This is a genomic window from Paenibacillus sp. P36, assembly GCF_045866505.1.
Lineage (GTDB): Bacteria > Bacillota > Bacilli > Paenibacillales > NBRC-103111 > Paenibacillus_E > Paenibacillus_E chondroitinus.
In genome coordinates, this window is record NZ_AP038372.1 from 342672 (window position 1) to 455881 (window position 113210).

The window sequence follows — 113210 nt, forward strand, 5'->3', positions numbered from 1 at the left end:
TGGTGCAAAACTCGCCTGACCTCGTCTACTGCTGTGACCTGGACGGAACGATTACTCAGGCTAATAATAAGATGTCGCATTTCTTAAAAATGAACGAACGTGATTTACTCGGGAAAAATGTGCTGGACATGATCTTATCTGAGAAGACTCGCGATAAATGGAAGCAAGCGCTTAACGAGGTGTTAAGCACCAAGGAGTCCAAGTCGTTTGAAGCGGAAAGCCTGCTGCCATGCGGTGGCAATAACTGTATGCATTACACGCTTTCGCCGATTTTCAATCGGAACAAGGAGATCGTGGAAGTGACAGGAACCGGCCATGATATTACTGAACTAAGGCAGCAAGAGAAGGCGCTTCACCAATACAAAGGCCACCTCGAGGAACTGGTGGAGGCTCGCACGTCGGAGCTCGCGGAAGCCAAGGAAATGGCCGAGTCAGCGAATCGCGCGAAAGGCGAGTTTCTGGCTAATATGAGCCATGAAATCCGCACGCCGCTCAATGCGGTGATTGGTCTAAGTTATTTGCTCCAGCAAACAGAGCTTTCAGAGCAGCAGCAAGTCTATGTGGATAAAACGATTATTTCCGCCAAAAATTTGATTGCACTCATCAATGACGTTCTGGATTTCTCGAAAATTGAGGCCAAGAAGCTGGTCATCGAGCAAGTCGATTTTGACCTGTATGATGTACTCAACCAGATTTCGAATCTCATAGGAATGAAAGCGTATGACAAAGGGTTAAAGCTGCATTTCTCCATTCATCATGAAGTTCCGCAAATGCTTGTCGGCGATCCTTTCCGTTTGAATCAAATTTTGATTAACCTGTCGAATAATGCTGTGAAGTTCACGGATCAGGGCGAAATCTCTTTTGAAATCTGCCTTTTGGCCAAAAGTGAAAGGGGTGTCACTCTAGGATTTACGGTTCGCGACACCGGAATCGGGATTACGGAAGAACAACAGGAGCAGTTGTTCCACCATTTTACACAGGCAGATATGTCGACAACCCGGAAGTATGGCGGGACAGGGCTTGGTCTTGTGATCAGTAAAAATCTTGTCGAGCTGATGGGCGGAGCGATAGGGGTAGAGAGTCAAGCCGGGCAGGGCAGTTCATTCTCCTTTACTGCGGATTTTGGTTATAGTACGGGATCGCGGCTCACGTCGATGAATCAAGACTCACAGTTGAAATTGCTTCGCGTGCTGCTCGTTTGTGATGACGGGGATATGCAGCTTGTTCTCAAAAACCAGCTTGAACAATTCCAGTTTATTGTCAACACAGCAGAATCCGAGAGTGGCGCAATTGAACAAATTTACCGCAATGGCCGCTATGATTTGGTCATCGTAGATTGGAAGCTGAGGGAATCGGTTGCCGTTCCGCTTGCTGAACGCATTCAGCTCGAATTTTCTTCGCCTATGCAGGTCATTGTAATGGTTACCGCGTATCATGAGCCGGAGCTGCAGACGCGCATCCGTTCGCAAGCCATAGATAAGGTGTTGTATTACCCGATCAGCCAGTCGCAATTGTATAACGAGCTTATCAGTTTGTTTCAGCAGCATTTTGTGGCCAAGCAGGTCACAGGGCCTGATCCGGAGAAGTCGGAGCGTTTCAAGGCTCTGCAGCATGCGAACATTTTGCTCGTGGAGGATAATGAAATCAATCAATTGGTTGCAACGGAAATGCTGAAGGAAGTCGGCGTGGTAGTCGATGTGGCTGAAAATGGTCTGGAAGCTGTCTCCCGCGCGAAGCTGAGGCGGTATGATGCCATTTTGATGGATTTGCAAATGCCAGTGATGGGCGGCTACGAGGCGACCAAACAGATTCGCCAGTTGGAGCATGCCAAGGATGTTCCGATTATTGCGATGACGGCGGATGCGATGAAAGGCGTGAAGGAGGAAGTGCTCGAAGCGGGTATGAGCGGCTATATTACAAAACCGTTCGATCCCATTCAGTTGTTCGGTTTGCTGCAGCGGTTGATACAAACTTCGAGAGTGAAGGGATATAAACAGATCGCGGCATCGTCTGAGACGACTGGTAGGCCGGATGTGAAATAAAAACGTACTGCGCAGCAAGCCATGGGGAGCGCGTTTTGATATAATGTAAAGGCAAGTACTAACGAAGCGGGTGATCATTCAGATATGCTAGTCATCAATCAACGCGAGGTTCTGGAATTGCTGTCCATGTCAGCTTGCATGGAAATCATGCAGGCTGTTTTGGCAGATTTGACGAATGGAGATGCCGTTCAATCGCTAAGAAGCGTTGTTCCACTGCAGGGGAGTCATGTTATGGGACTCATGCCGGCTTACTTGAAGCGGGAAGAGCGAGTGGGTGCCAAAGTGATTACCGTGCTGCCGGATAATCATGCGAAAGGGATGCCTTCGCATCAAGGGTTTGTTTCTTTGTTTAATTCAACCAACGGTCAATTGGAAGCCATTGTCGATGGCACCAAAATCACCGCGATCCGCACAGCGGCCGTCAGCGCGGTGGCGACTCGACTGCTGGCGAGACCGGATGCCAGCACGCTGGCGATGATCGGGACAGGCGAGCAAGCCAGAACCCACATCGAGGCGATGCTGCTGACCCGCCCGATCGAGAGGATTACGGTATGGGGGCCGAACCCGGCCCATGCCCGGAAGTTGAAGGAAGAGACGGAAGCGCGGTACAAACTTCCGGTCGAGGCCGTTTCCTCCGCGGCGGATGCCGTACGGGACGCGGATATTATTTGCACGGTGACGGCGTCGACGACACCTATTCTGCAGGGAGCGTGGATCAAGGAAGGCGCTCACATCAATGCTGTCGGTGCCTGCCGGGCGAAGGACCGGGAGCTGGATACCGAACTCGTGCGTCAAGCGGAGTTGTTCGTCGATCGCCGGGAGTCCGCCGTGAACGAAGCGGGGGATTACTTGATTCCCCTGAGCGAAGGCGAGATCGGGGAAGGTCACATTTTAGGCGAAATCGGAGAGCTGTTGGCCGGGCTTAAGTCAGGTAGGAGTTCGAGCACGGCTATCACACTTTTTAAATCATTGGGGCTGGCTTGTGAGGATTTGGCAGCTGCTCATTATATTGTGCAAGAAGCGGTTCGTAAGAATAAAGGCACACAAATTGCATTTTAGGAGCGAATGTAGATGAAAACGAATCTCACGGAAGGCTTGTATCCTTTTCACTTAACGCCAGAGCAGGAGGACCGTGCGAGCCGGCTTCATGAAAACAGCATCCTTATTGATCTGCTGTTTCAAGGTCCATTGTCGCCCCAGGCGATTCCTGAGCAGATCTCCGAAAACATCCGTGAAGCCTGCGAGCCTTACCGGGATGAACCGATGGTGTACAGCGGCATGCCGAGCAAAATCATTCACGATATGGCGGCACGCGGGGAACTCCCGGCATTCAAGGAGGAGTGGTATCGTTCAGGTATTACCGCGGGTAATCGCCAATTGGACATATCCGATATAGAGGGTCTTGTGACCAGCATGGGCGAAATACAGCGCCAATTCGATGCGAATGATTGGTTGGTCAAAGTGCTTAAGGCGGAAGATATTCGCGCCGCCAAAAGCAGCAATAAAAAAGCGGGCATCGTAACCGCGCAGGAAACGGATGGCTTGGGCAAAAATCTCGCCTTGCTTGATGCGCTCTATCATTTCGGTTTGCGTGTTTTGCAGCTCACGTACAACAATCAGAACTACATTGCTTCCGGCTGCGCGGAGCAGGCCAATGGCGGTGTCAGCAATTTTGGTGCGCGCTTCATTCGCAGAATGAATGAGCTGGGCATCATCGTCGACACCAGCCATTGCGGCAAGCAAACGACGCTGGACGCATGCCGGCTTTCGACGGCGCCGGTGATCGCTTCTCATACTGGCGTAGAGGCTCTCTTTGGCCATATGCGCTGCAAAAGCGATGAAGAGCTCCAGGCGATTGCTGGAACCGGCGGCGTCATCGGTGTATTTGCGATGCCGTGGTTCGTTTATCAGGACCCGAATGAAACGACAATCGAACATGTGCTGGATCATATCGATTATGTGGTTCGGCTGGTCGGCGTTGACCATGTTGGCATTGGTACGGATTGGCCGATGAGCGATGTGGAGTGGTCTTTGGTATATTTTAAAGAGCATATCGCACCGAGAATTGGCTTTGCCAAAGGGGACGGGCCGTCTACCGAAACGGTGAAGGGACTGGAAAAGTACAGTTACTTTATCAATTTTACCCGTGGCTTGGTTGCCAGAGGGTATAGCGATGAAGATGTTCAGAAGATTATGGGCGGCAACTGGCTGCGTGTTTTTGAACAAGTCTGGGGATAGGAGTTAACGGAGATGAGCACATATTTTCAGTCAACAACGTTTAATTTGTATTGTGCCGGTGTGTACGAGGGGAAAATCCGTTTTGCCGAAAAAGCGATTATGCACGCCAAAGTGGATGCTCGCAGAAGAACACAAATGCAGGAAAATGTCCTTCCGGAGAAGACACCGTACATATTGCCTTTTGCTAAAATAATGATGTCCTTGGCGCATTATGAGCAAGCCATTTGGCAGGGAGACGAGGTTACGCTTGGCAATGGCGACCTTTATGTACGGCATGTGAGCTATACGGCTGGCGTGGCGGGACGAGCGGAACAAGCGGGACAAGTGGTAGGAACAGAGCAATCAGGGCAAGAGGTGACATCTCAAGTTTGGGCGATGCGGAAGGATACGGCGCTCGACATCGTGACTGTAGATGGACGCATCATCGCGTTCGTGGCACCCAACCGGTACGGTATGGAAGTGCTCGTGGCGGAAGGGTACGAAGCGTTGACCCCGCTTGTGGTGTACGAAGACCCGCTCCTCTCGAAGCCGGAGTTCGGCGTGAACGATCTGGGCACTTTCCTCGTTCCGATGCGGGACGGTGTACGTTTGGCAACGGACGTGTACCTGCCAGAAGGTGCTCAATCCCCGCAGGGACTGCCGACGATACTCATTCGCACATGTTATGATCGCAACTTGCGTAAAGAGTTTTTCAAGCGTTGGGCGAACAAGGGGTACGCCGTCGTCAATCAGGATGTCAGAGGGCGTGCGGATTCTGAGGGAGAGCTCGTTCCGTTCTTTTACGAGCGGGACGACAGTGCTGATACGATCGATTGGATCGTGTCGCAAGAATGGTCAAACGGCAGCGTCGGCATGTGGGGCGCCTCCTATCTCGGATATGTTGTGACCGCAGCATCTACGAGCGGCCATCCGAATTTGAAGGCGGTCGTTAATGAAGTGAACGTAGGCTCGCCATTTGTGGATACGGTACGTAAAGGCGGAACCGTATGCTCCTGGCCGTTGCTCTGCTGGACGCTTGCGCAGTCCGTTGGAACAAGGACGGATTTTGATATTTTTGCGGGTAAAACCGTTGATCCGGAGAAAGCCGTAGACGCCAGACCGATTACGGAGGTTCCCCAGCAGATGATTGGCAGAGCTTCTGGCCCTTGGGATCTGTGGAGTGAGCATCCGGAATATGATGATTTCTGGAGAAATTGCACCTTTACGGAGCGTGGCGATCAGGTGAAGGTGCCGATGTTCGTCATCTCCGGTTGGTACGACGGAGACAGCGCAGGCGTATCGGAGACATGGAGGATGCTGACCAAGCATGATGTCCCCAACCGGAAAATATGGCTCGGACCGTGGGAACACGGCCCTAACCGAGCAAGAGATCTGCTCGGTACCAGCTTCAGCAACGAGTCGGTTGTTTACGATTATGACGTAAACGTGCTGCGCTGGTTCGACAGGTTCCTGAAAGAGCTGCCCAATGGCATCGATCAAGAGCCAAGGGCGAAGTATTACGTTGTTGGAAGCAACGAGTGGCGAACGTCCGAGAATTGGACGCCTGTGGAGGCGCAAATCAAGAACTTTTATCTGGGGAGTAAAGGTCGGGCCAACTCCAGTCATGGAGACGGTGTGCTGATGGAGGCTCCTTCTCAGCAAAGTCCTGCGGATACATTTGTGTATAACCCCGAGGATCCTGTTGCTGACAGTGGTGAAAGAGAGCCGGAGAATATGCGGAAGCATGAGCTGCGCAGCGATATTCTCGTATATTCGAGCGCTGTGCTTGAGCGGGATTTAACCGTAGCGGGCGAGTTGTCTTGTGAACTATATGCGGCAAGCACCGGTGTTGATACAGACTGGGTCGTTACTTTGAGCGATGTCGATGCGCAGGGTAACTCGATTAAGCTTTCCAATTACATCGTACGGGCGAAGTACCGTGGTGGATTGGATAATCCAGAGCTGCTTACGCCTGGTAAGGTGGAGAAATACGCGATATTCATGCAAAATATCGCCCACACGTTCCGCGAAGGCCACCAATTGCGGTTCACGGTGACATCATCGAGCAAGTTTATCGCGTTTCCTAACACGAATACCGGCATCAACCCTTATGAGGATCCGAAGCCAGTGATCGTGCAGCAAACGATTTACCACTCGGAGGAATATCCGAGTCATGTGAAGCTTCCGATTATTTTGTAATCGGGAGAGAATAGCGGGGAAGAGAAGACACCTGAAAAGGTGTCTTTTCATTTATGTAAGAGAACGATAATCCGCGTAAAGCCGAATGACAGCTAGAGCTCCACAATTAAACCGTCATAAGCAACCTCAATCCCATGAGGCTGAAAAATGTCAACCAAATCCTCATGCAGAAGCCCCGCATTATGAGAGAAGTGTGTCACGTAGATTTGTGCACCCGGCTTCAATACGCCGACTTCATCCATCCATGTTTTCGTTTCGAGTACGGCATCCACGTTCATATGGTTGTTTCTGTGCCCCACTCGGCCTGTTGTGCATTCCAGGATAACCAAGTCGAACTGCTTATTCTTCAGCCAAGCCCACGTTTCATCCGGGAACCACCCGCTGTCGTTGCCATACAAGATGGTTTTCCCATTCTTCTCGATGGAATAGAGCAAGCAGGTTTCGAGAGGATCATGATCAGCCAGCAGCGGAACGATGGTCGCCGTTTGCGTCTCTACAGGCTGGAACGGAATCACACGGTGGAATTGATAGTTGTGCTTCAGTCCATTCAGTGCTTGAAAGATGAGGCGGAATGGAAGGTCATGTCCGTAAACATGCATGGTTTCTTCGCCTGATTGGGCGTAGCCTTTCGCGCGAATGGCCATATCCTCAGCATATAGATGGTCTGAGTGTGAGTGGGTGATGAGCAGATCCTTTACGCTGTTCATATCGATTCTGTACTGCAGCGAGTGCATTAAGGTATCGGGCGGAAAGTCGACCTTCAAGTCATGATCAAACATGACGGAAGTGCGGGAACGAATATTTTTTCCTCCGCGTTCGCGGGCTTGTTTGCAGGTGAGACATTGGCAGAAGAGCGAGGGGACGCCCTCATATGCCGCTGTTCCCAGAAAATGAACCTTCATGGATGAAGCCTCCTTAGCGCGTAGGCATTGTTGTTTCATGATAACTTAGTGTTGTTTATTGTGTGAATGTTGTTGGATTCTTGTTGTTTATTGCCAATTGTATCCCCGCTTGGCAGCGCTGTCAATGGAGAAAAATGATTACTAAGGTTCCAAACAAAGGGAAGAATAAAAAACAAATCCCGTTGGTTGGAGGTCATCAGCAATGTTTAAATTGAAAGAACGGGGCACAACGGTGCCGACGGAACTCATGGCAGGGGTCACGACGTTTTTGACAATGGTTTATATTGTGATTGTGAACCCGGGGATTCTAAGCAAGGCGGGGATGGATTTCCACGGGGTGTTCATTGCGACGGTGTTGGCAAGCATTGTGGCGACGCTGATTATGGGGCTTTTTGCGAATTACCCGATTGTACTTGCGCCGGGAATGGGGTTGAATGCGTATTTTGCTTTTAGCGTCGTAGGAGGAAGCGGTGTCAGTTGGCAGACTGCGCTTGGTGCTGTTTTTGTCGCCGGAGTCTTGTTCATTGTGTTATCATTGACTTCTTTCCGATATATGCTGCTGGACGCGATTCCTACAAGCTTGAAGCATGCCATCACTGCGGGGATCGGCTTGTTTATCACATTTATCGGCCTGCAAAATGCCAAGGTCATCGTAGCTTCTCCCTCAACGCTTCTAACATTAGGAGATCTTAGAGAACCCATGACCGCATTGACGATCATTGGCCTTATCGTCTCGCTGATCCTGATGGCTTATCAGGTGCGTGGCTTTTTGTTCTTCGGCATGTTGATTACCGCTGTATTGGCTTGGATTATGGGACTGTTGACTATGCCGGAGACATTCGTTGCAGCGCCAACAGGGCTGTCTGCGACGGCTTTTCAGCTAGACATCAGTGGTGTTTTTTCGGGCGGGATGTACGCTGTCATTTTTACATTTTTACTGATTACGTTATTTGATACAACGGGAACGATGCTTGGGGTTGCCGAGCAAGCGGGGCTTCTCAAGGACAATAAATTTCCGCGCTCAAGAGGCGCGCTGCTGGCCGATGCGATAGGGACCTCGACAGGGGCCTTGCTTGGAACGAGTCCCACCTCCGCGTATATTGAGTCCAGTTCCGGCGTTGCAGTAGGCGGGAGAACCGGACTGACGGCGATCACGGTGTGCGTCTTGCTGGCCTTAACCTTGTTCTTCTCGCCAATCATTGCTGTGCTTGCCAGCATTCCGGCGATTACTGCGCCTGCATTAATTATCGTCGGTTTCCTTATGATGAATGTGCTGCGTAAAATAGAGTGGCAGGACTTGGAGGAAGCCTTTCCGGCTTTTCTAATCGTGGTGTTGATGCCCTTGACTTATAGTATTGCAACCGGAATTGGCATCGGATTTATCGTATATCCGGTATTAAAGCTGCTACGCGGAAAAAGAAGCGATGTGCATCCGATTTTTTATCTATTTGCGGTGCTGTTCTTTATTCAGATTGTGTTTTTCAGTCATTGAGGAACAAATTTGCCTATTAAATAAATGAATGTAACAGAGGCACCTTAACCGGTGTCTTTTTTTATAGTGGCTAGCTTATCGCGGACGGAGGTCTCCAGCTTATAGATTCGCTGCTTCTCGTCATTGATTTGACGCAGGAGGGAAACCATCGAGCTTAGGGTACTTTGGACTCCGATCGCATCCCCTTTCTTGGCGCTTTTTTTAAAAGCGCTCCATAGCGGTGACAGGCTTTTGCGAGAGGATTGGGCAGCGCTCATTTTGGCCTTTATCTGCACGTTAGTCGGATTGATGTCATCGAGACGTTCACGTATGCCTTTCGTTGCTTTGGAGGCTTTATCCTTGGCAGCCCGGTGGGCTTTCTCCTTCGATTGAATGTCTGCACGCGCTAGTTGGGCGGGAATTTTCAAAGCCGTGGCCTGAAGGCGGAGCATGGTGTTCAAGCTTTTGTTTTTGAGAGGCCGCACGTCTTCGATTTGTTTATTAATTGCGGTGTAACGGGATAATAATGGTTTGTAGCGCTCCCTTGTTCGCAAAACATCCTCTTCCAGCTTGGCCAGTTGAGCAGCGTCCATTGCTTTAGCCTGTTTGCTTAGTGCTGTCAGTGCCTCATTATTCTGGTTGTGCTGCAGCGTAATTGAATGATCCCATTCCTGTTCCTGCTTCTGAAGGGTGAGCAGCTCATCTTGCAAAGCGTGAATACGATTGGTTTGAGCTTGGGTGGAAGCGGCTAGCGTTTTATCCAGGAGTCCGGCCGTGAAGTTGAACGGAGCTGCTGCAGACGCCACCCCCGGAAGGGCTGAGAATAGAACTAAAGCGGCGAAAAGTAAAGTGAATGGGTTCAGATACAAGCCTCCTTAATTTTCGAGGAAAGACAAAAAAAGCACCTGCAAGAATAGGCATTAGCCTATCCCTACGGGTGCTTCCCAACGTAAGTTTTCGCTCGAAATATGATAAATGTACTATATCAAGCGACCGCGCAAAGTGTCAATACGAACACCAAAATTTGCTCACGGAGCTTTCGTACTTTACACTAGATAAGACTGGTAAAATAACCACGACTAAAGGATGGAACTGCCATGATGACTCAACTTTCTATGAATGATTTGAAACGATTTAAGCACGAAATTACAAGGTTTATGATGACGTACAAATTCGCTTTGGACGCCATGGAAACCCGCGTAGAAATCTTAGTGCAGGAATTCGAGATGCTGCATGAATATAATCCTATCGAGCATACCAAATCCCGCTTGAAATCGCCTGAGAGTATTTTTCATAAGCTCAGCAGGAAGGGAGGGGACATGTCTTTTGACGGGATCAAAGCATGTGTGAAGGATATTGCCGGCATGCGGATTACATGCTCATTCGTCTCGGACATCTATGCCATCTCCAATATGCTCAAAAACCAAAGCGACCTGAAGGTGCTGGGGGAGAAAGACTACATCAAGCATCCGAAACCGAATGGCTATCAAAGTCTTCATTTGCTGGTTGAAGTGCCGGTGCATTTGACGGATCGGCAAGAAAGCGTATGTATTGAAATTCAAATTCGCACCATCGCGATGGACTTTTGGGCCAGTCTGGAGCATAAGATATTTTATAAGTTCAATGAAGGTAATCAAGCTGTGCCAGCGCGATTGCTGGAAGAACTTAGACAAGCCGCCGTGGCAGCATCTGCACTTGATCTGCAAATGGAGCGTCTGCATGCGGAAATCGAAGAAATTAAAGAAGAGCAGACGTCCGACATTTTGGCCAGTGACGCGCTCAATAAGATCGTCATTAACAATCAGCAGTTTGCGCTGCCGCAGGCATTGCTGGAGCTTTTGAGTGATGATGACGGTAAGTAAGATTGCATCCTACAAATGGATGCTTTGTCTGCGTACTTCTGTGCTATAATGAAAGGATTGGAACAGAAGGGTGTTGCTTCGGACATGCAGGTATTTGAGGATTGGAATCAAAAAGTGAAAACAACGTTCAACGCGACAAGTAATGAAGTTGTATTAACGGTGATGGAAGCTGGGAAATCGCTAGGTCTGACCAAGGATCAGATGAAGCAATATGTAGACAAAAACAATTTAACCAAGGTGCCAATTATGAGAAGTGTACATCGCTACTTGCTTTTGAAAAGCGAGATTGATGAGATTGTGGGGAAATCATGAAGAACGGCGAACAAACGTATGCCAATCACCGCAGAATGCATCCATTGTTTCATTATGTGTTCTCTTTGTTAGCGTTAATTCTACTGGTTGCGTCGATCGTAGAGTTAATTAGATCCTTGCAATCAGGGGATCAATTGCTGCCTTCCTTTCTTTTTCTACTCATTTCTATCATTGTGATCATTGTATTTCTGCTGATTCGTACCTATCCGTTGAAAGCGCAGGATCGTGCGATTCGTGCAGAAGAGAATCTCAGGCACTATGTGTTAACTCAAAAGCTGCTGGATTCGAGATTAACAGTGGGTCAGATCGCTGCGCTGCGCTTCGCCTCCGACGAAGAGTTTCCTGCTCTATGCCAGAAGGCGGCTGACGGGCAATGGTCATCGGATACGATTAAGAAATCCATCAAGAGCTGGAGAAACGACGATTATCGCATATAGTTTGTAAAATTGAAAAGGGGCTTCCCAGAAGGGTCATATCTGACCTCCTGGGAAAGCCCCTTTATTTGTTGCGCAGACGTTCCTTGCGCAGCAGGTAAATAAAATACGGCGCGCCGATCACGGCCGTCATGATCCCTACAGGCACTTCCCGCGGGAGGATGATGATGCGGCCGAGGAGGTCGCCGAGCAGCATCAAATCCGCGCCGATGACAGCCGCCAACGGGATCAGCCACTGATGCCGGCTGCCGACGAGGCTGCGCGCGATGTGTGGGGCGATCAGCCCGATGAAGCCGATCGCGCCAACCGCCGACACGGAGATGCCGGCCAAAGCAACGGCAAGAAGCAGCAGCAGGAAACGCTGCTTCACGATGTTGAGGCCCAGCGAAGCGGTGATGTCATCGCCAAGCAGAAATACATTCAGCTTCGTAAAGTTCGCCCACACGATGGGCAGGAGCACTGCGATCCACGGCAGCAGGGTGTAGACATCGTGCCAGCTGCGGCTCCATAAGCTGCCGGAGAGCCAGAGCAGCGCCATGTTGATATCGCTGGGGTGCCTGACAATCAAGTACTGTGTGCCAGCTTGGAACACAGTACCGAATGCTACGCCCACCAAGGCTAATGTGGAGGGGCTGAGCGTTAACCGGCGGCTGAGCAGTAGCAAAAGCAGGAAGGCCAGGAAGGCGCCGGCGAAAGCCGCAATCGGCAAGACGTAGCTTGGCGATTTGGGGAATAGAAAGAGCACCGCTGCCGCCATGAAGCCGGCCCCTTTCGTAATTCCCACGACATCAGGGCTGGCCAGCGGATTTCGCACTAAGCCTTGCAGAATGACGCCGCCGGCGGCTAGCCCGAAGCCCGCTAAAATCGCAACTAACACGCGGGGCAAGCGGACTTGATGCACGATGAAGTATGACTGGCTTTGTGCATCTGTTAACCCGGACCACACATCGCCGAATGGAATGCGCACAGCACCTACATGGACATACAGGGCCGTTAATACAAACATGATAATTAAAGCCACAATCAGTGAGATGGAGGAGGTGTTTGTGTATTTTCTCACTTCGCACCTCCTTGCTTACGTGCCAAGTAAATGAAATATGGTGCACCGATCACCGCAGTCACAATACCGACCGGCGATTCGAAGGGAAAAGCAATGAATCTGCTGAGAAAGTCGGCGTAGACAAGTAGGATCCCTCCGAGCAGAGCCGTCATCGGGCCTAGAATATGCAGGTTCGGCCCAATCATCGCGCGGGCGATGTGTGGAACAAGCAAACAAATGAAGCCGATCGGGCCGCATAAGGCCACGGCGGATCCGGCGAGCAGAAGCACAAGCACGATACTGATGCCGCGCACGATGTTGACACGCTGGCCTAAGCCCGCCGCAATGTCATCATCAAGCAGCAGCAGCTTGAACGCTGGCAGCATAAGGCTGAACAACGCCATCCCCCCTATGAAGAAGGGTAAGATGATTCGCACATCCGACCACCCTGCTTGATTCAGGGAGCCGACCAACCAGAAAATCATGCTGTCCGTGGCATGCTGATTCATAATGATGAAACCTTCCGTCAAGGAGGACATGAGGAAGTGGATCGTGATGCCGGCTAGCGCCAGGCGCACATATTGCTGGCGTCCTGCGCCCGCTAACGACCAGATCAGCAGCGCGCTCAGGGCGGCCCCGACAAAGGCAAAGCCGATGAGCCCAAAGTTTCCAAAATGGGGCAAAATAACAAGCCCGATCACAACGGCTAACGCCGCCCCGGCATTAATCCCGAATATATGCGGAGATGCCAGGGGGTTTTTGGTTGTGATTTGAGTCAACATACCGGCCAAAGCGAGCTGCATCCCAACGATACACGCCATGATGGCGCGTGGCAGGCGAAGCGTTTGGATGTACAGATGGGCTTTGTCGCTGCCCTGATAAGTCACCGCTTCGTACAAAGTGCGCCAGGAGACATAGGCCTGGCCCCATTTCAAGTTGCAAATCACGCCGATCAGCATCACAAGAACAGCGGCAGAAAATAGGAAGAGCAGAGGCCATTTCTGGCTCTGCTTCTCAGTTATAGGCTTCATTGGACTATTGCCCCAAATTCTTCACGATATCATCAAGAATTTTCTCGGATCCGAGGAATCCGCGCGATAGAGACCAGTCACGACGCTCTACAGTAAATACTTTCTTGTTAGCTACAGCATCAATTTTTTGCCATAGCGGATTTGTTTCCCATTGTTTAACAATTGTTTCTTTCTCCGTTGGCATCAGGAATAGCACTTGCGGATTTGCTTCTACGAGCTGCTCAAGTGTAATTTGCGGGTAGGCAGCAGCATTTTTAACTGGATCTGTGTAACCAAGCATCGCTAGGAAAGAACCGCTGTAAGCGTGATCTGAGTGTGCGAAGAATCCTTTGGGATTCACAACCGCTGGAAGTACGCGAAGGTTTGTAGCGGTTAGTTTCTTTTTCACCTCATCAACCTTAGCTTGGTGTTCAGCCAGACGTTTCTTGCCTTCCTCTTCTTTACCGACAGCTTTGGCGATGATGCCTACGTTTTTCAGCATTTGATTGTAGTCCGCTTGGAAATCATCCAATACGAGAACAGGCGCAATACCTTTAAGTTGAGCGATGGCATTCTTATGTTTGTTGATGTCAGCAATGATCAAATCTGGTTTCAGTGAGGAAATCAGTTCAATGTTTGGCTCGTAACGGGACCCTACGGATTTGTAGGTTTTGAGTTGAGCTTTAACAGAATCCATCAACAGATCTGGGCTGTCATCATCTGCAACACCAACCGGCTGTACGCCTAGTGTGACGAGGATGTCCGTGAATCCGAATTCCATAGCTACGATGCGTTCCGGTTTCTTAGGCAGTTCAAGTGTTCCTGTAGCATCCTGTACGGTGATTTTACCGTCCGCTTGAGCGGCTGGTTTCTGGCTGGCTGCGGCAGGCGTAGTTGTTGCTGCTGCAGTTTCGGTATTCGTCGATTTGCCGCAAGCCGCTAGGCTCAGTGCAAACACGGTGATCAATGCGAGCAGGCTAAAACGAGTAAAAAAGTGTTTCATTTTGTTGACTCCCCCATGACAATGATTATTATTCTCATTTGAAATAATACGCTCAATTTCCGCGTAAGGACATGTCTGATTTGTATAATCAGCATGTCTGATAATTAGATTAATTTTGATTGGCGACGAATTCCGACGGGGAGGTGCCGGTCTTCTTTTTGAATACTTTGCTGAAATGGAAATAGTCGATGAATCCGACGCGTCCTGCCACTTCTTTGGCCAGTAAATCGGTGTGAAGAAACATTTGCTTTGCTTTCTCAATACGCAGGGTGTACAAGTAATTCATCATCGTCATCCCGGTATGTTTTTTAAAAAGAACCGTAAAATAGCCGACACTCATGCCTGCCCGTCTAGCCAGCATCGGAAGCGAAAGCTCCAACATATAATGCTCGTTCATATAGGAAAGGATCTCCTCGATGGATTCGCTAGATGACTTTTTATCCTGAGTTAAATGAGACTCATATAGATAGATGAAAAGTATACGCTCCAGCATCATGCGCTTGCGAATCGTTTGAGCGGCTATTTCCTCTGCCGACAGTGGATGGATGTCCTCCGTTGTCCGGAGCAGCTCGTCCAACATATAGTGGATTTTGATTTCACTCAAGGTTGTGAGAGGGCCATGCAAGGACCATGGGTAACCGTCAGGTATCATCCTGTAGGTGATAACGATGTATTCGGCGGTTTTGGTTTTGGGAACTTGTATGGTGTAGGGACCATGCTCGGGATGGCAAGCATAAGCTTGCGAACAAACCGATGGTTCCTGGTTATTTTGATGCAGCGTTATATGACCGCGACGAACAATAATAAGCTGGTACATGCCAGCTGGACATCCGAGTGTAAGGGAGGTGCTGCAGGTTTCGATCTGCTCAATGAGCGGGACGAGGGGGATAAGCTGTTGAAAATTCATATTCGGAATCCTTTCCAATCCTAGAAAATGCTTTCTTTGATAGTGACACAGAAAGGGGTTTGCAACAAGTGGAGAAAATTTGCAGATGGGGGCGAGTTCCGGGTGAATCTGGTGAAAGGTGGCTACTTGGGGGACTGGTGGATGAGCTGCTATGGGTGGGGTTCGTGGTACTTTAACTAGTTGTGAAACTGGTGGACAAAGCTGCAATTGGTGGGTTCTCCGGCACTTTAACTAGTTGGCTACTTTGGCTACTATTGGCGGAGTTCATACGACCGCTAGCTTGGCACCTGTGAGCAACAGCCGTTGGCTAACGGACTCAAGAGCCGCTATTGGCCATGGAAATGACTGAACAATGGCTACTTGGCGAGCCGATGAACATGAAAAAAGCCGTCTCAAAAGTAGAAATCCCTACTTTCGAGACAGCTCTCGCGTGATTATAAGGCGTAGACGCTTCTAATAATAATCTCGGGCAGTTCAGCTTGTTGAGCATAGTACTGCTCAGGTGTGATACTGCCGCTGGACAGGCGCTCATTAAGCTGTTCGATGAGCTCAGCGAGCTGAAGATCAATTACTTTTTGCACATCGACCTTATTCGCCTCAGCGATATCGGCCAGTGACAGCCCATTGTATTGGGCATTGTAGATGTCTTCCTCGGAAGCTAGCCCAAGAACGTGGAGCAGGTCATATTTTGCGGCTATAAGTTGTTTTTCCATCATAGATACCACCGTAGACAGGTTATAGTCCAGCTGTTGGATTCAGCTGGAGGTTGTGTTCCCAGAAAGGGTCCTGCTCCAGTATATGCAGGGGTTCACGATATGGCTTGGGGACTTACCTTATTACACCACTTTGGTGTGATTGAATCACGGAAAAAGAAAAAAGAGCTGTCCCCCAATCTTGCAAGCAAGATCACGAAGGGATGGCTCTTTATCGTTTTTTCTACCCTTGCCAAGCACCTATAATGATGCCGCCGATGATATAGGCCACCAGGTGGTAGCCGACGGTGATGAAGTATAGCGGGAGCTTCGCGTTTTCAAATAGGTAATTCATGCCGATTTTCAGAGAGATACTCAGACCGATCAGCGCGCCGACCGCAAGTCCGGATACCCAAGTGGTTTCAGTGCCCATTGTCAGCAGAAGAGCAAGAATAAAGCAACCGCCAAGAGCGGTTAATGCAGTAAGGATGTAGGTGAGGGGGCCGCCTCCAGACATCTCGTCCATTTTCACATTACGCAGATTAGCCCATGCATGACCGAATAAGACGGGCGAATACCAAAGGAAACCGAGCACCATCGTGACCACTGTAGCAACAAGCACAGCGAGATAGTTCACTTCTAATAAATTCAAAATAAACCCTCCACTAATCATGTATGTTAGATCGTTTACAGATGAATTGTATCGTGGCGCTTCATTCTTGTAAATGAAGTTTCTCTTCGATCTGGTACGAAAGTATACCATTGACCCCCCACTAATGTAGCAGCAATAAATTACTCTTGTGTGGGAAGGCGCAAAGTGTATGCTGAGCTACAATAAATTTGTAAGCAAGTGCAGAACACGAAGGAGGCAGGGCAGCGCAATGATCCGTTTAAAACGAAAAGTGATGATCGGTTCATTGAGCCTCTCGACTTTCCTCATCATGAGTACGGCCTATGCCTACTCCGATGCAAGTTTGCCGCTGCAAAACTGGTACAAGGCGAGTTTTCAGACGGGCAAGAGCGAAGTGGACAGCAAAGCTATGCATGCTTTGAACGAAAGCAGACAAGCCATGCAAGCAGGAGCGGATGAGATGCTCTCAAGCAATGCCGCCAGACTGAAGCAGGTTCAGGACGCTCAGAGCGAACAAGCGAGGAACCGCGTAGAGGCGGTTAGCCAAGACTACGCAAGTCAAATTGAAAGCATAGCGGAAGAGCTGACGAAGACCGAAGGGCCAGCGCAATTTGACAAGTATGTCCTTGCTTCGAACGAGAAGCTGGACCGTGAAGTAGATCAGTTGGCTGTTCAGTTGCTTCAGGAATTAACGTTAACATCAGGGAAGTAGACCATCTTTGTGAATTATGATTCAACAAATAAAATGATGCCAAGGGAGATTGATGAACGATGAAAGCATTGAAAAGTAAATTAGCAGTTGGGGTTATCGCAACAGGATTAGTAGCGGGTATGGGAACAGCTTTCGCAGCAACAGACGCTGGCGGACAGCTTCAAAGCTGGTATAACAGCGCGACTAAAGTAACAAAAGCTTTAGTAGCTGGAGACGTTGCAAGCTTCGTTGCTTCCAATAACGACAAGATGGTTTCGGATTACAAAGCGATCAACAATGGTGCTGTGAATGATGTAAAAACAGCAGGCACAACAGAAACGACGCAAACGCAAGGTGCTATCAACGGTCAAGTAACGGCGTACTCCAATGCCATTGACGCGAAAAAAGGAAGCATTGTAGCTAACATGCCTGGCGAGTACGACAAAGTCGTAAGTGATGCCAACACCTTTAACAATGGTGTTATCGATGGCCTTGGATTTGCCGGCAAACTAGACATCATCCACGATGTAAACGAGCAAGGTAAAAAATCCTTGAATGCGCTGGAAGCTGGCGTTGCAACAACGCAAACGCAAGCAGCGGCGACATTGACTACAAAAATTGAAACGACAAAAACAGAGCTGAATAACTTGCTGAGCCAAGAAAGAACAGCAGCATCCAAAGAAATTAAAGATAACTTAACAGCTAAAATTGCAGCTAAATTGGCAGAACTTCAAAAGCTTGCTGATGATCTGGAAGCAGCTAACATTAAAACAATTACGGATAAAGGCGACGCTCTTGAAGCATCTGGTAAAACAGCTCTGGAGAACATCGTACTTAACGGTTTGAAATAATAAAATGCCTTAAGCGGACGGGCCCCGGTTTCGGGGCCATACGCTTACTTTGAGAAAAGGGAGGAATGGACATGATGAGCAGAAATGAGAAGAAGCGTAAGATGAAGTCCAAGCGGATTGTCGCAGCCGGAATTGTTTCTTTAACTGTCGTTCTCACGGCGTCCGCCGGGATTTCCTATGCGGATATGGATATTGCCGGCGCAATGGCTTCTTGGTTTAACAAGAAGACGGAGCAGGTCATCCAAGGATTGGATCAATCCATGAAATCAGAGACGGATGCGCAGAAGGAAATGTTAAAGAAAGAATTGCAGCTTCGACTTGAAGCATCCACTAGAAGTCTTCAATCTTTCACAGATACGCAGAAACAGCTTCATCTGCAGGCACTCGAGCAGCATGCACAAAGCCTGCTTGCCGGGACGGAGGTCAAAACGGAGCAGGACCGTAAACAAATTTTGGATAAGCTGCAAACCATTCTCGACAGCGCCAAAGATGCCATGGATTCATTAGCAGGCAGCTATGTACCGCCGGCTATGGTGTTCACGCAGAGCCCGCCTATCATTTTGGTAGCACCGCCACCTAGTTCACCAGCGATACCGCCTGCAGCACCACCGTCTGTAGTACCACCTTCAGTACCACCTGCAACACAACCGGAGATCCAACCGCCAACGGTCATTTCGGATGTCTATGGGCAACAGCGATAGGATGCAATTGTAAGTCATGTCACGTACAATCAATCATATTTTAGCGAGAAGTTAGCGAGGGTGGGAAAGTATCATGGCAGATGAAGTTTTGGCACGTAAGAAGCCGGCAGCGACTAAGCATAAAAGTGAATTCTGGGGTTGGGTTCGATTCATTTTACTGCTCTCTCTAGCCTTTATATTGATTAATAACATGATAGGACTGACGAGGGTTTCCGGTAATTCCATGAATCCGACGCTGCAAAGCGGCAATGTTCTGCTGATGAATAAAGTATCGCTATTTTTTAAAACGCCAAAGTACGGCGATGTGGTTGTAATCAAGGATGATCGGTTAGAATTCAGCATAATTAAACGTGTCATTGCCGTTCAAGGCGATCGCGTATTCATTCGAGATGGCGTCATCTACGTCAACGAAACACCGCTGCCTGAGCTGTACACAGCCGGCAAGTCGGAAAATATGGACGTACAGACGATTCCAAGCGGCTACCTGTTCGTAGTTGGAGACAATCGCAACTTGGGCGAAAGCAAGGATAGCCGTGACCCCTCGTTGGGTCCTGTACACATCAAAGATGTGAAAGGTTATGCCGTCTTTTCGCTGCTGCCGATGCATCGCATTGCTGAGCCTCTTGACCTGTAAAGCCAAAAAAAGATCCGGCGGGTTATCCCGGCGGATCTTCTTTTATGTATAGGCGATTAACGCTGCATTTCGAATTGAACCAACCCTTTGGACAAGGCATATAAAGCGGCTTGCGTCCGATCCGCTAGTTCTAACTTGGCCAGAACCTGGCTCACGTGCTTCTTGACGGTAAACTCCGTGATATAGAGGGCATTAGCGATTTCCTTGTTCGAGCGGCCTTTACCGAGCGACATCAACACTTCAAGTTCTTTGGGAGTCAATTCAGACAACTCTTGCTTTTCCCTGCCTGATTTATGCTCCATGATCGACCCCATCAACACCGGATCGTAGTACTTACGACCGCGAGCGACAACTTCAATGCCGTACAACAAATCTTCTGGAAACGCTTCCTTTAAACAGACGCCTTCAATTTGCATGGACTGTGCGAGCTGAAGCTCACTTTGCGTGATGGACGAAGTCAAAATGATATATTTACAAGCATGTCCTGCCCTGCGTGCCTCTTGTATGAAATCGATGCCATTCTCATTTCCCAAATTTAAATCTACGAGCACAAGATCGGGGTTTGTCTGATCCAGAAGCCTTAGAGCTTCTTTCGTATTCGCTGCTTCCCCAACAATATTCATGAACTGACCAGATGAAACAATGGTACAAATGCCTTTGCGAACAAGCGGATGGTCATCAAGGATAATCATATTCATCGATTGGTTTCCCTCCAAATTGATGCGATCTATGCTATACTAAAACTAGGTATAATTTCCTAGTGCTTTTTACCTATGATTGTTGTTGACTGCTTCATTGTATAACAAATGTAGTCGAAAGACCATTAAGAATTGATAAAGTTTAGGAGTATTTGTCGATGTTTCTAACTACCAAATCGAGCTTGTATGTATTTTTTGGAGGCAGATGGGTGCTGCTGTTGATGGGGCTCCTGATTTATACCAAATCGGGGAACGTGACGCCGGGATTGTTGTTGGCAGCGGTTCTTTTTCACACGGCCTACAGTCTGTTATATCTTTTTAAAATGGGTAAAAAAGCCGCGATTGCAGCATCTGCTGTTGATATCGGTTTTGGGATTTACCTGCTTTGGCTAACAGGAGGGTTGTCCTCACCGTTCTTAATCTACTGTTTTACCGGCCTATTAATGGTCAAACGGTTCGTGACATGGCGGGGGTATTACCGGATCTCTTTTTGTTATGCGCTTTTACTCCCGTTCATCTTTGCGCTGACTTCTGAGAGGGCTGCGTACATCTATCTGCTGAACCATTTTGATTATAGCTTTGTTGTTCTCGGTTACTTTTGTTTGATAAGTTTTGCACATTACACCATCCAAGCAGTACGTAAACAATACCGCAAGCTGGTGATGATTTATTCCTCTCGTTTTATGGCGCGACAGCCGAGGAAGCAGGGGGGCATTCTTTATTTAGAAGGGCTGCTCAAGAAAATTTTGGATGAGCGTGAAGTCATTCTCTGTATGGAAAGCGATAGACAGAACGAGAAAGCGCTGAGCTGGAAGCATACCTATTTCACGAACTATATGAAGCAAAATACATCGCTGCACGGTCAGAGGATGTATGCCCAATTGCCATCACCCACAGGTGAACTAGAGTCGCTGTACATCCAGACGCTGCTCGATCGGGGCGGGAAATCCTATGGTTGGCTGTTGGTGAAGGCGGAGAAAAATGAATTATCTATCCTGCACAAAATGTACATCCAGTTCCTTCTTATGAGGCTGGAAGCCATTCATTTCAGCGACGAGGAGCTGCTGGAAGCAGAGGAGGCCGCGGTCGCGATAGAGCGCAATACGATTGCACAAAACATTCATGACGGCATCACACAAGAGCTGTTCTTTATTTCTATTCAGCTGTTTCAGTTGAAAAATGCCCTACCTGTACATGCGCGCGATGAAATGCTCCCTTACGTAACCGAGATCGAGAAGAAAGTGAAAGAAAGTCACCGCGATATCCGGCAATTCATTACCGAGCTTAAGGATGAAAAGAGAACGCTGAATCTCCATTACGCGATTGAAAAAATGCTGCAGCGCATCACAGAGCACACGGGGGTAAAGCCGATTTTTGAACATATCGGTTGGGTTTCGCAAGAACAGGTGGACGTCGAAGGCGCGATTTATCACTTGGTGGAGGAAGCGGCCAATAACGTCATCAAACACGCAAAAGCGAAGCATCTTCACGTTACGATTGAAGTTACGAGCGTGCAATGGACGGTAATGATTAAGGATGACGGAATCGGAATGAAGTCCGTGGACAGGCATCAAGAGGGAAGGTTTGGATTGGGCGGTATGGAGAGCCGGATCAGAGCTTTGAATGGCTCAATTACATTCCAATCTGAGGAGGCTATGGGAACAACAGTTACCGCATATATACCGCGCGAAAGGAGTACAGCTTATGTATAAAATCATTATTGCTGACGACAGTTCCATCGTAAGGGCAGGCCTCCGCATGCTGCTGGGCAGCTGTGGCACTTACACGGTAATGGGCGAAGCTGCCAATGGCAGTGAAGCGATTGAGCACGCTCTCTCCATCGTGCCGGATCTGCTGCTGACGGATCTCAAAATGCCCGGCATTCCGATTATTGAAGGTGCGAAGGCGCTTAAGAGCATCTATCCGCAGATGAAAATTATTATCCTGACTGCTTTTGATGAAAGTGAGGATATTTATCGTGCTTTTCAAGCCGGTGTAGACGGTTATTTAATGAAGGATACGAGCCCAGAGGTCATATTGTCGACCATTGATGAGGTTATGAAAGGAATTTCTTATTTCCAAGGCAAAGAGTTCGGAACCTACCCAGCCTCCAAAAGGAGTTCGTTTATATGAACTTGCAGCGCCTCGGGAATCAGCCCGTCGATCAACTGATGATGTTCATCATCGCAAGTATGGCTTCGCTATGCACGATTGGCGGGATGCTCTACTGGCTCGTTATCCGAGACTCGGAATCATATCTTTATATGGTAACTTCGCTCACGGCGTCGCTTTTCTGTTGGGGAATTCTTGTCATTCAAAAGAACTTGCCCAAAGAGAATGTGTATACAAAGCTCATATCTCCAATGATCATCTTCGTTGTTGTTGTCGTGACTACGCTGTACAACCCTTTGTCCTTGTGGCACATGTGGGTGGCGATTGCCTTTTGTCCCATTCTGCTTAGTTTGCTGGTAGATTCCAAAATATATGTATACGGCTGCCTCATTGTTATGATGTACGTCGTGCTTCTCACCATATTCGGGCCAACTTCTGTTATAGTTGGAGACATTTCACCGATTATTGCTGCCATAACCAGAGGTGTGTATACATTTGGAAGTGCGATCTTGGGAGGAGTCATCCTTGTTTCACGCAACCAGTTCAAAAAACGTGTCGAAGCTTTGGCTTTCCAGCAGCAGAAACAGCAGGTGATTAACCTTCTGCAAAGTTTTATTCCCGTTGGAGAGCGGAAAACCCAGACGTCGCGGAAAGAAATCGGAGAGATGAGCATGCTGCTCAAATCACTGGTGAAGGCTTATGGGGGAATGAGCGTACAGGACTGGGAGATTGATCTGCTGTCGCTTCTGCATTTTGTTAGCAGGGTCAAGCTGCCGGATTATATGTTCGAAAAGGAAGGCAAGCTGTCCGAATTCGAATTCGAAGTTGTCCAGGAGCACTGCTACATGGCCAAGGAATTATGCGAAGGCATCCCTGACTTTCAAGAGGTGGAGAAGGCATTCCTGTATCATCATGAAAAAGTGGACGGCACCGGTTACCCGTATCAGCTTGCTGGGGACCAAATCCCGCTGCTATCGCAGATGCTAGGATTAGTGGAAGTATTCCTGGCGCTAACGACGCCGCGCTCCTACAGGCAAGAGATGTCCCAACGGGAAGCCTATGCCGAAATTCAAAAGCTGGTGGGGCATTCGTTCCGCGCGGATATCGTGGAGATTTTCGGGAAAGTCATTGATTGAATCTATTAGCTCTTTCGTACCTAACATCCAATATTACCCTGCTCGAGTCACGCCTACTCCAGCCTTTTCTGTGGAATATTAGTAACAGTCTATGAAGGCTGAACTCAACCACAGAAGGCAAGGAGTGAATCTGCACCCGTGAATTACATCCGTATCCTTACCGTCGTGATGGCGATGCTGTTCGGACAGGCCATGCTCGTATCCGCTGACGGGTCTTATCATTTCGGCTTCAAAAAAAGTACCAAAGGACAGCGTCCCTCCATTGATGAAGAAGGCTTCAAGAATCTGTTGAAGCAGCATGGAGCTATTTTTACAGGTGATCTAACGGTCAAAGAATTGTACCTGACGTTCGATAATGGGTATGAGCAGGGGTATACCGGCAAAATTCTGGACGTGCTAAAAGAAAAGCAAGTGCCAGCCATCTTTTTTGTGACCGGCCATTATATCAAAACCGAGCCGGAGCTGCTTAAGCGCATGGCGCAAGAGGGCCACTTAATTGGCAACCATTCTTGGAGCCATCCCGATATGAGCCAAATTTCCGCTGAGCGGATCAAGAAAGAGCTCGATCAAGTGAGAGATGGCGTGAGCGCGGTCACTGGGCAGAAGGAGATGCATTATTTGCGCACGCCGCGGGGCATCTTCAACGGTCAGTCGCTAGCCGTCAGCCAGCAGATGGGCTACACGAACGTGTTCTGGTCCATTGCGTACCGCGACTGGGAGCCCAAGCAGCAAAAGGGCTGGGAGTATGCGTATAGAAATGTGATGGCGCAGCTGCATCCTGGCGCGGTGATTTTGCTGCATTCCGTATCCAAAGATAATACGGAGGCGCTCGCCAAAATCATTGACGACGCCAGAAGTCAAGGCTATCAGTTCAAGAGCTTGGACGAGATGAAAACTCGTACACCGTAAAATGAAAAAGGATGCCCCTTGGGCATCCTTTTTTGGTGCTGTTCGTGGAGGCAGCCGCCTCTGGCTCCACGTTCAGTGGGATAGATTGAAGGATACGTTAAGCTCCTTCAGGCTTGCTCAAGTAGTTCTCAACCGTCGACTGCGATTTCTTATCCTGCAGCCATGTGGTGGAGAGGGAAGCCAGTTTCTGAGTCGTGATCGCCGACTTAATATCTTCCTTTTTCTCCTCCATTGTAGGGGTAGAAGCTGCTTTGTGGTCTGTTACTTTAATGATGTCGTAACCCGTGCTTGTCTTAACAGCGCCGCTGGTTTCGCCAACTTTTAAAGCAAAGGCCGCGGTATCGAAAGCTTCGTCCATATTGCCGCTAGAGATGTAGCCAAGGGATCCGCCATTATCTTTGGTAGCTGTGTCTAAAGATTTGCTTTTAGCCACCGTGGCAAAGTCGGCCCCATTTTTCAAATCAGCTACAATTGCATCTGCCTCTTCTTTCGTCGCTACGGAGATATGAGAGGCTTGAACTTGCTCAGGAACCTTCAAGGTTTCGAGGTTTTCATCGTAATATTTTTTGATTTCATCATCTGTAATCGTGATTTGAGGCGTTAATATTTTTTTCAAAAGGACCTGCGACTTCATGCTTTTCCTGAGATCGTCGATGGTCATGCCGTAAGAAGTGAGCGCTTGTTGAAATTCAGCGTCAGAGCCATAAGAGCCTTTTACATTGGCAACTTCTTTATCAATATCTTCGTCGGTGACGGTGATGCCTGCTTTTTGTCCTTCTTGATTAATGAGCTCTTCAGAGATCATGGAATCAAGAGTCTGCTGACCGCCGCTTGCGAGCATAGCTTGATATAGCTGTTCGGAGTTGATGCTGACGCCATTGACTTTGGCGACGGGCTGTACTGTCCCCGCGCTGCCCGCAGCGTGCTTAGTTGGTGGGTAGAAAGCGATATATGCGATAAGGCAGACCAGCAGGACAGCTGATACCCATTTCCATGTGCGATTAGATCTTATTTGTGTTTTAGTCATAATTGCTCCCTTCAGTGTGTGTGTCTGGATGACATGCTTCTATTATGCCTATGGAATCTGAAGCCCACATGAAGTCTAACTGAATGTTTTATGAAGGCTTAACCGGTTTCTGGAAGGAGAAAAGGTTTCTATTCTGATATTTAATTTGTATGCAATTTAATTGTTGACAAATTTAAATGAAATTGATATGATCTGTTCATAAGGTTTGCATCAAATTAATTTGCTAACAAAACAACGGTGAGAAATAAGAAACGAAGAAATAAGAAACAAGAAATGCGAAATAGACAACAAGCAATCAACGATATAAACAAATAACGATCAATAAAAGGAGGCATTTATATGCACCACAAAGCGATCATTATCGGAACAGGCCCGGCCGGATTAACGGCTGCGATCTATTTAGCGAGAGCGAGCATGGAGCCGCTTGTCATTGAAGGCATACAGCCTGGCGGCCAATTAACCACTACAACGGAAGTGGATAACTTCCCAGGGTTCCCGGACGGTATTATGGGCCCTGAACTGATGGACAACATGAGGAAACAGGCGCTGCGCTTCGGCGCTAAGATTCAATCGGGGCGCGTAACAGAAGTGGATATGTCGAAACGGCCATTCACGTTATTTTTAGAAGGTGGGGGCCAACTGACTGCGGATTCTATCATTATCTCTACAGGGGCTTCGGCTAAGAAGCTGGGCATCCCTGGCGAATCCGAGAACATCGGAAAAGGCGTCAGCACTTGCGCAACTTGTGACGGATTTTTCTTCAGGAATAAGAAAATTATCGTGATTGGCGGCGGGGATACTGCGATGGAAGAGGCACAATTTTTGACCAGATTCGCTTCCGAAGTACGCGTCGTGCATCGTCGTGATGATCTGAAGGCGTCGAAAATCATGCAGGATCACGCCCGCGGCAATGAGAAAGTGGTCTGGAGCCTGAACCGCACCCCGCTGGAAGTAGAGGCAGGACCGCTTGGGGTTAAAGGGCTTAAAGTGCGCAACAACGAAACAGGCGAAGAAGAATTGCTTGAAGCAGATGGCATTTTCCTTGCAATCGGGCATACGCCGAATACAGGATTCTTAGGTGGTCAACTGCCAACCGACGAACTGGGTTACCTGCAGGTCATCCCGGGAACTTCCAAAACAGCGATACCTGGCGTATTTGCCTGCGGCGACGTGCAAGATCACATTTACCGACAAGCTATCACTTCAGCAGGCAGCGGTGCTATGGCGGCCCTCGATGCTGAGCGATATATTTCAGAACATGCTGTTGCTCTTGTCAGCAGTAAATAACCATCAAATAACTTAAATCTTAGGAGGAATTAGCCATGTCAGTTAACCAAATTTCCGATGCAACCTTTCAAAGTGAAACAAGTAGTGGAACCGTACTCGTCGATTTCTGGGCGCCATGGTGCGGCCCTTGTAAAATGATCGCTCCGATCTTGGATGAACTCTCCGCCGAGGTTGGCGATAAAGCCAAAATCGTAAAAATCAACGTGGACGACAACCCGGAGTCCGCTGCTAAATATAACGTTATGAGCATTCCAACTTTGCTGGTTTTCAAAGACGGGCAAGTGGTGGATCAGTTGGTAGGCGTGCAACCCAAAGAGAAACTTAAAGCTGTGATCGAGCAAGCTTAATCCCTTTTTCGGCATCAAAACATATAAACGACATTAACCAACCAGGAGGATCTATCATGACACAAGTACAAGAGCGCACAGGAGTAGCAACAGTTGGAGGAAACCCAGTCACCCTAATAGGGCCGGAGATTAAAGTTGGCGATAAAGCGCCTAATTTTACGGTGAATAAAGATCTTATGACAGAGGTGAGCCTGTCGGATTATGCGGGTAAAATCAAGCTGATTTCCGTTGTTCCTTCCGTAGACACGGCAACTTGCGATGCGCAGACGCGCCGATTCAATGTGGAAGCAGATAAACTGGGGGATAATGTTGTCATCCTGACGATTTCCGTGGATCTTCCTTTTGCGCAAAGCCGTTTCTGCGGGGCTGCCGGAATTGATAAAGTCATTACACTGTCCGATTACAAACATCGTAACTTCGGCCAAGCGTATGGCGTATTGATTAAAGAGATCCAGCTTGATCAACGGGCCATCTTCCTTGTAGATGCTGACAATACAGTTCGTTATGTTGAGTATTTAACGGAAATGAAAGAGCATCCGAATTATGATGCGGCGCTCCAAGCTTTGAGAGAGCTTGTTTAAATAATAAAAAGGACGAGGCAGGTGATTCCTGCTTCGTCCTTTTTTTGTTTATACGTGAATGCCCGCAGACTGCTGAAGTCTTGCGGCAATTTTCATGAAGTCCTCCGGGAATATGCCAGGGGCAAACTCTTCCGGAGTGTCTGCATACTCTGGAATCGGGCCGCCTTCCGGGATGCCCTCTTTGACGATTAAATCCCCGCCATCTTCAGGATGTGTGCCTTTCCAAATCTGCTCCAGGTCCCGGTAGTCCTCATCGCTGAAGCGGTACAAGACCCGGTGAACCCCTTTTTCCTCATACTTGCGAGTTTCGTTGAACGCTCTGTTATCCAGGCTCGGAATGGGGATAAGTTTGGTCACGTCCGCACCGGTAGCCACTTCAAGCGCTTTGGCGTAAGCGACCACATGCACGCCTCCCCGAACCAGCAAGTAACCGATCATCGCGCGAGCGACGGGGTGCGTGGTCATTTCGTAGACGCGCATTTTGTGTGTACGGGCTCCGCACTCCAAGAAGAAATTGTGCAGCAAATCGAGGATAAGATTACCGCTGTTGAACACATTCTCGCCAGTCCAAGCTTTGCCCATGGAATCCACGGGAAGCGCATTTTGACCAGCAAAGATGAAATGCTGCGTATTGCGTACATCCTTGGCAGCTGCCAAAGGTGTTGAATCCGGATCACCGGGTTTCGTTGCACCGGCCAAACACAGGTTAATTGTGTGTGAAACAAGCTCAACATGGCCGAATTCCTCAGCAGTGATGCTGGAAATAAGGTCGTAGAAAGGTTTCAGCTTCGTCTTATTCTTGAAATTAAACGACTGAAACATGTAATTGTTCAGCGTGGACATTTCTCCGAATTTACCGCCAAGCAGCTCTTGCACAGCGGCGGCTGCGTTTGGATCGGCTGTTGTCGGCTGTGGCAGTTCAATAGCTAAGCGATTGAATCTTTTGATCAAAATGATCCCCTCCAACTGGTCAGATACGGATGTATTCTAACCAAGCAGGGGGCATCTCATGCAAGCCGCCACGGGCTAGCGGGCTAGCGGGCGAGCGGCACGAGCCTGCTGCCCTTGACCATGGCCCCGCCGCACAAGGGGCACGCCTTCGCCGTTCGCCGCGATTCCTGCGGCGAAGAAATGCGCGACCAGGCCTTGCAGCCGGCCTGGCCGCAAACCCACGCCGCGACCGACTCCGTCGCGGTGGGCTTCGCAGCAGCCGTCCGCGGCGCGGCTGCCTTCGTCACAGCCGCCGCCACAGGCTTGCGGCTGACCATCCCGTCCGCGTCAGGGAACGCGGACAGCAGGAAGCGGGAAGGCTCCGCCTTCTTCCCGCGATAATACGCCGGCGAGCTGATCAGCAGCTCGGCTTTGGCGCGCGTGACGGCGACGTAGGCGAGTCGCCGTTCTTCCTCCAGCGCGGCGGCGGTTTTGTCGCGCGCGGTGACGCCGGCCAGCTGAACATCGTTCAGCTGGTTCGCTTCCAATGCCGAGCTATGCGGCATGTTGCCCTCAATAGCACAGAGCAAGTAGACCACCTTGAACTCGAGGCCTTTTGATTTGTGAATCGTCATGAGCGAAATTTTGTTCGCCGCATGGTCTTTTGGCAGTGCGCTCATTTCCGTGCGTTTTTCTGCGACTTCATGGATAAAATAAAGGAACTGCTCCACCGAATCGAAACGCTTGGCAGAGGACTCCAGCTCGTCGAGCGTCTCCTTCAGCATTTCCCGGTGATGCGTAAGCTTACTTCGCTTATTCGTTTCCAGGAAGGAGTCGTAGAAGTCTTTGCGGATCGCCTGGATGGCTTCCAGCGGCTTCATTTCGACAAGCGATTTGATCAGACGGATGCGGCTTTTAAGCTTTTCTTTCTGAAATTCCTTCAACTGCGGCAAGCCTAACAGGTGGATCAGTGGCCACTTTTTAGCCTGAATCGCCTCCTGTTCCTGAATAATCCGCATGCCTTGGTCACGCCCTATATATAATGAAGGTAGGACACCCTCTATCGCTTCAAAATTGCGGCGTTCATGAGCGATCCGAAGATGATCGATAATCGGCTTGACCATCCACTGTTCATAGAAAGAATCGCTGCTGCCATAGTCGACAAAAGGCAGATTATGCAGAATCAATTGCTCAATAATGGCTCTGCTGTTGCTTTGCGTGCGGTACAAAATGGCAAAATCACCAAACGAGCAGCCGCCTTCAGCGACCTTAACGCGAATATCGTTGATCAGCCAATCGGCTTCATCATCGCTGCTGGCAGGCCTCACATACAGCGGTTTCGTTTCACTTTGTTTGGTGGCGAGCAGTGTCTTGCTCTTGCGCTGAACGTTATGCCGAATAATGGCATTGCCCAGTCCCACGATACTCGAAGTGGATCGATAGTTAATATCGAGCGTGACGGTCGTCGCAGTAGGATACTGTTCATGGAATTGTAAAATAAATTCATTCCGAGCTCCATTAAACGAATAAATGGTCTGATCATCATCGCCGACAACCATCAAATTTTGATGATTTCGAGCGATCATTTTAATAATCTCGTACTGCACGGTGTTCGTATCCTGAAACTCATCGACGCTGATATAAGAAAACTTTCGCTCCAGTGAGCGCAGGATATCGCCATTGTCCTTCAGCAGCTGATAAGCGAGAATCAAAATATCGTCGAAATCGATCTTCATCTGCTCCATTTTCCACTGTTCATATTGCAGAAAAATTCGCTTCATCTCCTGATCTTCTTCCGTATCTTCGGGAAGGTCGCTGACGTTGATCAGCTGCATTTTGTAGGAGGAGAGGATGGAGATGAGAACCTCGGGTTGGTAGGTATCCTGAAGTCCCATGCTCAGCATGATACGTTTGAAAACAATCTGCTGATAACGGCCGTCGCTCAGAATCTCCTGATTGAACCCGTTCATTCGCAGCAACCGGAGGCAGAAGGCATGGAACGTCCTCACTTGCATCGAGTGAGTCATACTCGTATCCAGGCCAGGCAGGGAAGCGAGGCGCTCCCGCATTTCTTCAGCGGCTTTTTTCGAAAATGTAATGAGCAGCACATTCGACGGATGCACCCGGTGAACGCGCAGCAAATAAGCGACTCGGCATACCAGCACGGTTGTTTTGCCAGAGCCTGCTCCCGCTAATGTGAGGAGAGGACCCTTGAAATGGCGCACAGCTTGTACCTGCGCTTCATTCAACAAAATGCGATGGCGTTCCAAGTCGCGGAAAAAATAAGCGTCCCGATCCTCGTCGGGCACAAAATCCGAGCTATTCGTTAACCGGGCCATCTGCGCATGCGGAACCTTTCGTTCAGCGGCCGGTTTAGAGCTTATTGGAGTAGGGTAAATAGAAAGAGAGTTCATTAATTGGTAATCACCTGTTCCTTGCAGGACTGAACTACCTATTTTATCACAATTCTTGAGCAATGAAAGGATAACTCCGCCAATGGTTATATCTAACTTAAAATTGCTCTGGCACCAATTCCAAAAGCACGATGCTACAGGGCTGGCTGCACAGTGCGCCTACTATTTCTTGCTGTCGCTGTTCCCGTTTCTACTCTTTATTCTGAGCTTGCTCGGGTACTTGCCGTTCTCATCTGACGATGTGGTGGCGCTAATCAAAGACTACATACCAGGCGCCGTTTCCAGCTGGCTTGAGGATACCTTGACCAATCTGCTCGATGTAAAAAGAGGAGGGACCTTGTCTTTCGGGTTAATCCTCGCCTTAGTGAGCGCTAGCGCAGCGATGAACGCGATCGTGATAGCCGTGAATAAAGCCTACGGCTTGCCGGAGCGCAAAAGCTTTATTCACTCGCGTTTTCTGGCGGTTATGCTGACGCTGGGCATGCTTATTGTTATTGCTTCAGCGCTGCTTCTGAGCGTATTCGGCCATTGGATTGGCGACTGGGTACAGGCGCATGTTCATCTGGCGGCAACGAAGGTTAACGTTTGGAACAATCTTCGCTGGATACTTAACTTCATTATCCTGTTCATTGTTTTCACAGGCATTTATTACATAGCTCCGAACACCTGTCTAACGTGTAAAAGTGTGCTCCCCGGCGCCTTATTCGCCTCCCTTGGCTGGCAGGGGACAGGTCTGGGCTTCTCCTTTTACGTGAATAACTTTACGAACTATAGCGCCACTTATGGCAGTGTCGGGGGAATTATTGTCCTTATGACTTGGTTCTACATCTCCGCGCTGCTCATCATTATCGGGGGGGAGATCAACGCCTTGAAGCATGTGAAGATGCAGGAGCATGTTCATACGGTTGCTTTGGATAAGCGGGACAGGCAGGATAAACCGGAGAGGCAGGATAAACAGGACATGCAGGATAAGAAGGATAGGACTGTGTGGTAACGCTCCGACTTCTAGGGCGAAGCACCACATCCTCGACTCCCAGAGATGCAGTCTAACTGATATAACTGGATAATCTACCTCTAATACGAGCTGCATCAGCCCAGGAAACGGAATAACTGGAGAAGCTCCAACTAAATCGTTGGTTTTCCGGAAAATGGTTGGTTTTGAACGAATTAGCGGTAGAAAATCCATCTATCTGCGCGAAAAATGAATGAGACGAGGGAAATAACGGGAGTAATCGGCGCTAATACCTGTTGCTTCCCCCTCACTAAACCCCACGGCTCAACCGAACACAAAAAAACCGTAGAACCAAGCGGAATCCGCCCCGTTCTACGGTTTTTCTTTGCCGCAACTACCACTCCAAAATGCCTCCATCAATCCGCTTAATCCCTCGGATCTTGCCGAGCTGCTCCGCCAGCTGGAATAAGGAAAGATCCTTCATCTTCGCTTCTATCATGACGTCAACGCGGTCCAGTCCTGCTTCCTTGCAGCTTTTGAGGAAAGCGACGAGCTGTTCCGGCTCAATGTAGTCAGCATGGGAGCGAAACTCCTTCGTATCCTTTGGGGACTTCGGAGAAGAAATATGGATTTTCATGGGGACCTCGCCCCAAGTCTTCACGATCTGCGGGAGCAGTTCCTGAGGTGTAGCCTCCGAAGGGTTGCACCAATCATGGTGCAAATCCAGCATGAAGGGGCGCTGCAGCTTTTGGCTCACGGCGAGGGTTTCCTCGAGGGTGTAGGTTTTATCGTCATTTTCAAAAGTAAGCCGCCGCATGATATGATCCGGCACCTCGGGGATCTTCGAGAACAGCCGCTCCGTCGCGGCGGCTTTGTCGCCGTACACGCCTCCGACGTGGATGTTGATGATAGCCGATTCATCCAATCCCATCCCGTCGAGAATCGCAGCATGGTAGCGCAAGTCTTGAATCGCCGCCGCTACGACCGAGTCGCTCCCGTTCAGCAGGGTGAACTGGTTGGGATGCATGCTGAGGCGAATGTCATGCGCCTTGGCGAAATCGCCGAGCTTCTTGAGCTCTTTTTCATATTCGCCGGCTACATCAATTTGCACATCCGGATGTGTGGCGAGCGGAATGAGCGACGAAGAGAGACGAAACAAACGAATGCCATGAGCGGCATTGTAAAAGAGGATGCGCTGCGTGGCTTCGAGGTTTTTGCGTCCGATAGCAATCGCACGCTGAAGGGCTTCCTCGCGCGGACGCTGTGAGAACAGCTTATACGTAAATGTCGAGCTGGGCGTATTATTAAAAATCGCGAGCGCAATCGATACGAATCCAAGTCGGATAATCATGGAGCCTCCCGTTAAAAGTGCATGATGAAGTTACCGTTAATGTGCCCCTTGGCTGTGGTTATTAAAAGCAAGAAAAGACACCCATAAGGCGTCTTTTCTCAACTGTGGATCTCTCCTGATCCATCTAATCTCTCTTTTTATCCGATCTATCCGATTCTCTCCAAACTAGTTACCAACTTAACCGACTTAAACCCGTTCAACCTTCAACAGGTTGGTCGTTCCCGATTTCCCGACAGGAACACCTGCGGAAACGACGGTAAGGTCGCCTTTTTTCACATAGCCGAGCGTTTCGGCATGTCCGATCGCCGAGCGAATCATCGCATCCGTCGACTCGCAGAACTCGCCATGGATCGGGATTACGCCCTGTACCATGCTAAGCAGATTGATCGCGTACTCGTTGGACGTCACCGCAATAATCGGCGCCTCCGGACGGTACTTGGCGATCATCCGTGCAGTAAAACCGCTCTCTGTCGGCGTCAGAATCGCCGCTGCCTTCAGCTTATTCGCGGAAGATACAACCGCTTGGCACAGCACTTCCGTCACTTCGTTGTTCGATTGCAGCTGTGCATCGATCATGGAGCTGCGCTCCATCGTCTGCTCAACGCGCTCGGCAATGGTCGCCATCATCGTCACGGACTCGACGGGATATTTGCCTGCAGCGGTTTCGCCGGAAAGCATGACCATGTCACTGCCGTCAAGCACGGCGTTCGCGACATCGCTCACTTCTGCGCGTGTCGGACGCGGGTTACGCTGCATGGAATCCAGCATTTGCGTTGCTGTAATAACCGGTTTGCCGGCTAGGTTACAAGCACGGATCATATCTTTTTGCGCGATAGGTACTTCTTCTGTCGGAATTTCAACCCCAAGATCACCGCGCGCAACCATGATACCGTCGGATGCCTCGAGGATTGAAGCGAAGTTCGTCATGCCTTCTTCATTCTCAATCTTGGAGATAATCGGCGTATTACCTGCGCCATGCTGCTCCAGAATGCCGCGAACTTCCTGAACATCGTTCCCGTTACGCACGAACGACATCGCGACGATGGAGATGTTCTCTTCGATACCGAATTTGATGTGCATCACGTCACGCTCAGTGACACCTGGCAGAGAGGTGCGAACACCTGGCAAGTTAACGCCTTTACGCTGCTTCAGAACACTTTGATTCAAGACGCTGCAGATCACTTCCGTGCCATCGATGGATTCAACGCGAAGCTCAATGGAGCCGTCATCGATAAGCACAAGGTTGCCTGGCTTAACGTCCTGCGGGAGGCCAGGGTAATTTACGGAAACGCGGCTGCCATCCCCGACGATTTGTTCTGTCGTCAGGACGATGCGATCGCCGGCTTTCAAATCATAAGAAGCATCTTTCAGTTGTCCGATGCGGATTTCCGGTCCTTTGATATCCATCAGAATTGGAACGACAACACCTAACTCCTGAGCCGCTTGACGAACGCGCTGAATGCGTCCGCGGTGCTCATCCAAATCACCATGAGCCATATTAAGTCGGGCAACGCTCATACCGGAGCGAATGAGTTCCTTAAGAGTCGGGACGGAATCGCAAGCAGGTCCCATGGTACAAATGATTTTCGTTTTACGCATTGTTTAGGACTTCCTTTCGTTGTGGACGAATCAATTTTGGCTTCATTATATGCCTTATTTCGACAATATTCCATGAAATATAGTATGCTATATGAAATATAGTATTCAGGTGGTGGAAAATGAAGGTAACAAGTTACACGTATGATAAAAGCAGCAATTGGTACGGGGAATCACAGGAGGGATGTGAAGATTGGACGCTTGTACTTGTTACTTACGGCCGCTGTGTGTATTGGATCGAGGAAAAAAAGCAGGTGCTGGAGAAGGGGCAATGGCTGCTTATCCCGAGCAGTATTCCCTTTTACGGACGAAGTGTTCCAACCATGCTGCACGAAAAATATGTCGTTCAATTTGATCCGAGAGCCGTTCAAGCTCAAGCGTCATTTCCACTTTTTAAGCTATCCAGCGCCATGAGTCGAATTACGAACAAATATGAACTGATTCTAGACCGGCTGCGACATATCCATCAGCAATGGCAGGACAAACAGCCCTATTATCAGACGCTGTGTGAAGCGCTGCTAACAGAGCTGTTCGTTTATTTGCATCGAGAGTGGGACCAAGAAGCTGCAACTAGTGCTACGCTGCAACTAGTCGAGCAGATGAAGGGCTACATCCAGAACCACTACCGGGAGCATGTCACCAAAAAGGAACTGGGTGCCTGCATTAGCAGATCGCCGAACTACGCGGCGACCCTTTTTCGCAAAGTGACAGGACAGACGATCAGTGAATTCGTGCATGCAGCCAGGATCAAAACCGCTGTATACATGCTCAGGCATTCGGCGTTAACGGTGACGGAAATATCCGATTTCATCGGTTACAATGACGCGTCCTATTTTTATCGTGTGTTTAAGAGGTTGACCGGGCTAGTGCCGACGGATCTTGTCTCCGACCGCGAAAACGTCCGTAAATAACGGGAGCTCGTCTATTAGGATCGATTACATCGTTCCGCCGCCACGGCGCACTTCAGGCGGGATCTTTTCTGGGCCTTTATCGATATACTGGTAGATAAAAGTTCCCACGCTGGCTTCGTCAAATTTAGGAAGCTGCATAGTTTTCGTCCAGGCGGTTACGACAACCTCTTTATCGCTGGGCACATCCGGGTTAGGTACAGCTAGCACACCGGCGCCAGCTTGTTTGAAATGGCTCAAATAGTCGAGGCGATCCTTGAGTTCTTGAGGCGCATCGGGATGGTAGTAGATGATGATGTCGCCGTGCTCCAAGTTATGGACAAGCATCGCATATGTCGGTCTTTCCTTGTAAAAACCAAACTTTAAATCATGCGGGCTATGCGTGCCTGAAGTTGGGATTTTCATCTCGTAGGTCAGCATACCTTCATCATGATTGCGCCCGTAATCCTTATCCGTCGTGACTTCGATAGGCGCATTGTAATTAAGCTTTTCGACGCTATATTTGTTGGATGAGGTTTGGATCAGAGAAGTTCCTAAAGAACAAACCGCTAAAATTATAAGAGCATGAGACAGCAGCATCCAAGTCTTGTGCTTTTTGTGCAGAGCCTGCTTCTCGGATTTTTTCAGCTTGCTCGTGTTCGCTTTGTTCGTCTTCGCGGCAAGCACGTAACCAATGACGGCCAAAATGAAGAGTGCTGCCCCTATATAAAGCAAAATTGCAGTAAGATTCGACCCGTTCTGCATGGTGGTAGTATCCATTTGATATGAGCTCCTTTACGTTAATAATCCGTCATACACTACATATTGTAGTTTCGATAGAGGCAAGAAGTCAAATTCTTTGTAAAGATCCCGTTTTGGACATAAAAAAAGGAGGATTTTCCCTTTCAATTGTTGAATCATGTAAGTAAATGTCTATTTTTGTAGAAAAATTTATAGAAAAGAGGGGGTATGACCAAATGACAGCACAAATGCTGGAACTACATAAAAGAAACGGGTTAATGGTGAAGCTGTTATGGGCTTGTTTGGTGTTAGGAATGGGGGCTTCCTATAGATCCATGGGAGTTGTTATGACGCTGCTGACTTTTGGAGCGCCTATTGCGGTCATTTGCACGCTGCTGATCTGGAGGAAAATCGGGGTCACTTACACCAAATATATCATTGCCATAGGCCTTAATGTGATTTCATATTTCTTTATGACGCATAATCACGCTTTGTCCAGCATGCTTATCTTGTATTTAAGTTTAGCGCTGGTTTCCTTGTATATGGATTATAAGCCGTTACTGCTTAATGGCGTTATCGGAATCGTTAATTTGAACTATTTCTGTTCCACGTTATCGGGTCCGATTGACTATATTGCTATCAATGCTTTTTATGTGCTAATCATCATTACGCTAATAGGTCAAGGCCAGATAGGATTCCGATTATTAAGCCGTGTAGCTCAGAGCGGTCGGGAGTCCGAGGTGTCACGGATGAAGACGGAAGAGGTTCTGACAGGCGTCCGTACGACAACAGAGGCACTGGGAACATCCAGTAACACGCTTCATGAAAATGCCTCCGTGACAGGCAGAATCACAGAAGAAGTCGTTGCGGCTTTTCAGGAAATTTCCATCGGCATTGAATCTCAAGCCACTTCCATTACAGACATTACAACGGCTATCCAAGATGTGAATGAGACGGTGGAGATGACCTCTTCCGCATCGAACACGATGAGCAGCAGATCCCGGGATACAGCTCGGATGACGAATGAAGGCAAAAGCCAGATGGAAGATCTGACGCATAAAATTAAGGATATTACCGTGATCGTAACGGAAACGTCGAGCATCATGAATGAAGTGAACGAAGAAAATGTGAAAATCGGAAATATCGTGACAACGATTGCCGATATCGCGAATCAAACGAATCTTCTATCGCTCAATGCGTCCATCGAGGCAGCTCGAGCCGGGGAACATGGCAAAGGGTTTGCCGTAGTTGCCGGAGAGATTCGGAAGCTTGCAATGAACGCTCATGTAGCTTCAACGGATATCTCAGAGATTCTAGGTTCCATTCAACAGAAGGTGGAGACCGCAGTTGAGAAGGTCGCCATTGGCAAACTGGCGGTAGAATCGGGCAGAAAATCAGCGGAAAGTGTTGATCAGCTATTCGAGGTTATTAACACGAATACAGCTGAGGTCATGGAGCAAGCGGAGAACTTGCAGCGCATGAACCAGCAGTTGCAAGTGTCTTCCCAGAAGGTGGCCGAGGAGATGACATCCGTGGCAGCGATAACGGAAGAGTCCGCCGCATCCGTGCAGCAAGTGCTTGCCAGCGCGGAAGTACAGCAGAAACGGGTGGAAGATATTGTTGACAGCATCCGCCAGTTATATGGATTAACACTGGATTTAAAACTTTTGATGGATAAATAATTTCTCCAAAGGCATTGCCAAATATCGAGTAATCCGCTACAGTTAAGCCAAATGAATAGCAACACGGGTGCTTGATGAAGTCAGGCTGAGATAGTGGCCCTATGCCACTGACCGTTAATCTGATCTGGGTAATGCCAGCGTAGAGAATTGGAGTGCCTCTTTCTGCACTAATTTTATGCCTGCCGCATCCCGGTAGGCTTTTTTTCGTGTTCGCCTATCTCATTTTAACAAAAAGGTATCCAGGAAAAGGAGTGGGAAGAAGAAATGGCACAAAAAGGAACAGGAGCAAAAGGGTTAAAATTGACCGATATTTTGGTCACCATCGTGATCGCGGCGGTATTTGGGGTGATTTATCGCATATGGGGACCCATGTATGATCTTCTAAAACCGATCGGTCTACACGCGGAGCAGTTAAGCTACGGGATGTGGTTCATGGCGGCTACATTTGCTTTCCTCGTTATTCGTAAACCAGGCGTCGCCTTATTGGCTGAAGTTGCAGCCGCGACGATTGAGGCTCTTTTTGGAGGATCATGGGGAGTATCGACGCTTGCGTATGGTATTCTTCAAGGGCTTGGCGCAGAGATCGTCTTCGCATTGTTCATGTATCGCCGGGCGAATGTGGGTGTAACCGTTCTAGCTTCGTTCGCATCCGCTGCACTTTCTTTGCTTGTAGATAAATATTATGGCTATATCGATCAGCTAACATTCTGGAATTATTGCTTATTTATTGGGCTTCGTCTTGCAGGTTCCGCCATTATAGCTGGGGTATTCGCCTATTACTTGGCAAAAGCATTAGCTCGCACGGGCGTACTGAACTTGGTTCGACCGGTTTCAAAGAACGATTACGATGTACTCGGGTAATGCCTATGAGCGAGGGCATTGGGGTTACCAATCTGCGCTTAAAATATCCGGGTAACGAGGTTCCCCTGTTATTTCAAGGGATTTCCTTTTCGGTGATGCCGGGGGAAAAAGTGCTGCTGCTCGGGCCAAGCGGCTGCGGGAAATCAACACTGCTTCAAGTACTGAGCGGGATCGTCCCCGACATTATCGAGATTCCGCTGAAAGCGGATAAGCTTGTCACACCAAGCCGATGGGGGTACGTGTTTCAAGATCCGGACGCTCAGTTTTGCATGCCATATGTGGATGAGGAAATTGCTTTCGTATTGGAAAATAGGCAAATCCCCCGTGAGGAAATGCCGGAACGGATCGCGCATTATCTGAGCTTGGTGGGTTTGCAGCTGGAAGACGCTCACACCTTAATCAACCAACTGTCGCAGGGAATGAAGCAGCGGTTGGCGATTGCAAGCGTCCTTGCGCTGGAGCCGGAAGTGCTTTTTCTAGATGAGCCTACAGCGTTATTGGATGAGGAGGGCACGGGGCTTGTTTGGGAAACGATCAGGTCCATTAGCACTGACAAAACCTTGGTCATTGTGGAGCATAAAATCAGCGGTATTCTCGATCTTATCGACCGTCTGATTGTCATCTCTCCGGAAGGAGAGATTCTGGCTGATGGCTCACCACAAGTCGTATTTGATAGGTACAAAAAGCAGCTTGCCGACTACGGGATTTGGTATCCGGGCGTTTGGAGCGAACTCAACATGGAACGCTTAAACAGGAGCAAGTTGCCCGCGGAAGTCGAAGCTGATGCTGAGAACCGGCAGCCGATCATGTCCTTTCGCGATTTCACCGGGCTTCGCGGCGGACAGATCAAGACCTCTGTGGATAACTTGAGCGTCTATCCCGGTGACTGGATAGCGATCATCGGTGCCAACGGTGCGGGCAAAAGCTCGCTCCTGCTCGCCATCATGCGGCTCATCCCGACCAAGGGCAGCTGCTGGATCGCCGGCGTGAAGGGCAGCAAAATCGAGCAGCTTGCGGAGCAGGTCGGCTTCGTGTTCCAAAACCCCGAATTCCAATTCGTGACGAATTCGGTGGAAGAGGAACTGCTCTACTCCCTGCCGGAGGCGGAGAGAGGGAAGGGCGCCCAGCAGGCTGCTCTGGAGGAGCTGCTGCGGCAGTACGATCTGCTCGCGCTGCGCAAGCGGCATCCGTTCCAGCTCTCGATGGGCCAGAAGCGCCGCTTAAGCGTAGCTTCGGCGATGGTGCGCAGCCCGCGTATCCTGCTGCTCGATGAGCCCACCTTCGGGCTCGACGCACGCGGTACGATGCGCATGCTGGAGCAGCTGGAACGGCTGCGCGCAGGCGGGACCGTCATCGTGATGGTGACGCACGATGAGGAGATCGTCAAAAGCTGCGCCACACGCGTTTGGCAAGTTGAAGCCGGTCGTGTGACGGAGCAGTCTGCGACTGTCGCAGCACACACCGAGGAAGGAGCGCCGATGGTATGCAAATAACGTTCACGTATCGTGAAACCTGGCTGCATCGGGTTAATCCGGGGGTGAAGCTTGTCCTGTCCCTGCTTCTCTTTATCCTAGTTGTCTTCACGCATAATCTGAATACGATGATGTATTTAACGGCGGGCGCGCTGGTGCCGCTGTTCGTTTATTCAGGCCAGCCGCTGCGGCGTCTGCTGCTGTATGCTTCCCCGTTCCTGCTCATCTTTATCTCCTCTGCGGCGGGGATGATGATGTTCGGCAGCGGGGACACGGAGTGGTATCGTCTCGGATTCATCCGAATCACGGAAGAGAGCTTTTACCGCGGTCTGCATCTGGGCTTCCGCGGCTTACAGGTGGCGGCTGTCGGCTTGCTGTTCAGCCTGACGACACGTCCTGTAGCCTTGTTTTATGCGCTGATGCAGCAGTGGAAGGTCGCGCCGAAGTACGCTTACAGCTTCCTTGCCGCATTGCGCATGCTGCCGCTTATGCTCGAGGAGTTCCAGACGCTGCGCTACGCGCTCAAGGTGCGGGGCAGGAAGCAGAGACGCAGCTGGCTGACAGGTTGGTACACCGTGATGCGCATGTATGCCATACCGCTTCTTGCGCAAAGCATCCGCCGCGCTCATCGGACAGCTGTGGCGATGGAAGCGAAGCGTTTTTCCACACAAACCAAACGCACTTATTATTATCAATCCAGCTACTCCAAGTTAGATATTTATTATCTGATGTACTGGCTGTTTCTTGTTATTTTCGCATTTTGGGCGGGGACAGCGTGGCCGATTTGGCATGCTTTCGACGTCCGATAAAGGAAGTTGGCTATTGCCCCCATTTGAGTGCTAAGGTTACTTCACAGCAGGGGGTGTCAGGGGTTTGCGGGTCAATCGTAAACTTCACGGAGCTTGGTGAATAACTAGTCACAATAGCAGATTTAACGCCGAAGGAGTGGACAATACGATCCACTTCTTTTTGATTTCCCTGTTGGGCATGTGTCATTAGCTCGTGAGCGATGGCGGGTTCAGATAGCTTTTGAATGAGAAGCGAAGCGTCCTTCAGCAGATGATGAGAAGAGGCAATTGAGTTGGATAAAATTTTAGAATCAACCGTTGGATAATCACGAGGAATGAGCGTATTTGTATGGAAATGGGGGTAATGCTGCTCCCAACCTGTCCAAACTTCCGACGACTGATCTTGGTGTTCATATTGGCCAGATAGTCGGGTATAGGGCGAAGCGGACACAGCCGCGGAAAGCGGATATAAAGGCTGTTGATGAAAGAAATAAGCAGGGTAGTTGTACATGGGACGGACCCCTTTTCCTTAAGAAGTTGAGCTTGCGCATGCATTAGCAATATATGTTTAATGGGCGTGTTGGTGCATGTGAGGCGCAGAACGCAAAAAAAGGCCGCCACAAAGTAGTTAAACTACTTCGGGCAGCCCATTTTGAAAGTGTGATTAGTTGCGTTTTAGTGTTACATAGCTTACGGCTTGTTGGCCGGATGGAGCTACAATGGATAATTCAAAACCTACGACGTTTCCTTCAACATGAACGAGCCCATTGTCGCCAACCGTTACCGTACCTACAGGGTTGACTCCGTCACCTTTAATCGCTTTAGCGACAATAAGTGTGCCTAGTCCAAAGTTGTAATCTGCAATCTCATTGTTTTCATATTCGATACCAAAATTATCTGTTAGAGTAAGATCCATTTCTGTATATGGATTAATGTCAGCTGTGTAGACGCCGTTACTAACCGTCATCGTTTTCTTGATGGAAGTTTCATCGGCTTTAATTTGTTTCACACTAATCGAATCATTCGTAACCGTTACCGGTACGTGCAATTGTTTGGAATCGTTGTTGCCGATTTTGACAACCACAGTGACATCCGCTGTACCAGCTTTGTTGCCGAGTACGTAAGCGTGATGGTCAGCAGTAAGACCTACTTTCGCAATACCCGTGTTCGATGAAAAGACGGATTGAACAATCCCCGGAACAGCAACAATGTCGCCGCTAGCGTTTTTCACTTGAATTTTGATTTCTTTAGCAAATTTACTTTGTGTTGGATCTTCGGCAATCGCCTTCGTGATCGGGTCAGTTGCGGAATCTGTTAGACCGCTATCGATGACAGCTGCCAATGTGTACTTATCTTCGATTGTAATATTACCATTGTCAATAGGAGCTGCTACGCTGAAGCTTCCAGTAGCTGTTTTAATCGTAGATGCGTCAAGGCCGCCAAGTGTTACTGTATAGTCTCCCGTAGCAAGCGCAGTGTCAACCGCAAGCGTTGCTGTAAGACCGTCTGTCGACCAAGTTGTTGTTGCAGGAACTGTTGTTGTACCATTTTTAAGCGTGAATGTTGCTTTCGCTGCGTCCACTTTTTTGTTCAGTGTAACTTGAACTTGTTTATTGTCGGATGAAGCTTGAACTTTTGTAATCGAAATAAGTGCTTGGTTATCAGTGTCAAAAGCTTGCTGTGCTACGTAAGAGCTAGTAACAAGGTCAGCGCGGTTAGCAGCTTGATCACCGGATTTTCCAGTCGGGTGAATGCCAAGTTCCGTTGCTTGTTTCACAGCGTCCGCGTACCAAGGTGTGCCTGTTACGGAAACGGTTTTCCCTAGTCCTTTAAGCAGCAAAGTGTCGAGCTGACCCGCAGTGACGGAATCGCCAGGAACGAAGGTAGTATCTGTCACACCGTCAATCAATCCAGCTTTTTTCGCAGCTTCGATGTAAGGAATCGCCCAACCGTTAGCGGAATCGTCCGCATGAACATCAGTAAAGCTGGACACCTTAACAGTAAGATCGACAGGAATGTCGTAAATCAGCGTTGCTACTTTTGCAAATTGTGCGCGAGTCATATTCTGCGTAATACCGAACGTGTCATCGGACACACCTTCGAATATATCGGATGCTAACATAGCATCAATTTTTGCTTTTAATGAAGCATCAACATTGGCTAAATCAGTGAAGTCAGCACTCGTTTTGCCAGCTGCAGAAGCAGGGTGTGTTAGGACGGAAGATGTTAACAAAGAGAAAGCCATAGCAGCTGTCGCAATCATCGTTAATTTTTTCATTTAGATGTAGTACCTCCTAGGTATGAATATATGATTCTAGCAAGCAATCTTGTTCGTTCTGTTGCTATAACTATAGCTTGCCTGATAGCCATTGTCATTGTCAAATTCTTGGCAGTCGAAGAACGAGAGTGCTAAAAGTGAAGAAAATTCCGCTGTTTTTTTCACTTTCCTCTATCATAGACGTCAATATGGCTAAAAAAGTTTCTGTAGTTCCGCTTAGCTTCCCAAAGAAATTCTCACGAGATACCCAAGCCTGGTGGAGAGGGAGATTCCCCGATCCGTCAGGTTTTCTTATTGTTTTATTATCTATTTCATTATTTTTGAGTGACCTGTATGTTTGCTGTTGCAGGATCGTACATATAACAATAGACTTAGAGTAGGTACATTAATGAAGTGTAATTTTAAGAGTGGAGTGGAGAAACATGGAATTGAAAGAAGCAATCCGCAATCGCCGAAGTATCGGGAAAGTCAAGATGGACTCTGTTGACAAAGCGCTGATTGAAGAGATATTGGAAGCAGGCACTTGGGCGCCAAACCATTGCCATACGGAACCGTGGAGGTTTTGGGTTATGACGGGCGAAGGCCGTGGGCTGCTGGGAAAAGGGTACGCGGAGGTCGCGGCGTCTGAAGCCGACCCGGCATTGACGGAGGAAGAGCTGGCTGCGCTGAAAGGCGCTCAGATGAAGAAAGCCTTCCGCGCGCCGGTGGTCATTGCCGTGGCGGTTACGCCTTCGGCACAAGCCGTTGTGCCGGAGATCGAGGAGTACGCGGCTGCACACTCCGCCGTACAAAATATGCTCCTGACCGCGCACGCGCTCGGTCTGGGTGCGATCTGGCGGACGGGAGCGCCGACCTATCATGCGAAGATGCGCGAAGTTTTCGGCCTCGGCGCGAAAGAGGAGCTCGTCGGCTTCGTCTACCTCGGCTACCCGGACATGGCTCCGCCGTCGAAAGCGGCGCGTACCCCGTTCGCGCAAAAAACGCTTTGGGTCAGCGAGTAGTTTCAGCTGACAAATAGAAAACCCTCCATATCCACGATGATCGTGGGCATGGAGGGTTTTGTTTATTTGCTCTTGAGCGCAACCGCAACCTTCGCGGCGGTTTCTGCATTGTGGTACACGAGCGCGATGTTCGTCTCCAGGCTGCGACCTTCGGTCAGCTGCTTGATGCGCGCTAGCAGGAAAGGCGTGACCTTCTTGCCGGTCACGTTCTGATCTTTGGCTTCAGCAAGCGCCTGCTGGATGAAGCTTTCGATCTCAACATGGTCCATGGCGGATTCCGCAGGGACCGGGTTGGCGATGATGGCGCCGCCGGCAAGGCCGAGCTCCCACTTCGTGCGGAGCATGGCCGCAACGTCGGCTGCCTCATCGAGGCGGAAGTCTACGCCGTAGCCGCTTTCGCGGGCGTAGAAGGACGGGAACTCGCTCGTTTTGTAGCCAACCACGGGAACACCGTGGGTTTCCAAATATTCGAGCGTGCGCCCAATATCAAGAATGGACTTCACGCCTGCGCAGACAACGGCAACGTTCGTCTGTGCCAGTTCAGTCAAATCGGCGGAGACGTCCATCGTCACTTCGCCTTCGCGGTGTACGCCGCCAATGCCGCCGGTAGCGAACACTTCGATGCCCGCAAGCGCAGCACCGATCATTGTGGCTGCGACAGTTGTCGCGCCGATTTGGCCCGACGAGAGGATGTAAGGGAAGTCGCGGCGGCTGACTTTTTCCACGTGAGGGTTCGTCGCGAAAGCTTCGAGCTCCTGCTCGTTCAAGCCGATTTTGATTTTACCGTCCATGATGCCAATCGTAGCCGGAACGGCACCGTTATCGCGGATGATTTGTTCGACCTTTTTGGCCATTTCTATGTTTTGCGGGTAAGGCATCCCGTGAGAAATAATCGTAGTTTCTAAGGCAACAACAGGTTTATTATTCGCCAAAGCGTCTTTCACTTCATCAGTAAACGTTAGGTAAGTTGTATTCATCATTGGGATTCGTCTCCTTTGGTCAAGTGAAGTAGAGTTTGTTGCAGTCGTTCTTCTGTCAGCTCGCTCGCGACAGATTGGTCGGTTTGAAGCGTAATATGTGAAGCAGTAAGTCCATACATACACGATTCCATATAGGTGGATTGCCGCATGACCCCGTAAGCAATACCGGCGACAAAAGCATCACCTGCACCCGTGACCTCCACAACCTTGGTGGGAATAGGGGGGAAGTGCCGCTCGCCTTCCTCGCCAGCATATATGACGCCTTGACTGCCGAGCGTAATAAAGACATGGCGGACGCCGCGAGCGCGGATCGCTCCTGCAATCGTGCTGTAATCGCTGTTGTTGCTGCCGCTGCTGGGAGCGATACCTGCCAGCTGACAAGCCTCTTCCCAGTTAGGGAAAATAGCCGTTACGCCGTGCAAATCTTGCGGGAGCTTTTTGGCCTTTTCCGAAGACACGGGATCGATAAATAGCGGCAGGTTTTCTTCTTTGCATCGATCAATCAGCTCGGCGAGCGTCTCGGCGGGCAAATTCGTATCCGCAATGATGAGCTTGGCTGAAGCCACATGCGGCCATTTGTCCCGCAGCAAAGCAGGTGTACATTTATCGTAGATATCCATATTGGCAAAAGCGAGAAACATCTCGCCTGTCGCGTCGAGCAACGCCGTGTACGTTCCGGTGTTCTCACCTTGGAGTACGATGGCTTGACTGACATCAACACCGCGCTTTCGCGTTTCTTCTAACACCCATTGGCCGGCCTTATCATCGCCAACAACCGTGAGCAACGCCGTCTGGCAAGCTAGTCCCGCCAGCGTCTCCGCGATATTGCGCGCAACGCCGCCGCAGGACTCCGTCACCGTGACTGGATTCGAAGAGGCCAGACGGATGGCTTGCTTGCTAGTCGCTTTGCTGTCTAGGTTCGCACCGCCGATACACATGACCGTATTCTCATCTGAGGTCACGTATGCACGCCCGCGGATCGTCCCTTTCTTAGTCAGGGCCGCGATGTAGCCGGCGACAGCGGATCGGGAAATGCCGATGATGCTGGCCATTTCATGCTGAGAGATGAATGGATTTTGACGAATGAGCGCTAAAATTTGCTGTTCACGATCCATGAAATGACTCCTTTCGATCGTAGACTATCTCTAGTTTATATCAGTCGCGGACAAATGTCCAACCAATAAACATTTGTCCTCAAAGTGTTCGCAAATGAAAAAGAGCCTGCCTCCCGAAACCGGGAACAGTGCTCCTAGAATGGCTTATTCCGAATAAGAAGACTCCGAACGGCTTCGGATACCGAGCAGCCCCAACAGTCCCAACAGGCCGATATAGCTCCATCCGCCCCAGCCCTTATTTGCTTTGTCCTGCGTAGGAACCATTAAAGCTTTCATCGAGGTTGGCGGTGTAAGTCCATATGCCGCGGCATGCTGCTTCATATCCGTTGTCATATGCAGTCTTGCCTCTGCCCCAGGCATACCGAATGGATTGGTCTGATAAAAAGTGGGCGAACCTTGCTTGGCCGCCTCCCAGCTTTCAGCAGATGAGATCATTTGCTGATTATGAGGATGCTTGCGATAATGATGAGCCCCAAGCAGGACGGTAATACACAGAAATGAAATCAAAGCCAGTTTCATAAATCGGGGAAACATGTTCCATACCTCCAAGCACTTCTTAAATAGTGGCCTGTAAATGCAGGTAGGATTAGCTTCCCCAATGCCTGAAAACTTATGTATTTAATAATTGATGACAAACTTATTGATTAATGAATTTCTCAAAAACGAAGCCGAAATCCTTCACTTTGTACTGCTTATGCGTGCTCACGAGCCAGTCGAAAGCGCCTTGATTCACCTGCTTGAATTCCTCAGAGAGCTTCTGTCCCTCGGTTTTCGTCGTACGGTTTAATGTGGCGGAAGCCAGCTCGATACTTTGCTTCGCGTATTCCAGGAAGTGCTCATTTTCCTGTGTGATTTCGGAAATTTTAAAAAGAGCTTTATACAAGTCCTTCAGTTCTTCAACATGCTTTTTGTGAACATCAATCGAGAAATGGACAGAACCCAACACGAATTTGATCTCCACATCGAGATCGACCGTACCTGCTGTTTCGAAAGATACTTGGGAGAGGGCATATTTGCTGTAAGGGTAGCGGTTCAGCACCCGTTTCTTGCTTATGGCGCTCGTGCCGTCGAGATGAATTAAAGCTTGGTTCGTGAAGCAGTATTCATCTGATTTGGATTTAATCAAAAAGAAAATTTTCTCGTTATCCTCATGCATAACGTAATCATCAGCATCGACCTTATCGTAATTTTCAGGCTTGATCACGGAACCTACATCACTTAACCCCAGAATATCAGCTGCTACTTTACCAAACATAACATCAATCCTCTCATGAACAAATAAATACCTATTTAGTATAGTACAAAATATGGAAGGCAAGCGAGTGTTATGACGCAAAAAAAAGGCTACCCAGAAGTAGAAACATCTACTTGAGGATAGCCTTGGTACTATTTAGTAACCGTCACTTGAACTGTTGTTCTCATGTTGGAATACGTCACCGTAATTCTTGCTGTTCCTTTGCCGGTTGCTTTGATGATGCCGTCTTTCACATCTGCGATCATGATATTCGAGGATGTCCACAAAGCTGGTTTCGTTACATCTTCTTCAGATCCGTCCGTGTATGTGGCTAGAGCGTTAATGTTGGCTGTGCCGCCTTCTTTGAGCTCAACTTTGACCACATCGGTTTTCAAATATTTCAAGGAGTCGATTTCCACAGGAATCGCAACCATTTTGCCACCGAAGGACCCGGTGATCGTTGTTTTACCAGAAGCTGTAGGTGTGAAAAGTCCATTTGTCACGGTACCCAGCTTATAGGCGCTAACTTTCCATGTCGCCGATTCTGTGACATCTTTCGTTGTGCCGTTCGACAGCGTTGCTGTCAATTTAATTTGGACTTGATCGCCTCGTTTTGTGACGATGAAAGTCTTGTCTGCCGTGAGTCCTGCTACTACGCCGATTTCGACCGGAATCGAAACGCTTTTGCCGCCGTAAGTTGCCGTAATGGTTGCTTTCCCTCGTGATACCGGAGTTACAACCCCTTTGGATACCGATACAATTGCGTTATTGCTTGTTTTCCACTCTGCATCATTGGTAACTGTACGCGATGCGCCTGAGGAATCGGTAGCCGTCAGAACAATCGTGCGTGTTTCATTCATGTCAAAAACCAGATTAGGTACATTCGCCGTTAGATCACTTGCCATATCGATTTGAACCGGGATTGTAACTGTTTTGCTGTCTAGTTGAGCAGTCAATGTAGCTTCCCCAGAAGCTATAGCTTTCACGACTCCGCCGTCAACGGTCGCGGTTTTCGCATTGCTGCTTGTCCAGATCACGTCGGAAGTAACATCTTTTTTCGTTTCATCCGTGTAAAGCGCTTCGGCTTTCAAGTTCACTGTGTCGCCTTTTTTCATAATCAGCTTCTCTTGGCTGACCGTAAGGCTCTTCAGAACACCAACAGACACTTGAATGACTGCTGTGCGCGTTCCATATTTCGCCGTAATGGTCGCTGCGCCTGTAGCAAGACCGAAGATTTCGCCATTCTGTGCTTCCGCAATGTCCTTGGAGCTGGTTGTCCACTCGGCTTTGTTCGTGACATCCACCTCGCGGCCGTCCTTGAAAGAGGCCATCAAAGTGACTTTATCGGAACCGCCGATTTGTAGATTAACGGTTTTTTTGCTTGGTTTGATAATTGTAGGGATATCAACTTCCACTTTCGTAGTTGTTGTTTTGCCGCCATATTGCGCAGTTATTGTAGCGACACCAGGTTTGTAAGTTGTGACTTTTCCTTTGATAACGAAAGCTACATTCTCATCATCTACGCTCCAGTCAGCGCTATCCGTAACGACTGAGCTTGTGCCATCGGCATAGGTAGCGTGAAGGACCAGAAGCTGCTCTTGTCCTGTCTGTAAGGAAACAAGATCGGTATCTACAACCAAGCGGCGCGGAACTTCCACGTCTACATTGGCTACAACAGCTTTATCTCCGTATTTCGCGTAAATCTTCGCTTCGCCAATCGCGATTGCAGAGAGCTTACCTTTTGAAACTTGAACGATATCCGCATCACTGGACGCCCACTCGGCGCGATCTGTGATATCTTCCGTTTTGCCGTCGGCATACGTAGCGGTTAATTTCAATACGCCAGTAGTATCTTTCTTCAGAAGCAAATTCTGTTTATCTAATTCGAGTTTGAGCGTGCTATCCACGTCAACCGTAATTGTCGTAGATTTGGTGCCGTAAGTTGCCGTCAGGTTGGCTGTGCCCACGCTGTAGCCTGTAACTTTACCTTTGATAGCGTCGGCGACATTAGGTTTATCTGTCGTCCAAACCACTTTCTCTGAAACGTCGGCCATATCGCCGTTTGGATAAGTTGCCATTATTTTAATGTCAGCTGTTCCGTTCAAAAGCAAGGAAACGGTTGAGCTCTCCGCGTCAATACGGCGGACAACCTCAACATCAACAGGTACCGTCAGGGATTGATTCATATATTTGACCGTTACGGTTGCGCTGCCTGGATTTTGTCCTTTGACCAAACCATTGGTAACAGTAACGATGGAGCTTGTATCTACTGTGTAGTCTGCTTTACTCGTCACATCCTCGGCTGTGCCGTCATCGTAATAAGCGGTAATTAATAGTTGATCTGTGCCATTCAGACGCAGCTCGAGAGAGCGTTTGTCTGTCGTTAACGATTTTACTTTTTTGCTTACAGTGACATTCACGATTTCGGTTTTACCCATATATGTAGCGGTAATCACAGCTTTTCCTTCTTTTTTGGCTGTCACTACACCTGCATAAACGGAAGCAACGTCTGTCGTACCGGAATTCCAATCCGTTTTGACCGTTGCATTCTCGGTAGATCCACTTACGAAAATAGCGGTTGCTGTTAGATTCGCAGTATCCCCAACTTGCAAAGCAAGCTCATTCTTGTTCAGGACGAGTTTGGAAATCTCATCAGCGGCAAAGGCGTTTCCTTCGATTAAAGATTGACTGGCTAAAATGAAAATGAATACCAAGGATAACCACTTGCTGTGTCTAAACCTCACGTTAATAATCCCTCCGATATCGTTCCGTAATTAAGTTATGAATGAAAAACTGGGAACCTAATTAGTATCGGATAATCAGGACTCGAAATGAATAGCTGTCACAATATCTACCGAATTTTAACCTTGGGATGATAAAAAAAGTTCCACTTCTTCATAAAACAACTTAAAACAATTAATAAAAATAAAATAAATAAAAATTAGTTGTGTTTATTGTCTACTTTTTGAATGACCTGTATATTTAAAAGCAGATTACTCAGGGGAGATGAGAAAATGAAGAAGATCAGATTTATAAGCATCGTTGGGAACTTGAAAATTAGCATGAAAATATTGGCGTTGAATGTGTTGGCTGTCGTTTTCCTCATCGTTCTGACGGTGACGAGCTTCTTTTTTCTCAGTGAAATCAACAAGAAAGCGGAAAGAATGTACCAAAGCGATTATTTGCCAACAACTTGGATCAATGAAGTGGAGAGTAACGTACATACGATAAACGACAGGCTCCTGGAGCATGTCTTAACACCGGATAACCACTACAAGGATGTACTAGATAATGAGATCAGCAAGACGCGTGTCAAAACCAATCAATTATTGAAAGATTACGAAGTATCTCTAGAAGGAGAGCCTGTAGGGACTTTATGGATATCCAAGTTAAAAGAGGCGTTAATCTCTTACGAGGAAAATCAGCGAAAAGTGGAGTCTCTGTCGGAGTCGGGGCAGACCCAAGAGGCATATCAGTACTATAAAACACACATCAAAGGCACGATGGATGATATCCACGGTTATGTGGAGAGGTTGCTGAACGACCGTTTGGAAACATCGGAGACGATAAACAAAGAGCGCAACCAGCAGTACCGACATCTGATCTGGACATTGATCATATCCTCGGTTTGTGCGATCGGCATCTTTTATGTGATAGGAAGATGGTTATCAGCGCTCATTGTCAGACCGCTGCATGTTATGCAGGGGCTCATGGCCGAAGCGGAGGCGGGGAACCTTTCTCTGTCCGTTGACGGGGCTGTTTCGAAGGATGAGGTTGGCAATTTGCAGCGCTCGTTCCAATCCATGTTAATCAGCCTGCGGGCGTTTATCGGGAATGTTCAGCAAGGCGCGCAGGTCCTCACCCAGCAGGCCGAACAGTTCGCCAGCCATGCGGAGCAAAGCAAATTGGCTGCGGAAACGATCGCTGTTTCAACAGACTCCTTGTCGCAAGGTATTCAGGAGCAAGTGGCTATTGTCACAGAGACGTTATTTACCATCCAAGTTGTGAAGGAGGAAATGGCTGCTATTAGCGCAGACAGCCGTCATATGGCGCAGTTGGCCGAATCGGCAGCAGATGTGTCATTAGCCGGAATGGAGGCTGTAGGGAGAATGCGGGAGCGGATTGGGCTCGTTTCTGACAAAGTTTCGGCGGCAGGGACGATTGCGAACGAACTGCGTGACAGCTGTGGCCAAATAGGTTCCATCATTCGCGTCATTACGGAAATTGCGAAGCAAACCAATATGCTGGCATTGAATGCTTCAATCGAGGCCGCCAGAGCAGGGGAGGCGGGCAAAGGTTTCAGCATTGTAGCGGGAGAGGTGCAGAAGCTGTCTGGACAAACGAATGATGCGGCGAAACAGATTGCAAGCCTTCTTCGTGAGATTGAAGACAAGGCTGGGGATGTGGATACGGCGATGTTTCAAGGGATGAAGCTGACGGAAGATGGCGTGATCGCTTCACAACAAGTGAACGACTCACTGCTGTCGATGAAGCAAGCTTTTGGCGGGGTCCTAATGAAAGTGGAGGATGTGAGTGCAGCGATCGCCCAAGTCACGACCCGCAGCGACGAAGTCGTTACGCATATGGAGCGCGTTACGGAGTCTGCGAACATAGGAGCGGCTGCGAGCCAGGATTCAGCGGCAGCCAATGAAGAGCAACTCGCCATGATGGAGGAGATCTCCACCTCCTCCAGGACGTTGTCCGACATGGCAGGACAGCTTCGGGAAGCAGTTGACCGTTTCCGTGTATAAATGATTAAAGGATAGAGCCGCCAGTAGTCTTCTGGCACTCTATCCTTTTTTCATATGTGTTTAGGCACGTTTGACGACTTTGAAATTTTCCTCCAGGAGCAGCCAGTTTTGAGGGAATCTAAGGCCCAGCTTCCAATAACTGATACCACGTAAGCCCAGTTCTTTCAGCAAACGGAACTTTGCCTGTATAGAGCGGGCATCCTCAAACCAGACCGTATGCTCTTTGCCGGCATCATCCCAATAGTTGAAGTGAGGAGCCTGCGCTGAGTAATCGTATAAAATCTGCGCATTGTATTTGCGGGCCAAATCGATCGCAGCTTGCGGGGAGACGGCTTTGGCGAACGGACCGCCTTTCACGAAAGGCAGCGTCCAGTCATAGCCGTACAGATTCTGGCCCATCATCACTTTGGATGCCGGCATTTCACTTATGGCATACTCGAGTACTTTGCGCACAGGACCGATGGGGGAGACCGCCATAGGGGGACCGCCGCTATAGCCCCATTCGTACGTCATAATGATAACAAAGTCGGCGATTTGACCATGCGCTCTATAGTCGTGAGCGGAGTACCACTCGCCCGCTTGGGTGGCGCTTGTTTTGGGCGCGAGCGCCGTCGACATCAGGTAGCCTTGCTGATGGATCAGATCGGCCGCCTTCCGCAGGAAGCGGTTGTAGGCATCGCGATCATTCGGATATAGATGCTCTATATCGAAGTGAATATCTTTGAAGCCAAGCTCCTTGGCCGTGGATAGAATCGTTTGGAGCAAGCGGTTCTGAACGGTTTCGTCCGTGAGAATCACATGCCCAAGCTCCGCACTGAACTGATCCTTCTCCAGGTTGGTCACAACCATCATCAGGGTGGCCCCATGCTGCGAGGCGATGCCGCCGAGATCGTCGAGAGGAGGAGGCTGCAAAGTCCCATCCCGCTGAATGCGGAAGGAGAAAGGGGCTAAGTAAGTAAGGTGTGGAACTGCTTCCCTGGCGGCTTGAGTCAGGGCTGGTGACACTTCGTTCCCCCTTGCTTCCAAGTAGGCATTTACTTCCGCTTGTGTGCGGGGAGCTGGCGGGATATATAATCGGAAGCCGACGGGTAAAGGCTGGTACAGGGTGAGTCCATTGATAGATGCAAGTTCGTGGAGGTCAAGACCGAGCTTATGAACAATCGAATAGAGGCTTTCGCCGGGCTGTACCCAATAGTACGAGCCTACGATTGGAATGACCAATGCCTGTCCGATGACCAGTGATTGGCTGGGCGTCATCTCATTGGCTGCTGCAATCGTATCCACGGACACACCGTATGTTTGCGAAATGCGATATAACGTCTGTCCTCTTTGGACAACGTGGATTTGCATGGGGATTCCTCACTTTCTTACGTAAGCAAGGAACCGGATCCGAGCCTACTTTTTTCTTTACCATATTCCAAATCGGGCGAGTGGGTGTATGTCTACACACAAACAATTGTCGAAAAGGCATGCATATCTTACACACCAGCGAAGATAATAGAATAACTGGAAACTTATTCTTCATAAGGATGCTGCACATGCCACAGAAACCCCGCCGTCAAATCGCTTTCGTCAGTTTATTAGGCATTACCCAGCTGCATTTGCGGAATCCCTATATCATTGCTTGGTGGTCTGCGGCTTTCCCGGGCTTCGGACATTTGCTGCTATCCAAGTACTTTCGCGGCTTCATGCTGATTGGTTGGGAGATGCTGATTAATAGCCAAATGCATTTGAACGAAGCTATTGTGTATACCTTTACGGGGCAATTCGAGAGAGCCAATGAGGTGTTAAACATTCGCTGGATGTCTCTATATGCTCCTGTTTATTTATTTTCCATCTATGACAGCTATCGCACCGCTGTGGATATGAATCATCACTATTTGCTTGCCAGGCGGGAAAACGCGCCGATTGAACCCTTCAAAATGTCTGGCATGGAAATAAACTACTTAGATAAACGCTCCCCTTGGCTGGCCGTTGTCTGGTCGCTGCTGATGCCGGGAATGGGGCAGCTCTATACCCAACGTATTATTAATGCCTTCTTTGTTCTTGGGAACTGGATCCTTGTATCCTATTGGTCCCATTTACTTGAAGGAATTCATTATCTCTTGTATTGGGACCTATCTAGAGCGAGCAGCGTTCTACATATGCACTGGATTCTATTTCTGCCGTCCATTTATGGGTTTGCTGTTTATGATGCTTACGTCAATACGGTCGAATATAACAAGCTATTTGATCATGAACAGGCTGTGATGTTAAAAACCAGCTACCAACCCTCACAGTTTTCATTTCCTAAATCACCGCTTCGAAAATAAGGAGGATACCATGCATGTCATAGCATCATTTGAACATTCCATTTATTTGGAGCTGGCGATAACGGCTGTTGAAGAAGCGGGTATTCTTAAGGAAAATATCTATGCGGTCCCGCTGCAGGAGAGACCTGGCAAGCCGGGAATGTTCGACAGCATCCATGGATCGGACGGCATTAGTTTATTTGATGCGGGCGCAGCCTTGGCAACAGCCTTCACGGTTATAGGCTCCACCTATGGTTTTGTGTTAAAAGGAGGAGCGATTCTTTGGGGGCTTATTGGCGCAGCAGCGGGGTTCACGATCGGGGTGATTATTGATATTTTGCATAAAAAGAAGAAAGGAGTGAAACATCCAGCGCCGGGAAAAAAGACCGAAGTGGTCGTTCTTGTCAACTGTACCAAAGAGGAGGCGAAGTACATCCAGACGATGTTTTGGGAACATATGGCGTTGGGTGTGGCTGTTTGCGATTGATGGGTACTATTGGTAAATAGTACTTTTTGGGATGTCTCCATTCTCCTATACTAAGTATCAAGAGCAAGATACTAAACGGCTGCAGCAGCAGCCACAGGAGGATTTCAGAGATGATACTCAATACTCGCAAACGGAATACAACGGCATTTACATTTATGGCATGGGCATCTTTTATCGGCGCTTTTCTGGCCATGTTTATCGGAATATATACGTTAGAGGAATCACTAAGTGTAAAAGGTTATTTTGCCGTCTGCGCTTTATTCCTGACGATGTCGGCGTTCGTTCTGCAGAAGGTTATTCGCGATAATTTGGAAGACAGCTATGATTCCCGGAAACGCAACACATCGGCTTTCACCTTCTTGGCCTGGAGCTCTTTCGCTCTTGCGCTGCTCGGCATGTTCATCGGCATCATTAATCTCGAACAACTGCTTTCTGTAAAAGGGTATTACGCGGTTACGGCCTTATTTCTTACGATGTCTTCCTTCGTGCTTCAAAAAACAGTGCGTGACAACAACGACGACGCTCCGCTGCAAGCTGTAGAAAAAGTTTCCGAAGAGCTGTAGGACAAACGAGTTTTTTCTAAAAGGACGGCGAAGTCGTTCCTCCTTGTCTCAGGGTTAAATGGAAGCAATTCGGGCATATTGGGAAATAGGAGATTTCATGCAGAAAGGCTGAGTACCATGACAGTGGAACGGGTAATTTTGATCGCCATTTGGATCGTTTGCATCATTATCATACCGATTAAGATACCCAAACATCGGACTCGGGAAGCCGTTCTGTTATTCTTATCAACGCAAATGGTCGCTTGGATCATGAGCTTGCTGTTAGTCGAATGGCAGGCCATTGCCAATCCGATTCGTGAATTTCCTGCTGCCTCGGGGAGTAATTTCACTAATAACTACATCTTTTTCCCAATGGTCTCAACGCTGTTTGCACTTTATTATCCAAACCGGAACTCGGGTGTAATCAAGTTTTTTTATCATCTTCGCGTTGTTTTGTGCTTGGCGATCTATTTAACTTTGGTTTCCAGTTTTACAGAAATTCTGAAATATGTGCATTTCAATATCGTCCTTCATACGGTTCTCTTATGGCTGGTCTTAAATGCGGTAAGAACGTATGTGGAGTGGTTTTATCAAAGGAAGATACAGAAGGAAGGGTAGAACGACGGTTATGAATGTTAAGGTAGACTATTTCATTATCTTAGCCGTGTGGGTGATCTCTGCCATTGGAATGCTCCTTGTGCCCAAAAGCGACCGTCGTAAAGCGCATGTTGCGTTTCTATTTCAGCAATTTTTAAGCTGGATTCTGGGCCTTATCGTTGTGGAACACAAATGGCTGGAATATCCGGTTAGAGAGCTTCAGCGCAATTACTCGAGTTTGACGTTTGAATTTATCGGCTATCCGATCATTGCCGTTTATTTGAATATTTACTATCCGAAGGTGAAAAAGGGGTTGGCTCGCTTTCTCTTCGTGCTGGCCTTTCCGACGGCGATCACGGTGATTGAGGTTATCCTTGAAGCGCATACCCAGGTGATCAAATATCATACTTGGAGTTGGTATTGGACGTTCATTAGCATATGGGCGACTCTGCAGCTATCCCTTGTGTTTAATCATTGGTTTTTTGCGCGTGATGATGGGGGGAAGCAGCCGGAGGTGCAGCGTTAGTGTTGTAAAGCAAGATGAGCTGCGGCGGCGGGGAGCTTAATCGCGCGGTGATTTTCGCTGAAACGTTGTTTTTCAGCATGAAAGTGTGGTCAACGCTCGGAAGTTCTGCGGTAATGCTGTAGAACAAGCTTAGCTGCTGCGGGGAAGGCCGGTCCCGCCGTGTTCCTTGCTGTAACGTTGTTTATCAGCATGAAAGTGTGGTCATCGCTCGGAGGTTCTGTGTTAACGCTGTAGAACAAGTTTAATTGCTGCGGGCAAGGCCGGTCCCGCCGTGTTTCTTGCTGTAATGTTGTTTATCAGCATGAAAGTGTGGTCATCGCTCGGAAGTTCTGCGGTAATGCTGTAGAACAAGCTTAACTGCTGCGGGGAAGGCCGGTCCCGCCGTGTTTCTTGCTGTAATGTTGTTTATCAGCATGAAAGTGTGGTCATCGCTCGGAAGTTACTCGTAAACATTGAAAAACAAGTTTAATTCTCCCGTGGATAGCCGCATGAAACGAACCTAGCTACTTCCAATTGCCAAGTCTAGCTTGAGGCAATGACTCCGTCTACCTATGTTGTATTTTCTACAACCATTTAACCACAATTGGCTTGTTCGGATAAGCTACATTGCACTTTCTGCAACGATTTGTGCTTAAAAGTTACCGTTTGAGCACAAATCCAGCGCCCTCATTGCACTTCGTACAATGAAGGGAAAAGAAAACCGCAAAACCCTCTAACATCGTTGCACAATGTACAACATAGGGGGGCTTACAGCACTAAAACAAGTTTAGCTATCCCGTGGATAGCCGCACGAAACCAAGCTAGCTACTTCAAAGCAGTTTAGTCTTGCCTGAGGCAACGGCTCCGTCTGCCTACGTTGTACTTTCTACAACCATTTGGCCACAATTGGCTTGTTCGGATAAGCTACATTGCACTTTCTGCAACGATTTGCCCTCAAAAGTTACCATTTGAGCACAAATCCAGTGCCCTCCTTGCACTTCGTACAATGAAGGGAAAAGAAAACCGCAAAACCCCCTAACATCGTTGCACAATGTACAACATAGGGGGACTTACAGCACTAAAAGAAGCTTAACTATCCCGTGGATAGCCGCAAGAAATCAAGTAGCTAACTCAAAGTACAACATAGGTATACTTGCAGCACTTAAAACAAGCTCCCACCTAGCATGTCCTGTTATCCCCCGACGAGGGAGTCAATCCGCAATCAAGCCTGCTAATCAAACGCCTGCCCAGCAGCCGCAGCGCAGACAAAAAAAGACTGCCCCTCAGGCCATTTCTGGCCATAGGAGACAGTCTTATGTTGTGCTCGGCGCGAGTACCGCACGCCTAATCAGCAGGTAATTATGAGTTAATCAGGTACTGGTTAACCGTAGCCTTAATCAATTCCAAACGGCCGGATTGGTTAACGATGTTGTGGCTGTTCTCAAGCGCGTAAGCTTCAAGTGTTTTGAAGTTTGCTTTGCCGGACACGATATCCGCGCCGATGCCGGATTTGAAGGAAGCATAGCGCGTGTCGAGAATGTTATCGAATACGCGGTCTTCGATCATTTTGGCAGCGACTTGCAAGCCACGTGCGAAGGAGTCCATACCTGCGATGTGAGCATAAACCACATCAATAGGCTCGAAGGACGTACGGCGAACCTTGGCGTCGAAGTTCACGCCGCCTCTGCCGATTCCGCCTTCGTTAAGAAGGATTTCGTACATCGCAAGTGTCGTTGCGTATAGGTCAGTCGGGAACTCGTCGGTATCCCAGCCGAGCAATAGATCGCCTTGGTTCGCATCGATGGAACCAAGAACACCGTTAATACGGGCAACGCGAAGCTCGTGCTCGAAAGTGTGTCCAGCCAGCGTAGCATGGTTAGCTTCCAGGTTTAATTTGAAATACGGAAGCAGGTCGTATTTTTGCAAGAATGAAAGCGTAGTAGCCGCATCGAAATCGTACTGATGCTTGGAAGGCTCTTTCGGCTTAGGTTCGATCAAGAATTGGCCGGTGTAGCCGATTTCTTTGGCATAATCAACCGCCATATGCAGGAAGCGGGCAAGGTTGTCGAGCTCCAGACCTAGGTCCGTGTTCAACAGCGTTTCATACCCTTCACGGCCGCCCCAGAAAACGTAGTTCTCAGCGCCAAGTTCTTTGGCATGATCCAAAGCTTTTTTCACTTGTGCAGCAGCATAAGCAAAAACGTCAGCATTATTAGTTGTAGCAGCGCCGTGCACAAAACGCGGGTTCGTGAACATATTCGCCGTGTTCCACAGCAGTTTTTTGCCGGAAGCTTGCATCTTGTCTTTGATCAGACCTACGATTTCGTCCAGGTATTGGTTCGTTTCTTGCAGCGTGCTGCCTTCTGGCGCGATGTCGCGGTCATGGAAAGCGAAGTAGTCTACATCAAGAATGTTCAGCAGTTCAAAACATGCGTCAACGCGCGCTTTCGCCAGTTCAAGGCCGGAATATTGATCCCAAGCGCGAACAGCTGTACCGCTGCCGAACGGATCGGAGCCGTTAGCAGAGAAGGAGTGCCAGTAAGCGATTGCAAAACGCATATGTTCACGCATCGTTTTGCCTAGAATCACTTGGTCAGGGTTATAAAATTTAAATGCCAGCGGGTTCGTCGATGTGCGGCCTTCGTATTTGATTTGTTGGATGTTATCAAAGTAGCTCATGAATTCAGCCTCCAAAATGAGTTTATAAATGCTTATGAAGTCATCATAGCATCATTCGCAAAGTTTGTAAATTCATTAAACAAACTTAGTTAGTGCGTGAGGATGCCATTCGTGTTAAAATCAGTTCAATTACAAGAAAAGACAAGCTAATGGAGCGGTGTGGGGGCTAGTTATGAAACAAACAGGTGATTTGAATTTAGTGAAAAAAATAAATAAATCCATCGTGCTGCACCATATTCGCACGGATTCGCCGATATCCCGCGCACGGATCGCGGAGATTACAGGGCTTACGAAAGCGACGGTATCCAGCCTCGTGAACGAGTTGATCGAAAGCAGCCTGGTCGATGAAATCGGCGCCGGCGAGTCCAGCGGCGGGCGCAAGCCGATGATGCTGCTGTTCAATGGGACGGCTGGATATGCCATCGGCGTCGATCTTGGCGTCCATGATATACTGGCTGTTTTGACAGATTTAACCGGCAAGGTGATCAGCGAAAAAAGAGTTCAACATGACAACGCTTCGGTTGAATCCGTCATTCAGCTGCTGAAGGTAACGATCCGCAAGCTGATCGACAGTGCGCCGGCGAGCACTTACGGCATCATCGGTATCGGCATTGGCGTGCCGGGTATCTGCGATGATGACGGCAATCTGCTGTTCGCTCCTAACTTAAGCTGGGAGAACGTGCCATTGCAAAAGGATATCGAGGAAGCGTTCGGCATTCCTGTCGTCATTGATAATGAAGCGAATGCAGGTGCTGTAGGAGAGAAGCAGTTCGGAGCGGGGAAAGACACCGCGAATCTGGTGTATATCTCGATCGGGATCGGGATTGGCGCCGGCATTATCATTAAGGGAGAGCTGTACCGTGGAGCAACCGGATTCTCCGGTGAGATCGGGCACATTTCGATCCAACATGACGGACCGAAATGTCGCTGCGGGAGCTTAGGCTGCTGGGAGCTGTACGCGTCCGAACATGCGCTGCTGGAGCAAGCCCGCCTGGAATTGGGAGAGCCCGCGCAGCTCGATATGCTGCTGAGCAAGGCGGAAGCCGGCGATCAGAAGGTCATCGCACTGTTCGAGAGACTCGGGTATTATCTCGGCGTAGGTGTTGTTAACATCATTAACGGTTATAATCCCGAGTTCATCATTCTCGGAGGACGCTTGGCGGGAGCGGAGAAGTGGCTCATGAAGCCGCTGCTTCAACTGTTGGAGAAACGTTCATTGCCGCTTCCACGGAAGCTGCTGAACGTGGAGTTTTCGCAGCTGAGCGACCGTTCGACCGTTCTGGGGGCAGCATCGTTTGCGGTATCGAAGTTTTTTGCCTCAACGACGGTGTCTATAGATGGTAACTAATCATTAACGTGGTTAATATATACGAAAATTGGATTTGACCATCCCATCCGATCTTATGTAAAATAAGAAGGGTTTTGAGCCTCTTATGACTCTTCCTATGACTTACAATAAAGGACGGAACTCATCGATGCTTTTACGTTCACTCGTCATTTGCTGTTATTTAATGGGTGCTTACTGGGCATCCTATCATTTTCCATCGCTCCGGATGGTCTTTTATCCCACGCTCGGTGCTTTCAGCTTCCTTTTCATGCATCGTGTGGATCAAATTAAAGATGTCGGACGAATCACCCTTGGGGCGATTATTGCAGTCACCCTTGGAAGCGTGATGTACAGCATTAGTCATGGCACGCTCTCCTTTTTTCTAACGGCTATTATTACGATTTCACTTATTCAGGTTTTAAAATGGAACGCTGCTCCGATCTTGTCGGTGTCGTTTATTCCTTTTTTTGCGCATACGACTTCGATTTGGGCTCTACCGGTAGCCGTATTGGTTTCTCTGCTTGGACTCATCATATTTGTGTGGCTCATCGCGAAAGTCGAGCAAGTACCGGTCGTCTCCAGATGGTCGGAAGCCTTCTCGCAGTTTCTCAGCAAGATGATCCCGACCCCAACCCCAACGGCTATAAAAAAAGAACTTTAAACCAAACAAATAAAAGCGACCAGCCTAAGAACTGCTGTCGCTTTTTCGCGTAGAGGAGACTGAAAGGATGAAGCTTCACAAAGGCGAGACGTTGTTTCGTCAAGGGGAATCAGGGGGCTTGTACCGACTCAAAAGCGGACTGCTCAAAATTGTCCGTGTACACGAAGACGGCCATGCCACACTTGTTAATATCATTGTGCCGGAGGAGACGATTCCTCACCATTCTCTGATTAGCCCCAAGCCCTATTATGGGACGGCAGTCGCACTGGTAGCCAGTGAAATTGAAACCATTCCTTCCGAGGACTGGTACCGTGAACTGGATCACAACCCTGAGCGCTTCCGGATCATTGCGCAGCAATTGCAAGAGAAGCTAAGGATGATGCAACAGCGGATTGATCAATTGACCGAAGTAACCCCGACGGTGAAGCTGCAAAAGCTGGAACAGTGGATGCACAGTTACCTGGGCGCCACGGTTTTAACGGATGTGCTGACACAAGAAGAGATTGGCCAATTGATCGGGCTGCGCCGGGAAACCGTCAACCGGCTTCTAAGGGAGAAAGTGGCGAAATTATAAGCTGCCGGCAGGGCCGAAGAACTCAAAGTGCCGGTCCTCTTCCGGGATCCCCCACTCGCGAAGGGCGCTGTTTACAGCTTTCATGAAGGGCACGGGACCGCAGAAATAGAAGCTTGCCGCGGACGTAGGCACAACGCTTTGAAGCCAATCTAGACTAACGTGACCTTCTCGATGAAAAGAGTTCTCTGCCTGATCCGATGCCGTAGGTTTATCGTAGCACCAATAATAGCTCAGTGCTGGATGCTGTGAGGCGAGCTCCTCAACATGCCCCTTGAAGGCATGATGCTGACTGTTCTGAGCGGCATGAATGAACGTCACTTGACGCTCGGGATTCGTGGCGGCCAATGTTTGCAGCATGCTAACCATCGGTGTTAATCCTACGCCGCCGCTGATGAGCACGACAGGACGGGTATCCTGCTGGTTCAAGGTGAAATCACCCGCTGGCGCAGAGATTAGAACAACATCGCCTTCCTTTGTCTCCTTATGCAGGAACATCGAAACTTTCCCGTCAGGTCGTTCGGCCATGAGATTTTCCCGTTTTACCGAAATGCGGTAATAAGGCTTTCCTGGAGCGTCCGAGAGGCTGTACTGGCGGATATGTGTGAACGTGTCACCTGGAATCTCGAGTTTGACGCTGATATATTGCCCCGGTTCAAATGTTGGGAGTGGAGCCCCGTCCTCAGGCATAAGATAAAAGGAAGTAATCACATCGCTTTCCTTCACCTTCCGAGCAATTCGAAAACGTTTAAAATCCGACCAACCGCCCGTTTGCGTTTCTGTTTGGCGATACATATCCGCTTCAACTCCGATGAAAGCATCCGCGATAATGCCATAGGCTTCGGCCCAAGCTTGCAAAATCTCCGGCGTAGCCGCTTCTCCGAGCACTTCTTGAATGGCGGCAAGCAGATGTTGGCCGACAATCGGGTAATGCTCCGGCTTCACGCCAAGGCTGCGGTGTTTATGAGCAATCTGTTTCACAACGGGTAAAATGGCTTCGAGCCGGTCAATATGAAGCGCAGCGGCGTAAACGGCATTCGCCAAAGCGGTTTGCTGTCTGCCCTGTTTTTGATTAGCATGGTTAAATATGTTCAGCAGTTCGGGGTGTGAAGTGAATAACATTTCATAGAAGCGTTTCGTAATGGATGTACCATGTATCTCTAATACGGGAGCTGTGGATTTAATGATATCGATGGATTGTTGACTTAGCATAGGGACTCGCCTCACTTCAGAAAGTTTTGGTGGTTATGAGGTAAGTATAGTAAAAACCAAAGAGGTGTGGTGTGATTGTAATCACATGAAAAGACAACAATCTGTGTCTGTATTCATTTCAATCTTTTTCGCGTTATACTAGAAATGAACAAATTTCCATATCATTATAAGAGACAGGAGCGCATAGATGCCTGACTGGTCTTATCATTCGATATTTAAACCACTTTTGTTTCGTTTGCCGTCCAAGATCGCGCGGGACCTTACATTACACACGATGGGCGGATTAAGCCGCATGCCGGGCGGTACCTTCGTGATCAAAACGATGGGGCATTTCGAGCAGTCGGCCGTGCTGCAAGATGAAATCGCCGGAGTGCCAATTCCGTGTCCCGTCGGCCTAAGCGGAGCGCTCGATCCCGAAGGCATCGCGCACAAAGCGCTGGCCCAGCTCGGGATCGGCTTCATCGAGCTAGGCCCCGTCACCGTGCGCGAAGTGCGCTGTGACGCGCCTATCGAGCGCGTCCCCGAGCAGGAAGCCATCGTGTACCCCGATGGCTACGTCAATGCTGGCGCAGACGCGATCGCCGAGCGGCTGCGCAAAGGCACGGGGCATCGCCTGCCGCACTTCGTGCGGCTCCGGCCGATGCCGGGCAGCACGCCGCGCGAAGCGCTGCTTCAGCAGCAGGAGCTGCTGGAGAAGCTGACGCCGTACGCGGCGGGCTTCTACATCGATGGCCTCGCCGAAGGCTGGCCACCGGACGAAGCTTTGGCGTACCTCCGCGAGGTACGCCAGTTGGCAGCAGCAGCGGGCAAGCCGGCGCTGCTGTACATCCCGCCGCAGCTGCCGGAGGGCATGCTGCGCGAGCTCCAGCCGGCCAGCTGGAGCGGGGTCGTCGCCGGCGAAGCGCTGCGCGAGGAGGGCAGCCGCCGCATCTGCGTTGGCGGCCAGGCTGTCCTCAGCGCACAGCTGAGCCTGGTTCGCCGTCTCCGCGCAGCTGGTGCGGCCACGATCATTGCGGCTGGCGCGGTGAGCCAGCCGCAGGATGCGCTAGAGCTGCTGGCCGCGGGCGCGAATAGCGTACAGCTGCACAGCGGGCTCGTATACGCCGGGCCAGGGCTGCCAAAGCGAATCAACGAAGCGATTCTTTATGAGCGCATTCGTGACACAGCTGAGCCGGAGCCGCCGTCGTTTTGGGCGAATTGGGGCTGGATGAGCTTGCTCGGCATCGGCATGATGATCGGCGGTGTGCTGGCTTGGCTGATCGCTTCAACGAGCGTGCTTTTGCCCTATGATGAAACCTTCCTTGGCGTGAGCCGGAGTGTCATAAATCGATTTAACGGGCATATTATACATTTCATGTCTCATGACCGTATTACCTTAGCGGGGACCATGATCTCGATAGGCATCTTCTATTACCAACTGGCCGCGCATGGTTTGCGGTTTGGCTCGCACTGGGCTCGTACCGCGCTGCTTACTTCATGCACAGTAGGCTTCAGCAGCTTTTTTCTGTATCTTGGTTATGGCTATTTCGACCCGCTGCATGCCATTGCAGCTGCTGTGCTTCTCCCCATGCTGCTGCTCACTCTGCGAGGGTTGAAGGATTATCCTTCACGGAAGCCTCCGGGTTTACGGAATGACGCCGTCTGGTACAGAGCCCAGTGGGGGCAGTGCTGTTTCGTCGTCCTTGGGTTTGGTCTGGCGATCGGCGGGCTGACTATTTCTTTTGTCGGGATTACGCAGGTATTCGTACCGACCGATTTAGCATATCTGGGTGTAACCGCTGAGCTTCTTGGAGATTGGAACGAGCATCTGATTCCGCTTATCGCGCACGACAGGGCTGGTTTTGGAGGCGCCTTATTTTCTTTGGCTGTAGCCATTGCGGCTTCCGCGCTCTGGGGAGTGAACCAAGGCGAAAGCTGGCTGTGGTGGACGTTCCTGTGGGGCGGAGTACCAGGCTTTGCAGCAGGGTTGCTGGTCCATTTTCATATTGGCTATACAGATTTCATTCATTTGCTTCCCGTTTACATAGCTGTGCTGCTGTATGTCATTGGCCTATACCTGTTGTATCCGTTTCTAGTTCGGAGGGCGGGGAAAGAGGGGGAAGTGACAGTAACGGCATCATCAGCGGAGGAATCATTTTAATCTAAAGGCAGGTGCGGCTTGATGGAGAAACTAGCCCTTATTTCAGATATCCATGGCAATATGCCTGCATATGAAGCGGTTATGCACGATATTCAGGAACGGAATGTGACGCAAATCATTTGTCTCGGCGATCTCGTCGGCAAAGGACCGCATTCCGAACAGGTCGTGGACCGTGTACGGGAATCCTGCGATGTAGTGATCAAAGGAAATTGGGATGATTTCATTGGAAACCAAGTAACGGATCCGGTTTTACTTTGGCAGCAGGAACGGCTGGGGATAGAGCGGACGACGTATCTAAAGCAGCTGCCTTTTTCCTATGAATTTTGGATGAGCGGTAAATTCGTAAGATTGTTCCACGCTTCGCCTAGAAGCGTCTACGAACGCATTCAGCCGTGGGACTCTATGGAGAGCCGGTTGTCGATGTTCGAATCCTCCGAAGCTTGCGGTGACCCCAGGGAAGCGGATGTGGCAGGTTATGCCGATGTCCATAATGCTTTTCTGCAAATACTCAAAGGACGGATGCTTTTCAACACAGGCAGTGTGGGCAACCCTCTAGATATGACGCAGGCTTCTTATGTCCTATTGGAGGGAAATTATCACAGCAAAGAGCCTGGTACGTTTAATCTTCAGCATGTGAGAGTTCCATACGATATCGAGCTTGCTGTACAGCATGCCAAGGATGAGCAGATGCTGGACGCGGATGCTTATATTCTGGAGCTGAGAACGGGACAATACCGGGGTCGGAAGAAAACATAGACCAAAAAAGCTAAGCAGACCGTATACCGGTTTACTTAGCTTTTTTTGTGTTGGAGGGAACTGTGATCCTCTATTTCCATGGCAAGGCACAGTTTCTACTTGGAAGGGGAACTACGTTCCTCTATTTAAGTGTTTTTACTTAAAAAGTAGTTTCGCCGACAATCTTCCCTTTAGAAGCTCTTCGCCAAATCCTTGGCTTTAGCAATCGCTTCTTCTTTAATTTGCTCTGCCTTATCAGCGAACTGAGCGGTTCCCTCAACGAAAATCCCTTGGAAGTCAGTAATTCCGAAGAAAGACATAATGATGCCAATATAACGATGGCCCATCTCCATGGCTGCCGCCGGACCTTCCGAGTACACGCCGCCTCGGGCTTGGATGTGCAGCGCTTTTTTGCCTGGCAGCAAGCCTACAGGCCCGCTTTCTGTGTATTTGAAGGTTTTGCCGGCTGTACACAGCGAGTCGAGATAGGCTTTCATGATGGGAGGAAAGGAAAAGTTCCACATCGGCGTCACAAAAACATATTTATCCGCGGCAACAAACTGGTCGGTTAATTCGCCGAGGCGAGCTACCTTAGCCTGTTCTTCCTTGCTTAGCGAAGCAAATTCTTGGCCGCTCCGTAATTTGCCCCATCCGCTGAATACATCGGCGTCAATGTGCGGCACCGAGATTTTGTACAAGTCGATGGGAATCACTTCGTCGTTCGGATTAGCCTCGCGATAAGCATCGATAAAGCTTTTCCCTACAGCCATACTGTAGGAAGTCTGATGATCGTGAGGGTGTGCGGTAATGTGTAAAATAGTTGCCAAATTCGGTCATCCTCCCTAATGTGTTGTGCGCTGTTCATCAAGCCTTTTTTAATGTTCATTAATCGGAAGCAAACTATACGATGCTAATTCTGGATGGCTTTTAGGTCTTGCTGGAATTGGATAGCAGATCGTTCTCAAAATTGTAAACCTCTGTACATTGAGTGGAGGCTCCTTTTGGTATATGATGAAAGACGGTGCTTTTTGGCCCTCAAAAATACGCATATAAATTTTATATAAAGTGAGATGGATGAAATGATGAAACCTAAGGATTTAGGCTATAAAATGCCTGCAGAGTGGACAACTCATGAACGTACTTTCATTTCGTGGCCTGTTCAAGCTTCTATGGTTTACCCTGAGGATCATGCTGTTGTAACAAAAGGCTACGCGGATTTGGCTAAGGCTATCGCGGAATTCGAGCCTGTGACGGTCGTTGTCAACCCTGCGGATGCCGAACAAGTGAAGGCGATGTTTACTGAGCCTAACGTTGATTTCCTAATAATTGAACATAACGATGCCTGGTTCCGTGATAATGGCCCTACCTTTTTGCTGAACGAACAGCAAGAAATCGCCGCGGTGAATTGGAAATTCAATGCATGGGGCGGCAAATATGCGCCTTGGGATCTGGATGATAACGTGGCTCCGCAAATTTTGGAGCACCATGGCGTGAAGCGTTTTGACGCTCCGCTGGTGATGGAGGGCGGCTCCATTCATGTCGATGGAGAAGGCACGCTTTTGACCACGGAAGAATGTTTGCTTAATACGAACCGTAATCCGGAGTTAAGTCGCGAAGCGATTGAAGAACTCGTGAAGGACTTCGTGAATGTCGAGAAAATCATTTGGCTGAACAAAGGACTCGACGGCGACGAAACGGACGGCCATGTCGATAATATCGCTTGCTTCGCTGCCCCGGGCAAAGTCATCTTGCAAGTGTGCAATGACCCTTCCGATGCGAATTATGCCATCACACAGGAGAATCTGGAGATTCTGCGCAAGGCGACAGATGCCAAAGGCCGTTCTTTCGAGATTATCCAAATCGAACAGCCGCCCCTTACTTTCTTTGAAGAGCAGCGACTAACGCTTAGTTATTTGAACTTTTATTTCGTGAACGGCGGCATCATTTTGCCGGTGTTCGGCGGGACAGCCGAGGAAACGGATCGCAAAGCCGAGGAAGTGCTGAGCGCAGCATTCCCAGACCGCAGAATCCGCAAAATCAACGGCATGTCCATTATCAAAGAGGGCGGCAACGTCCACTGCACAACGCAGCAAATGCCAGCAAGCCGGAAAGGGTGATACATCGTGAGAAACGTTAAAGTAGCAGCCACACAAATGAGCTGTACCACAAACATTGATGAAAACATTCGCAAAGCAGAAGCTTTGGTTCGCCAAGCGGCTGCGAAGGGCGCGCAAATCATTTTGATTCAAGAGCTTTTCGAAACGCCTTATTTCTGCCAAAAAGAAAAATCCGATTACTACGTGTATGCGACGGAACTCGAGAATAATAAAGCCATTAATCATTTCCGTGAGATTGCCAAAGAGCTTAATGTCGTGCTGCCGATTTCTTTTTATGAGAAAAAAAATTATGCGCGCTACAATTCGCTTGCCGTTATTGACGCCGATGGTCAAGTGCTCGGCACTTACCGCAAAAGCCACATTCCGGACGGTCCGGGGTATGAAGAGAAGTTTTATTTCAATCCTGGCGACACCGGCTTCAAAGTGTGGAAAACCCGTTACGCCAAAATCGGCGTAGGCGTATGTTGGGACCAGTGGTACCCGGAAGCTGCAAGAGTGATGGCATTGATGGGCGCTGAGCTTCTGTTCTACCCAACGGCAATCGGCTCTGAGCCGCAGGATGGCTCCATTGATTCCAAAGATCACTGGCAAATGTGCATGCGTGGACACGCCGCGTCGAACCTGATGCCGGTTATTGCTTCGAACCGCATTGGGAAAGAAGTAGACGAAGATTCCAGCATCGACTTCTATGGTTCTTCTTTCATTGCCGGCCCGCAGGGCAACATGATCGAGGAGGCAGGCCGCACGGAAGAAACGGTGCTTGTCGCCGAATTCGATTTGGATCAGTTGGAAATTCAACGGATCGAATGGGGTATTTTCCGCGACCGTCGTCCGGATCTTTACAAAAAAATTGCGACCTATGATGGAGATCAGGTGCTGTAATTTATGCTCATTCCCTTGTTGAAAGGTATTCTGCTTGGGCTCTCGATCGCAGCGCCGGTGGGGCCCATTGGTATTTTGTGCATTCGAAGAACCATTACCTTGGGCCGCTTGCATGGCTTTTTGTCAGGACTGGGAGCTGCGACAGCTGACGCTTTCTACGGCTTCATCGCCGGATTCGGTCTGACGTTGGTCACCGGTTTTCTCCTTGACCAGAAGGTGCTGCTGCAAGCGGTGGGCGGTTTATTCCTGATCTACTTGGGTGTGCAAACCTTTCGTTCCCGGCCTGCTACGGAAGCGGCCAGAGCTTCTGGTGACACGCTGCTCAAATCGTATGCGTCGACCCTCATGCTCACCATCACCAACCCGATGACCATCATGTCGTTCCTCGGCGCTTTTGCCGGTTTAGGCATGGGTGGCGCGCAAAGCGGCATGGCTGCGGCCATCGCTCTGGTGATTGGCGTATTCGCGGGTTCAGCCTTATGGTGGCTGGCGCTTAGCTTCGTGATCGGGATGTTTCGCGATCGTATCCATGTTTCCGTGTATCGCTGGATTAACCGAATATCGGGTGTCATTTTAACCATATTCGGCCTTGTAGCCATTGTTGGGCTGCTCCTTGGGGGGTAGCCTTTTGTCTTGCGGGTGCGAGAGGATGCAACTTAGCTCATCACCATCGATAGTGGTATAATGGGGATAAGAATGGAGTGATCGCGAAATGGACGCTTCTAAATATCAAAAGTATTTTAATCGGGATGATTTCTGGTCCAAATTGAAAAAAGGCGCTAAAAAGGCAGGAAGCAAAGTGATTTACAGTTGCTTGTTGCTTTATTATGCCGTCGAGAGTCCTCGAACACCGCTAAAAGCTAAAGTACAAATCTACGGGACACTCGGCTATCTCATTCTACCGTTGGATCTTATCCCTGATTTGCTGCCGATTGTCGGTTATGTCGATGATTTGAGCGCGCTTGGATTGGCTCTCGCCGTCGTCGCGAAGAATATTGACGAGGATGTGAAGATCAAGGCCAAGAGCAAGCTGAGGGATTTTTTCGGAGATGAAGCCGTGAAATCCAAAGATATTATCGATATTGACGGTAAGTTGGTGGCTGATCAGAAAAAAGAAGAAGCACCTGTGCAGAAGTGAGACGAGTTCATTTTTAACAGAAAGCGCCCCGCAGTCTATGGCTGTGGGGCCAAATACTATCATTTAGTTTCGTGCAAGATGTAAAGATAGGCATAATTGGTTCGGAAACTGCTTTCGTGGAAGCTTCTACGCACGATGTAAGGAATAACCTGCAAGGCTTCTTGGCCTTACTTCTTGTCGTACAGCTTATAACTATCATATAATAGTTAAATAAATATTTTATAAATAGGGTTAGTTTTGATCCAGAAAAGATGTGTGACTAGCTTGCTCCCTGGCTTGCTGTAGCGTCTTACCAAGAACGCCTACATCCTTTCTGCAAATCTTAGGGTATAAGGACGGTTAAAATGAGCAACAGACAAATGAAAACAGATGTTATCTTAATTGGTGCCGGAATCATGAGTGCGACCTTGGGGTCACTGTTGAAAGAGTTAGTGCCGGAATGGAAAATTACAGTGATTGAGAAGCTCGCAAGTGCTGGCGAGGAAAGCTCTAACGAGTGGAATAATGCGGGAACGGGACATTCTTCATTGTGCGAGCTTAACTACACCGTCGAAAAATCGGACGGATCCATAGATATCAGCAAAGCTATCAAAACGAATGAAGAGTTTCAAGTTTCCAAACAATTCTGGTCTTATCTGGTCAATAGCAAGCTGATCCGCAATCCGCAAGACTTTATCTCACCGTTGCCTCATATGAGTCTAGTACAAGGGGCGCAAAATGTAGCATTTTTGAAAAAACGCTTTGAAGCACTAACGAACAATCCGTTGTTCCAAGGGATGGAATTTTCCGATGACCCGGCTAAACTGGCGGAATGGATTCCACTTATTATGAAAGATCGGGAATTGAATGAACCTATCGCAGCAACAAGAATTGAATCAGGCACTGATGTCAACTTTGGCGCGTTAACGCGTAACTTGTTTGCTCACCTAAAGGATCAAAACGCCGATATCTTGTACAAACATAGCGTGGATGATATCAAACGAGCGAGCGATGGCTCGTGGGAGCTCAAAGTACGGAACCTCGATAGTGGTAACGTCGATCATCACTCGGCCAAATTCGTCTTTATCGGCGCAGGCGGAGGCAGCCTCCATTTGCTGCAAAAATCCGGTATTCCGGAAGGAAGAGGGATTGGCGGATTCCCGGTAAGCGGGATATTCATGGTATGTCAGAAACCGGAAATTGTCGAGCAGCATTTTGCCAAAGTATATGGCAAGGCGCCGGTTGGTGCTCCTCCGATGTCGGTTCCGCATTTGGATACGCGATTTATCGATAAGAAAAAATCATTATTCTTTGGACCGTTTGCCGGCTTCTCACCGAAGTTCTTAAAAACCGGCTCCATGTTTGACTTAATCACTTCCGTCAAAACGGATAATCTTGTCACGATGCTCGCGGCAGGCAGCAAAAACATGTCATTGACCAAATACCTGATCAAGGAAGTTATGTTATCCAAAGAGCAGCGTATGGAAGCTTTGCGCGAATTTGTCCCTAACGCCAAAAGCGAGGATTGGGAACTGGTGGTTGCTGGCCAGCGCGTGCAGGTTATCAAAGACACAGCTGCCGGCAAAGGAACGCTTCAATTCGGTACGGAGCTTGTTAGCGCCGCTGATGGTTCAATAGCAGCTTTGCTTGGTGCTTCTCCGGGGGCATCGACAGCCGTTTCCGTTATGCTTGACTTGATCAAAAAATGCTTCCCGCAACAGGTCAAAGCGTGGGAACCAAAAATCAAGGAAATGATTCCTTCATTTGGCGTTTCCTTATTGAAAAACCCTGAGCTTATCAAACAAATTGATTCTTCAACAGCACGGGCGCTTGGTTTAGTTGAAAACTTGCCGTTATCGGTAGCAAGCCGCACCGTATCATAATAACCGGTGGTACACGGATTTAAGAGTTAAGCGATAGCTTAACTCTTATTTTGTTTGGCTGGTGAAACGAAAAAGAACCTTTCCAACCACCTAAGGGGAAGGAAAGGTTCTTCAAAATGCCGGGATGCGATTAGCAAGTTACCATCCAACTATGTTTATCCGCGATGCGGCCGTACTGGATGCCAGTAATCGTGTCGTAGAGCTTGTGGACAAGCTCACCGATCTGGCCATTGTTAATGACCATCGGAGTGCCCTGCCACAGCAGGCTGCCGATAGGCGAAACAACGGCGGCTGTGCCTGTGCCGAAGGCCTCTTCCAACGTGCCATTTTCATACGCTTGCACGATTTCGTCGATGGAGATTTTCCGCTCGATGACAGGGATGCCCCAATCGTTCAGCAAGTGGATAATGCTTTTGCGGGTAATGCCTTCCAAGATCGAGCCGCTGAGGCTTGGCGTCACAACTTCCCCGCCAATTTTGAAAAAGACGTTCATGCTGCCGACTTCCTCTAAGCTTTTCTTGTCGATAGCGTCCAGCCACAGTACCTGCGCACAGTCATGCTCTTTAGCGAGCACTTGCGCTTTCAAGCTTGCTGCGTAGTTCCCAGCAGCTTTGGCACCGCCAGTACCGCCTTGAACGGCTCTGGCGTAGTGGCTTTCTACGAGGATTTTGACAGGCTGAAGCCCTTCCTCATAGTAAGCGCCTACCGGCGACATAATGACAACGAAGGAGTAGCGCGAAGAAGGGCGCACGCCTAGACCGGCTTCAGTAGCAATCACGAAGGGACGAATATAGAGAGACGCACCCTGTTTGCTTGGTACCCAGTCAGCGTCGACACGTACGAGCTCTTGAATGGCGTTTACGATGAAGTCCTCATCGATTGGGGGCATGTTAAGCCGTTCACTGGAACGGTTGAGCCGTTTGGCATTTTGGTCGGGACGGAAAATTTGAATCTCTCCGCTTTCGGTGCGAAATGCTTTTAACCCTTCAAAAACAGCTTGCCCATAATGAAAAATCATCGCGGCAGGGTCATAAGAGAGCGGGGCATAAGGAACGATCCGCGGATCGTGCCAACCTTGTCCTTCGATGTAGTCCAGCACAAACATATGGTCTGTAAAGATACGCCCAAAGCCTAGGTCATCCTGGACGCCTGGTTTTGTTTTGAGGTGCGGATTGCGTTCAAATCGAATTTGTCCATACATGGCAAGTAACCACCTTTCGTTTACGATCTTAATCGTTATTCTATACTATAGAAAAATAACAATCATTGATCAATTGGCAAATATCAATTACGATCATAGTTAATCGCTATGAACGGGGGCTAAGAGGATGGATTATCGGTTATTGGCCTACTTTTTGGCTGTTTGTGAAGAACTGCATTTCACGAAAGCCGCAGAGAAGCTGGGAATCAGCCAGCCCACATTAAGCCAGCAAATTCGCATCTTGGAGCAGCGAATCGGTTCGCCTCTTTTTCAGCGCATCGGCAAAAAGGTTTATGTGACGGAGGCCGGAGAGATTTTGCTTAAGCACAGCCGCAATATTTTTCATGAGTTGGAGCAAGCGCAGGCTGCTTTCAACGAGATTCAAGGCATGCAGCGGGGGCGGCTGCGTATTGGCTGTTCGGGCAATCACCTGCTGACGGCTACGATTATGGCTTTTCATGCTGAGTATCCGAAAATAGAGCTGTCGGTAGCTGAACTGGCCACCGAAGAGACGATAGAAGGGCTGCTGAACAATCAGCTGGATTTAGGCGTTGTTTTTTTGCCGGATGAGGATGAGCAGTTGGTTCGGATTCCCTTGTATAAGGAAAAACTGCTGCTAGTCGTCTCCAAAGATCACCCGTTGTCTGACGCCGAAGCGATCCGGCTGGAGGATCTTGTTCAGCTGCCAGTCGCCATGCTGCCTAAGAAGTTTTATGTCCGGCATATGATAGAGGCATGCTGCGAGCAGTCAGATTTGCTATGCAAGCCGGTGTTGGAGCTGTCCACTTTGGAGTCTTTGCTGCAAATGGCTAAAAATCATGTGTGCGGTGCGGTTTTACCCGGCTCCTATTTGGAAGGCATTCAGAGCAGTGAGATCCGCTGTATTCCCATTATGGATCCTGTGCCGCAAAAGGATGTTGGCATCGTATATCGCAAGGATATGTTCTTGTGCCAGACGACCAAAACGTTCATGAAGCAAGTCACACAGCAATTCCTAAGCGAAAGCAAAGATGTTACTTCATAACACAGATTCACATTTAAAATGAGGGATACCGATCAATGGAACACATCTATATTTACGCCTGCCATGAAGACGAGCAGGCGCTATGTCAGTTAGAGCTGCGCACCTTACTGGGCGCAGGAACCGTGCTCGGCGCGGGCTACGCCGTCAGCCCGCGCAGGGTGGAACCGAGCCGCAGCCCTTTCCTGAAGCTGCGGCTGGATGTTCGTTACGAGGCCGGCAGCCTGCCGGAGCTGGCCTCGCAGGTCGAGACGTTGACCGTAAGCGGGTCAACGTTCAAGGTTGTGTTCGCGGAGACGGACACGCCGGTCAGCTATGACCGGCGGCGGGATGTCGAACGCGAACTAGGCCGGCATCTCCGCGGCAAAGCCGAGATGCGGAAGCCGGAGCAGTGGTTCGCCGTGACGCAGCTGGGGGACCGCTGGTTGTTCGGCGACTGCTCCTACGGCGAAGCCGTCTGGCTTCAGCATCAGCAGAAGCCGCAGAACTACTCCACCGCCCTGAGTACGCGCGTAGCGCGGGCGGTGGTGAACATCGCCGTGCCCGTTATAGCGGGCACGCGGGTCATTGACCCGTGCTGCGGCATCGGCACGGTACTGGTGGAAGCGATGTCGATGGGCATCGACATCGTCGGCAACGACATGAACCCGCTGGCGGTGCGCGGCGCGCGGGTGAATCTGGCCCACTTCGGCATGCCGAATGTGGTCACGCTTGGAGACATGCGGTCGCTGGGCCTGCCAGCGGCCTCCCATGTCTCTCCAGCCCCAGCCGCTACACCAGCTGCTGGCAACGCAGAGAGCCGCTATGACGCGCTCATCCTCGACATGCCGTACAACCTATGCTCGAAGCTGCCGGAGGATGAGCAGCTGCAAATGCTGCAGTCAGCTCGCCGCTTGGCGTCGCGTGTGGTCATTATTACGACGGAGCAGATTGATCCGCTGATCGAGCAGGCGGGCTTTCACATAGCAGACCGCTGCGCAGTCAACAAAGGAAAGTTTAGCCGACAAATTATTGTCTGCGGTTAACTAAACATTTTTCCCAGCGGACCCTCTTCGGCAATGATGTCTTGAAGGGCATACACAGAAATAGGGAAATAAAGAAAACCGTACACATAAGCGGCCAGCTCGTAAACTTGAAAATAGATGACGAGTGCTTTATCCGCAATATAAAAATCCTGATCCGGTCGAATCGCTTGAAAGTCAACCAGCAGGGGAATATCCCGCAGCTTAATTTCAGCTTTAATCATTTCGCTGAGCTTGCCGACATAATCGCTGCCCGGTTTAAACAAATCTTTTAACGCATACGCCTGACCGGTTTCTGTATTGAAAGTTAAAGCGTTTTGAATTGTAAGGCCATGAGCGCCGCCGGAAAATGCATAATTCCATAAAGTTAGGCTGAGCACCCCTCGCTGATTGTTTTTCAGTTCGTAGTAGGCGGTAACGTCTGTCTTCGGATTTTGGGGGTAGCCTTGCTCGTGAAGCTGCTTGTTAACGGCATTAACAATCGCAATGTTCATGGCGCGTTCCGCGGTGTAAGGCGTGTGATGAATAACGGCGGGGTAAAGCAGCTTTAATTTATCGTGGAGCATCTGGTAGGTTTGTATACTTAAAGGGTGATCTAATCCGTCCATGCTTAACATCCATCCCTAACGTTTTTGCTACAATTTATTCGGTGGATGGGCGTTTGGTTCATGGGGGCGGAGGAAGAGAAACCAGTTCTGCTGAATGTAAAAAGAGCTCTCCCCAGGTCCAGATTGACCTGTCGGGAAAGCTCTTTTTGTGTTTGTCCCTAAGGGCAAACACTACTCTTCAGAGGACGTATCCTCATTGGCATCGGCTGTTGAGCTTTGCAGCATGGAGCTTAGCTCTTCCACTTGTTGCTGCGCTTGGCTGTCTTCCGCATTGGCCTGAGCTGCGTTGATGGCGTGGCTTACCACATCGTTTTGATTGTTCGTTGACATGAACACTCACCTCCTCATTTTTCAACCAACTAAGTATGCCTCCATGCTTCCTGAATTATACAAATAATTTCCATCTTTTTTGATATCATTTGGCAAATGACCATAGGAAATAACTATAAAGCACGCCAAAGAAATATATTTCACAAATAGAGTGAGGAGGAGCATAATAGAAGAAAATGGAAAGGTGGAGAGCGCAATGGGGAAATCATTTGAGGCCATACTGCCGGAACATGAGGCGTTTATTGCCAAGCAGCACATCTTTTTCGTAGGATCGGCCCCGCTGTCAGGGGATGGGCATGTCAATTTATCACCGAAAGGCCATGACGTTCTGCGCATTATCAATGCGAATGAAGTGGCCTATTTGGATTTAACGGGGAGCGGGAATGAAACGAGCGCGCATCTCGAAGAGAACGGAAGGATAACGGTTATGTTTACGGCATTCGAGGGACCGCCAATGATTCTGCGCTTATACGGGCAGGGGCGCGTCATTCTGCCGGATACCCAGGAGTGGGAGGCGTTAGCCCCCATGTTCACTATGCTGCCTGGAGCCCGTCAAATCATCGCGGTCAAAGTCCATGAGGTCAAGACCTCCTGCGGTTTCAGCGTGCCCTTTTACAATTATGAGGGTGAGCGGAATACGCTGCAGAAATGGGCTGTAAATAAAGGGGAAGAAGGTCTGTTGGCGTATTGGCAGGAGAAAAACATGATCAGTATGGACGGCATGCCGACACCACTGGGGGAAAAGTTATCCACAGGTAACCTTTAACTTTCTCTTTTTCAGCTAAAATGTTTCCGCAGAGCTTCGGGCGCTTCCACGCTTTTGCGTGTTGTACTGTCCATTGTCACGCTGGTTACTAGAGCATCTGCGCACAGCTCCCCTTGCTCGTTATAAATTTCTTGCTTCAGCACATAGCTGGAGCGTCCCATTTTATCCGGGCGGCAGGTAATGGTGAGGTGTTCGCCTTGCTTGCATTCTTTTTTGTAATTAATGTTGATGTTCACCGTTACGGTTTGGATGCCCATCGAGCCGAAGGTCTCGTAAGCCAGTTGGGAAAGTTCGTACCATTCCTCACGGCCCCACTCCAGATACTCCAAATATTTGGCGTTATTGACGTGGCCGTTCACATCGATTTCCGTCGAGCGGACGATGATAGCAAGTCTCGATTCCATGCGTGAGAGCTCCTTTGTTTACCCCTGTAGAGGGCACTTGTTTTGTTAGTTATCCTTGATTATAGCTTGTTCGTAAGGGAGAAAACCAGTTTATGGCTCATAGCGTTCCATCATTTGGGCAAACTATGCTTCATGTGTTTGATGCTAGCCATTGGCTGGTTAACAGAAGGTATTGGCTTGGCGGTCAGCGCCTACATAGGAGGATGATTGGTTTGGAGCAGCAATTCCGGATTGAACGAGATACGATGGGGGAAATCAGGGTACCTGTGGATAAGTTGTGGGGTGCTCAGACGCAGCGCAGCTTTGAGAATTTCAAGATTGGGACCGAGCGGATGCCGGAGCGGTTAATAGCTGCTTTTGCTTTATTGAAAAAAGCGGCCGCTATTGTCAACCGTGAGCTTGGCGGGTTAACGCCGGGGAAAGCAGACGCCATCGCACAGGCGGCAGACGAAATCGTGCAGGGCCGCTGGAGCGGCGAGTTCCCGCTCGTTGTCTGGCAGACCGGCAGCGGGACGCAGTCGAACATGAACGTCAACGAGGTGATTGCGCATCGCGGCAGCGAATTGCTCGGGGATGGAGCACGCATCCATCCCAATGACGATGTGAATCGTTCACAGAGCTCGAACGATACATTCCCTACCGCGATGCACGTAGCCGGCGTTCTCGCGGTGGAGCAGGAGCTGCTGCCTGCGCTAGAGCTATTGCAGGCAACGCTGCACAGCAAGATGGAGGCCTATGCCTCCATCGTCAAAATCGGCCGCACCCACCTGCAGGACGCCACCCCGCTGACGCTGGGGCAGGAGATCAGCGGCTGGTGGGCGATGCTGGAGCAGAGCGCGCGCATGGTGCGCAGCAGCGTGGATACGATGCGCGAGCTGGCCATTGGCGGCACCGCGGTGGGCACCGGGCTGAACGCGCATCCGGAATTCGGCGCGCGCGTTGCCGAGCAGCTCTCCAGCGAGACGGGCACGAGCTTCGTCTCGGCGGCGAACAAGTTTCATGCGCTGACGAGCCATGATCAGATCGTGTACGCTCACGGCGCGCTGAAGGCGCTCGCGGCGAACTTGATGAAGATAGCCAACGACGTGCGGTGGCTATCGAGTGGTCCCCGCTGCGGGATCGGCGAAATCACGATCCCGGAGAACGAGCCCGGCTCTTCGATTATGCCGGGCAAGGTGAACCCGACCCAGAGCGAAGCGATGACGATGGTCGTGTGCCAGGTCATGGGCAACGATGCGGCCATCGGCTTCGCCGCCAGCCAGGGCAACTTCGAGCTGAACGTGTTCAAGCCCGTTATCATCCACAACTTCCTGCAGTCCGTCCGGCTGCTGGCCGATAGCATGCGCTCGTTCAATGACAATTGCCTCGTGGGGATGGAGCCGAATCGCGAGGTGATTCAGCGCAATCTCGAGCAATCGCTCATGCTGGTTACCGCGCTCAACCCGTATATCGGGTATGAGAAAGCGGCCAGTATTGCGAAGCAAGCCCACAAGGAAGGGCTGACATTGAAAGAGTCAGCTGTGCGCAGCGGCTACTTGACGGCGGAGCAGTTTGATACTTACGTGCGGCCGGAAGATATGGTGCAGCCGAAATAAAAAAGGTTGAGCAGCACTTTGTGTGCTGCTCAACCTTTTTTTTACAATTTACGAATAGGCATAATGTTGACGTAATTATCTTCGAACCTAACCTTGGCTTCGATCTGGTAAATATCTTTAAGAAATTGAGCCGTTATGACTTCCTTGGGATTGCCTGTTTGCTGGATTTCTCCCCTTTTCATAGCGACGAGGTAATGGCAGTAATTCGCAGCTTGCTGAAGATCATGAAGGACCATAACAATCGTTATCCGATAAGCTTCGTTAATCTTCACGAGCATTTCCATAACATCCAGCTGATGGGCGATATCAAGGAAAGTAGTTGGTTCATCGAGTAAAATAATCGTCGTTTTTTGAGCGAGTGCCATCGCAATCCGCGCCTTTTGCTGTTCACCCCCCGACAGGGTGTGAAACATGCGGTTTTCATGCCTCAGCGTATGTGTGACCTCCATGGCCCATTGAACAATATCTCGATCTTCCGGATTCATATGGTCAAATAATCGTTTGTATGGCGAGCGGCCATATGCGACGAGTTCACCTACGGTTAGATTCGGTATCGTATGTTTGGATTGCGTCATGAGCGCGATGGTTTGCGCAAGTTCAATCGTTTTATAACGCTGCAGGGGCTTATCCTGTACATAAACTTCTCCCTGATCAGGCGTCAACAGACGGGTCATGGCTTGGAGTAAAGTCGATTTGCCGGAGCCGTTGGGCCCTACGATGGCTGTGATTTTTTCAGAAGGAATGGAAAGCGTCACATGCTGAAGTTGAAAACCGCCAACATGGAGGTGCACCTGTCTCGTTTCAATGGCAGACATTACATAATCCTCCGCTTCTTCAACAAGTATAAAAAGAATGGCGCACCCAGCCCCGCAAGTAAAATGCCGACAGGAAGTTCAATCGGATCGAACCACGATCGCGCCACCGTGTCGGCAAGAACGACGAGGGTCGCTCCGCCTAGAATGGATAACGGGAGCAAAAACCGATAATCATCCCCAATCAGCAGGCGAATGGCATGAGGGACAATCAAGCCGACGAAGCCCACTAAGCCTGCTACGCTGACAGCGGCCCCCGCCAATAAGGAAGACAACAAGATGATAAGGAGCCGCTGAAGTTCGACTTTCTGGCCTAATAACTGCGCAGTATGATCACCCAACTGCAGCAGATTGGAGGGTTTGATCATCAACGCGGACAAACCGAGACCAATGAGCGCGTAGGGAGCCATAAATGCCAAGTGATGCCAGCTTCTCCCGCTCAGTCCGCCCGCCAACCAAGGCAAAATAGCCTGAACACGGTCGCTGAATACGACCATAACTCCGCTTGTAGCAGCCCCTAGCAGAGCATTGATGGCGACTCCGGCCAAAATAATTTTCAGTGGCGAGGAACCTTTATCCCATGCCAGCAAATAAATGAAAATGGAGGTGACGAAGGCTCCGAGAAAAGCGGCAATTGGCAGCAAATAGCTGTATTGCGGAAAAATAATCATCGTGACAACGGCGGCAAGACCTCCGCCGGCCGAGACGCCAATGACCCCTGGGTCGGATAACGGATTTTTCATTGCTCCTTGGAGCAAGGCACCGGACGCAGCCAAGCATGCACCGACGAGCAATCCAATGAGCACCCTTGGAAGTCGGAGATTCATAACGATTTTCTCATGCAAAGGCGATCCCTCCGCCATGAAAACGGCCCAGATTTCTCTGAGGGAGATATGGACGGAGCCGTAAGTGAGCCCATAGATGGACACGAGTGCAACGAGGATGGGAGCGACAACAAAACTTAGTTTTCTTCTAGTATTACGCTGTTGTATGTTCATAGTTATTTAACAGAGAGGAGAAGCTTCTGCATCAACGCAAGGGATTCCATGACGCGTGTTCCCGGATTGGAGCCGAACAGATCCGATGGCAGCACTTCAATGTGATTATTTTTTACGGCGTCCAAACTGTTCCATGCCGCATTCATCTGCATCTCCTTCAGAAAACCCTCCTTCACTTTGTCTGTATCTCCATGCGCCATAAAGAAAATGACCTGCGGGTTCGATTTTATAATTTTTTCGGTATTTAGCTGCGCATATTGCGGATATTTATCCAGGCTTGGATAGTCTGACGCAATGTTCTCCCCGCCTGCGATGGAGAGAATATCACCGCTCAGCGAATTGTTAAGAGCAGCCATATAGGTGCCAGGAGCACCGTAAACAAGCAGAGCGCGTATCTTTGCTGTTGGCTGATTTTTTTGCAACTCACTAATTTTCTTATCAATCGCTTGAATTTGCTCATCGGCACGCGTTTTCTTGCCCAGCACTTCGCCGAAAAGCCCGATTTGTTTTTTGATCTCCGCGACACTGTTGGCATCTGTCAAGATCATCTTGGAGCCGAGCGCCTCGACGGCAGGCACGTCTTTCAGGTTCAACGGGTTATTGCCGAGAACGACGTCCGGTTGGACGAGCGCCACTTTCTCCATGTCCATGCCGTGAGGCGTCCCGATCTGTTCGACGCTAGCCGCTTCTTTGTTGGCAAGAGGAGCAGCGGACGTAGGTCTGCCTACCAATTCGCCGCCTAGCGCGTATACAATATCCATTTCACCGTTGCTAAGAGCGGCAATTTTCGTCGGAACCTTGGAGAAAGTCACTTTGCGACCGGAAAAATCAGTCACGGAAAGAGAGCCGCTGCTCGCTTGCTGGGTGGTATCCGAAGTCTGTGGGGGAGGAGCGGAACAACCTGCCAACATGCTAACCAAGAGTGTGCTTAATAAAATAAAATGAATTTTTTTCATAAAAGATGACCTCCAGATATCTTAAGAAAATAATGTGACCGATCCATATGACAGCACCCATAAAATGATAATGAAAATCATTATCAAATGTCAATCGTAATTTTTATAATAAATCTAGGGGTGTAGTATGTATTGACAATTTTCAATAGGCTAGGCTAAGATTAAACCATAGACCAATTAATAATGATTATCATTCTCTATAAACAAGCAGCCTCATCTGTCTTTAGCATGCGGCTTGCAAATGGGGGATGTGTGAAAGCAATAGAATAGAAGGTCTATTCTTTTTTTTTGCTTTTTACTGATAATGATTATCATTATCTTCATCTGCATCTGTATGGATGATGAAAGGAGGGGAAAGAACATGAAAAAATGCTTATCCATCTCGGCTTCACTTTTGATGATGCTAATTTTTGTAATGCTCATTAACGTGCCTGTATCGAAGGCTGCTGCTCTTGCAGACGGGACGTACTCCATTGGATATACAGTGCTTCAAGGAGATAATGACTCTGCTTCCATGGCTAACGATTACTGGGAAAAGCCAGCGATTCTCCAAGTGAAAAATGGGGAAATGACCATGCAAATGACATTGAATCACAGTTCATGGGTTACGGTTTTTAAAGTGGACAATGACGGAGGTTTCGCGGATACCCAAGTGCTAAAAAGCGATAGTGCCGATGATACGCGGATGGTTCAGTTTAAAGTGAAGGATGTATCGAGTCCGCTTAAGGCCAAAATCCATGTGACGGTGAAATCCGTCGATTACGATCATGATTATACGATTCGCTTTGCTTTTGACGCGAAGAGCATGAAAGCACTGAGCACCGCTGAAACAAAGTCCGACACAGCTGCAAATGTAACGCCAAAAGCGATGAGTGACAGCCCGGTTTCCGCAGCAGCTCCCGCTGTTAATACAGAGCATAAGAAGTCTACGGTAGTGAATCCGCAAACCGGGGACACGACTCCAGTTACTGTGCTGGTTGCCCTGTTAGTGATCTCATCATTTATTTTAATCCGCAAGTTCGTAAAGCCTTAACTCATCAATCATGATTTTAGGACGAAGGAGAGTATTCATTTTGAAGAATCGATTAAGGAAAGTCGGAACGATCTTTCTTATGTTTTTTGTGCTGTTAAGCACCTTTCATTTCCCGCTAAGCCAAGACTCTGTAGCTCATGCGGCCACCAGTAATATAAATCTTCCAGACGGAGATTACCCTGTTAAATTTACTTTATACAAAGACGGTACGAATGAACCGTCGATGATGCAGAGTTATGCCGACGCCAATAGCGGACGTTTAACGGTGAAAGACGGAGCAGTGAAGGCTTCTTTCACATTAAATCACAGCTCATGGATTACATCGTTTATGACTGCGTTGAATGGCAGCCTGGTTGAAGCTGCTACACTCGAGTCTAATCAGCAAGAAAATACGAGAACGGTTCAATTTGCAGTAGCGGACTTGTCGCTCCGACTGGATGCCAGAGTCAAAGTGGATGTACCTGAGTTTAATATCCATGAAGACCAGCCTTTGCAAATTGGTTTTGATACAGAAGGTATCATCCCACCCGAACAAACGCCAGTTGATAAAACAAACCTGAATCAATTGATTGTTACAGCGCAAGCGAAAAAAGATGCAGCGAAAGAAGGCATCTATAATGGCGAATATCCGGCTAATGCGATAAGCGCATTGCTGGCAGAGATTACTGCAGCGAAGGCAGTGACTGAGAATGCGAATGCTACGCAGGCTCAAGTAAACGATGCTTTGGGCAAGTTGCAAACAGCCGTTACGGCCTTCGATGCCTCCGTGATAACTAATAATCCAAAGCCAGGTGTTGTGAGTGCTGGCGTGTATAACATTTATTTTTCGGCATTAAATGCAACAGATCCGACAAAAACGTCTTCGATGGAAGCTTACTTCGTGAAACCGGCCAGATTGACGGTGGACGAGAATGGGAAGATGACGATTCGTTTTACTGTGGTTAAGAGCACGGATACGGACTCGCTGAAAACGAAGGATCAGAATGGGCAGTACGTGGAAATGAACGTTGTCAGCACAAATAAGGCAGCGAACACAAGGGAAGTTGAGTTTGAAATAGCCGATTTGACGCAAAATGTAGCTGCCAGAGTGCATAACACGATAGCACCGCCACAATACGCTACAAACGACTTCCAGTTTAAGTTTGATACTGGCAGCATCGTACCGTTTATCGCAGACGGCTTTTACAGCATTCCTTTTCAAGCGTTGAACGCAACGAACCCAAGCAAAGAATCCAGCATGAAAAGCTATTTTGTAAATCCTGCAACCCTATCTGTTCAGCAGGGGAAAAGAAAAGTGATTATGACGGTGCTGAAGAGCACGGATACAGATGTCATTCAGACACAATTGAATGGACAGATGGTTGATGCCGTGGTTACAAGGCAGGATGCAGCAGCCAATACGAGGATCATTGAGTTTGAAGTGAGGGATCTCTCGACCAATATCCTTGCTTACGTACATAACACGATAGCGCCGCCGCAATATGCCGGCAATAATTTCTTGTTTAAATTTGATCCTAACGGCATTGTGCCCAAGTCACAGGTCGCTGAATTAATCGGCGCACCAACTGTGGAGCCGAAGCAAGTGTTGGATCTGAATTTCAGAGTTACAGGCGTGAGCCAAAGCGTCTATCAACAGGTATATAGTCAAGAGATGACGTTGACGTACGATTCGAACCTGCTTGAGCTAGATAAAACGAAATCTAAGTCGCTGATTGATAATTTCTCCTTAGGGTATACCGATCAAGCTGACGGACAGCTGAAGCTGACTTTAACAGGCGCAAGCGGAAAAAGCTTTGATGCCAACAATACGTATCTGATGCTTGAATTCAAAGCCAAGTCGGTCATCCAATCAACTTATACGCCAGTGGCTTTGACGGATATTGGGCTTGTGAACGGCGAGGGTAGCAAGTTAAAGATAACGGATGTCTCGTATTCCATTACGATTGTTCCAGCGAATAAAACGAAGCTGAATTTAGCGCTTGCAGGCGCTCAAGAAAAGCATAACACAGCGGAGGAAGGTATTTATAACGGCCAATTCCCGGCTAGTGCGATAAGCGCTCTGCAAACCGCAATCGTGACAGCGCAGGTTACTGCAAATAACGCGGATGCCACGCAAAAGCAAGTGGATGATGCGTTAACTAAACTGCAAACGGCAGTTACGACTTTTGATGCTTCCGTAATTACAAACAATCCTAAACCGACACAGCCTGGGCAACCTGAAGACGGATCCTACAAAATTAAATTTAATCTGCATAAAAACGGATCGAATGAAACGTCAATGATGGAGAATTACACTGATTTAACGAGTGGACGTTTGAAAGTTCAGAATGGGAAAAAGACGGTCTCTCTTACGCTGAAGAACAGCTCTTGGATCACGTCTTTCAAAACGGAACTAAACGGGACTCTGGTGGAGACAACGACACTTAACTCCAATCCATCCGAGGATACAAGAACGGTTCAATTCGAAGTTAACGATTTGTCAGTGAAGCTGAACGCAAGAGTCGTGGTTGATGTGACAGGCGTTGTTCGCGAAGAGCAACCTTTGCAAATTGCTTTTGATGCGAGCAGCCTGACACCAATCTTGCCTCTCGATCAGCCGCTTCCGGAAGGCAATTACAATGTAAGTCTGAACGGCAGCGCGCTCGGCGGTGCTCAAGCTCCGGTAAGTTCCTACCTTGATAACACGAGCAGATTAACCGTACAGAACGGCAAAAATGTAATGTTCTTTAAAATGAAAAACGGGACATCGATCACGAAACTGCAATGGGTACGTCCTGACCAAACTACAGAAGACATTTTGCCTGCAGTGGCAATGAAAAGTTCAGACCTTGTTACCATTTTGTCGACTTCCCAAGAAGTAAAATACGAATTGCCGAATTTAACATCGGCCTACAACCTGTTTTTATCCGCAACAGAGAACGGTCAGACTGTAAATCCAAGTTATCAAATCAGCTTTAGCGATGCTACGTCCGCAGGTACTGATCCTGTAGATCCTGTAGATCCAGTGGACCCAGTAGACCCTGTTGATCCTGGGACGTCTCCGGGCACAGGCACAGGTCCTTCTACGCCATCTGTACCTTCCAATATCCATGGGATTGCAGACGGCACATACAGCATCGACTATAAAATTTTGAAATATGGCACTACGGAAAAATCGGTTATGCAGGACTATGTTGTAACGCCTGGAACGTTAACCGTGAGCAGTGGTAAGATGTTCGTGTCGTTTACGCTGAAACAAAGCAAAGAAACGACGGATTTCCAAGTACAGTATGACGGAAGCTTAAGAGATACCGATGTTATAAGCACAGATGAAGCTAAAAATACGCGTGTTATCCGATTCCCTGTCGCTGATTTAACGCTCAGAACTATGGGTTGGGTGAAAGTAAATTGGCCGGAACTTAACTATAACCATTCTTACGATGTTGATCTTACATTTGATAAATCCAGTATTGTACGCGTACAATCACCTGGCGAAGTTAAACCAGTTGTTGTAAAACCGTTAAGTGTAGCCTACATGCCTGGCGACTATTCGGTTGACTTCGACATCTTCCTGCGTGGAAGTACTCAGAAGTCTATTACGAATGAGTTTGTGAAGCATCCAGCTATTTTGAAGATTGTTGATGGTAAAAGCTATGTGTATCTCAACGTAACGAAGAGCAAAGAGGTGCCGGGCTTTAAAATTCAGCTGGAAGATGGAACGCTTGCGGATGCAGAGATTGTTAGTACGAATGATGCTGACAATAGCAGAGTTATCCGATTTGCTGTGAAGGACTTTGCTCCGGAAACTAAGATTTATGCTCAGGTTAAAATGGACTGGGCCGGTCATTATAAAGGGGATTATGATGTACAGTTGGTATTTGATGGAAACAACATCAAACCTTACGTCAAGAAAGACGATGAAACGATTGGCAGTCAGCCGGAAGTGAAGAAGTGGGCGGATATTCAAGGCCATTGGGCTAAAGCCGCTATTGAGAAAGCGATTGATCTAGGAATCGTCAGCGGTTATGAGGATGGTCAATTCCGTCCTAACGGTCAAGTGACGCGCGCTGAATTTGCCGTGATGCTGGGCAACGCGTTGAAGCTGAAAGCGGCGGACGGTTCGCTCGCATTCAGCGACCTTGAGCAAATTCCTGCTTGGGTGAAGCCGAGCTTATCGGCAATAGCCGGATTGCAGATCATTAATGGCTATGAAGATGGTTCGTTCCGCGCTGGACAAAACATTAACCGTTCTGAATTGGTTGTTATGATCGTTCGTGCATTAGGTTTGTCTACAGCAGGAAATGCCGCTTTAACCTTTACGGATGCTGATGAAATACCGCAGTGGGCACAATCCGCTGTAGCGGAAGCCTACCGTCTGGGATTGGTTAGTGGCCGTGAGAACAATACGTTTGCTCCAAACTTGAGCGCTAGCCGGGCGGAAGCCGTTACTTTGGTTCTAGCGATGCTGAAACAAGCAGAATCCAAGTAATCAAGAGAATGAGGTAAGAAAGGGGATACCAGTTTACTGGTGTCCTCTGTAATTTTTAAGGGGAAGGATGTAGAACTGGGCATGTACAAGAGAATGGGAGCCATACTGCTTGCCGGTATGTTGGTCATGACAGCGGCCTGCTCGTCGGGAACGCCCTCGGACAGCAGCGCAGCTGCTTCTCAGACAGCGGCTCCGGCTGCTGATGTGCAGAGCGAGAAGCGGGTTATTGCGACTACGGTTGCGGCTGCACAAATGATGGATGCTTTGGAGATAGACTTGGTCGGCGTCCCCACTAGCACGAAGGAGCTTCCCAAGCGTTACGATGGGGCAACCAAGGTCGGGAATCCGATGAGTCCCAATATGGAGGTCGTGAAATCATTGGATCCGACAGACGTACTGTCGGTGACGACATTAGAATATGATTTGGCCCCGGTATTTAAAAATGCTGCTGTCGATGCGACTTTTCTTAATCTCACAAGTCTCGACAAAATGAATAAGGAAATTATCGCGCTCGGTGATAAATATAATCGTCAGAAGCAGGCGCAGGCAATTGTCGCAAGGTATCAAGATAAGCAAAAGGAAATCAATCAGAAAATTGCCGGCAAGAAGCAGCCAAGCGTGCTGATTTTGCTTGGCGTGCCGGGAAGTTATCTGGTAGCCACGGAGAACTCTTACATCGGGGATCTTGTTAAGCTGGCCGGTGGCATCAATGTGGTGCAAGGGCAGAAAGTTGAATATTTGGCGTCGAACACCGAATATTTACAGCAGGCGAATCCGGACATTATTTTACGAGCGGCTCATGGCCTGCCGGATGAAGTTATCAAAATGTTCGATAAGGAATTCCAGAAAAATGATATATGGAAGCATTTCGAGGCGGTTCAGCATAACCGGGTTTATGATTTGCAGGAGGATTTGTTCGGAACAACGGGTAATCTTGCCGCTACAGAAGCCCTTGATGAGCTTGTGAAGATGCTGTATCCAACAAATAGGAATGAATAAAGGAAGAAAATACATGAATAAAATTGGATGGAGCTTGGTTGTCGTTGTCCTCCTGCTCGTCATCGTAACATTAGTGTCCATAACCACAGGAAGCATTAAGGTCGGCAGTCTTGAATTTATACAAGGCCTTTTCACGGGGACCAACAAGAAAGTAGAGATTATTAAGGATTTACGCTTACCGCGAATTATAGTAGCTCTATTCGTTGGAGCAACACTAGCCGTTTCCGGTGTTCTGCTGCAAGCTGTTATGAGAAACCCTTTGGCTGATGCCGGGGTAATCGGCATTTCCTCTGGGGCGGGCGTCGTTTCGCTGCTGTTCGTTACGCTGTTTCCGCAGCTGTTTTACTGGCTGCCGATGTTCGCCTTTTTTGGAGGGGCGCTGGCGTGTTTCCTGGTCTATTCTTTTTCCTGGAAGTCCGGTCTTAGTCCGATCCGTATTATCTTGGTAGGTCTCGCCATCAACGCTACTTTTACAGGATTGGGACAGTCGTTTAATTATCGCGGAAGCTACGCGGTCACCAGCATTAATCAGGCCGTCACCTCGATTTTTACGATGAAAACATGGAATGACGTCCAAGTGATGCTCATCTATGGGACAATCGGTTTAGTGGTAGCCTTCTTGTTATATTCTTGGTGCAATATGCTGTCGCTTCAGGATAAATCGGCCCAAAACTTGGGGTTAAGAGTAACTCGGGCACGTTTAATTATCTCTGTAGTGGCTGTAATGCTCGCTGCGGTAGCGACCGCTATTGGCGGAATGATCGCTTTCGTCGGCTTACTGGTTCCTCACATTGCTCGTCTGCTGGTAGGTTCGGATCATAAGATTTTGATTCCTTTCTCGGCATTGGGCGGGGCGCTACTAATTTTATCCGCCGATACGCTGGGACGCACGGTGCTTGCACCTTCCGAAATTCCCGCCTCTATTATCATGGCTGTGATTGGCGGGCCGTTTTTAATCTTCATGCTGAGAAAGAGTGATCAGATTCGTGGAAATTAACAATATCTCTTTTTCCTATGATAAAAAGAACGATCAATTGAAATCCGTAACGAGTGAAATCGTTATGGGTAAAATTACGACAATCATTGGCCCCAATGGCTGTGGGAAGTCAACGCTTCTTGGTGTGATGTCGAACAATTATACCCCTCATACCGGTCAGGTTGTTCTTGATGGCAAAGAGCTAAACATGTATAGAACAAAGGATTTGGCCAAAAAGCTGGCCGTTGTCCACCAGAGCAATGAGGCTCCTTCCGATTTAACAGTTGAAAAGTTAACGAGCTTTGGGCGGTTGCCTCATAGAACCTTATTCGCTCAGGAGCGAAAGGAAGACGAAGAGGCAATTGAGTGGGCGCTGACCTGCACGAATCTACAGAACAAACGCACCAAGACCCTGCAGCAATTGTCGGGCGGGGAGCGGCAGCGTGTCTGGATCGCAATGGCGATTGCTCAGCGCACTTCCATTTTATTTCTGGATGAACCTACGACGTTTTTGGATATGTATTATCAGATTGAAATTTTGGAGTTAATCAAGAAGTTAAATGTCGATCACGGGTTGACGATTGTTATGGTTCTGCACGATATGAATCAGGCCATTCGCTACAGCGATCGGCTCATCGTCATGAAGAACGGCCAATTGTTTATGGAAGGAACTCCGCATGACATTATGACGGAGTCGATGATCAAATCAGTTTATGGAGTTGACGTCATCGTAAAACATGATCAAGATACGGGTTTATACATGGTGCCAGTCGGGATTTAGGAAGTTAAGCAAGAAAAGCCTGTGGTCTAACTCTGTAACTATTCTCTGTTTAGTTGTTTTTATTGGTTCCGCCTTTAAGCTAGCTAACTATGGGTTAGCTAACTCGGAGAATAGCAAAGTGATGAACGAGGCGCGGGAGCTGTATAAGTCTGGAAGCTGGCCTTTGGCTCAGCTTGTGCTGACGTCTGGACAGGATTCGAAGCCGAAGCCATCCAAATTCGATCGCTTGCTTGAGAAAAACCCGGATACGGTTGGCTGGCTGCAAATAGGCGATACTCAAATTGATTATCCTGTCGTGCAAGCATCTGATAACGAGTACTATTTGAGCAGAAACTACGAGCGGGAACCGATGGAAGCCGGAAGCATATTTATGGATTTCCGGAACGATACGAGCGCGGACGAACGCCATACCATTATTTATGGCCATCGGATGAAGAACGGTTCCATGTTCGGGGATTTGAAAAAATATTTGGACCCGGCATTTTTTCAATCCCACCGGACGTTTATATATGAAAGCTTACAGCAATCCTATCGGGTGGACATTTTTGCGGTTTACTATACGACGACTGAATTCAACTATATTCAAACCGATTTTGCCGATGACGTGGAATATGCATCATTCCTGCATACGATTCAGAACCGCTCGATCTATGAGACTAATGAGGCGTTAACAGCAAGCGATTCCATTCTTACGCTTTCTACTTGCGACTACACGCTTGATTCCAAAGAGGGAAGATTAGTCATACACGGGAAGCTCACTCCATTGACGGAATGATGTGTGAACGCAAAAAAAGGTTGAACAGGAAGCTACTCCTGTCCAACCTTTTTTTATTGAATCGGATCCGGGATCAGATTCTTCTCGATCAGCTCGCTGTTGGTCTTCATGTGCTTCATTTCATTGCCGAGTTTCTTGATCTCGTCCAAATCTTGCGCCATGGAGCTGTTGTTGGCTTCCTCCAAGGTTTTACCGGAGGGGCCGTTGCACAGCCGTTCTAATTCAATCAGTTTGTCCAGCGCGATTCGGCGGACCTCCAGCGGAACAAATCTATTCTCCGGAAAGCCTGCCTCATGGAAGTGAACGGTGGTATTCCCATGCTCGGAGGTGAGCGTCATTAATGTAAGCGGATAGGAGGCAGCTGTAGCCTCACTATAGATATTATATTGATAGACGGCCTTTTCCGTATATTCCACACGTTCTAAACCGAAATCGGTTAGTTGTCGATGCAGCATGTTTTTATCCATGTCAAATCACTCCTTTCAAAAATGGTGGCGTACTCTTTTAATGCCGATTACTCGAGTACTCCGGTTTAGCCGACTGCAAAGGCTCGGCAATCTCCTGCACCTTGGCACTAGCCTTCTCGCCAATGTCTTTTGCTTTCTCACTAGCTTTTTCACCAAACTCTTGCACCTTATCGCTCGCCATTTCGGCTAAGTCCTGCGTTTTATCGCTCAGCTTTTCCGCCATCTCTTCCGTTTTATCACTGGTTTTGGCGGCCATTTCCTTTGTTTTTTGCCCTAGGGCTGCGGCGAATTGGTTTGTTTTATCAGATAGGTTTCGATAGGTCGTTGTAAGGTTGTCTCGCAGTTCTGCTCCCTTTTTCGGGGCTAATAACAATGAGGCTACAGCGCCTATCGCACCACCGATTACCAGGCCTAACAATAGTCCGCTTCTGTTTGTTTCGACAGTTTCACTCATGAGTCATCTCTCCTTCAATTGGGGTATAGTGGGTCATGCCTTATACTAGGTTGTAACCCTATTTTCTTGTTTTGAAACAGGAGGAGGTACTTTATCTACTTGGCCGTTCGTTGATCATGATTGAAATTTTCGCAGGCGGGTAGTACATAGAGAAGCTCTTTGTTTTTGAACTATGGTAAACTAGATGAGGGTTCCAGTTAACTTTTACCCGAAAGGGGTTATGGCGATGAGCATTGTCATTGTGGACGATAACGCGACAAACTTACTAATTATTGAAAAAATATTGCTTAAAGCGGGATACACGGATCTCCAAATGGTGTCCTCAGCGAAAGAGCTGTATCAGTTATTAGATATGCATTCCCCCAGTCCGGCGGAGGTGCCGGTAGATCTCATCTTAATGGATATGATGATGCCGGAGATCGATGGCGTAGAGGCCTGCCGCACGATTCAAGCGAATGAGAGGCTGCGGGATATTCCCATTATTTTCGTGACGGCGATGGGGGATTCGAATAAGCTTGCTGAGGCTTTGGATGCAGGGGCGCTTGATTATGTGATGAAGCCGATTAATAAGGTGGAGCTGCTCGCCCGAATCCGTGCGACGCTCCGTTTGAAATATGAGAAGGATTGGCACAAAGAGCGGGATAAGCGGATTAAATATGAGCTGGATTTGGCGAAACAGGTACAGCGCAGCGTGCTCAGTAACCCCATAGAGGAGGAAAATATCCGAATCTCTGCGGTCTATAAGCCATCGTCGGAATTGGCGGGGGACTTCTACGCGTGGTATCCGATCGGACCGAATCGGTATGGTGTTATTTTGCTGGATATGATGGGGCATGGTATTTCGTCTTCTCTAGTGTGTATGTACATTTATTCGGCTTTAAAGGATACCATCACGCATATTTGCGATCCGGAGGGTGTGATGCGCGAGCTGAATGGCAGGATGAATCAGCTGCATCAATCGGACAGTTTGATCAATTATTATTTTACGGCGATCTACTTGGTGCTGGATACAGAGAAACAAACGATTGAGTATGTGAATGCGGGGCACCCGGCAGGCATTGCGGAGTTGGATGGCGAGGTGAAGCTGCTGACGGAAGGCTGCTGCGCCATTGGCTTTTTTGACGAAATTGAAGTAACCAAAGGCGTAATTCGTTATGAGCAAGAGGCGCGTATTGTGTTATTCACAGACGGTCTATCGGAATGGCTGGATGATGAGGAACAGGACGGTATCACGAAAATACGGCAAGGCCTGCAGTCTTCTGGCAGCACACATAATCCAGAGGAGCTGGTGGAGCAGATTTATCCGCATGACAAAAGCGAGGCTCCACAGGACGATATGTGTCTGGTCATGCTTAGCGTTTCGTAATTGGCACTCATTAATAAGAAATGGATACTTGCACAAGTTCGTCCCAAAAATTGGGCGGCTTGTGCATTTTTTGTTTCAATAGGCGCTAACGGGGTTAATAAAAGGTATGAAGTTAATCAATGGCGGGGAGGAAAATGGATGACAACGATGACATCGTCACCGGGTTCAGACGTTCTATATTTGTTGCATGAGGGTACGCAGTACCAAAGTTACCGGTTTCTGGGCTCTCACTTGGAGGAAAAAGATGCTGTGAAGGGCGTCCAGTTTGCCGTGTGGGCACCAAATGCAAAGCAAGTGAACGTATCGGGCAGCTTCAATGGTTGGGATGGCCGGAATCATGGCATGACGGTGTCAGACGGCGTGTGGACGCTTTTTATCCCCGAATTGAAGGAAGGTACCTTATACAAATATGAAATCATTACATCAGACGATGATTGTTATTTGAAGTCAGACCCTTATGCGTTTTCTTCTGAGCTTAGACCCGGAACCGCTTCCATCGTAACTTCCTTGGAAGGTTATGATTGGCAGGATGGAGCTTGGCTTGCCGGGAAGACGTCCCACCAATTTCTACAGCAGCCGCTTCTGGTTTATGAAGTGCATCTGGGCAGCTGGAAGCGCAAGGAAGATGGCGGCTTCTACAGCTATGGGGAAATAGCCGACGAGTTAGTCGATTATGTCGTAGCCCATGGCTTTACGCACATCGAGCTTATGCCGCTTATGGAGCATCCGCTGGATAAATCATGGGGCTATCAGATAACGGGGTATTACTCGGTGACGAGCCGTTTCGGAACGCCGCAGGAGTTCATGTATCTGGTTGATCGCTGCCATCAGAAGGGGATTGGCGTCATTATGGATTGGGTGCCGGCGCATTTCTGCAAAGACGCTCACGGATTAGCCCGATTCGACGGAGAACCGCTGTACGAATACGCCGACAGCCGTAAAGCTGAGCATCCGACATGGGGGACCTACATTTTTGATTATGGGAAACCCGAAGTGCATAGTTTTTTAATTTCCAATGCTTTGTTCTGGATGGATGTTTATCATATTGACGGCTTGCGTGTCGACGCGGTGTACAGCATGTTGACGCTGAATTTCGACAGATCGGAAGGTGACTGCATCACGAACAACGAGGGTGGCGAGGAAAATTTGGAAGGCATCGCTTTTCTCCAAAAGCTGAATGCCGTCATATTTGCCAGATACCCGAACGCCTTGATGATGGCAGAGGATTCCAGTTCATACCCGGGCGTAACCAAGCCGGTTGAACAGGGAGGACTGGGTTTTAATTATAAATGGCATTTAGGCTTTACGTGGAACACACTTGACTATATGAAAAAGAATCAGGAGCAGCGCAGCGGTCTGGAGCCGCAATTGACAAGATCGCTGCAGCAGGCTTGGGATGAGAACTACATCCTCCCTTATGCGCATGACGAGATGGCCAATCCGGATAAGTCTCTACTGGGTAAAATGTCGGGAAGCGACAGTTGGCAGCGATTTGCCAATCTGCGTGTACTGTACGCCTATCTGATCGGGCATCCCGGCAAAAAGCTCCTGTTCATGGGCAGCGAATTCGGCCAGGAGCAGGATTGGGACTCGGAAGCGGCACTCACGTGGGACGTGCTGCAGGATTGTGAACATCAACAGTTTCAACAATATGTGAAGTCGTTGAATCATTTCTATATCTCGGAGAAGGCTCTGTGGGAGCGTGATTATGCGCCTGAGGGGTTTGAAGGGATTGATTTTGAGGATACTGCGGATGGTCTGGTGTTGTTTGGCCGGAAAGGGGAGGAGAAGGAAGATCTCCTCATGGTTTGCAATTTCAAACCCGAAACACATGAAGGTTATCGTATCGGAGTGAAAGAGCTTGGGCAATATCAAGAAGTATTTAACAGTGATCGCCCAGAATTCGGCGGATCGGGTGTGATGAATGAGCCTGCACAGACTGCGGAAGAGTGGTCGTGTCAGAATCAACCTTACAGTATTCAGGTAACAATACCGCCACTAGCGGCTGTCATTTTCAAAAAAAACCAAAGGGAAGGATGAGATGATGATGAAAAAGCAGGAATGTGTAGCTATGCTGTTGGCTGGCGGAGAGGGCAGCCGGCTTCGTCCGTTAACGAGGTATATGGCGAAACCGGCGGTTCATTTTGGAGCGAAGTATCGGATGATTGATTTTGCCTTGAGCAATTGCCGTAATTCGGGAATCGGTACGATTGGCGTGCTGACGCAGTATAAACCGGCTGTTTTGCATGCGCACATTGGAACCGGGGATGTTTGGCAGGTGGAAGGTACTGGAAGTGGCGGTAGCGGTATCTCCCTACTGGAACGGCAGGCCGGGGCACCTAATGCATATAAAGGAACTGCAGATGCCGTCTATCAGAACCTGGCTTATCTGCAGGAGCATAACCCGAGTTATGTGCTGATCCTCTCCGGCGATCATATTTATAACATGGATTATCGGACGATGCTGGAACATCATCAGGCAACCGGCGCGGACGCCACGATTTCGGTTATGCCGGTGAAATGGGAGGAAACCAGCCGGTTTGGGATTGTTAGCGCAGATGAGCAGCATCGGATTACCGCTTTTGCGGAAAAGCCGTTCAGACCGGCCAGCAACTTGGCGTCTATGGGGATCTACATATTTAACTGGGAGTTCCTGAAGTCCTGTCTGGAGCAGGATGCGGATCATCCGGCTTCGAGCCATGATTTTGGCCATGACATTATTCCCGGGCTGTTGGCTGCGGGTGCGCATGTATCCGCTTATCCGTTTGAAGGATACTGGAAGGATGTTGGCACGATAGAAAGCCTGTGGGAATCTCACATGGATTTGCTTGGTTATGATCCGAGGCTGCAAATGGATCAGGAGGCATGGCCTGTACTGACAGCCCGTCGGAACTTCTCCAGAAGCCAAGTGGCGCTTGACGCACGGGTTAATAACGCAGAAATGGGGGATGGCGTCTCTGTTTACGGCAATGTCAGCCACTCGGTTTTATTCGATGGTGTGACGGTCGGCAAGCACAGCCGGGTGCTGAACAGCGTCATTATGCCCGGCGTTCAGATCGGCGAGCATGCTCTTATCCTTAACGCGATTATCGGGGAAGGGTCGATTATCAAGGACGGCGCTATTGTAGGCAAGCCAGGAAATCCGGGCATTACCGTCGTCGGCGAGAAATCCGTGATTGGACGTCATTACCCGGCCTCTATACCTGCTCCATTGACCGGTACGCGGCTGAATTTCGTGTAAGCCCAGAGGAGGAATGCCTTATGGAAAATGTTCTTGGCTTCATTAATCTCATGAATGAACAAAGCGAGTTATCCATACTTACCCGTGACCGGTGCGTGGGGGCGGTGCCTTTTGCCGGCCGGTACCGGTTAGCGGATTTTGCGCTTTCCAATATGAGCAATGCCGGCATTCAAGAGGTGGTGGTGCTGGCAGCTCCGAAGGCGGAGTCGCTGCTCCATCATATCGGAAACGGTCGGCACTATGGGTTAGAGGCGCTGCACACACTAGCCGCCAAGCATGACGATGAGCTTCAGTTGGATTATCCTCTGGATTACTTGAAATCCAGAGCGGAGAAGTATGTTTTGCTTGCACCCAGCCGCATTATTTATCATTCCCATTATGATCAAATGATGGAATACCATGATAGTAGTGGAGCGGACATTACGGTACTCTTCAAACATTTGACGGAGATGGACCGCCATGCGCATATTGGACATGCTTACAGCTTAAATATAAATGATCAAGGCCGGGTTGTTGGCGCCGCTCCCACCTACCATGCGCTACCAAGCCTCTCTCCGCAAAATATTGATCTGGATACGATGGTTCTGGAGCGCAAGCTGCTGATTGATCTCATTGAGATGAGCCTGAAGCCCGGAAAAGCCATGGATCTGAAACAGGCGGTATGGGAGCAGCTGGACCACCTTCATGTACAAGGTTATGCCAATCATGGCTACATGGCGATTATGGATTCCGTTGACAGTTATTATGCGCACAGTATGCAGCTGCTGCAGCCGCATGGATGGAGGCAGTTTATGGAGCATCAAGAGTCTGTGTATACGCGAAAAGAGGACGAGACTGCGATCGCATGTCATCAGCAAGCTTTGATCCGCAATGCGTTCGTTGCGCCCGGCTGCCGAATAGAGGGCTATGTGGAGAACAGCATCTTGTTCCCCGGGGTTGCTGTTCATGCGGGAGCGCACGTCAAAAATAGCGTGATCATGCAGGATTGCATGATCCAGGCAGGCGCCTATTTGGACCGTGTTATTTTGGACAAACAAGTCGTGGTGGAGCAGGGGGCGGTCATTTGCGGCGAGTACGCCCATCCATTCGTAGCGGAGAAGAGCGGAGTGTTGTAAGCGGAGGCTGGCCGGATTGGCCGGCTTCGTTGCATGTCCGGAAAGGCCCGGCAGATCAGGCTTTTGGCTGTAAACCTTGTGTAAAGGCCAGGCACTTGTTACACTTGAAAGAGCAAATCACATAGAAGGAGTGTGGCTCATGTCCGTAGAAAAGTTCCAAGTTGATCAAGAAGAATTGGAAACATCTATACTGCTTCATATCCGCGGTGAACTCGATTTGGCAGCAGCTTTAACGTTCCGCCATGCGCTCGAAGCGGTTGTTCATAGAACCGATAAGGCGTTAATTCTAGACGTAAGTAAGTTAACATACATCGATAGCACGGGGATCGGTATTGTGGTCTCTGCTTTGAAAATACGCGATGAGTTGAAAGCGCCGTTTGCCGTACGCCATATTCCATCCGGTATTAAAAGGCTGTTTGACCTTACAGGCATTTCCGGATTTCTTAATGAAGGGATCGAAGGAACCGCATGAACGTCGTTCGTCTGCACATACCCGCAGCAGCGGAGTACCTGGATCTCGTCAGGCTTAGTCTCTACGGGGTTGCCTCTAAGCTGGGGTTTTCCTATGAGGATATCGAGGATATGAAAGTAGCGGTTTCGGAGGCCTGCAACAATGCGGTGCTTCATGGGGAGACGTCGGCCACGCTGGGGCAAATCCAAATCAGCTTTGAGCTTGGTGAAGGCAAGCTGATTGTGAAAGTGAAAGATGACGGTCCTGGCTTTGATTACCAAAGTCAGCAAGAGCAGTCGGAACCTCCGGATGGCCGGACACTCGGCGAACTGCAGTCTGGAGGCCTTGGCATGTATCTCATGCAAGCGCTGATGGACGAGGTGACGGTGAACACCGAGCAAGGGACGGAAGTCACGCTAGTTAAATATGTATAAAAAAGGGCTATCTCTAAGGTCAAGTATATGACCTATGGAGATAGCCCTTTGTGGTTAAGGGAACTATGATCCTCTATTCTCACGAAAATCGATGCTTCGATCGGGGAGTGGGAACTACGGTCCTCTATTTTAGCCCTACAAGCTCAAATGTGAGCTTTTTGGAGTAAATAGCGGCCTGTAGTTCCGTCTGGACCGGAAAGCAGCTGATTTAGCTAGAATAAGGGCCTGTAGTTCCCCTTGGATCAGCCCCCAGCCAGGCTCGGCCGAGCCCGACCGAGCCCAACTCGACCCGCGGCTTAGTCTAGCCCGGTCAACCCAAGGCCCGATCCGCCCCGGCCGAGCCCAACTCGACCTGGCCAAGCCGATCCGCCCCGACCAAGCCCGGGCCAAGCCAGCCCCCGGCCGCTTAGCGGCCAAGGAAAGATTCCAGCATCCAGCTGTGCTTCTCAAGCGAAGCACGAATCCCGATCAGCATGTCAGCCGTCGGCTGATCCTTGCTTTCTTCGGCAAGCGCGATACCCTCAGTCATCTCCGAGCAGATGAGGGTGAAGTCGCTTGCCAACTGCTTCACCATCTCTGCTGCGGAAGCCCCCTTGCTAGCTTCTTTAATAGAAGCTAGCTCCAGATGCTCCTGCAGGGTAGCCGTTGGCACGGCGCGCAACGAAAGCATTCGCTCGGCGATAACGTCCAGATGCAGCGCGGCCTCCGTGTACAACTCTTCGAATTTTAGATGCAGCGTGAAGAAATTTTCACCTTTTACATACCAGTGATAGTTGTGCAGTTTCATATATAGAATTGAGAAGTTCGCTACTTGCTTGTCCAACGTTTCGGTAATGGCATTTTCCTTCAATGCGGTTTTCACCATGTGAAATTCCTCCATTCAATTAATAGGATTGTTTCATTGTTTCTATCTTGTCTTTACCCGGGAGGTTCTCTTTTGAAACATGCCATTGAAACATCTGGAAATTCATGGAAGGCTGTTTCATTTCTCGGCGATGCGGGTAACGATAAGTAATCAAGCAAACTAATCAAGCGAACAGGGGTGATTGACATGTTGGTCGAACTTAGCGCAGTCCTTGCTGCCATAGCTTTCGTATTCCTTGTCTTCTATTTGATTCAAACCTTGAAATCACTGAAGCTGTCCCTGGATCAGATCACTCTGACGATGGGTCAGATGAAGGACGAAGTCACACAGATTTCTTCCGAAGTACAGGACGTTATTCTCAATACCAATGAGATGGCTATAGATGTTCGTGCGAAGCTGGCAAAGTTGAATCATCTGTTCAGCTCCGTGAACGACGTTGGTCAAGTCGTCCACGAACTTACATCTTCTATGAAACAATCAGCCACAGGTTTCATCGACGCGGTGAAACAAACGCGATTGCCGAAAGATACGCCGTCATTAAGCCGCAGATGGCAAACGATTTTGCAGGGAGCGGCAGTTTCGGTCGAGATGTGGAAGAAGTTTAAATCCAAAAAAACGCCTCATATGGGCAGCATGAAATAGGAAGGAGCTATCTTTGTGAACATACGCAAATTTACGGTTTATAAGCAATCGAATGGGGAAGAAAATATTATATACTTAAGTGGGGAACTTGATTTGTCAGCAGCCTCCGAGCTTGCGGCCGTTCTGGATTCCGTCGTCTCTCAGGGTGATCAGCAATTAACTTTAGACTTAAAAGAGTTACGTTATATTGACAGCACAGGGATAGGCTTGATTGTCTCGGTGCTCAAAGTAAGAGCTGCAATGGGCGCACCCTTCCGTATTCAGCATATTCCCGCCAGAATTCAGCGTTTATTTGAAATCACGGGCGTTGCCCGCTATTTGGTGGACGGAGAGCTGCAAATTCATAATCAAGGCAGAGCAGAAAGGAAAGAAGAAATCATATGAACCCATACATCGGCCTTACGATCCCCGCACAGGCGGAATACCTGGATATTGTCCGACTTACCTTATACGGTGTAGCCTCGAAAGCGGGCTTCTCTTTTGAAGATATTGAAGATATGAAAGTAGCTGTAGCAGAAGCTTGCAATAACGCCATTCTGCATGCTTATGAGCAGGGGCAGCCTGGAACGATTGAGATTCAGTACGAGCAGCAGGACGGATTTTTGCAAATAAGCGTTAAGGATGAAGGGAACAGCTTTCATTATGTGCAAGCCGAATCCGATACAGTTGCGCTGCATCATAAATCCATTAGTGAAGCGGCGGTGGGGGGGTTAGGATTATTCCTCATGCAGGCTTTAATGGACGATGTGCAGGTGTTGACGGAAAGCGGCAAAGGCACTCAGGTTGTTTTGAAGAAGCAGTTAACAGGGCAGATGAATAGAAAAGAGGAAATGGTATGAATGTGAATGCATCATCCAACAAGCCTCTCTATGACATGTATGTGAAGATGAAAATTTATAAAGAGACGGCTTGCCAAGAGACGGCTACGGCACTGCTGCTGCACTATGAACCAATCGTTCGTATGGCAGTCGGCAAGATGTCACGGAGCCGTCCTGATTTATATGAAGATCTGTATCAGGTCGGGCAGATGTCTTTGCTGCGGCTGTTCACCCAGTACGATAGTACACTGGATACTCCTTTTGAAGCCTATGCGATGAAAAGTTTGATTGGTCACCTGAAGAACTATTTGCGCGACAAGTCATGGTACATACAGGTTCCGCGACGAATTAAGGAGAAGGGAGCCCTCGTTCAGAGAGCCCTGGATGAGCTCACCGTCAAGCTCGAACGTTCGCCGAATATCGATGAAATGGCGGCTTATTTGGAGCTTAGCGCGGAAGAGACCATCGAAATATTAGCTGGCCGAGACTATTATCATTACACTTCGCTGGATACGCCGCTGAACAGTGAAGGGGATAGTGCGACGATTGGCGATATGATTGCCGGGTCAACTGACGAATATCAATCCCTGGAGAGACGAATGGACTTGGAAGAAGCGATGACCTGCTTGAAAGAGGAAGAGAGGAAAGTCATTCATCTTATTTATCAGGAAGGGCTCTCACAGCGTCAAATTGCGGATCAGCTAGGGATATCCCAGATGAGTGTTTCCCGTATTCAGAAGCGGGCAATACTTAAATTGAAGGCAGTTCTTACATCCAATCCTTAGAGGAGGCCGGCCTATGCCAGTCAAGCATTTTAAATTGGAATATGGAAAAAAATTTCGTTTAGCGAATATCGATCCCAATGATACCGGAGCCGTCCATGACCGTGAAGAGGTAGAAGCTGAGGTAGAACGCTTGAAAGAGCAGTTGGAAGCTCTGCAAAATAAGCTGTACGCCGAGAAGAAGCAATCCGTTCTCTTTGTCATACAGGGGATGGATTGCAGCGGGAAAGACGGCGTCGTTAAGCATGCCCTTGGCGGCTTGCATCCGCAGGGGTTCCGGGTAAACAGTTTCCGTGCGCCAACGGAAGAAGAAGCGGCTCATGATTTCTTATGGCGCGCTCATCGGATTGCACCGGCCAAAGGGATGATCGGAGCCTTCATTCGTTCGTATTACGAAGATGTGCTCATCACGAGAGTCCATAATTGGATTAACGGGGCTGAAGTGAAGAGCAGATTCAAGCATATTAACCGATTTGAGAAATTATTGGAGAGCGGTGGCGTGAAAATCGTGAAGATTTTTCTCCACATCTCGAAAGATTTCCAACTTGCGAGACTGCGGAATCGGCTGACAGATCCTACGAAGCATTGGAAATTTGATAAAAATGACTTGGTAGAGCGGGAGTCATGGGCCGAATATGAGGAAGCCTATGAAGCGGTATTTAAGCATTGCAGCTCTGAAACGGCGCCTTGGTACATTGTGCCAGCCAATCATCGCTGGTACCGGGATTGGGCTGTGCTGCAAATCGCTGTAGAAGCGCTAGAGAGCATGAATCCAGCATTTCCAGAGTCAGATCCGGAGCTCGATGAAATACTAGAAAAACTACAGGAATAGGCGTTGTTTTTCTCTCTACCTCCGTAACTATGGTATAGTTAGATTAGTAGAATGTTAACTAACGTTCTCTATGAACTGTACTAGGAGGCTGCTATGGGCAAATTTTTTCGTGCGAATATACGTGCAAAAATAATAATGGGATATGTATTTATTATCATATGCTTAGGAATTGCTCTTCTCATTGTGAGCGGTCGTGTCAATGCGCTGCAGAAGGAAGTGGATTTCGTCTCCAGTCATGATTTGGAAGCGCATGATCTTATCAATGCCATACAGAAAAACATGGTTGATATGGAAACCGGCATGCGAGGCTACATCATTACTGGAGACGTTCAATACTTGGAACCCTACGATACAGCCAACAAAACATGGTTGGATAATTATAATAAGCTTCTGCAGTTAGTCAGTTATAACCCCGCTCAGAAGGAGAGTTTGGAGCGTATTAAGCCGACGATCCAAAGTTGGATCCGCACGGCTGGTGATAATGTGATTCTGATGAAGAAAGAAAACAAACAGGCGGCAATTGACGATTATTTCAAGCAAAATTCAGGGAAAAAACTGATGGATCAACTGCGTACCCAATTTGATTCTTTTCTTGCGGCAGAAAAGCAGCTGACGACGGCTAGAGCTGAGCAGCTCGCTCAAAGTAATAAAAATCTTAAAATTGTGCTTTTCACACTTCTTGGCATCATTTCTATTTTTGCAATAATTGTAGCACTGGTCTTATCTAATTCTATTACGAGTACGATCAAACAAGTTACGAGAATGATTCGTTATATTACATCTTCCGAAGGGAATCTGACGTCGAGAATTGAACTGACCAGCCATGATGAAATAAGAGAGTTGGCGGAAGCGACTAATGAAATGTTGGGAGATTTGGAGAAGCAAAACTGGATTCAAACGAATATCGCCGAAGTCGCCACTTTGTATCAGGGAATTAATGATATCGGCTGTTTGGGTGGTACTTTTATAAGCAAATTAGCGCCAATGCTGGATAGTGTCTATGGAGTTGTCTACCTTCGTGAAAACGTCGGGGAGGAAACTCGCTATGTGAAAATAGCGGGGTATGCGGCGTCCGGGAAGGATCCTGCTGCGGCTGTTTTCCGCTTGGGAGAAGGGCTGGTTGGCCAATGCGCGGTGGATCAGCGTATTTTCCTTATCGATAACCTGCCGGAAAATCATGTGAAGCTTACGTCTGGTTTAGGTGTTTCTGTCCCCCGTAACTTGCTGGTAGCGCCGATTCTTGTGGATGGCCACACGGAGGCTGTGATCGAGTTAGCGTCTCTTCATACGTTCCAGGCTCAGCATTTGACCTTGGTTGACTCGCTGCAAGAGAAGTTTGGTTCGGCCATCACGAATGTGCGCAGCCGCATGGAAGTAGAGCGATTGCTCTCGGAGTCTCAGATATTGACGGAAGAGCTTCAAGCGCAATCCGAGGAGCTGCAGGCGCAGTCGGAAGAGCTCCAAATGCAACAGGAACAGCTGCGCATGACCAACGAATTTTTAGAAGAGCAGAATCATTTCTCTGAGCAAAAGGCGTTGGAATTAAAGAAGGCCAAAGACGAGCTGGAAGATTATTCGTTAAAGCTGGAGACGAGCTCTCAGTACAAATCCGATTTTCTTGCCAATATGTCGCATGAACTGCGCACACCGCTGAACAGTATCATGATTTTGTCCCAGATGCTGGCAGAAAATAACGGCGATTTGCAAATGTCAGAGATTGTGGAATATTCGCGTGTGGTGAATGCCGCAGGCAAGGATCTGCTGGCGCTAATCGACGATATCCTGGATTTATCCAAAGTCGAGGCGGGCAAAATAGAAATCATGACGGACGATTTCAATGTGACCGAACTGCCGCAATTGATGAAGCTTATGTTTGCTCCGGTCGCGGAGAAAAAGGGACTCGACTTTGACATCACCTTGGATCCGGATGTGCCGAATGTCATTCAGACGGACGGCCAGCGCCTACAGCAAATATTGAAGAATCTGCTTTCCAACGCGTTTAAATTTACCGAAAAAGGTTCCGTGATGATGAAAATCGCGCTTGCCGACCCGGTTCGTGTGAAGGAACTCCTGCACAGAGATCCGGCAGAAAAAGTGCTTGCCATCTCGATTACGGATACCGGTATCGGGATTCCCATCGACAAGCAGCAGGTCATTTTCGAAGCGTTCCGCCAGGTGGATGGCACAACCAACCGGCAATTCGGCGGAACAGGGCTTGGTTTATCCATTTGCCGCGAGTTTACGCGTCTGCTCGGGGGCTCTATTGTTGTGAAAAGCGAGGTGCACAAGGGCAGTACATTTACGCTCTACGTGCCTAACGCAATTGAAACGGAGCAGGATCATGAGACGCCTGGCAATGATTCTCATGGAGGGGAAATTGCTGCAGCTGTGGAAGAGCGAACGATTATTTCTACGCAAGCCGTTGAGCCGTCTGCCGTTTCATCAGTTGAAACGATAATTTCGGACGCGGAAGTCATCCATTCGGATGCGCAGCTGTTCCAAGGCAAAAGAGTGCTACTCGTGGACGATGATGCGCGCAACGTTTTCGCGCTCGTTACTGCGCTGGAGACGAAGGGAGTCACCGTGGATGTAGCGGATCACGGGAAAGATGCCTTGGAGATGTTAGGCGCAGGCGCCGAGTACGATCTCATCTTAATGGACATCATGATGCCTGTCATGGACGGTTATGAGGCCATGCAGGCGATTCGAGGAGAACTGCACATGCATGAGCTGCCGATCATTGCCCTTACGGCCAAAGCGATGAAAAGTGAGAAAGAGAAATGCTTGGAAGCCGGCGCTTCCGACTATATTACGAAGCCGCTAAATATGGATCAGCTATTTTCGCTCATGCGTGTATGGCTAACGAAGCAGGTGAAAAAACATTGAATAAGCCTGTGGAGGAGCCCGTCGACTTGGAGACCCCGCCTTATGAGGATGAACGACAAAACATTGAGATTAATCTCCTCTTAGAAGGCCTGTATCAAATGTACGGGTTTGATTTCCGCCACTATGTCCGTTCTTCCTTACGGAGGCGGGTTCTGAATCGCATGAAAGCTGAAAAGCTGCCAAACGTCACCGCATTATTGGAGAAGGTTCTCCACGAACCTGGCTTCGTGGATCGCTTGCTCAATGACATGTCGATCCGCGTTACCGAGATGTTCCGGGATCCCAGCTTTTTCCGTGCTTTTCGCAACCTGGTCGTGCCTGAGCTCAGGAAGTACCCCGAGATTCGCATCTGGCATGCCGGCTGCGCGACGGGGGAGGAAGTGTACTCCATGGCGATCCTGATGCAGGAGGAGGGCTTGGCGGAGAGAACGAAGATCTACGCAACAGATATGAATGAGAAAGCGATTGATGCCGCGCAAAAAGGGGCATTCCCGCTTAAGCAGATGCAATATTTCACCAAAAATTATTTGGATTCCGGCGGGACCAAAGCTTTCTCCGAATATTACACAACGGATCATCAGTACGCCTACTTCCAGCCGGTCATGAAGGATAACTTGATGTTTGCGCAGCACAATTTGGCCACGGACGGTTCCTTTAATGAATTCCATGTGATCTTGTGCCGCAATGTCTTGATCTACTTTGATCATAAGCTGCAGACCCAGGTGCACAGCCTGTTTCACGGCAGCTTAGTCGGCGGAGGGTACCTCGGGTTAGGCAAAAAGGAGTCCATCCTTTTCGTGCCGGAGGGCGTGCATTATGAGGAGTACGTTCCGCAGGAACGAATATACCGTAAGAGATAAAACCACTTGAGACGATGAGGGTATCGTTGTCTCAAGTGGTTTTTTGTTGTTAGCTGCGGGGAGGGAACTGGGAGCCTCTATTTTTGGGGAAAAGAGCATTTTTCCTCGCTGAGCGGAACTACAGGGCACTATTCGGCCTCCGTGCGTGGGCAACTTATCGAGCGGGAACGGTAAAATAGTGGCCCACAGTTCTCTCTATCTGTATGGAACAAGCTATTTCAGGAGAGTAGTGGACTGTAGTTCCCAAATAACCATGGGTTAAGCTATCTGACCTCATATGCACTCCACACCCCTTGTTTCGCCCGCAGCGGCAGCGGTTAACAATGTTTATAAATCACCAGAAAGAAGGAGATTACAATGAGCACATTTGATGAGCAGAAGTCTCCGAATGAGCGCATACCCGACAAGTTGATCCAAGAGTTGGAACGCGATACGCATGCCAAGCTTAATATCGAGCAGTTGACCCGAATTACCGCAATGGTCAGAGAGTATCAAGGGAATATCAAGTCGCATTTGACACAGCAGCAGGCCAAAAAGTCGTCCTGGGCGGACCGCATTGCCGACCGCATCGCGGTATTTGGCGGAAGCTGGACGTTTATCGTGCTGTTCGCTCTTTTTCTGGTGAGCTGGATGCTGCTCAATCTGACGCGTTTTGCCTACGATAAGCCGCCGTTCATTTTGCTGAATTTGATATTATCGTGTATATCGGCGTTTCAAGCGCCGGTTATCCTCATGAGCCAGAATCGCCAGGCGAATCGAGATAAGCAGGAGGCCATCCTGGATTTTGCCATTAACTATCGGGCTGAACAAGAGAATATGGAGATGAAGGAACTGCTCGAACGGATGGATCAGAGGCTGGAGAGAATGGAGCGGGAGATTTTCCACCGATAAAATGTTTCATTTTAGGGACAAGCGGTTAATAGATATCATAGCCAAGCAACACAAATTACTGATGAAAAGAGGGTGTTTCCTATGTTAGGCTGGGCTGTCATGTTCTTAATCATTGCTCTCGTAGCTGGTGTATTCGGATTTTTTGGAATTGTTTCAGCGGCAGTAGGAATTGCCAAAGTACTGTTCTTCGTATTCCTGATCATGTTTGTCGTATCGCTGATTTTCGGCAGACGCCGAGGCATCTAGTCCACTACTAGTCTACATGAACCCACAGTAACAATCGCTTTACCCTATAAAATCAATCGAAAGAGGAGGAATTACCATGAGTACTTACACAAGAGTGAGTGTGACAACCAATCTTCAAGAAGCGCAGGAGAAAGTACAGCAATTGTACAGGGAAGGCTTTTCGAGGGAACACATTTATGTGCTGACGCACAGTGCTGAAGGTACCGATTTCGTCGCAAATTATACGGGTGCAGAGCAAATTACCGTGCAGGAGGAGGGCATGCTGACGGCCATTGCAAATCTTTTCCGTTCCCGCGGCGATGAGCTTAGGGCGAAGATGAAGGCTCTCGGCGTGCCGGATGTAGAGGCCAGTCGTTTGGAAGGTGAGCTGGATCGGGGGAAAATCCTTGTCCTGGCGAAGCCCTCCAGCGAGTACCAAGCCTATGATGAAGCAGATTTTCAGCGTACGATTTTATAAAAATGGACAGGGGAGACTCCTTTGCGGGTCTCTTTTTTCCGTAGTTAAGAAAGTATAAGTTTTTTACTTTTGCTTCGCTCTACCCTGAGAAACGCGCTCGTCCTAAAGGACGACTTAAGTATGGAATCGAATCTACTCAAACAAATATTTTTCGTTGTAAAGACGGCTGTGCAGCAAAGTTGAAGGGCTACGTTGCATTACATACAGGCCTGTTGATTATCCACAAAATGGCAGGTAAAAAGGCCGCCCATTCGGTAAACTGTTTGTACCCCTACAAACATCCGAAAGAAGGCGACCTCATGAAAAAGTCTACTATGTTCTCGAATATTCTGCAAACAATTATACCGAAAGAAGAAGTGCTTCCTCTTATCAAAGAAGAGTCCTACGTTGATTCTGCGCGGAAATTTACTGTTTATGATCTCTTTCTTTTTTTATCGCAAGCCGCACTCCAGCAATGGGACGGCTACCGAGATGGTGAAAAACGCATGTCTTCTTGTGGACTTGTAAAAGCTGATCACTCCACGATTTCAAAAAAAGCCAAAGATGTCCCATTTGAGGTGTTCAAGCAGCTGTTGCGTCTGATGATTCAGAAATGTAATCGCCCAACGCGTCGTCGTTTAGGTATCCCTAAGGAATTGCTTGTAGTGGATTCCACTAAGATTACGGCTGGTAAAGAACGATGGCCATGGGCGCCGCTAAAAGGTGAAAAAGCAGGAATTAAACTCCACGTTTCAATCATTGCAGATGCAGGTCAGCTACATAAAGTTACAGAAACAACGGGGAATCGCCCAGATCTATTAAGCTGTAATGACGTACGCGACGACCGTTTCATACTAGTAGCTGACCGCGCTTATGGTAAGCATAAACAATTTGATGATTATCAGGAACAAAACCAATATTTCGTGATTCGCCTCAGGGATAACACACATTTTCATGAACCTAAACGGAGGACACGTAAACGTCCATTTGCTGGCACAATTGAACAAGATTTAACCTGTCAGTTAGGAGCGAAGTCGACGCTTTCAAAAAATAGGTTTCGTGTCGTTATTCTAAAGGATCCGCATGGCAATCCTGTTATTCTGGCAACCAATCTACATAGGCCCTCTGTCGAAAAAATTGCTGAGATGTATAAGAAGCGGTGGCAAATCGAGGTTTTTTTTCGTTGGATTAAGCAGCATTTGAATGTACCGATGATATTTGGAACAACGCCAAATGCCGTTTATGGCCAGTTGTACACAGCTTTATTGGTATATGTCTTACTAAAATTTGTATTCGAACAAGGAAATTCCAAAGTACATCCAAGTGCCCAGTTATCTTTTGCCGAATTTGATCGCTTATTTAGTATGAACGACTTGCAGGCAGAATGGTTGGTCTATTTGACGAGTAATTTCACTTTCTCATGAACCCACTTATTGGTAAATCAACAGGCCTGCATTACATACAACGTAATGGTGTGGTCAGACCGCGATTGCGGTCTTTCGTTGCACAACATACAACCATTTGTTGCAAAAGGTGAACTGTAAGCGGTTTAAATGCAACAATCGTTGTATAAAGTGCAATATAGAGACGAAGGGAGCCCCCTTTACGGCCAAATGGTTGCGCAAAATACAACATAGCTGTCACAGTCGCTGCTATCGCTCCAGCGGTTCCTCCCTGAGGGGAACTACAGGGCCCTGATATGAACGCACTCTGTCAAGCCCCCATTTTAGTACGAGAGTAATTGAGTGTTTTTTGTAAGCAAATAACTCGGCACAGGAGCAAAATGCAAGCAACGGCTAGCATCCTGATATTCGCGGGCTGGTTACCGCAGTTAATGACTTTCGTTAAGAAGAGCTTCCTGTAAACTATTGTCGCACGCAGCTATTAGCAAACCTATAGTTGTGCATAAGGCCTCACACGGACTCTCTTCAACCCCTACTTTGCTCCTGGGCCCAATTATTGCTTTTGTTTCACCATACTTAGGTATCTTATTCCTGCTAAAGTATCGACTGTCAAGGCCGCGAAGCGCAACGTTTAGACTTGACAGCTCGGATGATTTGAAGACTATGTCTTGTCCCAGCCTGTCGGCTGGGCACTCTAAACCCTGTTGTCGGTTTTAGGCCGTTACAGATCGTTCGACTTTACACGCGATTTCCCAGATGAATCCGACTAGTTCTCGCGCAACTGCTGTTACAGCTACATTAGATTCTTTTCCACGGTACACAAGTTTACAGTATTTGCTGTTCAGCCGTATTTGCGCTCTCCATGAGACAGCCAGAAGTTCGCCTTCCTGACCTTCCATTCGTTTTCTAAGTTCCCTGCCTATCGATGGCTTATGACGATAACTCCAACTTGATTCAACCAAAGTGCGACGAACTCCACGATTACCCGCCTTGGTAATACTTCCTCTTCGCGTACTAAGTCCTGTAGAATGCTCTCGTGGGACCAAGCCAAGGTAAGCCATGAGCATGGCAGGATTTCGGAAACGTGTAAAACAACCTATTTCAGCAACAAGCGTAAGCGCCGAGATGATGGCTACCCCTTTTAATACCTGAAGTGCTTTAACGACTGGACCCAAAGCCCCTTTTTGAGCATATTGAATAATGCTCGCTTCCAGACGTTGAAGGCGACTTTCGGATTCATGAATCGCCTGCAAATATTCTTGAAACATGAGCTGATCAGATTCTCTTTCCCATTTCAAGCTGGTCAACCACTCTCTGTAATTTCGTGTCCAACGATTTTTGATGGCAGGTGGATGAGAAATTTGACGCCGCAGAAGTAACTTTAATACTCGTTGGCGATCTCGATGGAGATCCTCTTTCGCATCCTCTCTTGAGCGAACAAGATCGCGAAGAGCTTCTTGTTCAGGAGTTGGTACGTGCACAGCTGTTAGTTCTCCCGCGCGAAACAGTGTAGCAAGACGAAGGGCATCTCGTTTATCTGTCTTAATTTGATCGCCTGTCCGGACTGGAATGAGGGAAGGGGCGATAACTTTACAAGTAATACCGAGCGCAGTTAGCCAGTGAAAGAGTACATAACCCGTTGGGCCAGCTTCGTAACAAACTTCTAAGTTTTCAGCATTGCCGAGTTGTCTCATTATTTTCTTTACGAACTCCAGTTTATGAGGGAAGTGCCCAACGAAGCGAGGTTCGTCGCGTCCAGCGTCTGCAACAGCAACAGAAATCTTGTCTTTAGATACGTCTAAACCTATGAATTTTGTGGTATGCTTCATATTAACAGCTCCTATTTTGCTTATTAGCTCTGGATTGGTATGGATTGATTGTTCATTACCAGTTTAGCCTACGATTCAGCAAATATTAGGGGCTGTTGTGCGTTCATCATAACTATTTCATCGAAATAGGCTCCTCTTCACGTGAACGGGAACTGACGTCCTCTATTTGTCCGTTTTCTTGAAGAAATTGGGGGCAGGCGGTCAAATAGGGCCCAGCAGTTCCGCTTGAACGCGGAAACGGGCTTAATTTGTTAGAATAGCGGCCTGTAGTTCCTCTAAGTAAGTGGCCAGCCAGCTTACCTCTCCTATGAGGATGCCCCCTCCGCCAAAATTCGCTCCTACTGGGCTCTTAACAAGCTAAACTACGGAGGGAAATTAACTCCTCCAACGAATCCTTTCTCCTCAACGAGTTGAGCGAAAGCTCAACCTTTATTGTGTTCATAGCACTAAAAACAGCAAAGCCCTTATTGCCTCCATTCTCGGAGACAATAAGGGCTTCGGGTACTACCGTAGGCTGTATTACTAATTATCGCCTGCTGCTTGTGTTCGATAAGGTTGGGAGCATCTTTGAATCCTTGACCATGGCAGAATGACAAATCGGACATTCCGGACTTTCGTCGAATGAAAAGTTATCTCTCATCCAACATGAGCACTGTTCCGTGCTGCAGGTCCAAATGTTCGTTTGCTCTTCGGGCACAGGTTCCATCGATTTCTTTGAAAAGTACATGTGAACTCCTCCTTGTCATTATAGACTCAGCCTCAGACTCGCAAGCAGTGTATAGCAATATGTGGTAAGGACTACAGCTTGACTACATTTTCAGCTTGCGGTCCGCGGTTACCTTGAACAACTTCAAATTGTACGCGTTGGCCTTCATCCAAGCTTTTGAAACCTTCCCCCGTAATAGCGCTGAAGTGAACGAACACATCATTGCCGCCTTCCATTTCGATAAAACCAAATCCTTTTTCTGCATTAAACCATTTTACCGTACCTGTTTCCATGTAGACATAAACCTCCAATAATTTGTTCCTGCGTGTTGCTCTTGGATCATTCAGAACCTGACAGCTTGTTAACGCAGCTTTGATAATATATCCAATTCGAAGGGAGCTTATTCCAATTTCATGAAAATTCATTTCAAACCAATTGACGCGCTGCCAAAAGTTGCCTATACTGAGGCTAAATATGGCTTTAAATCACAATTTTATAGTTCGTATAACCTCGATAATTTGGTTCGGGGGCTCTACTGGGAACCTAAATCCTAACTACGAACACAATATATGCTTATATATTGTGTTTGTTGGTTAGGATTTTTTTACGTTGAGGAGGAATGAAGGATGAGTTCATTATTAATTCGCAATGCGCAGGCTATTGTTACGGTGGATGCCGGGGATCGTGTGTTGGAACGGGCGAATATCCTGATCGAAGGGAATCGGATTACGAAGATGGGGAAGGACAGGTATGAAGCAGACAGGGTTATCGATGCCTCGCAAATGTTTGTGTACCCAGGCTTGGTTAACGTGCATCATCACCTGTATCAGACGTTTACGCGCAATTTGCCGCAGGTGCAAAAGCTGGAGTTATTCGACTGGCTCCGCTATCTATATGAAATCTGGAAGAGGATCACGCCTGATGCCGTGTATCACAGCTCCCTAACAGGTATTGCCGATCTCATGAAAAATGGGTGTACCACCGTTTTCGACCATCATTATGTATTTCCGCAGCAAAATAGTGCTCATTTCATCGATAAACAATTCGAAGCGGCTGAGCGCCTAGGCATTCGCTTCGTAGCTTCCAGAGGGTCCATGACGCTTGGCAAGGATCAAGGAGGCTTACCTCCTATGAGCGTCGTGCAGGACCTGGATACAATCCTTGCTGACAGCGAGAGGTTGATTGATCGTTATCACGATGCCAGCGCAGGCTCGATGCGTCAGGTGGTGCTGGCGCCGTGCTCACCCTTCAGCGTCTCCGCCGATCT

General features: G+C 48.7%; 110 protein-coding genes, 1 pseudogene and 2 riboswitches (2 of these 113 cut by a window edge). Of the genes and pseudogenes, 71 read left to right on the forward strand and 40 right to left on the reverse strand.

Going from position 1 to position 113210, the window contains the following annotated elements; genetic code table 11:
- The 4 genes from ACKTT9_RS01555 to ACKTT9_RS01570 all read left to right on the forward strand — a co-directional run.
- A protein-coding gene (locus ACKTT9_RS01555) for a response regulator (RefSeq protein ID WP_407870230.1) crosses the window boundary here: on the forward strand, positions 1-2042 show its 3' portion. The gene continues 613 nt to the left of window position 1, outside the view; only the last 2042 of its 2655 coding nucleotides appear in the window; its start codon lies off the left edge, out of view; it ends in the stop codon at positions 2040-2042.
- A gap of 84 nt (positions 2043-2126) precedes the next feature.
- A complete protein-coding gene (locus tag ACKTT9_RS01560) occupies positions 2127-3101 on the forward strand; it encodes an ornithine cyclodeaminase family protein (protein WP_407870231.1) in 975 nt (324 codons plus the stop codon).
- 12 nt (positions 3102-3113) lie between these two features.
- On the forward strand, positions 3114-4280 hold the full coding sequence (locus tag ACKTT9_RS01565; protein WP_407870232.1) for a dipeptidase: 1167 nt from the start codon (positions 3114-3116) through the stop codon (positions 4278-4280).
- A 12-nt stretch (positions 4281-4292) separates the two neighbouring features.
- Positions 4293-6458 carry a CocE/NonD family hydrolase gene (locus ACKTT9_RS01570; RefSeq protein WP_407870233.1) on the forward strand — a complete coding sequence of 722 codons (2166 nt, stop codon included), beginning with the start codon at positions 4293-4295 and terminating at the stop codon, positions 6456-6458.
- A 92-nt stretch (positions 6459-6550) separates the two neighbouring features.
- On the opposite strand, the gene ACKTT9_RS01575 is transcribed toward ACKTT9_RS01570, so the two are convergent.
- The gene (locus tag ACKTT9_RS01575) at positions 6551-7360 is read right to left on the reverse strand and encodes an MBL fold metallo-hydrolase (RefSeq protein ID WP_407870234.1); all 810 of its coding nucleotides are present in this window, start codon (positions 7358-7360) and stop codon (positions 6551-6553) included.
- A gap of 202 nt (positions 7361-7562) precedes the next feature.
- Here ACKTT9_RS01575 and ACKTT9_RS01580 point away from each other — a divergent pair, with 202 nt between their 5' ends.
- Positions 7563-8852 (forward strand): NCS2 family permease, encoded by a 1290-nt coding sequence (locus ACKTT9_RS01580; RefSeq protein WP_407870235.1) that lies wholly within the window; start codon positions 7563-7565, stop codon positions 8850-8852.
- 44 nt (positions 8853-8896) lie between these two features.
- Here the strand turns inward: ACKTT9_RS01580 and ACKTT9_RS01585 are convergent, their stop codons facing one another.
- Positions 8897-9700 (reverse strand): hypothetical protein, encoded by an 804-nt coding sequence (locus ACKTT9_RS01585; protein ID WP_407870236.1) that lies wholly within the window; start codon positions 9698-9700, stop codon positions 8897-8899.
- 228 nt (positions 9701-9928) lie between these two features.
- On the opposite strand from ACKTT9_RS01585, the gene ACKTT9_RS01590 reads away from it, so the two are divergent.
- From ACKTT9_RS01590 to ACKTT9_RS01600, 3 genes are all read left to right on the forward strand, one after another.
- Complete coding sequence (locus ACKTT9_RS01590; RefSeq protein ID WP_407870237.1) at positions 9929-10693, forward strand: GTP pyrophosphokinase family protein; 765 nt, start codon at positions 9929-9931, stop codon at positions 10691-10693.
- 84 nt (positions 10694-10777) lie between these two features.
- Positions 10778-11005: a DNA-binding protein gene (locus ACKTT9_RS01595; protein WP_127457084.1), complete on the forward strand. Its 228-nt coding sequence runs from the start codon at positions 10778-10780 to the stop codon at positions 11003-11005.
- Positions 11002-11442, forward strand: coding sequence for a DUF6526 family protein (locus ACKTT9_RS01600; RefSeq protein ID WP_407870238.1), 441 nt, complete (start codon positions 11002-11004; stop codon positions 11440-11442). Before ACKTT9_RS01595 ends, ACKTT9_RS01600 begins: the two co-directional genes overlap by 4 nt.
- 61 nt (positions 11443-11503) lie before the next feature.
- Here the strand turns inward: ACKTT9_RS01600 and ACKTT9_RS01605 are convergent, their stop codons facing one another.
- From ACKTT9_RS01605 to ACKTT9_RS01630, 6 genes are all read right to left on the reverse strand, one after another.
- Positions 11504-12445, reverse strand: coding sequence for a FecCD family ABC transporter permease (locus ACKTT9_RS01605; RefSeq protein ID WP_407872937.1), 942 nt, complete (start codon positions 12443-12445; stop codon positions 11504-11506).
- A 50-nt stretch (positions 12446-12495) separates the two neighbouring features.
- Entirely contained in the window at positions 12496-13509 is a 1014-nt protein-coding gene (locus ACKTT9_RS01610) for a FecCD family ABC transporter permease (RefSeq protein ID WP_407870239.1), read from the reverse strand.
- A 4-nt stretch (positions 13510-13513) separates the two neighbouring features.
- Complete coding sequence (locus ACKTT9_RS01615; RefSeq protein ID WP_407870240.1) at positions 13514-14491, reverse strand: Fe(3+) dicitrate ABC transporter substrate-binding protein; 978 nt, start codon at positions 14489-14491, stop codon at positions 13514-13516.
- 109 nt (positions 14492-14600) lie between these two features.
- Positions 14601-15398: a helix-turn-helix domain-containing protein gene (locus ACKTT9_RS01620; protein ID WP_407870241.1), complete on the reverse strand. Its 798-nt coding sequence runs from the start codon at positions 15396-15398 to the stop codon at positions 14601-14603.
- Positions 15399-15832: 434 nt separating this feature from the next.
- Positions 15833-16114, reverse strand: coding sequence for a hypothetical protein (locus ACKTT9_RS01625; protein ID WP_407870242.1), 282 nt, complete (start codon positions 16112-16114; stop codon positions 15833-15835).
- Positions 16115-16334: 220 nt separating this feature from the next.
- Entirely contained in the window at positions 16335-16853 is a 519-nt protein-coding gene (locus ACKTT9_RS01630; RefSeq protein ID WP_407870243.1) for a DUF1761 domain-containing protein, read from the reverse strand.
- 118 nt (positions 16854-16971) lie between these two features.
- Here ACKTT9_RS01630 and ACKTT9_RS01635 point away from each other — a divergent pair, with 118 nt between their 5' ends.
- The 4 genes from ACKTT9_RS01635 (at position 16972) to lepB (ending at position 19598) form a co-directional block, all read left to right on the forward strand.
- Complete coding sequence (locus tag ACKTT9_RS01635) at positions 16972-17433, forward strand: hypothetical protein (protein WP_407870244.1); 462 nt, start codon at positions 16972-16974, stop codon at positions 17431-17433.
- A gap of 59 nt (positions 17434-17492) precedes the next feature.
- Complete coding sequence (locus ACKTT9_RS01640) at positions 17493-18263, forward strand: hypothetical protein (RefSeq protein WP_407870245.1); 771 nt, start codon at positions 17493-17495, stop codon at positions 18261-18263.
- Between the two features lie 71 nt (positions 18264-18334).
- Positions 18335-18964, forward strand: coding sequence for a hypothetical protein (locus ACKTT9_RS01645; protein WP_407870246.1), 630 nt, complete (start codon positions 18335-18337; stop codon positions 18962-18964).
- Positions 18965-19037: 73 nt separating this feature from the next.
- Positions 19038-19598 (forward strand): signal peptidase I, encoded by a 561-nt coding sequence (gene lepB, locus ACKTT9_RS01650; protein ID WP_407870247.1) that lies wholly within the window; start codon positions 19038-19040, stop codon positions 19596-19598.
- 56 nt (positions 19599-19654) lie between these two features.
- Here the strand turns inward: lepB and ACKTT9_RS01655 are convergent, their stop codons facing one another.
- Positions 19655-20296 carry a response regulator transcription factor gene (locus ACKTT9_RS01655; RefSeq protein ID WP_315955064.1) on the reverse strand — a complete coding sequence of 214 codons (642 nt, stop codon included), beginning with the start codon at positions 20294-20296 and terminating at the stop codon, positions 19655-19657.
- 158 nt (positions 20297-20454) lie between these two features.
- Here ACKTT9_RS01655 and ACKTT9_RS01660 point away from each other — a divergent pair, with 158 nt between their 5' ends.
- From ACKTT9_RS01660 to pdaA, 4 genes are all read left to right on the forward strand, one after another.
- Entirely contained in the window at positions 20455-22008 is a 1554-nt protein-coding gene (locus ACKTT9_RS01660) for a sensor histidine kinase (RefSeq protein ID WP_407870248.1), read from the forward strand.
- Positions 22001-22429, forward strand: a complete 429-nt coding sequence (locus ACKTT9_RS01665) for a response regulator transcription factor (protein ID WP_407870249.1) — start codon at positions 22001-22003, stop codon at positions 22427-22429. The genes ACKTT9_RS01660 and ACKTT9_RS01665 overlap by 8 nt, the downstream gene beginning before the upstream one ends.
- Positions 22426-23544 (forward strand): HD-GYP domain-containing protein, encoded by a 1119-nt coding sequence (locus ACKTT9_RS01670; RefSeq protein ID WP_407870250.1) that lies wholly within the window; start codon positions 22426-22428, stop codon positions 23542-23544. Before ACKTT9_RS01665 ends, ACKTT9_RS01670 begins: the two co-directional genes overlap by 4 nt.
- A gap of 168 nt (positions 23545-23712) precedes the next feature.
- Complete coding sequence (gene pdaA, locus ACKTT9_RS01675; RefSeq protein WP_157323793.1) at positions 23713-24453, forward strand: delta-lactam-biosynthetic de-N-acetylase; 741 nt, start codon at positions 23713-23715, stop codon at positions 24451-24453.
- Between the two features lie 97 nt (positions 24454-24550).
- On the opposite strand, the gene ACKTT9_RS01680 is transcribed toward pdaA, so the two are convergent.
- Entirely contained in the window at positions 24551-25480 is a 930-nt protein-coding gene (locus ACKTT9_RS01680; protein WP_407870251.1) for a peptidylprolyl isomerase, read from the reverse strand.
- 339 nt (positions 25481-25819) lie between these two features.
- Here ACKTT9_RS01680 and trxB point away from each other — a divergent pair, with 339 nt between their 5' ends.
- Genes trxB through tpx form a run of 3 tightly spaced genes read left to right on the forward strand, consistent with a single transcriptional unit; the run spans position 25820 to position 27695 of the window.
- Complete coding sequence (gene trxB, locus ACKTT9_RS01685; protein ID WP_407870252.1) at positions 25820-26767, forward strand: thioredoxin-disulfide reductase; 948 nt, start codon at positions 25820-25822, stop codon at positions 26765-26767.
- Between the two features lie 35 nt (positions 26768-26802).
- Positions 26803-27114: a thioredoxin gene (gene trxA / locus ACKTT9_RS01690; RefSeq protein WP_315955058.1), complete on the forward strand. Its 312-nt coding sequence runs from the start codon at positions 26803-26805 to the stop codon at positions 27112-27114.
- 56 nt (positions 27115-27170) lie between these two features.
- Positions 27171-27695, forward strand: a complete 525-nt coding sequence (tpx, locus tag ACKTT9_RS01695; protein ID WP_407870253.1) for a thiol peroxidase — start codon at positions 27171-27173, stop codon at positions 27693-27695.
- A gap of 48 nt (positions 27696-27743) precedes the next feature.
- Here the strand turns inward: tpx and ACKTT9_RS01700 are convergent, their stop codons facing one another.
- Both ACKTT9_RS01700 and ACKTT9_RS01705 read right to left on the reverse strand, forming a co-directional pair.
- Complete coding sequence (locus ACKTT9_RS01700) at positions 27744-28646, reverse strand: manganese catalase family protein (RefSeq protein ID WP_157323658.1); 903 nt, start codon at positions 28644-28646, stop codon at positions 27744-27746.
- Between the two features lie 83 nt (positions 28647-28729).
- Positions 28730-31039 (reverse strand): UvrD-helicase domain-containing protein, encoded by a 2310-nt coding sequence (locus ACKTT9_RS01705; RefSeq protein WP_407870254.1) that lies wholly within the window; start codon positions 31037-31039, stop codon positions 28730-28732.
- A gap of 82 nt (positions 31040-31121) precedes the next feature.
- Here ACKTT9_RS01705 and ACKTT9_RS01710 point away from each other — a divergent pair, with 82 nt between their 5' ends.
- On the forward strand, positions 31122-32033 hold the full coding sequence (locus ACKTT9_RS01710) for a YihY/virulence factor BrkB family protein (RefSeq protein ID WP_407870255.1): 912 nt from the start codon (positions 31122-31124) through the stop codon (positions 32031-32033).
- Between the two features lie 352 nt (positions 32034-32385).
- Here ACKTT9_RS01710 and uvsE read toward each other — a convergent pair whose 3' ends face one another.
- A complete protein-coding gene (gene uvsE / locus ACKTT9_RS01715) occupies positions 32386-33342 on the reverse strand; it encodes a UV DNA damage repair endonuclease UvsE (RefSeq protein WP_407870256.1) in 957 nt (318 codons plus the stop codon).
- Between the two features lie 186 nt (positions 33343-33528).
- Complete coding sequence (gene pyk / locus ACKTT9_RS01720) at positions 33529-34941, reverse strand: pyruvate kinase (RefSeq protein WP_127457063.1); 1413 nt, start codon at positions 34939-34941, stop codon at positions 33529-33531.
- Positions 34942-35060: 119 nt separating this feature from the next.
- On the opposite strand from pyk, the gene ACKTT9_RS01725 reads away from it, so the two are divergent.
- The gene (locus ACKTT9_RS01725; RefSeq protein WP_407870257.1) at positions 35061-35849 is read left to right on the forward strand and encodes an AraC family transcriptional regulator; all 789 of its coding nucleotides are present in this window, start codon (positions 35061-35063) and stop codon (positions 35847-35849) included.
- A gap of 24 nt (positions 35850-35873) precedes the next feature.
- On the opposite strand, the gene ACKTT9_RS01730 is transcribed toward ACKTT9_RS01725, so the two are convergent.
- Positions 35874-36605 carry a DUF3105 domain-containing protein gene (locus ACKTT9_RS01730; protein WP_407870258.1) on the reverse strand — a complete coding sequence of 244 codons (732 nt, stop codon included), beginning with the start codon at positions 36603-36605 and terminating at the stop codon, positions 35874-35876.
- A 197-nt stretch (positions 36606-36802) separates the two neighbouring features.
- On the opposite strand from ACKTT9_RS01730, the gene ACKTT9_RS01735 reads away from it, so the two are divergent.
- The 4 genes from ACKTT9_RS01735 to ACKTT9_RS01750 all read left to right on the forward strand — a co-directional run bounded on the left by ACKTT9_RS01735 (position 36803) and on the right by ACKTT9_RS01750 (position 41390).
- The gene (locus ACKTT9_RS01735) at positions 36803-38248 is read left to right on the forward strand and encodes a methyl-accepting chemotaxis protein (protein ID WP_407870259.1); all 1446 of its coding nucleotides are present in this window, start codon (positions 36803-36805) and stop codon (positions 38246-38248) included.
- Positions 38249-38301: 53 nt separating this feature from the next.
- Positions 38302-38411: riboswitch (TPP riboswitch) on the forward strand.
- Between the two features lie 101 nt (positions 38412-38512).
- Positions 38513-39109 carry an ECF transporter S component gene (locus ACKTT9_RS01740; protein ID WP_407870260.1) on the forward strand — a complete coding sequence of 199 codons (597 nt, stop codon included), beginning with the start codon at positions 38513-38515 and terminating at the stop codon, positions 39107-39109.
- Between the two features lie 5 nt (positions 39110-39114).
- Positions 39115-40602, forward strand: a complete 1488-nt coding sequence (locus ACKTT9_RS01745; protein WP_407872938.1) for an ABC transporter ATP-binding protein — start codon at positions 39115-39117, stop codon at positions 40600-40602.
- Entirely contained in the window at positions 40593-41390 is a 798-nt protein-coding gene (locus ACKTT9_RS01750; RefSeq protein WP_407870261.1) for an energy-coupling factor transporter transmembrane component T family protein, read from the forward strand. The genes ACKTT9_RS01745 and ACKTT9_RS01750 overlap by 10 nt, the downstream gene beginning before the upstream one ends.
- Before the next feature lie 10 nt (positions 41391-41400).
- Here ACKTT9_RS01750 and ACKTT9_RS01755 read toward each other — a convergent pair whose 3' ends face one another.
- Together ACKTT9_RS01755 and ACKTT9_RS01760 are read right to left on the reverse strand one after the other, a co-directional pair.
- On the reverse strand, positions 41401-41880 hold the full coding sequence (locus ACKTT9_RS01755) for a hypothetical protein (RefSeq protein ID WP_407870262.1): 480 nt from the start codon (positions 41878-41880) through the stop codon (positions 41401-41403).
- A gap of 153 nt (positions 41881-42033) precedes the next feature.
- The gene (locus ACKTT9_RS01760) at positions 42034-43647 is read right to left on the reverse strand and encodes an S-layer homology domain-containing protein (protein ID WP_407870263.1); all 1614 of its coding nucleotides are present in this window, start codon (positions 43645-43647) and stop codon (positions 42034-42036) included.
- Positions 43648-44069: 422 nt separating this feature from the next.
- Here ACKTT9_RS01760 and ACKTT9_RS01765 point away from each other — a divergent pair, with 422 nt between their 5' ends.
- On the forward strand, positions 44070-44648 hold the full coding sequence (locus tag ACKTT9_RS01765; protein WP_407870264.1) for a nitroreductase: 579 nt from the start codon (positions 44070-44072) through the stop codon (positions 44646-44648).
- 62 nt (positions 44649-44710) lie between these two features.
- On the opposite strand, the gene ACKTT9_RS01770 is transcribed toward ACKTT9_RS01765, so the two are convergent.
- The 5 genes from ACKTT9_RS01770 to ACKTT9_RS01790 all read right to left on the reverse strand — a co-directional run bounded on the left by ACKTT9_RS01770 (position 44711) and on the right by ACKTT9_RS01790 (position 50721).
- Positions 44711-45625, reverse strand: a complete 915-nt coding sequence (locus tag ACKTT9_RS01770; RefSeq protein WP_127457108.1) for a pseudouridine-5'-phosphate glycosidase — start codon at positions 45623-45625, stop codon at positions 44711-44713.
- Positions 45625-46743 (reverse strand): carbohydrate kinase, encoded by a 1119-nt coding sequence (locus ACKTT9_RS01775; RefSeq protein ID WP_407870265.1) that lies wholly within the window; start codon positions 46741-46743, stop codon positions 45625-45627. The genes ACKTT9_RS01770 and ACKTT9_RS01775 overlap by 1 nt, the downstream gene beginning before the upstream one ends.
- A gap of 144 nt (positions 46744-46887) precedes the next feature.
- Complete coding sequence (locus ACKTT9_RS01780; RefSeq protein ID WP_127457053.1) at positions 46888-47277, reverse strand: hypothetical protein; 390 nt, start codon at positions 47275-47277, stop codon at positions 46888-46890.
- A 103-nt stretch (positions 47278-47380) separates the two neighbouring features.
- Positions 47381-47998, reverse strand: coding sequence for a PH domain-containing protein (locus tag ACKTT9_RS01785; RefSeq protein ID WP_407870266.1), 618 nt, complete (start codon positions 47996-47998; stop codon positions 47381-47383).
- Between the two features lie 131 nt (positions 47999-48129).
- On the reverse strand, positions 48130-50721 hold the full coding sequence (locus ACKTT9_RS01790) for an Ig domain-containing protein (protein WP_407870267.1): 2592 nt from the start codon (positions 50719-50721) through the stop codon (positions 48130-48132).
- Between the two features lie 270 nt (positions 50722-50991).
- Here ACKTT9_RS01790 and ACKTT9_RS01795 point away from each other — a divergent pair, with 270 nt between their 5' ends.
- On the forward strand, positions 50992-52728 hold the full coding sequence (locus ACKTT9_RS01795) for a methyl-accepting chemotaxis protein (RefSeq protein WP_407870268.1): 1737 nt from the start codon (positions 50992-50994) through the stop codon (positions 52726-52728).
- Positions 52729-52788: 60 nt separating this feature from the next.
- Here ACKTT9_RS01795 and ACKTT9_RS01800 read toward each other — a convergent pair whose 3' ends face one another.
- Positions 52789-54078: a LysM peptidoglycan-binding domain-containing protein gene (locus ACKTT9_RS01800; protein WP_407870269.1), complete on the reverse strand. Its 1290-nt coding sequence runs from the start codon at positions 54076-54078 to the stop codon at positions 52789-52791.
- Positions 54079-54266: 188 nt separating this feature from the next.
- Between ACKTT9_RS01800 and ACKTT9_RS01805 the strand changes: the two genes are divergently transcribed.
- The 6 genes and pseudogenes from ACKTT9_RS01805 (at position 54267) to ACKTT9_RS01830 (ending at position 57171) form a co-directional block, all read left to right on the forward strand.
- Positions 54267-55040 carry a hypothetical protein gene (locus tag ACKTT9_RS01805; RefSeq protein ID WP_407870270.1) on the forward strand — a complete coding sequence of 258 codons (774 nt, stop codon included), beginning with the start codon at positions 54267-54269 and terminating at the stop codon, positions 55038-55040.
- Positions 55041-55050: 10 nt separating this feature from the next.
- On the forward strand, positions 55051-55506 hold the full coding sequence (locus ACKTT9_RS01810) for a hypothetical protein (RefSeq protein ID WP_220138884.1): 456 nt from the start codon (positions 55051-55053) through the stop codon (positions 55504-55506).
- A 110-nt stretch (positions 55507-55616) separates the two neighbouring features.
- A pseudogene (locus tag ACKTT9_RS01815) lies at positions 55617-55826 on the forward strand (YiaA/YiaB family inner membrane protein); the annotation flags it as partial.
- A 39-nt stretch (positions 55827-55865) separates the two neighbouring features.
- Positions 55866-56069, forward strand: a complete 204-nt coding sequence (locus ACKTT9_RS01820) for a YiaA/YiaB family inner membrane protein (RefSeq protein ID WP_407872939.1) — start codon at positions 55866-55868, stop codon at positions 56067-56069.
- 117 nt (positions 56070-56186) lie between these two features.
- Complete coding sequence (locus ACKTT9_RS01825) at positions 56187-56666, forward strand: CBO0543 family protein (protein ID WP_407870271.1); 480 nt, start codon at positions 56187-56189, stop codon at positions 56664-56666.
- A gap of 10 nt (positions 56667-56676) precedes the next feature.
- Positions 56677-57171: a CBO0543 family protein gene (locus ACKTT9_RS01830; RefSeq protein ID WP_407870272.1), complete on the forward strand. Its 495-nt coding sequence runs from the start codon at positions 56677-56679 to the stop codon at positions 57169-57171.
- Between the two features lie 1338 nt (positions 57172-58509).
- On the opposite strand, the gene xylA is transcribed toward ACKTT9_RS01830, so the two are convergent.
- Positions 58510-59829: a xylose isomerase gene (xylA, locus tag ACKTT9_RS01835; protein ID WP_407870273.1), complete on the reverse strand. Its 1320-nt coding sequence runs from the start codon at positions 59827-59829 to the stop codon at positions 58510-58512.
- A gap of 172 nt (positions 59830-60001) precedes the next feature.
- On the opposite strand from xylA, the gene ACKTT9_RS01840 reads away from it, so the two are divergent.
- The 3 genes from ACKTT9_RS01840 (at position 60002) to ACKTT9_RS01850 (ending at position 62391) form a co-directional block, all read left to right on the forward strand.
- Positions 60002-61177 (forward strand): ROK family transcriptional regulator, encoded by a 1176-nt coding sequence (locus ACKTT9_RS01840; protein ID WP_315955032.1) that lies wholly within the window; start codon positions 60002-60004, stop codon positions 61175-61177.
- 127 nt (positions 61178-61304) lie between these two features.
- Positions 61305-61817 carry a hypothetical protein gene (locus ACKTT9_RS01845; RefSeq protein ID WP_407870274.1) on the forward strand — a complete coding sequence of 171 codons (513 nt, stop codon included), beginning with the start codon at positions 61305-61307 and terminating at the stop codon, positions 61815-61817.
- 67 nt (positions 61818-61884) lie between these two features.
- The gene (locus ACKTT9_RS01850) at positions 61885-62391 is read left to right on the forward strand and encodes a Crp/Fnr family transcriptional regulator (RefSeq protein WP_407870275.1); all 507 of its coding nucleotides are present in this window, start codon (positions 61885-61887) and stop codon (positions 62389-62391) included.
- On the opposite strand, the gene hmpA is transcribed toward ACKTT9_RS01850, so the two are convergent.
- Positions 62386-63600, reverse strand: a complete 1215-nt coding sequence (gene hmpA / locus ACKTT9_RS01855; protein ID WP_407870276.1) for an NO-inducible flavohemoprotein — start codon at positions 63598-63600, stop codon at positions 62386-62388. The genes ACKTT9_RS01850 and hmpA overlap by 6 nt on opposite strands.
- 204 nt (positions 63601-63804) lie before the next feature.
- On the reverse strand, positions 63805-64137 hold the full coding sequence (locus ACKTT9_RS01860; RefSeq protein WP_407870277.1) for a hypothetical protein: 333 nt from the start codon (positions 64135-64137) through the stop codon (positions 63805-63807).
- A gap of 103 nt (positions 64138-64240) precedes the next feature.
- Here ACKTT9_RS01860 and ACKTT9_RS01865 point away from each other — a divergent pair, with 103 nt between their 5' ends.
- Together ACKTT9_RS01865 and ACKTT9_RS01870 are read left to right on the forward strand one after the other, a co-directional pair.
- Positions 64241-65740 (forward strand): hypothetical protein, encoded by a 1500-nt coding sequence (locus ACKTT9_RS01865; protein ID WP_407870278.1) that lies wholly within the window; start codon positions 64241-64243, stop codon positions 65738-65740.
- 21 nt (positions 65741-65761) lie between these two features.
- Positions 65762-66496, forward strand: coding sequence for a metallophosphoesterase family protein (locus tag ACKTT9_RS01870; RefSeq protein WP_407870279.1), 735 nt, complete (start codon positions 65762-65764; stop codon positions 66494-66496).
- 170 nt (positions 66497-66666) lie between these two features.
- Here ACKTT9_RS01870 and ACKTT9_RS01875 read toward each other — a convergent pair whose 3' ends face one another.
- Positions 66667-67302, reverse strand: coding sequence for an FMN-dependent NADH-azoreductase (locus ACKTT9_RS01875; protein ID WP_407870280.1), 636 nt, complete (start codon positions 67300-67302; stop codon positions 66667-66669).
- Between the two features lie 255 nt (positions 67303-67557).
- Here ACKTT9_RS01875 and ACKTT9_RS01880 point away from each other — a divergent pair, with 255 nt between their 5' ends.
- The 5 genes from ACKTT9_RS01880 (at position 67558) to ACKTT9_RS01900 (ending at position 72474) form a co-directional block, all read left to right on the forward strand.
- Positions 67558-68592 (forward strand): agmatine/peptidylarginine deiminase, encoded by a 1035-nt coding sequence (locus ACKTT9_RS01880; protein WP_407872940.1) that lies wholly within the window; start codon positions 67558-67560, stop codon positions 68590-68592.
- A gap of 6 nt (positions 68593-68598) precedes the next feature.
- Positions 68599-69474: an N-carbamoylputrescine amidase gene (gene aguB, locus ACKTT9_RS01885; protein WP_181646602.1), complete on the forward strand. Its 876-nt coding sequence runs from the start codon at positions 68599-68601 to the stop codon at positions 69472-69474.
- 3 nt (positions 69475-69477) lie between these two features.
- The gene (locus ACKTT9_RS01890) at positions 69478-70098 is read left to right on the forward strand and encodes a LysE/ArgO family amino acid transporter (RefSeq protein ID WP_407870281.1); all 621 of its coding nucleotides are present in this window, start codon (positions 69478-69480) and stop codon (positions 70096-70098) included.
- A gap of 88 nt (positions 70099-70186) precedes the next feature.
- On the forward strand, positions 70187-70612 hold the full coding sequence (locus ACKTT9_RS01895) for a YkvA family protein (RefSeq protein ID WP_407870282.1): 426 nt from the start codon (positions 70187-70189) through the stop codon (positions 70610-70612).
- A gap of 344 nt (positions 70613-70956) precedes the next feature.
- Entirely contained in the window at positions 70957-72474 is a 1518-nt protein-coding gene (locus ACKTT9_RS01900) for a malate:quinone oxidoreductase (RefSeq protein WP_407870283.1), read from the forward strand.
- A gap of 130 nt (positions 72475-72604) precedes the next feature.
- Here ACKTT9_RS01900 and ACKTT9_RS01905 read toward each other — a convergent pair whose 3' ends face one another.
- Positions 72605-73675 (reverse strand): branched-chain amino acid aminotransferase, encoded by a 1071-nt coding sequence (locus ACKTT9_RS01905; RefSeq protein ID WP_407870284.1) that lies wholly within the window; start codon positions 73673-73675, stop codon positions 72605-72607.
- 127 nt (positions 73676-73802) lie between these two features.
- Here ACKTT9_RS01905 and ACKTT9_RS01910 point away from each other — a divergent pair, with 127 nt between their 5' ends.
- A complete protein-coding gene (locus ACKTT9_RS01910) occupies positions 73803-74699 on the forward strand; it encodes a LysR family transcriptional regulator (RefSeq protein ID WP_407870285.1) in 897 nt (298 codons plus the stop codon).
- 35 nt (positions 74700-74734) lie between these two features.
- Complete coding sequence (locus tag ACKTT9_RS01915) at positions 74735-75721, forward strand: TRM11 family SAM-dependent methyltransferase (RefSeq protein WP_407870286.1); 987 nt, start codon at positions 74735-74737, stop codon at positions 75719-75721.
- Here the strand turns inward: ACKTT9_RS01915 and ACKTT9_RS01920 are convergent.
- Both ACKTT9_RS01920 and ACKTT9_RS01925 read right to left on the reverse strand, forming a co-directional pair.
- Positions 75718-76326, reverse strand: a complete 609-nt coding sequence (locus ACKTT9_RS01920; protein ID WP_407870287.1) for a DUF3298 domain-containing protein — start codon at positions 76324-76326, stop codon at positions 75718-75720. The genes ACKTT9_RS01915 and ACKTT9_RS01920 overlap by 4 nt on opposite strands.
- A 171-nt stretch (positions 76327-76497) precedes the next feature.
- Positions 76498-76656, reverse strand: coding sequence for a hypothetical protein (locus ACKTT9_RS01925; protein WP_164819822.1), 159 nt, complete (start codon positions 76654-76656; stop codon positions 76498-76500).
- Between the two features lie 196 nt (positions 76657-76852).
- On the opposite strand from ACKTT9_RS01925, the gene ACKTT9_RS01930 reads away from it, so the two are divergent.
- Positions 76853-77422, forward strand: coding sequence for a pyridoxamine 5'-phosphate oxidase family protein (locus ACKTT9_RS01930; RefSeq protein WP_407870288.1), 570 nt, complete (start codon positions 76853-76855; stop codon positions 77420-77422).
- An 11-nt stretch (positions 77423-77433) separates the two neighbouring features.
- On the opposite strand, the gene ACKTT9_RS01935 is transcribed toward ACKTT9_RS01930, so the two are convergent.
- Positions 77434-77826 (reverse strand): acyl-CoA thioesterase, encoded by a 393-nt coding sequence (locus ACKTT9_RS01935; RefSeq protein WP_407870289.1) that lies wholly within the window; start codon positions 77824-77826, stop codon positions 77434-77436.
- 212 nt (positions 77827-78038) lie between these two features.
- Between ACKTT9_RS01935 and fumC the strand changes: the two genes are divergently transcribed.
- Positions 78039-79421 (forward strand): class II fumarate hydratase, encoded by a 1383-nt coding sequence (gene fumC / locus ACKTT9_RS01940; RefSeq protein WP_407870290.1) that lies wholly within the window; start codon positions 78039-78041, stop codon positions 79419-79421.
- Positions 79422-79462: 41 nt separating this feature from the next.
- On the opposite strand, the gene ACKTT9_RS01945 is transcribed toward fumC, so the two are convergent.
- Genes ACKTT9_RS01945 through ACKTT9_RS01955 form a run of 3 tightly spaced genes read right to left on the reverse strand, consistent with a single transcriptional unit; the run spans position 79463 to position 82187 of the window.
- Entirely contained in the window at positions 79463-80236 is a 774-nt protein-coding gene (locus ACKTT9_RS01945; RefSeq protein ID WP_407870291.1) for an ABC transporter ATP-binding protein, read from the reverse strand.
- A complete protein-coding gene (locus ACKTT9_RS01950) occupies positions 80236-81231 on the reverse strand; it encodes an iron ABC transporter permease (RefSeq protein WP_157323574.1) in 996 nt (331 codons plus the stop codon). The genes ACKTT9_RS01945 and ACKTT9_RS01950 overlap by 1 nt, the downstream gene beginning before the upstream one ends.
- 2 nt (positions 81232-81233) lie before the next feature.
- Positions 81234-82187 (reverse strand): ABC transporter substrate-binding protein, encoded by a 954-nt coding sequence (locus tag ACKTT9_RS01955; protein ID WP_407870292.1) that lies wholly within the window; start codon positions 82185-82187, stop codon positions 81234-81236.
- Between the two features lie 361 nt (positions 82188-82548).
- Here ACKTT9_RS01955 and isdC point away from each other — a divergent pair, with 361 nt between their 5' ends.
- From isdC to srtB, 6 genes are all read left to right on the forward strand, one after another.
- Entirely contained in the window at positions 82549-83220 is a 672-nt protein-coding gene (gene isdC / locus ACKTT9_RS01960; protein ID WP_407870293.1) for a heme uptake protein IsdC, read from the forward strand.
- Positions 83221-83260: 40 nt separating this feature from the next.
- On the forward strand, positions 83261-87688 hold the full coding sequence (locus tag ACKTT9_RS01965) for an NEAT domain-containing protein (RefSeq protein ID WP_407870294.1): 4428 nt from the start codon (positions 83261-83263) through the stop codon (positions 87686-87688).
- Between the two features lie 81 nt (positions 87689-87769).
- Complete coding sequence (gene isdE / locus ACKTT9_RS01970) at positions 87770-88687, forward strand: heme ABC transporter substrate-binding protein IsdE (protein ID WP_407870295.1); 918 nt, start codon at positions 87770-87772, stop codon at positions 88685-88687.
- Positions 88688-88700: 13 nt separating this feature from the next.
- Positions 88701-89684: a FecCD family ABC transporter permease gene (locus ACKTT9_RS01975; RefSeq protein WP_407870296.1), complete on the forward strand. Its 984-nt coding sequence runs from the start codon at positions 88701-88703 to the stop codon at positions 89682-89684.
- A complete protein-coding gene (locus ACKTT9_RS01980; protein WP_407870297.1) occupies positions 89674-90444 on the forward strand; it encodes an ABC transporter ATP-binding protein in 771 nt (256 codons plus the stop codon). Before ACKTT9_RS01975 ends, ACKTT9_RS01980 begins: the two co-directional genes overlap by 11 nt.
- Positions 90401-91219: a class B sortase gene (gene srtB / locus ACKTT9_RS01985; protein WP_407870298.1), complete on the forward strand. Its 819-nt coding sequence runs from the start codon at positions 90401-90403 to the stop codon at positions 91217-91219. Before ACKTT9_RS01980 ends, srtB begins: the two co-directional genes overlap by 44 nt.
- A 53-nt stretch (positions 91220-91272) precedes the next feature.
- On the opposite strand, the gene ACKTT9_RS01990 is transcribed toward srtB, so the two are convergent.
- Both ACKTT9_RS01990 and ACKTT9_RS01995 read right to left on the reverse strand, forming a co-directional pair.
- Entirely contained in the window at positions 91273-91686 is a 414-nt protein-coding gene (locus tag ACKTT9_RS01990; RefSeq protein ID WP_407870299.1) for a hypothetical protein, read from the reverse strand.
- A 37-nt stretch (positions 91687-91723) separates the two neighbouring features.
- The gene (locus ACKTT9_RS01995) at positions 91724-92140 is read right to left on the reverse strand and encodes a YtxH domain-containing protein (RefSeq protein ID WP_407870300.1); all 417 of its coding nucleotides are present in this window, start codon (positions 92138-92140) and stop codon (positions 91724-91726) included.
- Between the two features lie 226 nt (positions 92141-92366).
- Here ACKTT9_RS01995 and ACKTT9_RS02000 point away from each other — a divergent pair, with 226 nt between their 5' ends.
- From ACKTT9_RS02000 to rsbW (ACKTT9_RS02025), 6 genes are all read left to right on the forward strand, one after another.
- Positions 92367-93506: a SpoIIE family protein phosphatase gene (locus tag ACKTT9_RS02000; RefSeq protein ID WP_407870301.1), complete on the forward strand. Its 1140-nt coding sequence runs from the start codon at positions 92367-92369 to the stop codon at positions 93504-93506.
- A gap of 138 nt (positions 93507-93644) precedes the next feature.
- Positions 93645-95546, forward strand: coding sequence for a 1,4-alpha-glucan branching protein GlgB (gene glgB, locus ACKTT9_RS02005; protein WP_407870302.1), 1902 nt, complete (start codon positions 93645-93647; stop codon positions 95544-95546).
- 1 nt (position 95547) lies between these two features.
- Positions 95548-96747, forward strand: a complete 1200-nt coding sequence (locus ACKTT9_RS02010; RefSeq protein ID WP_407870303.1) for a glucose-1-phosphate adenylyltransferase — start codon at positions 95548-95550, stop codon at positions 96745-96747.
- A 20-nt stretch (positions 96748-96767) separates the two neighbouring features.
- Positions 96768-97862 (forward strand): glucose-1-phosphate adenylyltransferase subunit GlgD, encoded by a 1095-nt coding sequence (gene glgD / locus ACKTT9_RS02015; protein ID WP_407870304.1) that lies wholly within the window; start codon positions 96768-96770, stop codon positions 97860-97862.
- 139 nt (positions 97863-98001) lie between these two features.
- Entirely contained in the window at positions 98002-98334 is a 333-nt protein-coding gene (locus tag ACKTT9_RS02020) for an STAS domain-containing protein (RefSeq protein WP_326062291.1), read from the forward strand.
- Positions 98331-98747 (forward strand): anti-sigma B factor RsbW, encoded by a 417-nt coding sequence (rsbW, locus tag ACKTT9_RS02025; RefSeq protein ID WP_407870305.1) that lies wholly within the window; start codon positions 98331-98333, stop codon positions 98745-98747. The genes ACKTT9_RS02020 and rsbW (ACKTT9_RS02025) overlap by 4 nt, the downstream gene beginning before the upstream one ends.
- A gap of 406 nt (positions 98748-99153) precedes the next feature.
- Here rsbW (ACKTT9_RS02025) and ACKTT9_RS02030 read toward each other — a convergent pair whose 3' ends face one another.
- Positions 99154-99612, reverse strand: a complete 459-nt coding sequence (locus ACKTT9_RS02030; RefSeq protein WP_157323547.1) for a Dps family protein — start codon at positions 99610-99612, stop codon at positions 99154-99156.
- A 186-nt stretch (positions 99613-99798) separates the two neighbouring features.
- On the opposite strand from ACKTT9_RS02030, the gene ACKTT9_RS02035 reads away from it, so the two are divergent.
- The 11 genes from ACKTT9_RS02035 to ACKTT9_RS02085 all read left to right on the forward strand — a co-directional run bounded on the left by ACKTT9_RS02035 (position 99799) and on the right by ACKTT9_RS02085 (position 109429).
- Positions 99799-100254, forward strand: coding sequence for a DUF948 domain-containing protein (locus ACKTT9_RS02035; RefSeq protein WP_326062288.1), 456 nt, complete (start codon positions 99799-99801; stop codon positions 100252-100254).
- Positions 100255-100269: 15 nt separating this feature from the next.
- Positions 100270-100638 carry an STAS domain-containing protein gene (locus ACKTT9_RS02040; protein WP_326062287.1) on the forward strand — a complete coding sequence of 123 codons (369 nt, stop codon included), beginning with the start codon at positions 100270-100272 and terminating at the stop codon, positions 100636-100638.
- Positions 100635-101093 carry an anti-sigma B factor RsbW gene (gene rsbW, locus ACKTT9_RS02045; protein ID WP_407870306.1) on the forward strand — a complete coding sequence of 153 codons (459 nt, stop codon included), beginning with the start codon at positions 100635-100637 and terminating at the stop codon, positions 101091-101093. Before ACKTT9_RS02040 ends, rsbW (ACKTT9_RS02045) begins: the two co-directional genes overlap by 4 nt.
- Complete coding sequence (locus ACKTT9_RS02050; protein WP_407870307.1) at positions 101090-101857, forward strand: sigma-70 family RNA polymerase sigma factor; 768 nt, start codon at positions 101090-101092, stop codon at positions 101855-101857. Before rsbW (ACKTT9_RS02045) ends, ACKTT9_RS02050 begins: the two co-directional genes overlap by 4 nt.
- A gap of 13 nt (positions 101858-101870) precedes the next feature.
- Positions 101871-102686, forward strand: a complete 816-nt coding sequence (locus tag ACKTT9_RS02055; protein WP_407870308.1) for a PPK2 family polyphosphate kinase — start codon at positions 101871-101873, stop codon at positions 102684-102686.
- A gap of 93 nt (positions 102687-102779) precedes the next feature.
- Positions 102780-105572, forward strand: a complete 2793-nt coding sequence (locus ACKTT9_RS02060; RefSeq protein WP_407870309.1) for a CHASE3 domain-containing protein — start codon at positions 102780-102782, stop codon at positions 105570-105572.
- Positions 105542-106432 carry a CheR family methyltransferase gene (locus ACKTT9_RS02065; protein WP_407870310.1) on the forward strand — a complete coding sequence of 297 codons (891 nt, stop codon included), beginning with the start codon at positions 105542-105544 and terminating at the stop codon, positions 106430-106432. The genes ACKTT9_RS02060 and ACKTT9_RS02065 overlap by 31 nt, the downstream gene beginning before the upstream one ends.
- Before the next feature lie 357 nt (positions 106433-106789).
- Positions 106790-107323: a DUF1003 domain-containing protein gene (locus ACKTT9_RS02070; protein ID WP_407870311.1), complete on the forward strand. Its 534-nt coding sequence runs from the start codon at positions 106790-106792 to the stop codon at positions 107321-107323.
- A gap of 81 nt (positions 107324-107404) precedes the next feature.
- Positions 107405-107569, forward strand: a complete 165-nt coding sequence (locus tag ACKTT9_RS02075; RefSeq protein ID WP_127458160.1) for a DUF1328 domain-containing protein — start codon at positions 107405-107407, stop codon at positions 107567-107569.
- 76 nt (positions 107570-107645) lie between these two features.
- Complete coding sequence (locus ACKTT9_RS02080; RefSeq protein WP_127458159.1) at positions 107646-108026, forward strand: general stress protein; 381 nt, start codon at positions 107646-107648, stop codon at positions 108024-108026.
- A 299-nt stretch (positions 108027-108325) separates the two neighbouring features.
- Positions 108326-109429 carry an IS4 family transposase gene (locus ACKTT9_RS02085; RefSeq protein WP_407869128.1) on the forward strand — a complete coding sequence of 368 codons (1104 nt, stop codon included), beginning with the start codon at positions 108326-108328 and terminating at the stop codon, positions 109427-109429.
- Between the two features lie 692 nt (positions 109430-110121).
- Here ACKTT9_RS02085 and ACKTT9_RS02090 read toward each other — a convergent pair.
- The 3 genes from ACKTT9_RS02090 to ACKTT9_RS02100 form a co-directional block, all read right to left on the reverse strand.
- Positions 110122-111237, reverse strand: coding sequence for an IS110 family transposase (locus ACKTT9_RS02090; RefSeq protein WP_407869224.1), 1116 nt, complete (start codon positions 111235-111237; stop codon positions 110122-110124).
- Between the two features lie 526 nt (positions 111238-111763).
- A complete protein-coding gene (locus ACKTT9_RS02095) occupies positions 111764-111964 on the reverse strand; it encodes a cold-shock protein (RefSeq protein WP_127457760.1) in 201 nt (66 codons plus the stop codon).
- Positions 111965-112035: 71 nt separating this feature from the next.
- Positions 112036-112236, reverse strand: coding sequence for a cold-shock protein (locus ACKTT9_RS02100; RefSeq protein ID WP_028555458.1), 201 nt, complete (start codon positions 112234-112236; stop codon positions 112036-112038).
- A 187-nt stretch (positions 112237-112423) separates the two neighbouring features.
- Positions 112424-112520: riboswitch (purine riboswitch) on the forward strand.
- A gap of 49 nt (positions 112521-112569) precedes the next feature.
- Here ACKTT9_RS02100 and ACKTT9_RS02105 point away from each other — a divergent pair.
- Positions 112570-113210 carry the 5' portion of an 8-oxoguanine deaminase gene (locus ACKTT9_RS02105; RefSeq protein ID WP_407870312.1) on the forward strand. It continues 715 nt past the right edge of the window, so only the first 641 of its 1356 coding nucleotides appear in the window; the start codon lies at positions 112570-112572; the stop codon falls past the right edge of the window.

What these genes read in the sequence shown, in the direction of transcription:
- ACKTT9_RS01560 (WP_407870231.1), top strand. Translation starts at nt 2,127, where the DNA reads ATGCTAGTCATCAATCAACGCGAGGTTCTGGAATTGCTGTCCATGTCA.
- ACKTT9_RS01565 (WP_407870232.1), top strand. Translation starts at nt 3,114, where the DNA reads ATGAAAACGAATCTCACGGAAGGCTTGTATCCTTTTCACTTAACGCCA.
- ACKTT9_RS01570 (WP_407870233.1), top strand. Translation starts at nt 4,293, where the DNA reads ATGAGCACATATTTTCAGTCAACAACGTTTAATTTGTATTGTGCCGGT.
- ACKTT9_RS01575 (WP_407870234.1), bottom strand. Translation starts at nt 7,360, where the DNA reads ATGAAGGTTCATTTTCTGGGAACAGCGGCATATGAGGGCGTCCCCTCG.
- ACKTT9_RS01580 (WP_407870235.1), top strand. Translation starts at nt 7,563, where the DNA reads ATGTTTAAATTGAAAGAACGGGGCACAACGGTGCCGACGGAACTCATG.
- ACKTT9_RS01590 (WP_407870237.1), top strand. Translation starts at nt 9,929, where the DNA reads ATGATGACTCAACTTTCTATGAATGATTTGAAACGATTTAAGCACGAA.
- ACKTT9_RS01595 (WP_127457084.1), top strand. Translation starts at nt 10,778, where the DNA reads ATGCAGGTATTTGAGGATTGGAATCAAAAAGTGAAAACAACGTTCAAC.
- ACKTT9_RS01600 (WP_407870238.1), top strand. Translation starts at nt 11,002, where the DNA reads ATGAAGAACGGCGAACAAACGTATGCCAATCACCGCAGAATGCATCCA.
- ACKTT9_RS01605 (WP_407872937.1), bottom strand. Translation starts at nt 12,445, where the DNA reads ATGTTTGTATTAACGGCCCTGTATGTCCATGTAGGTGCTGTGCGCATT.
- ACKTT9_RS01610 (WP_407870239.1), bottom strand. Translation starts at nt 13,509, where the DNA reads ATGAAGCCTATAACTGAGAAGCAGAGCCAGAAATGGCCTCTGCTCTTC.
- ACKTT9_RS01615 (WP_407870240.1), bottom strand. Translation starts at nt 14,491, where the DNA reads ATGAAACACTTTTTTACTCGTTTTAGCCTGCTCGCATTGATCACCGTG.
- ACKTT9_RS01620 (WP_407870241.1), bottom strand. Translation starts at nt 15,398, where the DNA reads ATGAATTTTCAACAGCTTATCCCCCTCGTCCCGCTCATTGAGCAGATC.
- ACKTT9_RS01625 (WP_407870242.1), bottom strand. Translation starts at nt 16,114, where the DNA reads ATGATGGAAAAACAACTTATAGCCGCAAAATATGACCTGCTCCACGTT.
- ACKTT9_RS01630 (WP_407870243.1), bottom strand. Translation starts at nt 16,853, where the DNA reads ATGGTATACTTTCGTACCAGATCGAAGAGAAACTTCATTTACAAGAAT.
- ACKTT9_RS01635 (WP_407870244.1), top strand. Translation starts at nt 16,972, where the DNA reads ATGATCCGTTTAAAACGAAAAGTGATGATCGGTTCATTGAGCCTCTCG.
- ACKTT9_RS01640 (WP_407870245.1), top strand. Translation starts at nt 17,493, where the DNA reads ATGAAAGCATTGAAAAGTAAATTAGCAGTTGGGGTTATCGCAACAGGA.
- ACKTT9_RS01645 (WP_407870246.1), top strand. Translation starts at nt 18,335, where the DNA reads ATGATGAGCAGAAATGAGAAGAAGCGTAAGATGAAGTCCAAGCGGATT.
- lepB (WP_407870247.1), top strand. Translation starts at nt 19,038, where the DNA reads ATGGCAGATGAAGTTTTGGCACGTAAGAAGCCGGCAGCGACTAAGCAT.
- ACKTT9_RS01655 (WP_315955064.1), bottom strand. Translation starts at nt 20,296, where the DNA reads ATGAATATGATTATCCTTGATGACCATCCGCTTGTTCGCAAAGGCATT.
- ACKTT9_RS01660 (WP_407870248.1), top strand. Translation starts at nt 20,455, where the DNA reads ATGTTTCTAACTACCAAATCGAGCTTGTATGTATTTTTTGGAGGCAGA.
- ACKTT9_RS01665 (WP_407870249.1), top strand. Translation starts at nt 22,001, where the DNA reads ATGTATAAAATCATTATTGCTGACGACAGTTCCATCGTAAGGGCAGGC.
- ACKTT9_RS01670 (WP_407870250.1), top strand. Translation starts at nt 22,426, where the DNA reads ATGAACTTGCAGCGCCTCGGGAATCAGCCCGTCGATCAACTGATGATG.
- pdaA (WP_157323793.1), top strand. Translation starts at nt 23,713, where the DNA reads ATGGCGATGCTGTTCGGACAGGCCATGCTCGTATCCGCTGACGGGTCT.
- ACKTT9_RS01680 (WP_407870251.1), bottom strand. Translation starts at nt 25,480, where the DNA reads ATGACTAAAACACAAATAAGATCTAATCGCACATGGAAATGGGTATCA.
- trxB (WP_407870252.1), top strand. Translation starts at nt 25,820, where the DNA reads ATGCACCACAAAGCGATCATTATCGGAACAGGCCCGGCCGGATTAACG.
- trxA (WP_315955058.1), top strand. Translation starts at nt 26,803, where the DNA reads ATGTCAGTTAACCAAATTTCCGATGCAACCTTTCAAAGTGAAACAAGT.
- tpx (WP_407870253.1), top strand. Translation starts at nt 27,171, where the DNA reads ATGACACAAGTACAAGAGCGCACAGGAGTAGCAACAGTTGGAGGAAAC.
- ACKTT9_RS01705 (WP_407870254.1), bottom strand. Translation starts at nt 31,039, where the DNA reads ATGAACTCTCTTTCTATTTACCCTACTCCAATAAGCTCTAAACCGGCC.
- ACKTT9_RS01710 (WP_407870255.1), top strand. Translation starts at nt 31,122, where the DNA reads ATGGTTATATCTAACTTAAAATTGCTCTGGCACCAATTCCAAAAGCAC.
- uvsE (WP_407870256.1), bottom strand. Translation starts at nt 33,342, where the DNA reads ATGATTATCCGACTTGGATTCGTATCGATTGCGCTCGCGATTTTTAAT.
- pyk (WP_127457063.1), bottom strand. Translation starts at nt 34,941, where the DNA reads ATGCGTAAAACGAAAATCATTTGTACCATGGGACCTGCTTGCGATTCC.
- ACKTT9_RS01725 (WP_407870257.1), top strand. Translation starts at nt 35,061, where the DNA reads ATGAAGGTAACAAGTTACACGTATGATAAAAGCAGCAATTGGTACGGG.
- ACKTT9_RS01730 (WP_407870258.1), bottom strand. Translation starts at nt 36,605, where the DNA reads ATGGATACTACCACCATGCAGAACGGGTCGAATCTTACTGCAATTTTG.
- ACKTT9_RS01735 (WP_407870259.1), top strand. Translation starts at nt 36,803, where the DNA reads ATGACAGCACAAATGCTGGAACTACATAAAAGAAACGGGTTAATGGTG.
- ACKTT9_RS01740 (WP_407870260.1), top strand. Translation starts at nt 38,513, where the DNA reads ATGGCACAAAAAGGAACAGGAGCAAAAGGGTTAAAATTGACCGATATT.
- ACKTT9_RS01745 (WP_407872938.1), top strand. Translation starts at nt 39,115, where the DNA reads ATGAGCGAGGGCATTGGGGTTACCAATCTGCGCTTAAAATATCCGGGT.
- ACKTT9_RS01750 (WP_407870261.1), top strand. Translation starts at nt 40,593, where the DNA reads ATGCAAATAACGTTCACGTATCGTGAAACCTGGCTGCATCGGGTTAAT.
- ACKTT9_RS01755 (WP_407870262.1), bottom strand. Translation starts at nt 41,880, where the DNA reads ATGTACAACTACCCTGCTTATTTCTTTCATCAACAGCCTTTATATCCG.
- ACKTT9_RS01760 (WP_407870263.1), bottom strand. Translation starts at nt 43,647, where the DNA reads ATGAAAAAATTAACGATGATTGCGACAGCTGCTATGGCTTTCTCTTTG.
- ACKTT9_RS01765 (WP_407870264.1), top strand. Translation starts at nt 44,070, where the DNA reads ATGGAATTGAAAGAAGCAATCCGCAATCGCCGAAGTATCGGGAAAGTC.
- ACKTT9_RS01770 (WP_127457108.1), bottom strand. Translation starts at nt 45,625, where the DNA reads ATGAATACAACTTACCTAACGTTTACTGATGAAGTGAAAGACGCTTTG.
- ACKTT9_RS01775 (WP_407870265.1), bottom strand. Translation starts at nt 46,743, where the DNA reads ATGGATCGTGAACAGCAAATTTTAGCGCTCATTCGTCAAAATCCATTC.
- ACKTT9_RS01780 (WP_127457053.1), bottom strand. Translation starts at nt 47,277, where the DNA reads ATGTTTCCCCGATTTATGAAACTGGCTTTGATTTCATTTCTGTGTATT.
- ACKTT9_RS01785 (WP_407870266.1), bottom strand. Translation starts at nt 47,998, where the DNA reads ATGTTTGGTAAAGTAGCAGCTGATATTCTGGGGTTAAGTGATGTAGGT.
- ACKTT9_RS01795 (WP_407870268.1), top strand. Translation starts at nt 50,992, where the DNA reads ATGAAGAAGATCAGATTTATAAGCATCGTTGGGAACTTGAAAATTAGC.
- ACKTT9_RS01800 (WP_407870269.1), bottom strand. Translation starts at nt 54,078, where the DNA reads ATGCAAATCCACGTTGTCCAAAGAGGACAGACGTTATATCGCATTTCG.
- ACKTT9_RS01805 (WP_407870270.1), top strand. Translation starts at nt 54,267, where the DNA reads ATGCCACAGAAACCCCGCCGTCAAATCGCTTTCGTCAGTTTATTAGGC.
- ACKTT9_RS01810 (WP_220138884.1), top strand. Translation starts at nt 55,051, where the DNA reads ATGCATGTCATAGCATCATTTGAACATTCCATTTATTTGGAGCTGGCG.
- ACKTT9_RS01825 (WP_407870271.1), top strand. Translation starts at nt 56,187, where the DNA reads ATGACAGTGGAACGGGTAATTTTGATCGCCATTTGGATCGTTTGCATC.
- ACKTT9_RS01830 (WP_407870272.1), top strand. Translation starts at nt 56,677, where the DNA reads ATGAATGTTAAGGTAGACTATTTCATTATCTTAGCCGTGTGGGTGATC.
- xylA (WP_407870273.1), bottom strand. Translation starts at nt 59,829, where the DNA reads ATGAGCTACTTTGATAACATCCAACAAATCAAATACGAAGGCCGCACA.
- ACKTT9_RS01840 (WP_315955032.1), top strand. Translation starts at nt 60,002, where the DNA reads ATGAAACAAACAGGTGATTTGAATTTAGTGAAAAAAATAAATAAATCC.
- ACKTT9_RS01845 (WP_407870274.1), top strand. Translation starts at nt 61,305, where the DNA reads ATGCTTTTACGTTCACTCGTCATTTGCTGTTATTTAATGGGTGCTTAC.
- ACKTT9_RS01850 (WP_407870275.1), top strand. Translation starts at nt 61,885, where the DNA reads ATGAAGCTTCACAAAGGCGAGACGTTGTTTCGTCAAGGGGAATCAGGG.
- hmpA (WP_407870276.1), bottom strand. Translation starts at nt 63,600, where the DNA reads ATGCTAAGTCAACAATCCATCGATATCATTAAATCCACAGCTCCCGTA.
- ACKTT9_RS01860 (WP_407870277.1), bottom strand. Translation starts at nt 64,137, where the DNA reads ATGGCTTCCTGCTCGGGGACGCGCTCGATAGGCGCGTCACAGCGCACT.
- ACKTT9_RS01865 (WP_407870278.1), top strand. Translation starts at nt 64,241, where the DNA reads ATGCCGGGCAGCACGCCGCGCGAAGCGCTGCTTCAGCAGCAGGAGCTG.
- ACKTT9_RS01870 (WP_407870279.1), top strand. Translation starts at nt 65,762, where the DNA reads ATGGAGAAACTAGCCCTTATTTCAGATATCCATGGCAATATGCCTGCA.
- ACKTT9_RS01880 (WP_407872940.1), top strand. Translation starts at nt 67,558, where the DNA reads ATGAAACCTAAGGATTTAGGCTATAAAATGCCTGCAGAGTGGACAACT.
- ACKTT9_RS01890 (WP_407870281.1), top strand. Translation starts at nt 69,478, where the DNA reads ATGCTCATTCCCTTGTTGAAAGGTATTCTGCTTGGGCTCTCGATCGCA.
- ACKTT9_RS01895 (WP_407870282.1), top strand. Translation starts at nt 70,187, where the DNA reads ATGGACGCTTCTAAATATCAAAAGTATTTTAATCGGGATGATTTCTGG.
- ACKTT9_RS01900 (WP_407870283.1), top strand. Translation starts at nt 70,957, where the DNA reads ATGAGCAACAGACAAATGAAAACAGATGTTATCTTAATTGGTGCCGGA.
- ACKTT9_RS01905 (WP_407870284.1), bottom strand. Translation starts at nt 73,675, where the DNA reads ATGTATGGACAAATTCGATTTGAACGCAATCCGCACCTCAAAACAAAA.
- ACKTT9_RS01910 (WP_407870285.1), top strand. Translation starts at nt 73,803, where the DNA reads ATGGATTATCGGTTATTGGCCTACTTTTTGGCTGTTTGTGAAGAACTG.
- ACKTT9_RS01915 (WP_407870286.1), top strand. Translation starts at nt 74,735, where the DNA reads ATGGAACACATCTATATTTACGCCTGCCATGAAGACGAGCAGGCGCTA.
- ACKTT9_RS01920 (WP_407870287.1), bottom strand. Translation starts at nt 76,326, where the DNA reads ATGGACGGATTAGATCACCCTTTAAGTATACAAACCTACCAGATGCTC.
- ACKTT9_RS01925 (WP_164819822.1), bottom strand. Translation starts at nt 76,656, where the DNA reads ATGTCAACGAACAATCAAAACGATGTGGTAAGCCACGCCATCAACGCA.
- ACKTT9_RS01930 (WP_407870288.1), top strand. Translation starts at nt 76,853, where the DNA reads ATGGGGAAATCATTTGAGGCCATACTGCCGGAACATGAGGCGTTTATT.
- ACKTT9_RS01935 (WP_407870289.1), bottom strand. Translation starts at nt 77,826, where the DNA reads ATGGAATCGAGACTTGCTATCATCGTCCGCTCGACGGAAATCGATGTG.
- ACKTT9_RS01945 (WP_407870291.1), bottom strand. Translation starts at nt 80,236, where the DNA reads ATGTCTGCCATTGAAACGAGACAGGTGCACCTCCATGTTGGCGGTTTT.
- ACKTT9_RS01950 (WP_157323574.1), bottom strand. Translation starts at nt 81,231, where the DNA reads ATGAACATACAACAGCGTAATACTAGAAGAAAACTAAGTTTTGTTGTC.
- ACKTT9_RS01955 (WP_407870292.1), bottom strand. Translation starts at nt 82,187, where the DNA reads ATGAAAAAAATTCATTTTATTTTATTAAGCACACTCTTGGTTAGCATG.
- isdC (WP_407870293.1), top strand. Translation starts at nt 82,549, where the DNA reads ATGAAAAAATGCTTATCCATCTCGGCTTCACTTTTGATGATGCTAATT.
- isdE (WP_407870295.1), top strand. Translation starts at nt 87,770, where the DNA reads ATGTACAAGAGAATGGGAGCCATACTGCTTGCCGGTATGTTGGTCATG.
- ACKTT9_RS01975 (WP_407870296.1), top strand. Translation starts at nt 88,701, where the DNA reads ATGAATAAAATTGGATGGAGCTTGGTTGTCGTTGTCCTCCTGCTCGTC.
- srtB (WP_407870298.1), top strand. Translation starts at nt 90,401, where the DNA reads ATGATCAAGATACGGGTTTATACATGGTGCCAGTCGGGATTTAGGAAG.
- ACKTT9_RS01990 (WP_407870299.1), bottom strand. Translation starts at nt 91,686, where the DNA reads ATGGATAAAAACATGCTGCATCGACAACTAACCGATTTCGGTTTAGAA.
- ACKTT9_RS01995 (WP_407870300.1), bottom strand. Translation starts at nt 92,140, where the DNA reads ATGAGTGAAACTGTCGAAACAAACAGAAGCGGACTATTGTTAGGCCTG.
- ACKTT9_RS02000 (WP_407870301.1), top strand. Translation starts at nt 92,367, where the DNA reads ATGAGCATTGTCATTGTGGACGATAACGCGACAAACTTACTAATTATT.
- glgB (WP_407870302.1), top strand. Translation starts at nt 93,645, where the DNA reads ATGACAACGATGACATCGTCACCGGGTTCAGACGTTCTATATTTGTTG.
- ACKTT9_RS02010 (WP_407870303.1), top strand. Translation starts at nt 95,548, where the DNA reads ATGATGATGAAAAAGCAGGAATGTGTAGCTATGCTGTTGGCTGGCGGA.
- glgD (WP_407870304.1), top strand. Translation starts at nt 96,768, where the DNA reads ATGGAAAATGTTCTTGGCTTCATTAATCTCATGAATGAACAAAGCGAG.
- ACKTT9_RS02020 (WP_326062291.1), top strand. Translation starts at nt 98,002, where the DNA reads ATGTCCGTAGAAAAGTTCCAAGTTGATCAAGAAGAATTGGAAACATCT.
- rsbW (WP_407870305.1), top strand. Translation starts at nt 98,331, where the DNA reads ATGAACGTCGTTCGTCTGCACATACCCGCAGCAGCGGAGTACCTGGAT.
- ACKTT9_RS02030 (WP_157323547.1), bottom strand. Translation starts at nt 99,612, where the DNA reads ATGGTGAAAACCGCATTGAAGGAAAATGCCATTACCGAAACGTTGGAC.
- ACKTT9_RS02035 (WP_326062288.1), top strand. Translation starts at nt 99,799, where the DNA reads ATGTTGGTCGAACTTAGCGCAGTCCTTGCTGCCATAGCTTTCGTATTC.
- rsbW (WP_407870306.1), top strand. Translation starts at nt 100,635, where the DNA reads ATGAACCCATACATCGGCCTTACGATCCCCGCACAGGCGGAATACCTG.
- ACKTT9_RS02050 (WP_407870307.1), top strand. Translation starts at nt 101,090, where the DNA reads ATGAATGTGAATGCATCATCCAACAAGCCTCTCTATGACATGTATGTG.
- ACKTT9_RS02055 (WP_407870308.1), top strand. Translation starts at nt 101,871, where the DNA reads ATGCCAGTCAAGCATTTTAAATTGGAATATGGAAAAAAATTTCGTTTA.
- ACKTT9_RS02060 (WP_407870309.1), top strand. Translation starts at nt 102,780, where the DNA reads ATGGGCAAATTTTTTCGTGCGAATATACGTGCAAAAATAATAATGGGA.
- ACKTT9_RS02065 (WP_407870310.1), top strand. Translation starts at nt 105,542, where the DNA reads ATGGCTAACGAAGCAGGTGAAAAAACATTGAATAAGCCTGTGGAGGAG.
- ACKTT9_RS02070 (WP_407870311.1), top strand. Translation starts at nt 106,790, where the DNA reads ATGAGCACATTTGATGAGCAGAAGTCTCCGAATGAGCGCATACCCGAC.
- ACKTT9_RS02075 (WP_127458160.1), top strand. Translation starts at nt 107,405, where the DNA reads ATGTTAGGCTGGGCTGTCATGTTCTTAATCATTGCTCTCGTAGCTGGT.
- ACKTT9_RS02080 (WP_127458159.1), top strand. Translation starts at nt 107,646, where the DNA reads ATGAGTACTTACACAAGAGTGAGTGTGACAACCAATCTTCAAGAAGCG.
- ACKTT9_RS02085 (WP_407869128.1), top strand. Translation starts at nt 108,326, where the DNA reads ATGAAAAAGTCTACTATGTTCTCGAATATTCTGCAAACAATTATACCG.
- ACKTT9_RS02090 (WP_407869224.1), bottom strand. Translation starts at nt 111,237, where the DNA reads ATGAAGCATACCACAAAATTCATAGGTTTAGACGTATCTAAAGACAAG.
- ACKTT9_RS02095 (WP_127457760.1), bottom strand. Translation starts at nt 111,964, where the DNA reads ATGTACTTTTCAAAGAAATCGATGGAACCTGTGCCCGAAGAGCAAACG.
- ACKTT9_RS02100 (WP_028555458.1), bottom strand. Translation starts at nt 112,236, where the DNA reads ATGGAAACAGGTACGGTAAAATGGTTTAATGCAGAAAAAGGATTTGGT.